At 72.7% G+C, this 112,474-nt stretch carries 100 protein-coding genes and 5 tRNA genes (2 of these 105 running past the window's edge); 77 read left to right on the forward strand and 28 right to left on the reverse strand.

Features of this window, described 5'->3' with window-relative positions; genetic code table 11:
- Positions 1–1,209 carry the 3' portion of a menaquinone biosynthesis decarboxylase gene (locus tag ACGFSC_RS02775; RefSeq protein ID WP_359902835.1) on the forward strand. Its footprint begins 249 nt before the window's first position, so 1,209 of the gene's 1,458 nt are visible here — the last part of the coding sequence; its start codon lies beyond the left edge, outside the window; the stop codon is at positions 1,207–1,209.
- Complete coding sequence (mqnP, locus tag ACGFSC_RS02780) at positions 1,206–2,102, forward strand: menaquinone biosynthesis prenyltransferase MqnP (protein ID WP_359902838.1); 897 nt, start codon at positions 1,206–1,208, stop codon at positions 2,100–2,102. Before ACGFSC_RS02775 ends, mqnP begins: the two co-directional genes overlap by 4 nt.
- A 62-nt stretch (positions 2,103–2,164) precedes the next feature.
- On the opposite strand, the gene ACGFSC_RS02785 is transcribed toward mqnP, so the two are convergent.
- From ACGFSC_RS02785 to ACGFSC_RS02795, 3 genes are all read right to left on the reverse strand, one after another.
- Entirely contained in the window at positions 2,165–2,959 is a 795-nt protein-coding gene (locus tag ACGFSC_RS02785) for a hypothetical protein (RefSeq protein WP_359902841.1), read from the reverse strand.
- Between the two features lie 132 nt (positions 2,960–3,091).
- Positions 3,092–3,847 (reverse strand): alpha/beta hydrolase, encoded by a 756-nt coding sequence (locus tag ACGFSC_RS02790; RefSeq protein ID WP_359902844.1) that lies wholly within the window; start codon positions 3,845–3,847, stop codon positions 3,092–3,094.
- 130 nt (positions 3,848–3,977) lie between these two features.
- Positions 3,978–5,204, reverse strand: a complete 1,227-nt coding sequence (locus tag ACGFSC_RS02795) for an FAD-dependent oxidoreductase (protein ID WP_359902847.1) — start codon at positions 5,202–5,204, stop codon at positions 3,978–3,980.
- 101 nt (positions 5,205–5,305) lie between these two features.
- Between ACGFSC_RS02795 and ACGFSC_RS02800 the strand changes: the two genes are divergently transcribed.
- Positions 5,306–6,112 carry a TetR/AcrR family transcriptional regulator gene (locus ACGFSC_RS02800; RefSeq protein WP_359902849.1) on the forward strand — a complete coding sequence of 269 codons (807 nt, stop codon included), beginning with the start codon at positions 5,306–5,308 and terminating at the stop codon, positions 6,110–6,112.
- A gap of 58 nt (positions 6,113–6,170) precedes the next feature.
- On the opposite strand, the gene ACGFSC_RS02805 is transcribed toward ACGFSC_RS02800, so the two are convergent.
- The 5 genes from ACGFSC_RS02805 to ACGFSC_RS02825 form a co-directional block, all read right to left on the reverse strand.
- Complete coding sequence (locus ACGFSC_RS02805; protein ID WP_359902852.1) at positions 6,171–7,163, reverse strand: ABC transporter permease subunit; 993 nt, start codon at positions 7,161–7,163, stop codon at positions 6,171–6,173.
- Positions 7,160–8,044: an ABC transporter ATP-binding protein gene (locus ACGFSC_RS02810; RefSeq protein WP_359902855.1), complete on the reverse strand. Its 885-nt coding sequence runs from the start codon at positions 8,042–8,044 to the stop codon at positions 7,160–7,162. Before ACGFSC_RS02810 ends, ACGFSC_RS02805 begins: the two co-directional genes overlap by 4 nt.
- Positions 8,041–8,388 (reverse strand): GntR family transcriptional regulator, encoded by a 348-nt coding sequence (locus ACGFSC_RS02815; protein WP_380351318.1) that lies wholly within the window; start codon positions 8,386–8,388, stop codon positions 8,041–8,043. Before ACGFSC_RS02815 ends, ACGFSC_RS02810 begins: the two co-directional genes overlap by 4 nt.
- A gap of 154 nt (positions 8,389–8,542) precedes the next feature.
- Complete coding sequence (locus tag ACGFSC_RS02820) at positions 8,543–9,259, reverse strand: MOSC domain-containing protein (RefSeq protein ID WP_359902861.1); 717 nt, start codon at positions 9,257–9,259, stop codon at positions 8,543–8,545.
- A 67-nt stretch (positions 9,260–9,326) separates the two neighbouring features.
- Positions 9,327–10,070: a cyclase family protein gene (locus ACGFSC_RS02825; protein ID WP_359902864.1), complete on the reverse strand. Its 744-nt coding sequence runs from the start codon at positions 10,068–10,070 to the stop codon at positions 9,327–9,329.
- Positions 10,071–10,161: 91 nt separating this feature from the next.
- Here ACGFSC_RS02825 and ACGFSC_RS02830 point away from each other — a divergent pair, with 91 nt between their 5' ends.
- The 6 genes from ACGFSC_RS02830 (at position 10,162) to ACGFSC_RS02855 (ending at position 16,095) form a co-directional block, all read left to right on the forward strand.
- Entirely contained in the window at positions 10,162–10,836 is a 675-nt protein-coding gene (locus ACGFSC_RS02830; RefSeq protein WP_359902867.1) for a UbiX family flavin prenyltransferase, read from the forward strand.
- 119 nt (positions 10,837–10,955) lie between these two features.
- Positions 10,956–11,414 (forward strand): Lrp/AsnC family transcriptional regulator, encoded by a 459-nt coding sequence (locus ACGFSC_RS02835; RefSeq protein ID WP_030055719.1) that lies wholly within the window; start codon positions 10,956–10,958, stop codon positions 11,412–11,414.
- Positions 11,415–11,417: 3 nt separating this feature from the next.
- On the forward strand, positions 11,418–12,380 hold the full coding sequence (locus ACGFSC_RS02840; protein WP_359902870.1) for a threonine/serine dehydratase: 963 nt from the start codon (positions 11,418–11,420) through the stop codon (positions 12,378–12,380).
- 52 nt (positions 12,381–12,432) lie between these two features.
- Entirely contained in the window at positions 12,433–13,596 is a 1,164-nt protein-coding gene (gene mqnE / locus ACGFSC_RS02845; RefSeq protein WP_359902873.1) for an aminofutalosine synthase MqnE, read from the forward strand.
- A gap of 127 nt (positions 13,597–13,723) precedes the next feature.
- A complete protein-coding gene (locus ACGFSC_RS02850) occupies positions 13,724–15,025 on the forward strand; it encodes a L,D-transpeptidase family protein (RefSeq protein WP_359902875.1) in 1,302 nt (433 codons plus the stop codon).
- Between the two features lie 122 nt (positions 15,026–15,147).
- Positions 15,148–16,095: a beta-ketoacyl-ACP synthase III gene (locus ACGFSC_RS02855; protein WP_359902878.1), complete on the forward strand. Its 948-nt coding sequence runs from the start codon at positions 15,148–15,150 to the stop codon at positions 16,093–16,095.
- Between the two features lie 261 nt (positions 16,096–16,356).
- Here the strand turns inward: ACGFSC_RS02855 and ACGFSC_RS02860 are convergent, their stop codons facing one another.
- Positions 16,357–17,004: a TetR family transcriptional regulator gene (locus ACGFSC_RS02860; RefSeq protein WP_224284690.1), complete on the reverse strand. Its 648-nt coding sequence runs from the start codon at positions 17,002–17,004 to the stop codon at positions 16,357–16,359.
- A 448-nt stretch (positions 17,005–17,452) separates the two neighbouring features.
- Here ACGFSC_RS02860 and ACGFSC_RS02865 point away from each other — a divergent pair, with 448 nt between their 5' ends.
- Complete coding sequence (locus tag ACGFSC_RS02865; RefSeq protein ID WP_359902881.1) at positions 17,453–19,840, forward strand: PQQ-binding-like beta-propeller repeat protein; 2,388 nt, start codon at positions 17,453–17,455, stop codon at positions 19,838–19,840.
- Between the two features lie 58 nt (positions 19,841–19,898).
- Here ACGFSC_RS02865 and galE read toward each other — a convergent pair whose 3' ends face one another.
- Positions 19,899–20,885 carry a UDP-glucose 4-epimerase GalE gene (gene galE / locus ACGFSC_RS02870; protein ID WP_359902884.1) on the reverse strand — a complete coding sequence of 329 codons (987 nt, stop codon included), beginning with the start codon at positions 20,883–20,885 and terminating at the stop codon, positions 19,899–19,901.
- A 196-nt stretch (positions 20,886–21,081) separates the two neighbouring features.
- Here galE and ACGFSC_RS02875 point away from each other — a divergent pair, with 196 nt between their 5' ends.
- A complete protein-coding gene (locus tag ACGFSC_RS02875; protein WP_380351320.1) occupies positions 21,082–22,206 on the forward strand; it encodes a S1C family serine protease in 1,125 nt (374 codons plus the stop codon).
- A 135-nt stretch (positions 22,207–22,341) separates the two neighbouring features.
- Here the strand turns inward: ACGFSC_RS02875 and ACGFSC_RS02880 are convergent, their stop codons facing one another.
- Positions 22,342–23,562, reverse strand: coding sequence for a sensor histidine kinase (locus tag ACGFSC_RS02880; RefSeq protein ID WP_380351312.1), 1,221 nt, complete (start codon positions 23,560–23,562; stop codon positions 22,342–22,344).
- 288 nt (positions 23,563–23,850) lie between these two features.
- Here ACGFSC_RS02880 and ACGFSC_RS02885 point away from each other — a divergent pair, with 288 nt between their 5' ends.
- From ACGFSC_RS02885 to htpX, 11 genes are all read left to right on the forward strand, one after another.
- Positions 23,851–24,267 (forward strand): NADH-quinone oxidoreductase subunit A, encoded by a 417-nt coding sequence (locus ACGFSC_RS02885; RefSeq protein ID WP_359902891.1) that lies wholly within the window; start codon positions 23,851–23,853, stop codon positions 24,265–24,267.
- The gene (locus ACGFSC_RS02890) at positions 24,258–24,968 is read left to right on the forward strand and encodes an NADH-quinone oxidoreductase subunit B family protein (RefSeq protein ID WP_359902893.1); all 711 of its coding nucleotides are present in this window, start codon (positions 24,258–24,260) and stop codon (positions 24,966–24,968) included. The genes ACGFSC_RS02885 and ACGFSC_RS02890 overlap by 10 nt, the downstream gene beginning before the upstream one ends.
- Entirely contained in the window at positions 24,965–26,077 is a 1,113-nt protein-coding gene (locus ACGFSC_RS02895) for an NADH-quinone oxidoreductase subunit C (RefSeq protein ID WP_392862249.1), read from the forward strand. Before ACGFSC_RS02890 ends, ACGFSC_RS02895 begins: the two co-directional genes overlap by 4 nt.
- Positions 26,074–27,033 (forward strand): NADH-quinone oxidoreductase subunit NuoH, encoded by a 960-nt coding sequence (nuoH, locus tag ACGFSC_RS02900; RefSeq protein WP_380356089.1) that lies wholly within the window; start codon positions 26,074–26,076, stop codon positions 27,031–27,033. The genes ACGFSC_RS02895 and nuoH overlap by 4 nt, the downstream gene beginning before the upstream one ends.
- Complete coding sequence (locus ACGFSC_RS02905; protein WP_359897583.1) at positions 27,030–27,599, forward strand: NADH-quinone oxidoreductase subunit I; 570 nt, start codon at positions 27,030–27,032, stop codon at positions 27,597–27,599. The genes nuoH and ACGFSC_RS02905 overlap by 4 nt, the downstream gene beginning before the upstream one ends.
- Positions 27,596–28,294 carry an NADH-quinone oxidoreductase subunit J gene (locus ACGFSC_RS02910; RefSeq protein ID WP_359897582.1) on the forward strand — a complete coding sequence of 233 codons (699 nt, stop codon included), beginning with the start codon at positions 27,596–27,598 and terminating at the stop codon, positions 28,292–28,294. Before ACGFSC_RS02905 ends, ACGFSC_RS02910 begins: the two co-directional genes overlap by 4 nt.
- Positions 28,294–28,704 carry an NADH-quinone oxidoreductase subunit NuoK gene (nuoK, locus tag ACGFSC_RS02915; RefSeq protein ID WP_359897581.1) on the forward strand — a complete coding sequence of 137 codons (411 nt, stop codon included), beginning with the start codon at positions 28,294–28,296 and terminating at the stop codon, positions 28,702–28,704. The genes ACGFSC_RS02910 and nuoK overlap by 1 nt, the downstream gene beginning before the upstream one ends.
- Positions 28,701–30,755, forward strand: coding sequence for an NADH-quinone oxidoreductase subunit L (locus tag ACGFSC_RS02920; RefSeq protein WP_359897580.1), 2,055 nt, complete (start codon positions 28,701–28,703; stop codon positions 30,753–30,755). Before nuoK ends, ACGFSC_RS02920 begins: the two co-directional genes overlap by 4 nt.
- Positions 30,756–30,808: 53 nt before the next feature.
- Positions 30,809–32,389, forward strand: a complete 1,581-nt coding sequence (locus tag ACGFSC_RS02925; RefSeq protein WP_359897579.1) for an NADH-quinone oxidoreductase subunit M — start codon at positions 30,809–30,811, stop codon at positions 32,387–32,389.
- Positions 32,390–32,445: 56 nt separating this feature from the next.
- Positions 32,446–33,990 carry an NADH-quinone oxidoreductase subunit N gene (locus ACGFSC_RS02930; protein ID WP_359897578.1) on the forward strand — a complete coding sequence of 515 codons (1,545 nt, stop codon included), beginning with the start codon at positions 32,446–32,448 and terminating at the stop codon, positions 33,988–33,990.
- Between the two features lie 222 nt (positions 33,991–34,212).
- A complete protein-coding gene (gene htpX / locus ACGFSC_RS02935; RefSeq protein ID WP_359897577.1) occupies positions 34,213–35,076 on the forward strand; it encodes a zinc metalloprotease HtpX in 864 nt (287 codons plus the stop codon).
- A gap of 17 nt (positions 35,077–35,093) precedes the next feature.
- Here htpX and ACGFSC_RS02940 read toward each other — a convergent pair whose 3' ends face one another.
- Positions 35,094–36,548: a PLP-dependent aminotransferase family protein gene (locus ACGFSC_RS02940; protein WP_359897576.1), complete on the reverse strand. Its 1,455-nt coding sequence runs from the start codon at positions 36,546–36,548 to the stop codon at positions 35,094–35,096.
- On the opposite strand from ACGFSC_RS02940, the gene ACGFSC_RS02945 reads away from it, so the two are divergent.
- The 3 genes from ACGFSC_RS02945 (at position 36,547) to ACGFSC_RS02955 (ending at position 38,973) form a co-directional block, all read left to right on the forward strand.
- Positions 36,547–37,455 carry a DMT family transporter gene (locus ACGFSC_RS02945; RefSeq protein ID WP_359897575.1) on the forward strand — a complete coding sequence of 303 codons (909 nt, stop codon included), beginning with the start codon at positions 36,547–36,549 and terminating at the stop codon, positions 37,453–37,455. The two genes, ACGFSC_RS02940 and ACGFSC_RS02945, sit on opposite strands and share 2 nt — an antisense overlap.
- A 132-nt stretch (positions 37,456–37,587) precedes the next feature.
- Positions 37,588–38,013: a BlaI/MecI/CopY family transcriptional regulator gene (locus tag ACGFSC_RS02950; RefSeq protein WP_359897574.1), complete on the forward strand. Its 426-nt coding sequence runs from the start codon at positions 37,588–37,590 to the stop codon at positions 38,011–38,013.
- Positions 38,014–38,016: 3 nt separating this feature from the next.
- On the forward strand, positions 38,017–38,973 hold the full coding sequence (locus tag ACGFSC_RS02955; protein WP_359897573.1) for a M48 family metalloprotease: 957 nt from the start codon (positions 38,017–38,019) through the stop codon (positions 38,971–38,973).
- A gap of 44 nt (positions 38,974–39,017) precedes the next feature.
- Here ACGFSC_RS02955 and ACGFSC_RS02960 read toward each other — a convergent pair whose 3' ends face one another.
- The gene (locus tag ACGFSC_RS02960; protein ID WP_359897572.1) at positions 39,018–39,707 is read right to left on the reverse strand and encodes an NAD(P)H-dependent oxidoreductase; all 690 of its coding nucleotides are present in this window, start codon (positions 39,705–39,707) and stop codon (positions 39,018–39,020) included.
- A 74-nt stretch (positions 39,708–39,781) separates the two neighbouring features.
- Between ACGFSC_RS02960 and ACGFSC_RS02965 the strand changes: the two genes are divergently transcribed.
- Complete coding sequence (locus ACGFSC_RS02965; RefSeq protein ID WP_359897571.1) at positions 39,782–40,747, forward strand: sigma-70 family RNA polymerase sigma factor; 966 nt, start codon at positions 39,782–39,784, stop codon at positions 40,745–40,747.
- Between the two features lie 109 nt (positions 40,748–40,856).
- On the opposite strand, the gene ACGFSC_RS02970 is transcribed toward ACGFSC_RS02965, so the two are convergent.
- Positions 40,857–41,861 (reverse strand): NADP-dependent oxidoreductase, encoded by a 1,005-nt coding sequence (locus tag ACGFSC_RS02970; RefSeq protein WP_359897570.1) that lies wholly within the window; start codon positions 41,859–41,861, stop codon positions 40,857–40,859.
- Between the two features lie 135 nt (positions 41,862–41,996).
- On the opposite strand from ACGFSC_RS02970, the gene ACGFSC_RS02975 reads away from it, so the two are divergent.
- On the forward strand, positions 41,997–42,932 hold the full coding sequence (locus tag ACGFSC_RS02975; protein ID WP_359897569.1) for a LysR family transcriptional regulator: 936 nt from the start codon (positions 41,997–41,999) through the stop codon (positions 42,930–42,932).
- A gap of 34 nt (positions 42,933–42,966) precedes the next feature.
- On the opposite strand, the gene mug is transcribed toward ACGFSC_RS02975, so the two are convergent.
- From mug to ACGFSC_RS02995, 4 genes are all read right to left on the reverse strand, one after another.
- A complete protein-coding gene (gene mug / locus ACGFSC_RS02980) occupies positions 42,967–43,554 on the reverse strand; it encodes a G/U mismatch-specific DNA glycosylase (RefSeq protein WP_359897591.1) in 588 nt (195 codons plus the stop codon).
- A gap of 14 nt (positions 43,555–43,568) precedes the next feature.
- The gene (locus tag ACGFSC_RS02985) at positions 43,569–44,726 is read right to left on the reverse strand and encodes a phosphatase PAP2 family protein (protein WP_359897568.1); all 1,158 of its coding nucleotides are present in this window, start codon (positions 44,724–44,726) and stop codon (positions 43,569–43,571) included.
- Between the two features lie 147 nt (positions 44,727–44,873).
- Positions 44,874–46,037: a Xaa-Pro peptidase family protein gene (locus ACGFSC_RS02990; RefSeq protein WP_359897589.1), complete on the reverse strand. Its 1,164-nt coding sequence runs from the start codon at positions 46,035–46,037 to the stop codon at positions 44,874–44,876.
- A 386-nt stretch (positions 46,038–46,423) separates the two neighbouring features.
- Positions 46,424–47,818 (reverse strand): MFS transporter, encoded by a 1,395-nt coding sequence (locus tag ACGFSC_RS02995; protein ID WP_359897567.1) that lies wholly within the window; start codon positions 47,816–47,818, stop codon positions 46,424–46,426.
- 157 nt (positions 47,819–47,975) lie between these two features.
- On the opposite strand from ACGFSC_RS02995, the gene ACGFSC_RS03000 reads away from it, so the two are divergent.
- Positions 47,976–48,632: a helix-turn-helix domain-containing protein gene (locus ACGFSC_RS03000; protein WP_359897566.1), complete on the forward strand. Its 657-nt coding sequence runs from the start codon at positions 47,976–47,978 to the stop codon at positions 48,630–48,632.
- A gap of 42 nt (positions 48,633–48,674) precedes the next feature.
- Positions 48,675–49,169, forward strand: coding sequence for a hypothetical protein (locus ACGFSC_RS03005; RefSeq protein ID WP_359897565.1), 495 nt, complete (start codon positions 48,675–48,677; stop codon positions 49,167–49,169).
- 98 nt (positions 49,170–49,267) lie between these two features.
- Here the strand turns inward: ACGFSC_RS03005 and ACGFSC_RS03010 are convergent, their stop codons facing one another.
- Complete coding sequence (locus ACGFSC_RS03010; protein WP_359897563.1) at positions 49,268–49,867, reverse strand: DUF2867 domain-containing protein; 600 nt, start codon at positions 49,865–49,867, stop codon at positions 49,268–49,270.
- Positions 49,868–49,992: 125 nt separating this feature from the next.
- Here ACGFSC_RS03010 and ACGFSC_RS03015 point away from each other — a divergent pair, with 125 nt between their 5' ends.
- Entirely contained in the window at positions 49,993–50,553 is a 561-nt protein-coding gene (locus ACGFSC_RS03015; RefSeq protein ID WP_359897562.1) for a TetR/AcrR family transcriptional regulator, read from the forward strand.
- A 151-nt stretch (positions 50,554–50,704) separates the two neighbouring features.
- Here the strand turns inward: ACGFSC_RS03015 and ACGFSC_RS03020 are convergent, their stop codons facing one another.
- The gene (locus tag ACGFSC_RS03020; protein ID WP_359897561.1) at positions 50,705–51,193 is read right to left on the reverse strand and encodes a YajQ family cyclic di-GMP-binding protein; all 489 of its coding nucleotides are present in this window, start codon (positions 51,191–51,193) and stop codon (positions 50,705–50,707) included.
- 217 nt (positions 51,194–51,410) lie between these two features.
- Here ACGFSC_RS03020 and ACGFSC_RS03025 point away from each other — a divergent pair.
- The 8 genes from ACGFSC_RS03025 to ACGFSC_RS03060 all read left to right on the forward strand — a co-directional run bounded on the left by ACGFSC_RS03025 (position 51,411) and on the right by ACGFSC_RS03060 (position 62,060).
- Positions 51,411–51,491: transfer RNA gene (locus ACGFSC_RS03025), tRNA-Tyr, on the forward strand.
- 381 nt (positions 51,492–51,872) lie between these two features.
- On the forward strand, positions 51,873–53,705 hold the full coding sequence (locus ACGFSC_RS03030; protein WP_359897560.1) for an APC family permease: 1,833 nt from the start codon (positions 51,873–51,875) through the stop codon (positions 53,703–53,705).
- A gap of 421 nt (positions 53,706–54,126) precedes the next feature.
- Positions 54,127–54,216: a K(+)-transporting ATPase subunit F gene (kdpF, locus tag ACGFSC_RS03035; protein ID WP_097237446.1), complete on the forward strand. Its 90-nt coding sequence runs from the start codon at positions 54,127–54,129 to the stop codon at positions 54,214–54,216.
- Position 54,217: 1 nt separating this feature from the next.
- A complete protein-coding gene (kdpA, locus tag ACGFSC_RS03040) occupies positions 54,218–55,882 on the forward strand; it encodes a potassium-transporting ATPase subunit KdpA (RefSeq protein WP_359897559.1) in 1,665 nt (554 codons plus the stop codon).
- Positions 55,882–57,996 (forward strand): potassium-transporting ATPase subunit KdpB, encoded by a 2,115-nt coding sequence (kdpB, locus tag ACGFSC_RS03045; protein WP_359897558.1) that lies wholly within the window; start codon positions 55,882–55,884, stop codon positions 57,994–57,996. Before kdpA ends, kdpB begins: the two co-directional genes overlap by 1 nt.
- A gap of 21 nt (positions 57,997–58,017) precedes the next feature.
- Complete coding sequence (gene kdpC, locus ACGFSC_RS03050) at positions 58,018–58,653, forward strand: potassium-transporting ATPase subunit KdpC (RefSeq protein WP_359897557.1); 636 nt, start codon at positions 58,018–58,020, stop codon at positions 58,651–58,653.
- A 121-nt stretch (positions 58,654–58,774) separates the two neighbouring features.
- The gene (locus tag ACGFSC_RS03055; RefSeq protein WP_359897556.1) at positions 58,775–61,393 is read left to right on the forward strand and encodes a sensor histidine kinase KdpD; all 2,619 of its coding nucleotides are present in this window, start codon (positions 58,775–58,777) and stop codon (positions 61,391–61,393) included.
- Positions 61,386–62,060, forward strand: coding sequence for a response regulator (locus tag ACGFSC_RS03060; protein ID WP_359897555.1), 675 nt, complete (start codon positions 61,386–61,388; stop codon positions 62,058–62,060). The genes ACGFSC_RS03055 and ACGFSC_RS03060 overlap by 8 nt, the downstream gene beginning before the upstream one ends.
- Before the next feature lie 261 nt (positions 62,061–62,321).
- Here the strand turns inward: ACGFSC_RS03060 and ACGFSC_RS03065 are convergent, their stop codons facing one another.
- The gene (locus ACGFSC_RS03065; RefSeq protein WP_359897554.1) at positions 62,322–63,590 is read right to left on the reverse strand and encodes a hydrolase; all 1,269 of its coding nucleotides are present in this window, start codon (positions 63,588–63,590) and stop codon (positions 62,322–62,324) included.
- A 278-nt stretch (positions 63,591–63,868) separates the two neighbouring features.
- On the opposite strand from ACGFSC_RS03065, the gene ACGFSC_RS03070 reads away from it, so the two are divergent.
- The 8 genes from ACGFSC_RS03070 to ACGFSC_RS03105 all read left to right on the forward strand — a co-directional run bounded on the left by ACGFSC_RS03070 (position 63,869) and on the right by ACGFSC_RS03105 (position 68,686).
- Positions 63,869–63,941, forward strand: a tRNA-Thr gene (locus ACGFSC_RS03070).
- A 42-nt stretch (positions 63,942–63,983) separates the two neighbouring features.
- Positions 63,984–64,056, forward strand: a tRNA-Met gene (locus ACGFSC_RS03075).
- Positions 64,057–64,139: 83 nt separating this feature from the next.
- The gene (gene rpmG / locus ACGFSC_RS03080; protein WP_006604855.1) at positions 64,140–64,304 is read left to right on the forward strand and encodes a 50S ribosomal protein L33; all 165 of its coding nucleotides are present in this window, start codon (positions 64,140–64,142) and stop codon (positions 64,302–64,304) included.
- Between the two features lie 117 nt (positions 64,305–64,421).
- Positions 64,422–64,880 (forward strand): MaoC family dehydratase N-terminal domain-containing protein, encoded by a 459-nt coding sequence (locus tag ACGFSC_RS03085; RefSeq protein ID WP_359897553.1) that lies wholly within the window; start codon positions 64,422–64,424, stop codon positions 64,878–64,880.
- Between the two features lie 5 nt (positions 64,881–64,885).
- Entirely contained in the window at positions 64,886–65,308 is a 423-nt protein-coding gene (locus tag ACGFSC_RS03090) for a MaoC family dehydratase (RefSeq protein WP_359897552.1), read from the forward strand.
- Positions 65,309–65,416: 108 nt separating this feature from the next.
- Positions 65,417–65,998, forward strand: a complete 582-nt coding sequence (locus tag ACGFSC_RS03095; RefSeq protein ID WP_359897551.1) for a TetR/AcrR family transcriptional regulator — start codon at positions 65,417–65,419, stop codon at positions 65,996–65,998.
- An 88-nt stretch (positions 65,999–66,086) separates the two neighbouring features.
- Complete coding sequence (locus ACGFSC_RS03100; RefSeq protein WP_392862264.1) at positions 66,087–67,535, forward strand: MFS transporter; 1,449 nt, start codon at positions 66,087–66,089, stop codon at positions 67,533–67,535.
- Positions 67,536–67,603: 68 nt separating this feature from the next.
- The gene (locus tag ACGFSC_RS03105; RefSeq protein ID WP_359897588.1) at positions 67,604–68,686 is read left to right on the forward strand and encodes a UDP-N-acetylmuramate dehydrogenase; all 1,083 of its coding nucleotides are present in this window, start codon (positions 67,604–67,606) and stop codon (positions 68,684–68,686) included.
- Positions 68,687–68,698: 12 nt separating this feature from the next.
- On the opposite strand, the gene ACGFSC_RS03110 is transcribed toward ACGFSC_RS03105, so the two are convergent.
- Both ACGFSC_RS03110 and ACGFSC_RS03115 read right to left on the reverse strand, forming a co-directional pair.
- A complete protein-coding gene (locus tag ACGFSC_RS03110) occupies positions 68,699–69,763 on the reverse strand; it encodes an adenosine deaminase (RefSeq protein ID WP_359897549.1) in 1,065 nt (354 codons plus the stop codon).
- Between the two features lie 126 nt (positions 69,764–69,889).
- Positions 69,890–71,137 carry a pyridoxal phosphate-dependent aminotransferase gene (locus tag ACGFSC_RS03115; protein ID WP_359897548.1) on the reverse strand — a complete coding sequence of 416 codons (1,248 nt, stop codon included), beginning with the start codon at positions 71,135–71,137 and terminating at the stop codon, positions 69,890–69,892.
- Positions 71,138–71,421: 284 nt separating this feature from the next.
- Here ACGFSC_RS03115 and ACGFSC_RS03120 point away from each other — a divergent pair.
- The 22 genes from ACGFSC_RS03120 (at position 71,422) to ACGFSC_RS03225 (ending at position 96,494) form a co-directional block, all read left to right on the forward strand.
- Positions 71,422–71,494, forward strand: a tRNA-Trp gene (locus ACGFSC_RS03120).
- Between the two features lie 147 nt (positions 71,495–71,641).
- On the forward strand, positions 71,642–71,965 hold the full coding sequence (gene secE / locus ACGFSC_RS03125; RefSeq protein WP_359897547.1) for a preprotein translocase subunit SecE: 324 nt from the start codon (positions 71,642–71,644) through the stop codon (positions 71,963–71,965).
- 209 nt (positions 71,966–72,174) lie between these two features.
- The gene (gene nusG, locus ACGFSC_RS03130) at positions 72,175–73,056 is read left to right on the forward strand and encodes a transcription termination/antitermination protein NusG (protein WP_359897546.1); all 882 of its coding nucleotides are present in this window, start codon (positions 72,175–72,177) and stop codon (positions 73,054–73,056) included.
- A gap of 165 nt (positions 73,057–73,221) precedes the next feature.
- Positions 73,222–73,656 carry a 50S ribosomal protein L11 gene (gene rplK, locus ACGFSC_RS03135; RefSeq protein WP_359897545.1) on the forward strand — a complete coding sequence of 145 codons (435 nt, stop codon included), beginning with the start codon at positions 73,222–73,224 and terminating at the stop codon, positions 73,654–73,656.
- Positions 73,657–73,759: 103 nt separating this feature from the next.
- On the forward strand, positions 73,760–74,482 hold the full coding sequence (gene rplA / locus ACGFSC_RS03140; RefSeq protein ID WP_196951777.1) for a 50S ribosomal protein L1: 723 nt from the start codon (positions 73,760–73,762) through the stop codon (positions 74,480–74,482).
- Positions 74,483–74,695: 213 nt separating this feature from the next.
- Complete coding sequence (locus ACGFSC_RS03145) at positions 74,696–75,475, forward strand: hypothetical protein (protein ID WP_359897544.1); 780 nt, start codon at positions 74,696–74,698, stop codon at positions 75,473–75,475.
- 123 nt (positions 75,476–75,598) lie between these two features.
- Positions 75,599–76,492, forward strand: a complete 894-nt coding sequence (locus ACGFSC_RS03150) for a hypothetical protein (protein WP_359897543.1) — start codon at positions 75,599–75,601, stop codon at positions 76,490–76,492.
- An 89-nt stretch (positions 76,493–76,581) separates the two neighbouring features.
- Complete coding sequence (locus tag ACGFSC_RS03155; protein WP_359897542.1) at positions 76,582–77,493, forward strand: hypothetical protein; 912 nt, start codon at positions 76,582–76,584, stop codon at positions 77,491–77,493.
- Positions 77,494–77,678: 185 nt separating this feature from the next.
- The gene (locus ACGFSC_RS03160) at positions 77,679–78,557 is read left to right on the forward strand and encodes a hypothetical protein (protein WP_359897541.1); all 879 of its coding nucleotides are present in this window, start codon (positions 77,679–77,681) and stop codon (positions 78,555–78,557) included.
- Positions 78,558–78,928: 371 nt separating this feature from the next.
- The gene (gene rplJ / locus ACGFSC_RS03165) at positions 78,929–79,492 is read left to right on the forward strand and encodes a 50S ribosomal protein L10 (protein ID WP_045693068.1); all 564 of its coding nucleotides are present in this window, start codon (positions 78,929–78,931) and stop codon (positions 79,490–79,492) included.
- 91 nt (positions 79,493–79,583) lie between these two features.
- Positions 79,584–79,967 carry a 50S ribosomal protein L7/L12 gene (gene rplL / locus ACGFSC_RS03170; RefSeq protein WP_359823749.1) on the forward strand — a complete coding sequence of 128 codons (384 nt, stop codon included), beginning with the start codon at positions 79,584–79,586 and terminating at the stop codon, positions 79,965–79,967.
- 710 nt (positions 79,968–80,677) lie between these two features.
- Positions 80,678–84,154, forward strand: coding sequence for a DNA-directed RNA polymerase subunit beta (gene rpoB / locus ACGFSC_RS03175; protein WP_359897540.1), 3,477 nt, complete (start codon positions 80,678–80,680; stop codon positions 84,152–84,154).
- 98 nt (positions 84,155–84,252) lie between these two features.
- Entirely contained in the window at positions 84,253–88,146 is a 3,894-nt protein-coding gene (locus tag ACGFSC_RS03180; protein WP_359897539.1) for a DNA-directed RNA polymerase subunit beta', read from the forward strand.
- A 195-nt stretch (positions 88,147–88,341) separates the two neighbouring features.
- Positions 88,342–88,415, forward strand: a tRNA-Met gene (locus ACGFSC_RS03185).
- A gap of 172 nt (positions 88,416–88,587) precedes the next feature.
- A complete protein-coding gene (locus tag ACGFSC_RS03190) occupies positions 88,588–89,262 on the forward strand; it encodes a DUF4097 family beta strand repeat-containing protein (protein WP_359897538.1) in 675 nt (224 codons plus the stop codon).
- Positions 89,263–89,344: 82 nt separating this feature from the next.
- Positions 89,345–90,532, forward strand: coding sequence for a histidine kinase (locus ACGFSC_RS03195; RefSeq protein ID WP_359897537.1), 1,188 nt, complete (start codon positions 89,345–89,347; stop codon positions 90,530–90,532).
- On the forward strand, positions 90,529–91,209 hold the full coding sequence (locus ACGFSC_RS03200; RefSeq protein WP_359897536.1) for a response regulator transcription factor: 681 nt from the start codon (positions 90,529–90,531) through the stop codon (positions 91,207–91,209). The genes ACGFSC_RS03195 and ACGFSC_RS03200 overlap by 4 nt, the downstream gene beginning before the upstream one ends.
- Before the next feature lie 116 nt (positions 91,210–91,325).
- Positions 91,326–91,961 carry a hypothetical protein gene (locus tag ACGFSC_RS03205; protein ID WP_359897535.1) on the forward strand — a complete coding sequence of 212 codons (636 nt, stop codon included), beginning with the start codon at positions 91,326–91,328 and terminating at the stop codon, positions 91,959–91,961.
- Positions 91,962–92,052: 91 nt separating this feature from the next.
- A complete protein-coding gene (locus ACGFSC_RS03210) occupies positions 92,053–92,793 on the forward strand; it encodes a Sir2 family NAD-dependent protein deacetylase (RefSeq protein ID WP_359897534.1) in 741 nt (246 codons plus the stop codon).
- Between the two features lie 91 nt (positions 92,794–92,884).
- Positions 92,885–94,099 (forward strand): cytochrome P450, encoded by a 1,215-nt coding sequence (locus ACGFSC_RS03215; protein ID WP_359897533.1) that lies wholly within the window; start codon positions 92,885–92,887, stop codon positions 94,097–94,099.
- A 21-nt stretch (positions 94,100–94,120) separates the two neighbouring features.
- Positions 94,121–95,119 carry an ADP-ribosylglycohydrolase family protein gene (locus tag ACGFSC_RS03220; protein ID WP_359897532.1) on the forward strand — a complete coding sequence of 333 codons (999 nt, stop codon included), beginning with the start codon at positions 94,121–94,123 and terminating at the stop codon, positions 95,117–95,119.
- Between the two features lie 55 nt (positions 95,120–95,174).
- Positions 95,175–96,494 (forward strand): serpin family protein, encoded by a 1,320-nt coding sequence (locus ACGFSC_RS03225; protein ID WP_359897531.1) that lies wholly within the window; start codon positions 95,175–95,177, stop codon positions 96,492–96,494.
- Between the two features lie 16 nt (positions 96,495–96,510).
- On the opposite strand, the gene ACGFSC_RS03230 is transcribed toward ACGFSC_RS03225, so the two are convergent.
- The 4 genes from ACGFSC_RS03230 to ACGFSC_RS03245 all read right to left on the reverse strand — a co-directional run bounded on the left by ACGFSC_RS03230 (position 96,511) and on the right by ACGFSC_RS03245 (position 101,516).
- Positions 96,511–97,623 carry an ADP-ribosylglycohydrolase family protein gene (locus ACGFSC_RS03230; protein ID WP_359897530.1) on the reverse strand — a complete coding sequence of 371 codons (1,113 nt, stop codon included), beginning with the start codon at positions 97,621–97,623 and terminating at the stop codon, positions 96,511–96,513.
- Positions 97,624–97,694: 71 nt separating this feature from the next.
- Positions 97,695–98,966 (reverse strand): DUF2786 domain-containing protein, encoded by a 1,272-nt coding sequence (locus tag ACGFSC_RS03235; RefSeq protein WP_359897529.1) that lies wholly within the window; start codon positions 98,964–98,966, stop codon positions 97,695–97,697.
- 97 nt (positions 98,967–99,063) lie between these two features.
- Entirely contained in the window at positions 99,064–100,698 is a 1,635-nt protein-coding gene (locus tag ACGFSC_RS03240) for a transporter (protein WP_359897528.1), read from the reverse strand.
- Positions 100,695–101,516, reverse strand: a complete 822-nt coding sequence (locus ACGFSC_RS03245; protein ID WP_359897527.1) for an ABC transporter ATP-binding protein — start codon at positions 101,514–101,516, stop codon at positions 100,695–100,697. Before ACGFSC_RS03245 ends, ACGFSC_RS03240 begins: the two co-directional genes overlap by 4 nt.
- 266 nt (positions 101,517–101,782) lie before the next feature.
- Here ACGFSC_RS03245 and ACGFSC_RS03250 point away from each other — a divergent pair, with 266 nt between their 5' ends.
- The 9 genes from ACGFSC_RS03250 to ACGFSC_RS03290 all read left to right on the forward strand — a co-directional run bounded on the left by ACGFSC_RS03250 (position 101,783) and on the right by ACGFSC_RS03290 (position 112,209).
- Entirely contained in the window at positions 101,783–102,337 is a 555-nt protein-coding gene (locus tag ACGFSC_RS03250; RefSeq protein ID WP_359897526.1) for a DUF1707 and DUF4190 domain-containing protein, read from the forward strand.
- A 266-nt stretch (positions 102,338–102,603) separates the two neighbouring features.
- The gene (locus ACGFSC_RS03255; RefSeq protein ID WP_359897525.1) at positions 102,604–104,202 is read left to right on the forward strand and encodes a hypothetical protein; all 1,599 of its coding nucleotides are present in this window, start codon (positions 102,604–102,606) and stop codon (positions 104,200–104,202) included.
- A gap of 47 nt (positions 104,203–104,249) precedes the next feature.
- Positions 104,250–105,851 (forward strand): DUF2142 domain-containing protein, encoded by a 1,602-nt coding sequence (locus tag ACGFSC_RS03260; RefSeq protein WP_359897524.1) that lies wholly within the window; start codon positions 104,250–104,252, stop codon positions 105,849–105,851.
- A 376-nt stretch (positions 105,852–106,227) separates the two neighbouring features.
- Positions 106,228–106,599: a 30S ribosomal protein S12 gene (gene rpsL, locus ACGFSC_RS03265; protein ID WP_014144289.1), complete on the forward strand. Its 372-nt coding sequence runs from the start codon at positions 106,228–106,230 to the stop codon at positions 106,597–106,599.
- A 2-nt stretch (positions 106,600–106,601) separates the two neighbouring features.
- Positions 106,602–107,072, forward strand: coding sequence for a 30S ribosomal protein S7 (gene rpsG, locus ACGFSC_RS03270; protein WP_030055803.1), 471 nt, complete (start codon positions 106,602–106,604; stop codon positions 107,070–107,072).
- Between the two features lie 39 nt (positions 107,073–107,111).
- The gene (gene fusA, locus ACGFSC_RS03275) at positions 107,112–109,217 is read left to right on the forward strand and encodes an elongation factor G (protein WP_359897523.1); all 2,106 of its coding nucleotides are present in this window, start codon (positions 107,112–107,114) and stop codon (positions 109,215–109,217) included.
- A 199-nt stretch (positions 109,218–109,416) separates the two neighbouring features.
- Positions 109,417–110,610 (forward strand): elongation factor Tu, encoded by a 1,194-nt coding sequence (tuf, locus tag ACGFSC_RS03280; RefSeq protein WP_359897522.1) that lies wholly within the window; start codon positions 109,417–109,419, stop codon positions 110,608–110,610.
- Between the two features lie 190 nt (positions 110,611–110,800).
- Entirely contained in the window at positions 110,801–111,763 is a 963-nt protein-coding gene (locus ACGFSC_RS03285) for a glycosyltransferase family 2 protein (protein WP_359897521.1), read from the forward strand.
- The gene (locus ACGFSC_RS03290) at positions 111,760–112,209 is read left to right on the forward strand and encodes a GtrA family protein (protein WP_359897520.1); all 450 of its coding nucleotides are present in this window, start codon (positions 111,760–111,762) and stop codon (positions 112,207–112,209) included. The genes ACGFSC_RS03285 and ACGFSC_RS03290 overlap by 4 nt, the downstream gene beginning before the upstream one ends.
- 74 nt (positions 112,210–112,283) lie before the next feature.
- Here the strand turns inward: ACGFSC_RS03290 and rfbC are convergent, their stop codons facing one another.
- Positions 112,284–112,474: the 3' end of a dTDP-4-dehydrorhamnose 3,5-epimerase gene (gene rfbC, locus ACGFSC_RS03295; RefSeq protein WP_359897519.1), read on the reverse strand. 409 nt of this gene lie beyond the right edge of the window; only the last 191 of its 600 coding nucleotides appear in the window; the start codon falls outside the window, past its right edge; its stop codon occupies positions 112,284–112,286.

Here is a 112,474-nt window from a genome sequence, read left to right on the forward strand (position 1 = left end):
GAGAAGATCGCCGGCCTGCTCAAGCCCGAGCTGCCGCAGGGCTTCACCGGCTTCCGGGACGCCTTCGGCAAGCTCGCCTCGATGGCGCACGTCCCGCCCCGGCACGTGAAGTCCGGTGACGCCCCGGTGCAGGAGGTCGTGCTCACCGGCGACGACGTCGACCTGGACGCGCTGCCCGCCCTGTTCACCTGGCCGCTGGACGGCGGGTCCTTCTTCAACCTGGGCCTGACCCACACCAAGGACCCGGACAGCGGCATCCGCAACCTGGGCCTCTACCGGCTCCAGCGGCACGACCGCCGCACCATCGGCATGCACTGGCAGATCCACAAGGACAGCCGCAACCACTACGCGGTGGCGGCCAAGCGGGGCGAGCGCCTCCCGGTCGCGATCGCCTTCGGCTGCCCGCCGGCCGTCACCTACGCGGCCACCGCGCCGCTGCCCGGGGACATCGACGAGTACCTCTTCGCGGGCTTCATCGCCGGGGAGCGGGTCCGGATGGTCGACTGCAAGACGGTGCCGCTCCAGGTCCCGGCCGACGCCGAGGTGGTCGTGGAGGGCTGGCTGGAGCCCGGCGAGATGCTGCCCGAGGGCCCGTTCGGCGACCACACCGGCTTCTACACCCCGCAGGAGCCGTTCCCGGCGCTGAAGATCGACTGCGTGACGATGCGCCGCCGTCCGATCCTCCAGTCCATCGTGGTCGGCCGCCCGCCGACGGAGGACGGCCCGCTGGGCAAGTTCACCGAGCGGTTCTTCCTGCCGCTGCTGAAGATCATCATCCCGGACATCGTCGACTACGACCTGCCCGAGGCCGGCGGCTTCCACAACTGCGTGATCGTCTCGATCGACAAGAAGTACCCCAAGCACGCCCAGAAGACGATGCACGCGATCTGGGGCGCGCACATGATGTCGCTGACCAAGCTGATCATCGTGGTGGACTCCGACTGCGACGTGCACGACTACCAGGAAGTCGCCTGGCGGGCCTTCGGCAACGTCGACTACAGCCGCGACCTCACCGTGGTCGAAGGCCCGGTCGACCACCTGGACCACGCCTCGTACCAGCAGTTCTGGGGCGGCAAGGCCGGCATCGACGCGACCCGCAAGCTGCCCGAGGAGGGCTACACCCGCGACGGCGGCTGGCCGGAGATGGTCTCCTCGGACCCGGCCACGGCCGAGCTGGTGTCGCGCCGCTGGAAGGAGTACGGACTGTGAGCACGGCCGCCGCCGAGACCCCCGGGCGCACCAAGGCGTTCCTGCGCCTGGTGGCGTTCGAGCACTCGGTCTTCGCGCTCCCGTTCGCGTACATCGCCGCACTGACGGCCATGTTCCTCGCCGACGGGCGGGTGCACTGGGGCGAACTGTTCGTCGTCACGGTCTGCATGGTCGGGCTGCGGACCTTCGCCATGGCGGCGAACCGGATCATCGACCGCGAGATCGACGCCCGGAACCCGCGCACCGCCACGCGCGAACTCGTCACCGGCGCGGTGTCGTTGAAGACCGCGTACGTCGGCTCGGCCGTCGCGCTGGTGGTCTTCCTCGGCGCGGCCGCGATGCTCAACCCGCTCTGCCTGGCGCTCGCGCCGATCGCCGTGGTGCCGATGGTGGTCTACCCGTACGGCAAGCGGTTCACGAACTTCCCGCAGGCGATCCTCGGCCTGGCCCAGGCGATGGGGCCGGTCGGCGCCTGGCTGGCGGTGACGGGCAGCTGGTCCTGGGACGCGGTCGTCCTCGGCGTGGCGGTCGGCATCTGGATCGGCGGCTTCGACCTGATCTACGCCTGCCAGGACGTCGAGTCCGACCGCGAGAACGGGGTCCGCTCGGTGCCCGCGCGCTACGGCGTCCCGGCGGCCATCCGCGGCGCGCGGGTGTGCCACCTCCTGACCACCCTCCTGCTGGGCTGGTTCGGGTTCCTGACGGACGCCGGCGTGGCCTTCTGGCTCGGCCTCGTGGTCGTCGCGGGCGCGTTCGTCTACGAGCACACCATCGTGAAGCCGAACGACCTGTCCAAGCTCAACCGGGCGTTCTTCCAGACCAACAGCTTCGTGGGGATCTCGCTGTTCTTCTTCGCCCTGGTGGACCTGGCCGTCCGCGGCCTCGGGATCTGACACCCGGGCAACCGCCGTGACGCATACCGGCGTTACTGAACCGCCGGGCCGGGCGGGCCGGTTCAGCGGAACAGGGCGGCGTGGTCCGTCGCCCAGGCGTGGAAGCTGCGGGCGGGGTGGCCGGTGACGTCCCGGACCGTGGTGGTGGCCGGTTCGGGGGCGGAGAGGCGGGCGTGCACGAGGTCCAGGGCGCCGTCGACGGCGGCGGGGGCCCGGCCGGTGGCGGACAGCCGGCGGCGGGCGGTCTCGCGGGGGACCTCCTGCCAGGTGGCCGGGCGGCCCGCGGCCGCGCCGATGATCTCCACCTGCTCCGCCTGGGTGGGTGACTCCGGGCCGGTGAGGACGTACCGGGCCCCGTCGTGGCCGTCCTCGACCAGGGTCCGGACGGCGACCGCCGCGATGTCCCGCTCGTCCACCGGGTTCAGCCCGGCCGCGCCGCCGTAGCCCCGCACCACGCCCCCGGCCCTGATCTCCTCCGCCCACTGCAGCGCGGCGGCGAAGCCGTGCGCCCGCAGCACCGTGTGCCGTACCCCGCTGCCGGTGAGCAGTGCCTCGACCCCGCCCGCCGGCCGGCCGGGGCCGGCCGGCGACAGGAGCACCACCCGCCCGACCTCCCGGGCCAGCACGCCGACCGCCTCCGTGGCCCCGTCCGCCGTCGGGAACGGCCACCCCAGCAGGACGGCCCCGGCGCCCCGCACCGCCGCCTCCAGCGACACCGGGGCGAGCAGGTCCCGCGGGGGCAGTGTCCGCACCCGTACTCCGGAGGCCGCGAGCTGCAGCCCGACGTGCCGTCCGACCGCCCCGGAGACGCCGATCACCAGGACCCGGGACGTGCCGTCAACTCGCTCATCTGTCATGCATCGAACGTAAGCGAGAAGGATGAGACGCCCAATGCGTGCGGGTCTAGGGTCCATGCGTCAGCGTCTACCCGGCGCGTCCACCCGGCGCGTCCACCCGGGTGCGCGCCGGCCCGGTGCGCCGGGCCGGGCTCAGTTGTGCAGGAAGCCCTCCAGCGACACCGCCAGGGCCACCGGGGCCTCGTACATCGGGTAGTGCCCGCTGCCGCCGAGCTCCTCCAGCTCGGCGTTGGGGTAGTGGGAGAGGAAGGTGCCGCGCATCACCTCGGCGGTGAGGGCGAGGTCGTGCTCGCCGACGATCACCTTGACCGGCACCGGGTTGCCGTCGATCCGGCGCTGGAGGTCGGCCGTCGCCCAGTCGCGGACGTAGCCGCCGAAGGCCTCCGGGGTGGACAGTCGCAGGGACTGGTCGACCATGCGGTCGAGCCAGACCCGGCCGGCCCGCTGTCCGGTGACCAGGTCCAGGATGGCGAAGCGCTTCTCCCGGTCCTCGGCGGCGCCGTAGAACAGCGCCTCGCCCGCTTCGTCCAGGGGGTACGCCCCGGCCGGCACCGGGGCCAGGCCGACCAGCTTGCGCACCCGCAGCGGCGCCTCGGCGAGCACCTGCTGGGCCGCCTTGCCGCCCATCGAGTGGCCCACCAGCGAGAAGCGGTCCCAGCCGAGCTGGTCGGCCAGGGCGAGCGCGTCGGAGGCGATCTCGGCGAGGGTGTACGCGCCGGGGACGTCCTTGCGCCGCCCGTAGCCGCGGTAGTCGAGGAAGGCGTAGCTGAAGGCGTCGCCGTCGAGGTAGTCGAGGAACGGGCCCCAGCCCTCGCTGGTGCCGAACCAGTCGTGCAGGACCAGGACGTGGTGGTCGCCGGTGCCGGTCGAGCGGTGAGGGATCGTCATGCCAACGGTCGTTCCCCGCGAACCGCCCGTCCGAACGGACGGTGCGCGGGGGACGGGCGGCCGCCGCTCGCCGAGAGGCCCTGGTGCCGGGCGGCGCCCCGCACCGTGGGTCTCACCCGGTCGAGTGAACTCAGGCGTCGCGCCGGGCGAAGGCCGAGGCGTGCTCGGGGAGCGGGCCGAAGGCGATCAGGCGGGACAGCAGCAGCGGGAAGCCGGGGACGTACCGGGCGAGCCGCACCAGCCGGGTGGGCGGGCCGGCCTGCCGGCCGGTGAGGACCGGCTCGAACATCACGTGGTGCAGGACCTGCTGCACCCCCTGCATGATCACGGTCGGCCGCCACCGGCGGTGCTGGACCCGGGCCAGGGCCGCCACGGTCGGGCGTCCGCGCCGCAGCGGTCCGGCGAGCAGGGTGGCGGCCGCGACGGCGTCCTGGATCGCGAGGTTGATGCCCACTCCGCCGGCCGGGGACATCGCGTGGGCGGCGTCGCCGATCAGCAGCAGCCCGTCCCGGTGCCAGCGGTTCAGCCGGTTGAGCCTGACGTCGAGCAGGTGGACGTCGTCGAGGCCGGCCAGCCGGTCGACCCGGTCGGCGTACTGGGGCAGCAGTTCGGCGATCCGGGCGCGGAACCGTTCGATGCCCTCGGCGCGCAGCTGCGGGTCGGCGCCCTTGGCGCGGAAGTAGGCGATCTGGAAGTAGTCGGCCCGGGCGAAGCTCAACGCCAGGTCGCCGTGGCCGAAGCCGGGGACGAGGCTGGGCGGCAGGGCCTGCTCGTGGGTGTGCCGGGGCAGCCGGAACCACCAGGTGTCGAAGGGCACCGGGAACTCCTCGGGCACCAGGCCCGCCGCCCGGCGCAGGGTGGAGTGCCGGCCGTCGGCGGCGACGGTGAGGTCGGCGTGGAGCTCGCCCTCCTCGCCGTCCCGGGTGCGGTACCGGACGCCGGTCACCCGGCCGGCGCCGTCCCGGAGCAGGCCGGTCGCCTCGGTGTTCATCCGCAGGGTGAAGGCGGGTTCCCGCCCGGCCTCCTCGACCAGGAAGTTCAGCAGGTCCCACTGCGGGATCATGGCGATGTAGTTGTACGGGGGCCGCAGCCGCTCGTAGGCGCTCAGTGCGACGGGGCCGGCGTCGGGCGTCCGGACGATCAGGTTGCCGAGGCGGCTCTGCGGCAGGGCGGCGAACTTCCGGCCGAGGCCGAGTTCGTCCATCAGCCGCACGGTGGAGGCGTGGACGGTGTCGCCGCGGAAGTCGCGCAGGAAGTCCCAGTGCTTCTCCAGCACGGTCACCTCGACGCCGGCGCGTGCCAGCAGCAGGCCCAGCATCATTCCGGCCGGCCCGCCTCCGGAGATCACGACGCTCATGGCTCTCCCCTTTCAGTGCTCGATCGATCACTGTCCGTGTGGAACCTGCCTTTACAGAGTCTCTGGAACCGTTCCAGATGTCAAGCAGTACGATGCTCCACATGAAGGAGCTGGTGACGGCCGCCCTCGCGGCGGCGAAGGAACGGGGCCAGGACGTCGCCGACGTCCCGCTGACGGCGATCGCCACGACGGCCGGGATCTCCCGCAGCACGCTGCTGCGTCGGCTCGGCGGCTCCCGGGCCGCGCTGGACGAGGCGGTCCGGGAGGCGGGGGTCGACCCGGGCGGACGGCCGCCGGTGCGCGAACGCGCGATCGAGGCGGCGGCGCTGCTGGTGGCCGAGCGGGGCCTGGCCGGGGTCACCCTGGACGCGGTGGCGGACCGGGCGGGCTGCTCGCTGCCCAGCCTGCACACCGTCTTCGAGGGGCGGGACGGCCTGCTCGCCGCGGTCTTCGAGCGGCACTCCGCGCTGCCCGGCCTGGAGGCCCTCGCCGCCGACCCGCCGGAGCGCCTGGAGGACACCGTCCGGGCGCTGCACGCCACCTTCGTCGCGGCCTTCGCGCACGAGCCGCGGATCGTCCCGGCGGTCTTCGCCGACCTGCTCGGCCGGCCGGACGGCCCCGCCGCCCGGGTGGTGGCCGCCAACCTGCCGCGGACGCTCGACAGCCTCGACCGGCTGCTGCGGCCGCACGTGCGGGCCGGCCGGCTGAGACCGCTGCCCACCCCGGTGCTGATCCAGCTGCTGCTCGGCCCGCTGCTCAACCACGTCCTGATGCGGCCGGTGCTGGAGCCCGCCCTGGGGGCCGGGCTGCCCTCGATGGACGAGATCGTCGACATCTTCGTCGACGCCTACCTGCGGGCGGTCGCCGTCCCCGCGGCGGGATCCGGGAGCGACGGCGACGCCCCCTGAGGAGGACCGTGATCGGCAGGCCGCGGCGCCCGGTCCGCGGCCACCCGGCCCACCCCGCTTAGGAGATCCGCCGGATCCGCCGCACCGCGAGGAACACCAGCAGTGCGGTCAGGGCGAGGAACAGCCCCGACTCGATCCCCTGGAAGGTCCAGAACCGGTCGGAGGGCTGGTACTCCAGCGCGTTGGTGTACGGCCCGGCGCCGAAGCCGTGCTCGGCCATGTTCCTGGCGCAGTCGGCGGCCCCCGGGTCCGTGGCCGGCGGGCAGCCGATCTGCCCGTCGTGCAGCACGGTCTCGCCGGCGCCGTTGCGCACCACCTGGTCGAAGACCCAGTCCCCGGCATAGCGGTTGGGGAGCAGTCCGCTCTCCGCCGCGTACGTGGCCGTCTTCGCCGGGAGGAGGTACGGGCGGACCGCCGTCTCGACCAGGACGCGCACCGCGGCGAACGCGGCGAGCGAGATCCCCATCGCGGGCAGCACCTTGCGGGCCGCCGTGCCGGTGTACACGCCGAGCGCCACCGCGAACAGGGTGTACGCGATCGGGGCGACGCCCTGGACGTCGAAGCTCAGGTAGCCCAGCCGGCCCTGGCCGGTGGCCGCGAAGGGGCCGAACCACCAGGCCACGCCCAGCGCGTACGCGACCGCGAGCAGCACCGCGGCGCCGCCCACCAGTCCGAACTTGGCGAGCACCCAGTGCCGCCGGCTGATCCCCTGGGTCCACACCAGGCGGTGGGTGCCGTTCTCCACCTCGCGGGCGACCAGCGGCGCGCCGAAGAACAGTCCGACCAGCACCGGCAGCAGGACGAACAGGACGGCGACGTAGAGGAGTCCGCCGTACTGGTTCTGGAAGCGCTGGTTGAGGCCCTCGCAGCCGCCGGCCCCGGTCAGCAGGCTCTCGTGGCCGAGCTTGGCGAGGCAGGAGCCGAGGCCGCTGCGGTCGAGGGCGCCGCGCATCGCGAGGCCGGTGGGCACCATCACGGCGGCCAGTGCGGCCAGCGCGGCGAGCGTCCAGAACAGTTGCTTGCGGTGCTGGCGCCAGATCAGCCAGGTCATGCCGCCACCTCCGGGGAGAACCGGGTGTCGCCCGCGCCCAGGTAGGCGAGGACGAGGTCCTCCAGGGTCACCGGGTGGACGGTCCAGACGTTCTCGTCCACCGGCCCGTCGGTGCGCACCAGCAGGGTGGACTGGCGCTCGGTGTGGCTGGCCTGGATGACGGCAGCCACTCCCGGTACGGACTCCGTGCCGGTCCGGGGGCCGGTGATCCGGCAGTGCTCGGCGAGCAAGTCGTCCACCGCACCCGTCAGTTGGACCTGTGCGGTGTTCAGGACGACCAGGTGGTCGCAGACCCGTTCCAGGTCGGCGAGCAGGTGCGAGGAGAGCAGCACGGTGGTGCCGCTCTCGGCGACGGCGCCCATCAGTTCCTGCATGAACGCGTGCCGGGCCAGGGGGTCGAGGGCGGCCACCGGCTCGTCCAGCAGCAGCAGCCGGGGCTGCTTGGCGAGCGCCAGGGCCAGTGCCACCTGGGCGCGTTGGCCGCCGGACAGCCGGCCGACCGGCTTGTCGAGGGGGATGCCGAGGCGGGTCAGCCGGTCGCGGGCGGGGGCGGCCTCCCAGCGTTGGTTGAGCTTGCCGCCCATGGTGATCAGCTCGTCCCCGGTGAAGTCCGGGTAGAGCGGGGTGTCCTGGGCGACGAATCCGATCCCGGCCAGCGCCGCGACGCCCTGCCGGGGGTCGCGGCCGAACACCCGGACCTCGCCGGCGTCCGGTTCGAGCAGTCCGACGGCCAGGTGCAGCAGGGTGGACTTGCCCGCCCCGTTCGGGCCGACCAGTGCGGCGATCCGTCCGGTCGGGAGCTGGAGCGAGCAGCCCTCCAGTGCCCATGCCTTGCCGTACCGCTTGCCCAATTCGCGTGCTTCCAGCGCGACTTCCGTCATGTCTTCCCCCTGTTGAGTGTTGCCCGCATCGTGGTGTCGATCAGCGCGGCGATGTCCTCGTGGGCGAGTCCGGCGGTCTCGGCCTTGCGCAGCCAGGCCACCAGGTCCTCGCGCAACTCGGCCTGGTTGGCCAGCGCGGGGCCGGCCAGCGTGCCGACCAGGAAGGTCCCCACGCCGGGCCGGCCCTCGGCGAGCCCCTCCAACTCCAGTTCCCGGTAGGCCTTGAGGACGGTGTTGGGGTTGATCGCCAGGGTGCGCGCCACCTCGCGGACCTTCGGCAGTTGGTCGCCGGGCCGGGCCAGTCCGACCCGCAGGGCCTGCTTCACCTGGAGCACGAGTTGCATGTAGGTGGCGACCCGCGAGCGGCTGTCGAGGACGAACTCGATCACTAGTTGTTCTCCTGTCTTATGACAGTAAGACAGGATGGGCGAGCGAAGGTCAAGTCGTCAATCGGAGAAAGGTGTTGACGGACAGTAGGTTGTACGCGAAAGGCCGCGGTCAGCCCAGGAGCAGCCGGTCGCCGACCCGCAGGCGACCCGGGGCGGCGACCTCGGCGAGCGCGTCCAGCCGCCCGTCGTGGGCGTGCACGACGGCCTTGAGGATCTCGGGCGCGTGCGGAAGTCCGGGCTGCGGGGCACCCGTCATCGCGCAGCGCTCGCTGGAGGCGACGAAGGAGAGCCGGGCACTGCCGGGGGCCTCGCCGGACGCCTGGCGGCCGAGCCAGGCGTCCTCGACGAACGGCGGGGTGCCGGGCGGGGTGCGCAGCACGATGTTGGGGCGGAACCGGCGCTCGTCGATCACGGCGAAGGGGACGGCCTCGCGGACCCAGTCCAGGGTGGCGGTGCTGAGCACGCTGACCGGCAGCCGGTCGAAGTGCGACACGGCGTCCTCGCGGGCGAGTTCGACGTCCTCGCGCTGGAGGTACGCGCGCAGGAAGGCGTTCGGCCGGTCGACCGGGCGGCCGAGCGGATCGAACAGTTCGGGGCCGTCGATCCGGTGGCCGAGTCGGGCGGAGAGGCGGAGCAGGCCGTCCATCCGGCGGAAGCGGCGGGTGTTCTTGCCCGAGCCGAGCTTCCCGGCCGCGTCGCGGACGGCGTAGAGGCGGTCGCCGGCCAGGCCGCGTCCGTCCACCTCGACGGAGTCGAGCCGCTCGCCGCCGGTGGACTTCACGGGGTAGCGCCAGAGTCGCTCGATCACTCCGATGATCTCAGCCATGGCCGGAAAGCGTACTGGCGTTGACGGGGGATGGTCTAGACCAAGTCCCGGGAGTCTACTCGCCGGTTCAGCCCAGCCGGGCCACCGCCCGCACGGGTGCGCCGTCCGCCGCGACCAGCCGCAGCGGGAACAGCGAGACCTCCACCGGCAGGCCGGCCTCCTGGGCAGCCAGCAGCGGCCGCAGGTCGGTCAGGTTCTCGGCGATCACCCCGCCGCCGGACGCCCCCAGCAGCACCCGGTGGGCGGCCAGCGTCGGCTCCTCGGCGGTGCCGTGGTCGTGCTCGTCGGTGAGGTCGGCGAGCAGGGCGGCCACCGTGGGATCGCCCGGGCCCGGGTCGGGGGTCGGGTCGACGCTGAGCGCGTCCACCCCGACCGTCCGCACCCCGGCGGCGACGATCGCCTCGGCGGCGGCGGGGGTCAGGCTGGGGTGGGCGAGGTAGGCGTCGGTGCCCCAGTGCCGGGCCCAGCCGGTGGCCAGCAGCAGGACGGTCCCCTCGGCGGCCCGCTCCAGCGCGGGCGCCAGCAACTCGGGGGTGACGGCCGTCCGGGGCTCCAGCCCGCGCAGGTCGGCGACCACGGCCGGGCCGGTGAACCGCTCCAGCGGCAGCCCGTCCAGGGTCGGCCAGGTGACGTCCACGTGGTACGGCGCGTCCACGTGCGTCCCGGACTGCGAGCCGAGGTGCAGGGCCAGCACGTTCACCCCGGCGGTGGCGGTGGTGAGCGCGGGCTCCAGCAGGACGGCCGGGTCGCCGGGGTAGACGGGCATCGCGGTGGTCACCTGATGGGTGAGGTCGACGAGGGTCGCTGCCATGCGGCCCATCCTTCCAGGGGTCGGGGCTCCTGGACCCCCTCCCGGCCGGCCCGGGCCGAACGCGCAGGTCGAGGCGGGTCAGAATTGCCCCATGGGAACTGCGAAGCGTCAGCCGTGGGTGGTCGGGGTCTCGGGCGCGTCGGGGACGCCGTACGCGGCCTCGGTGATCCGCGCGCTGCTGGCCGCCGGCGAGGCGGTGGACCTGATCGTCAGCCGCGCCGCCCGGCTCACCATCCTGGACGAGACCGGCATCTCCTTCCGGGACGCCCACTGGCGCGCCGACCTGGCCGCCTGGCTCGGGAGCGACCGGGGCCTGGACGACGTCCGCTACTGGCCCGCCGGGGACTTCGCGGCCGGCCCGTCCAGCGGCTCCTACCCGGCCAAGGGCATGCTCGTGGTGCCCGCGACCACCGGCGCGGTGGCCGGGATCGCGCTCGGCCTGAGCAAGGACCTGCTGCAGCGCGTGGCCAGCGTCACCCTCAAGGAGCGCCGCCCGCTCGTCGTCTGCGTGCGCGAGACACCACTCAACGGGGTGACGTTGAAGCACTTGGTGGAGCTCGACGCGCAGGGGGCGGTCGTCCTGCCCGCTTCGCCCGGTTTCTACGCCGGCGGCTCCACCGTGCGCGAGCTCGTGGATTTCGTGGCCGGACGGGTGCTGGACGCCGTCGACGTGCCGCATTCCCTGTACCTGCGCTGGGAGGGGGAGTTGGGCGCGGCCGCCCGCAGGACGGCCGGCGGCGACGGCGCTCCGGCTGAGGGGGAGTAAGGAGACCGGGGGCGGGAGAGTATCTTCTCTGCGATATCCGGGTCGGTCGGCGCAGGGCGCCTTTGAATCCGGATAATGATCTGTGGGTCTGGCGAGGTTCGGAAGGACGCGGACGGTATATGGACACGGTGGACAGACAGCTCATCCAGGCGCTCCGGGAGAACGGCCGCGCGTCCTACGCCGAGTTGGGCCGTCTGGTCGGGCTCTCCGGCCCGAGCGTCACGGACCGGATCAACCGCCTGGAGCAGGCCGGGGTCATCACCGGCTACCGGGCGACGGTCAACCCGGCCTCGCTCGGCTTCGGCGTGACGGCCCTGATCGGCCTTCAGCTCACCGACGCCGCGGACCACGAGGACGTGGCGTTCCGGCTGAAGGACCTCAACGAGGTCGAGGACTGCTGGTTCATCGCCGGTGACGACTCGTACATGCTGAAGGTCCGGGTGGCCGACGTGGCCGGCCTGGAATCGGTGGTCAAGCGGATCTCGGGCACGAAGGGCGTGGCCCGAACCCGCACCACCGTCGTACTCTCCACGAAGTGGGAAAACCGGGTGAGTGAACTTCCTCCTGTAGGAGAGTGACGCATGGCGCTGGTCGGTCTGGAGGAGCTGCGGGCGGCTCGGCAGCGGATCGCGGGGGTCGCCGTGCGCACCCCACTGGTCCCCGCCCCCTGGGCGGCCGAGGGGGAACGGCGGCTCTGGCTGAAGCCCGAGAACCTCCAGCCGACCGGGGCGTTCAAGACCCGCGGCGCCTACAACCGGCTGGCCGCGCTCACCGAGGACGAGCGCGCCCGGGGCGTGGTCGCCCAGTCCAGCGGCAACCACGCGCAGGCGGTGGCGTACGCGGCCCGGACGCTCGGCATCAAGGCCGTGATCGTGATGCCGGACACCTCGCCCGCGGTGAAGGTGGAGGCCACCCGCTCGTTCGGCGCCGAGGTGATCCTGGTCGCGCCGGAGGAGCGGGACACCCTGCCCGCCGAGCTGGCCGGGAAGCACGGCTACGTCTGGGTCCCGCCGTACGACGACCCGTTCATCATCGCGGGCCAGGGCACGGTCGGCCTGGAGATCGCCGAGGACGCCCCGGCCGAGCTGGACACCGTCCTGGTGCCGGTCAGCGGCGGCGGCCTGATCGGCGGGACGGCGGCCGCGCTCAAGCTCACCCGCCCCGGCATCCGGGTGATCGGCGTGGAGCCCGAGCTGGCCGCCGACGCCCGGGCCAGCCTGCGGGCCGGCCGCCGGGTCGAGTGGCCGGTCGCCGACACCTACCGGACCATCGCGGACGGGCTGCGCACCCCGTCGCTCGGCGTGCTGCCGTTCGAGCACGTCACCGCCTACGTGGACGACATCGTCACCGTCACCGAGGACGAGATCCGCGCCACCGTGGCCGTGCTGGCCCGCCGCGGCCGGCTGGTCGCCGAGCCCTCCGGGGCGGTCGCACCGGCCGCCTACTTCCACCGCGCCGCCGAGACCGGGGGCCAGGCGGTGGCGGCCGTGGTCAGCGGCGGCAACATCGACCCGACACTGCTCGCCGAGCTGCTCTCGGCATAGGCGTACGCTCATTCCGGCAAGGAATCGAATGTCGGAGGAGGCGGGTCACCGCATGGACGCAGGGCTCAAGCGCGAGCTGGAGGCGAAGGTCTACGCGGGTGAGCGGCTGACCCGCGAGGACGGGATCGCGCTCTACGAGAGCGACGACCTGGCCTGGCTGGGCGGGCTGGCCCACCACGTGCGGACGCGGAAGAACGGCGACGTCGTCCACTTCAACGTCAACCGCCACCTCAACATGACCAACGTGTGCAACGCGTCCTGCGCGTACTGCTCGTTCCAGCGCAAGCCGGGCGAGAAGGACGCGTACACGATGCGCATCGAGGAGGCCGTCCGCCTCGCCAAGGCGATGGAGGTCGAGTCCCTCACCGAGCTGCACATCGTGAACGGCCTGCACCCGACCCTGCCGTGGCGCTACTACCCGCGCTCGCTGCGGGAGCTGAAGGCGGCGCTGCCGAACGTCTCGCTGAAGGCCTTCACCGCCACCGAGATCCACTGGTTCGAGAAGATCAGCGGCCTGTCCGCCGACGAGATCATGGACGAGCTGATCGACGCCGGCCTGGAGTCGCTGACCGGCGGCGGCGCGGAGATCTTCGACTGGGAGGTCCGCCAGCACATCGTCGACCACGACACCCACTGGGAGGACTGGTCGCGGATCCACCGCCTCGCGCACAGCAAGGGCCTCAAGACGCCGGCCACCATGCTGTACGGCCACATCGAGGAGCCCCGCCACCGGGTGGACCACGTGCTGCGGCTGCGCGAGCTCCAGGACGAGACCGGCGGCTTCCAGGTCTTCATCCCGCTGCGCTACCAGCACGACTTCCACGACTCCAAGGACGGCGTCGTGCGCAACAAGCTGATGGCCCGCACCGAGATGGCCACCGGCGCCGAGGCGCTGAAGACCTTCGCGGTCTCCCGGCTGCTCTTCGACAACGTCCCGCACGTCAAGGTCTTCTGGGTGATGCACGGCGTCGCCACCGCCCAGCTGGCGCTCAGCCACGGCGCGGACGACATGGACGGTTCGGTGGTCGAGTACAAGATCACCCACGACGCGGACAACTTCGGCACCCCGAACAAGCTCGGCCGCGACGACCTGCTCGGGCTGATCCGCGACGCGGGCTTCCGCCCGGTGGAGCGCAACACCCGCTACGAGGTCATCCGCGAGTACGACGGCCCGGACCCGATGCGCCGTGAGTCCCCGCAGGCGATGCGCCTCTGACCCCGTTCCGGTCCGTGAAGTCCTCCGCCGCCCCGGCCGTCCGTCGGCCCGGGCGGCGGTTGTCTTCACGGCCTCCGCACGGGGCCCGGGTTTACCAACGGGTACGGCGTTTGGCAGGATCGACGGCATGTCCGGTTCTGATCGCGCCACCGCGTACCCGCCGCACCAGCCGACGCAGGAGCCGGTCGACCTGATGCCGCAGCAGCAGTACGAGAGCTTCCAGCCGTACCGGCAGCCGGTTCAGCAGGACGCCTACTACGGCGAGTACCAGCCGTACGAGCAGGCCCCTGACGGGTACTACGAGGCGTACCGGCAGCCGTTCCAGCCGTACGGGGCCGAACCCGTCCAGTACCCGGCCGAGCCGGGCTACGAGGCCGAGTCCGTCTACCGGGCCGAGCCCGTTCACGAAGCCGTGCCCGAGGCCCGCTACGAGCCCGTGCCCGAGGCCCGCTACGAGCCCGTGCCCGACGCCCGTTACGAGCCCGTCCACGAAGCCGCGTCCGAGGCCCGCTACGAGGCCGCGCCCGTGGTGCTCGCCGCCGCGCCCGTGGCGGGTGGCCGGACGGCCGCGCGGGGACGGCGGCGCAAGGCCAAGCAGAAACGTCACGGCAAGGCCGTGATGGCCGGCACCGCGCTGCTGGTCGCCGCCACCGCCGGCTGGTACGCCGTCGGCCAGGACGGCGCCAAGCCCGGCATCACCGCCGCCGACGGCCCCGGCCCGGATGGCGTCAGCAAGCCCGACCAGCCCGGGCCGGCCCCCGCGGCCGCCCAGGCCGCCTCCGACCGGCAGGCCGCGGCCCCGGCCGCCGACCGCAGCCAGACCCGTACGGACGGCTCGGTCGCCGCGATACCCGGCCTCGGCGCGAAGTTCACCGCGCAGATACCCGCCGAGACCACCCAGGTCGTGGTCGCCTCCGGCCAGGACAGGAACACCGACAAGAACGCCGTCACCCTCTGGACCCGCACCTCCGAGGGCCGCTGGCTGGCCGGCGAGACCTGGCAGGGCCACAACGGCAAGAACGGCTGGACCACCGACCACAACGAGGGCGACCTGCGCAGCCCGATCGGCGTGTTCAACCTCACCGACGCGGGCGGCCGCAAGGCGGACCCGGGCAGCAAGCTCCCGTACGACAAGGACCCGAGCTTCGTGGTCTCCGGCACGGGCTTCTTCGGGGACCAGCTGGCCGGCTCCTTCGACTACGTGGTCGCGATCAACTACAACCGGGTCGCCGGCAACTCCCCGCTCGACACGCGCCGCCCGATGGGCTCCAAGAAGGGCGGCGGCATCTGGCTCCACGTGGACCACGACGGCCCGACCCACGGCTGCGTGTCGATCCCCGAGGACAAGATGGCCCAGCTGATCCGCACCCTGGACCCGGCGGCCCACCCGGTCATCGTGATGGGCGACACCGCCGCGCTGGCCGCCTGACCTCGGCGTACGCGGAACCCGGGCCCCCCAAGGCCCCTTGTCCACCTCCTACAGATCGAGGGGGCGGATCCTGTCGCCGGTCATACCATGCTGACCAGCGGGTAACCCGGTTCCATGGCAGTATGAGCGGTTCTCGCATTGTGGCACTCGGGCACTACCAGCCCCCCAAGGTCCTCTCCAACGCCGACCTGGCGGGGCTCGTCGACACCGACGACGAGTGGATCCGCACCCGTGTGGGCATCCGCACCCGGCACGTCGCCGAGGAGGAGAGCCTGGTCGACCTCGCCACCGAGGCGGCGCAGAAGGCCCTCGCCAACAGCGGCCGGACCGCCGAGGAGATCGACCTCGTCGTGGTCGCCACCTGCACCGCGATCGAGCGCAGCCCCAACACCGCCGCCGCGGTGGCCGCCCGGCTGGGCGTGCGCTCGCCCGCCGCGTACGACATCAACACGGTCTGCTCCGGCTTCTCGTACGCCCTGGCCACCGCCGACCACGCGATCCGGGCCGGCTCGGCCCGCCGCGCCCTGGTGATCGGCGCCGAGCGGATGTCCGACACGCTCGACTGGACCGACCGCTCCACCTGCGTGATCTTCGGCGACGGCGCCGGCGCCGCGGTGATCGAGGCCCAGGAGGAGGGCGGCGAGCCCGGCATCGGGCCGGTGGTCTGGGGCTCCGAGCCGGAGCGGGGCGACGCCGTGGTGATCACCGGCTGGGACCCGGTGATCAGCCAGCAGGGCCAGGCGGTCTTCCGCTGGGCCACCACCCAGCTCGCCCCGCTGGCCCGCCAGGCCTGCGAGCGGGCCGGGATCGACCCGTCCGAGCTGAAGGGCTTCGTCCCGCACCAGGCCAACCTGCGGATCATCGACACGATCGCCCGCAAGCTGGGGCTCGGCGAGGACGCGGTGGTGGCCCGGGACGTGGTCCACTCGGGCAACACCTCGGCCGCCTCCATCCCGCTGGCCTTCTCCAAGCTGGTCGAGCGCGGCGAGCTCTCGCCCGGCGACCCGGTCCTGCTCTTCGGCTTCGGCGGGGGCCTGGCCTACGCCGGCCAGGTCGTGCGCTGCCCCTGACCCCACGGCGCCGCACGGCCCCCTGAACGGCTCCGCAAGGGCCCCGGAACGGCAGCACGGCGCCGTCCCGGGGCCGCACCCCTCCGAACCCCGGACATGCCGGTGGGCGGGCACCCTTGTCCCGGGTGCCCGCCCACCGGCATGTCTGGCGCGCGTGCGGTACGTCGGCGGACCTCCCCCGAGGACACGGCCGCCGTCCGTCGTTCCCCGGACAGGAGGCCGGGGCTGCGCGCGGAGCGGATGATGGGTCGGAGAACGGTCCTACTTGGGCGCCTTCTTGCCGGTGACGCCCAGGTACACCAGGGGAGCGAGGTTGGGCTTGAGGTCCTTGACCTTGACGCCCCAGGAGGTGAAGGCCTTCTGGTGCTCGGCCGCCGAGGCGAGCAGCGAGACCAGGGCCCCGGCCACGGCGTTCGGATCGAGCGACTTGTCGGCCTGACCCTTCGCCTGGAGTTCCTTGACGGCCTCCGCGAGTGGCTTGGCGACCGCGTTGAGGACCGTCATGCGGATCTTGAAGAACCGCTTGTCCCCTTCGGCGGCACCGAGCGTGACCACTCGGAGAATGGCGTCGTTCTTGCGCCAGAAGGCGAGGAATCCGTCGACCAGTTCTTCCGAAGTGGTCGGTCCGGACTTCCCTGCCCAGGACTTTCCGGCCACCAGCTCTTTGAGCTGGTCGGCGTCCTTGGCCATTTCCTCGGCGATTTCGAGGACAGCGCCCTCGACATCCGGGAAGTACTGGTAGAAGGTCGCGGGGGAGGTACCCGCCATACGGGCGACGTCGATGACCTTGACGTCCCGATAGGGCGACGTGCTGAGCATCTCGCGGAGGCAATCGAGCAGCTTCTGCCGCGTCTCCTGTCCGCGTCGCCCGGCGACGCGACCGTCGACGGTGCGAACTTGTCCTGTCATGCCGTCAGCTTACCGTGGCACGATCTTGGCGCGATTCGGTGATGCGACTATTACTCCGCACGGGGGTTGGTATAGCGGCATGAACCACTTCGGACGGATATTCACCGGGCTTCGAAGCCCCTGTTGAAGCCCCCCCGTGTGCTTTTGACCTCACAGCGTGACGGCGAGTCCGCTGAGGGGTGGTTGGGTGACAGAGCGTGACGACGGCCGAAGGGTGCGGTCCCGTCCGGAAGTGGACGGTCCGGGGCTCCGGGCGCAAGCCGCCCCCGGAGCGGGCGTCAGGATCCGGCCGTTCCGTCCTCGCTGGTCAGAGGGCTGTCCGGGGCGTCGTCCGGGCCCGGACGACGGGTTCCGGGGGGTGGGGGAGGTTGGATATGCGTAGGACGGCATTGGAGAATCGGGTCCGGCACCACGCGGCGGGTGCGGACAACGGGGAGGTGGCAGCGGAGTGGACCAGCTGACGGCGCACGATCCGAGGCGGATCGGGCCCTTCGAGGTGCTGGGGCGGCTCGGCGCGGGTGGGATGGGGCTGGTCTACCTGGCGCGTTCCGCGTCGGGGCGGCGGGTGGCCATCAAGACCGTGCGGGGTGAGCTGGCCGAGGACGAGCTGTTCCGGGTCCGCTTCGCCCGGGAGATCGCGGCGGCCAAGACGGTCGGCGGCTTCTACACGGCGGCCGTGGTGGACGCGGACGCGGACGCCCGGGTGCCCTGGCTGGCCACCGCGTACATCCCGGCCCCCTCCCTGGAGGACCTGGTCGAGGACTGCGGCCCGCTGCCGGTGGAGGCCACCCGCTGGCTGGTCGCCGGCATCGCGGAGGCCCTCCAGTCCATCCACGCGGCCGGGCTGATCCACCGCGACCTCAAGCCCTCCAACGTCCTGGTGGTCGAGGACGGCCCGAAGGTGATCGACTTCGGCATCGCGGCCGGGGTGTCCAGCACCCGGCTCACCATGACCAACGTCGCGGTCGGCACCCCCGCCTACATGTCCCCCGAGCAGGCCCGGGACAGCCGTACCGTCCGGGGCGCCAGCGACGTCTTCTCGCTCGGCTCGCTGATGGTCTTCTGCGCCACCGGGCACCCGCCCTACCGGGGCTCCAACCCCGTCGAGACGGTGTTCCAGCTGCTGCGCGAGGAGCCGGACCTGACCGGCATGCCGCCGGAGCTGATGGACCTGGTCCGCGCCTGCATGCAGCAGGCCCCCGAGCGCAGGCCCACCCCGGCGCAGATCCAGACCGAGCTGGCCCCGCACCTCTTCTCGCGGGACGACGCCTCCGGCGAGGCCGGGGAGTGGCTGCCGGCCAACGCGCTGGAGCTGATCGAGCGCAAGCGGGGCCGCCGGCCGGCCGCCCCGCCGTCGCGCCCGCCGGCCGGACCGGCCCAGCCGCCCCCGCATCCCCAGGGCCCGCCCGCCCACGTCCCGCCCGCGCACGTCCCGCCGCAGCACCTCGGACCGGCCGACCCGCGCACCAACCCGGGCGGGCGGCACGCCCAGCCGCCGGCCGGGCCGGTGCACAGCCTGCCGCAGCCGGGCCCGCACTCGGACGCCGAGATCCCGACCGCGAAGATCGCCTCCCCGAACCGGCACCGGGCGCCGACCGGCGGCTCCGTCGAGGTGCAGCTGTCCGGTGCCTCGGTGCGGATAGGCCCGGGGCCGCGGGCCGAGTACGAGCAGCCCGGCCCGAGCACCGCCCCGGCCACGACCGACTGGGTCCGCCGGGCCCCCACCCCGCCGCCCGCGCCGGTCGCCCGCTGGCGCCCCTGGCGGTTCCGGATGTCCAACGACGTCTGGGGCACCCCGGTGGTCGCGGACGGCACGCTCTTCGTCTCCAGCTTCGAGGTGCACGCGCTGGACATCGCCTCCGGCGAGCGCCGCTACAAGACCCGGGACGTCGCCTGGGCGCTCGCGGTGGACGCCGGCCGGGTGCACGCGGCGGACGGCCCGCACCTGTACACCGTGGACGCCGCGGACGGCACCGAGCGCTGGCGCACCTCGCTGGACGGCTGGGTCTACTCGCTCTCCGCCGCCGACGGCGTGCTCTGCTGCGGCATCAGGGGCGGCGGCGTCCAGCTCCGCTCGGCCGCCAACGGCGCCGAGCTGTGGCGCGCGGACGACGCCCAGCAGGACTACGAGAACCCGCAGTCCGGTCCGGTCCTGGTGGGCGGCGCCGCCTACTACTACGGCGGCGGGCGGCTGCGCTGCGTCGATCCGCGCGGCGCGGGCCTGCGCTGGTCCTTCCCGGTCGGCGAGGACGTGCCCTCGCACCCGGTGGAGCGCGGCGGCGTGCTGTACGTGTCGGCCGGCACCCGGGTGTACGCGCTGGACGCGGCCAGCGGGGCGGAGCGCTGGCGCTTCGAGGCCCCGGTGGTGCTGTTCACCCCGCCCGCCCTGGACGCCGACGCGGTCTACGTGGCCGACTACCTGGGCACGGTCTACGCGCTGGACGCGGCCACCGGCCTGGACCGCTGGCGCGGGGTCACCGGCCGCCGCCAGGGCGCCGACCCGGTGGTGGTCGCGGACGGCATGGTGCTGGTCGGCAACGGCGAGGTGCTGTACGCCTTCGAGGCGGCCGGCGGCCGGGAGCGCTGGCGCTACACCGCCCGCGGGGAGATCGTCGGCTCCCCGGCGGTGGCCGACGGCCTGGTGCACCTGGGCAGCCGGGACCACTCGCTGCACACCCTGGACCTGGCGAGCGGTCAGCTGCGCTGGGAGCTCGGCACCAAGGGCGAGCTCACCGGCTCGCCGGTGGCGGTCGGCGGCCGGGTCTTCGTCGGCTCCAAGGACCGCTGCGTGTACGCGCTGGACGCCTTCTACGGCACGGCGGTGCCCGCCCGCTGAACCGCGGGGCGGACACCGCCGGGTCGGCGCCGCCGGAGCGGCGGCGCCGGGTCGGGCCTCAGGCCTTGCGGGCCCCGGGGTGGCGGCTGCACCAGCCGTCCCACGCGGAGGAGACCATCTCCGTCACGTCGTGACGGGCGGTCCAGCCCAGCTCGCGGTGGATCAGGTCGGCGGAGGCCACCACGCGGGCCGGGTCGCCGGCGCGGCGCGGGGTCACCTCGGCGGCGGTGTCGTAGCCGGTGACCTTGCCGATCACCTCCAGCATCTCCTTGACGCTGACGCCCTCGCCGCGGCCGATGTTCAGCACCAGGGAGGTCGCGCCGGCCGGGTCGGCGGCCATCCGCTTGGCGGCCGCCACGTGCGCCGAGGCGATGTCGGAGACGTGGATGAAGTCGCGGACGCAGGTGCCGTCCGGGGTCCGGTAGTCGTCGCCGAAGATCCGCGGGGCCTCGCCGGCGGTGAGCCGCTCGAAGACCATCGGGATCAGGTTGAACACCCCGGCGTCGGAGAGCTCGGGGGAGGCGGCGCCGGCCACGTTGAAGTAGCGCAGGGCCACGGTGGACATGCCGTGGGCCTTGCCGGCCGCGGCGACCAGCCACTCGCCGGCCAGCTTGGTCTCGCCGTACGGGCTCATCGGGGCGCAGGGCGTGGACTCGGTGACCAGGTCGACGTCCGGCATGCCGTAGACCGCGGCGGAGGAGGAGAAGAGGAAGCGCTTCACCCCGCCCTCGGCGGCGGCCTCCAGAACGGTCTGGAGGCCGATCATGTTCTCGCGGTAGTACAGGAAGGGCTGCTCGACGGACTCGCCGACCTGCTTCTTGGCGGCGAAGTGCAGGATGCCCTCGACGCCGTGTTCGCGGATCGCGGCGTCCAGGGCGGCGCGGTCCAGGGTGGAGCCCTCGATCAGGGGGACGCCGGCCGGCAGCCGGGAGGCGTCGCCGGTGCTGAGGTCGTCCAGGACGGCGACGCGCTCCCCGGCGTCGAGCAGCTGTCGGACGACGTGTCCGCCGATGTATCCGGCACCGCCGGTGATCAACCAAGTCATGTGCCGATCCTAGGCGTTCGGATTCGATCGCCACGTTCGGGCGAGTCGAGGCTGCAAAGCGGACAAAACGGTGAAAAGCTGAGCAGGATTTCCGTGCGTCCACACCTGCGCCCGTTCGGCGCGGTGACGAATCGGAGGCAGCCAGGTGCGCCGTCACAAGGAACACGCCAACCCCCTGCCCGCCGGGCCGCGGCCGATCGGGCCGAGGCCGCCGGGCGGGCGGCTGCCGGGGGCCGTCGCGGTGGCGCTGGCGGCCGTGCTGGCACTGGCCGGGTGCAGCAGCGGCACGTCCTCCTCGTCCACCGTCGCCGCCACCGGTCCGTCCCCGGCCGCCGGCTCCCCGCAGGCCGCCTCGTCGTCCGGCCAGTCGAACGGCGGGATCCAGTTGCAGGACGCCTACCAGGCGGTGATCGCCAACGTGCTGCCCTCCGTGGTGCAGATCACCACCGGCGACAGCCTCGGGTCCGGGATCGTCTACGACGACAAGGGCGACATCGTCACCAACGCCCACGTGGTCGGCACCGCGACCACCTTCACGGTGACCCTCGCCAACAGCACCACGGCGCTGGACGCCGGCCTGGTCGCCAGCTACCCCGACTCCGACCTCGCGGTGATCCGGCTGAACAACCCGCCGAGCGGCCTCAAGCCGGCCAGCTTCGGCGATTCGGGCAAGGTCCAGATCGGCCAGATCACCCTCGCCATGGGCAGCCCGCTGGGCCTCTCCAGCAGCGTCACCCAGGGCATCGTCTCGGCCATCGGGCGGACCGTCTCCGAGCCCCAGGGCCCGGGGTCGCCGGGCGCCACGATCAGCAACATGGTGCAGACCTCGGCGGCGATCAACCCGGGCAACAGCGGCGGTGCGCTGGCCGACCTGGACAGCAAGGTGATCGGCATCAACACCCTCGCCGCGACCGAGCCGCAGACCAACGGCGCGGCCGCCCCCGGCATCGGCTTCGCCATCCCGGCGAGCACCATCACCAACATCGCCGACCAGCTGATCAAGCAGGGCAAGGTGACCAACTCCGGCCGGGCCGCGCTCGGCATCACCGCCCGGACCAGCTTCAACCAGCAGTTCCAGCCCTCCGGCGCGGTCATCGTGGAGGTCACCCCGGGCGGGGCGGCGGCCTCGGCGGGGCTCCAGGCCGGGGACGTCATCACCAAGATCGGCGACACCCAGGTGGACTCGCTGAACGCGCTCACCACCGCGCTCGCCTCGCTCAGCCCGGGCACCAAGGTCACCGTCACCTACACCCGCAACGGAGCCACCAAGACCGCCGACGTCACCCTCGGCGAGCTGGCAGCCGCCCAGACCTCGCCCTGAGCCCCGGTACGGGGACGCCGGGCCGCACGCCGCGCAAGGGTGCAGCGGGCCGGGTGCCGTACCGGACCGGCGCCGGGACCTCGTCTCCGCCTCGACGAGGTCCCGGCGCCCTGCCGTGTCCGGGGGACGGGGCGCTCAGCGGCGGGCGGCGCGGGTGCGCCAGGGCAGCTCGACGGTGACGGTGGTCGGGCCGCCCTCGGGGCTCTCCACCAGGAAGACCCCGTCCACCGCGCGGATCCGCTCGGCCAGCCCGGCCAGTCCGCTGCCCGGGTAGGGGGCCGCGCCGCCCTTGCCGTCGTCCTGGACCAGCACCATCAGCTGGTGCTCCGAGCGCCAGACCTCGACCGAGGCGGAGCGGGCGCCGGCGTGCTTGGAGACGTTGGTCAGCAACTCGCTGACGGTGAAGTAGGCGATGCCCTCGACCGCCGAGTCGGGGCGCTCGGGCTCCCCGTCCGGGCCGGTCAGGTCGACGTTCACCCGGACCCCGCCGGGGACGGTGCAGCGGGCGGCGACCGAGGACAGTGCGGCGTCCAGGCCGCGGTCGGTGAGCACCGCCGGGTGGATGCCGCGGGCCAGGTCGCGCAGCTCCTGGAGGGCCAGCTTCACCTCGCCGTGGGCGTTGTCGACCATCCTGGTGGCGGCCGCCATGTCGTCCTCGGACTCCACCTCGCGCAGCCGCTCCTTGGCCATGCCGAGGTCCATCGCCAGCGCGACCAGCCGGGCCTGGGCCCCGTCGTGCAGGTCGCGCTCGATCCGGCGCAGGTCGGCGGCGGCGGTGTCGACCACGGTGCCGCGGTCGTCCTCCAGTTCGCGCACCCGCTCGGCCAGGGCGCCCGGGAAGAGCAGCGACTCGATCAGGATGCGGTCCACCGCGGCCAGCCCGCGGACCACCCAGGGCAGCACCGGCCAGAGCGCGATCACCGAGATCAGGGTCAGCGCGAAGCTGAGCACGCCCCAGGGCAGCATCAGCACGTTGTAGAGCGCCGAGCGCCAGTTCAGCAGGTCGGTGAGCTGGGCGATGGTGTAGCCCACCATCCCCGGGCGGCGCGGCTCCACCGGCTGCGGCTCGTCGATCCCGGAGTCGTAGGCCGACCGTGCCCGCCGCCGGCCCAGCGCGCCCAGGGAGCGCGAGAGCGCCAGGCCGCCGGCCAGCAGCGGCAGGCCGATCACGGTGATCGACAGCCCCAGGCCGACCGAGAGCGTGGCCACGGCCAGCACGAAGCCGAAGATGCCGAGCGGCAGGTTGAGCAGCAGTCGTCCGACCTGGTGCCACATCCTCCTGCCGTACAGCGGCGGGCGCTCCATCCGAGCGTCCTGCTCCTTGATGGCGTCCACGGCGCGGTGCAGCGGCTTCATCGGATCTACCGTCCCTCTTCGTCGTGCGGCTGGACCAAGCTTCCCGAACGGCGGGCGGGGGATGCCATGGGGGTGATACATCTTCCCGGCCGGGGGTTAACCCCACCCCCGGGCCCGGTCGCCGGCGGTCCGCCACGGTGTCCACCGGCCGTCTTGCGGACCGAGCAGGTTTCGGGCGGAGCGGAGCGGTCCCCTTAGACTCACGCTTTGGCCATCGTTAGGCCCGTGAGAGTAAACGTCGTAGAACTGTCCTTAGGGCGGGTTCTCGGTCGAGGTGGAGGCGAAGGCATGGAGGGGAAGCACGCGGCTGCCGTCGCGGCCGACCCGGCGGTCGGCAGCGGCTACTTCGACGCGTACGCCGCGATGGGTCTGCTGGCCGTCGTCGGGGTGCTCTTCGTCGCCGTGGCGTTCACCGCCAACCGGCTGCTGCGACCCGTGGTGTACTCGCCCGAGAAACTCCTCACGTACGAGTGCGGAGTGGACCCGGTGGGCGAGGACTGGGCGCACACCCAGATCCGCTACTACGTGTACGCCTTCCTGTACGTGATCTTCGCGGTGGACGCGATCTACCTGTTCCCCTGGGCGACCGTCTTCGCCACCGCAGGGTACGGCGCCGGAACCCTGATCGAGATGTTCCTGTTCATCGGCTTCCTCGCGGTCGGGCTGCTCTACGCCTGGAAGAAGGGCGTTCTGGAATGGACGTGACGCACTCCCACTCGCACGGCGGCGCCGAGGGCGGTCCCGTTCCGCTCGGCCTGCCGGACCCCGCGCGCCCCGGCGCCGTCGAGCGCCGCGGCATCGGCCCGCTGGCCCGGCTCGCGCCGGACCCGGTCAAGGTGGTGCTCAACTGGGGCCGCCGCTACAGCCTCTGGTGCTTCAACTTCGGCCTGGCCTGCTGCGCGATCGAGTTCATCGCCGCGTCCATGGCCAAGCACGACTTCATCCGGATGGGTGTCATCCCGTTCGCTCCCGGACCCCGGCAGGCCGATCTGATGATCGTCTCCGGGACGGTGACCGACAAGATGGCGCCCGCCGTCAAGCGCCTCTACGAGCAGATGCCCGAGCCGAAGTACGTCATCTCCTTCGGCGCCTGCTCCAACTCCGGCGGCCCGTACTGGGACTCCTACTCGGTCACCAAGGGCGTGGACCAGATCATCCCGGTGGACGTCTACGTACCCGGCTGCCCGCCGCGGCCGGAGGCGCTGCTCCAGGGCATCCTCAAGCTCCAGGAGAAGATCGCCGCCGAGTCCCTGCCGGACCGCTACGCGGCGCCCGCGTCGGCGCTGCGCCGTCCGCTGGTGACCGGGCCCTCGCAGGGCACCGGGACGGGCTCCGGGGACGTTCCCGAGGCCGGATCCCCGACCGGGGCTCCGGCCGGCTCTTCGACCGAGGGAGGGGTCTCGTGACTTCCGCCGAGCAGTGCGCGGCGTCGGTCGGGGAGTGGGCGACCGGCGCCGAGGCGTACGGGCTGATCACCGTCGACGTCCCGGCCGAGAACTGGATCGAGGCGCTCACCAACGCCCGGGACGTCCTGGGGCTGGGCTTCTTCGACTGGCTGAGCGCCGTCGACGAGCTCGCCGAGGGCTTCTCGGTGGTCGCGCACCTGGCCGCCGTCGAGGCGCCGGGCGTGCGGCACCTCGCGCTGCGCACCCGGGTGCCGCGCGACAGGGCGGCGCTGCCCACCGCCGTCGCCGTCTACGCCGGTGCCGCCTGGCACGAGCGCGAGACCCACGAGATGTTCGGCATCGACTTCCCCGGGCACCCCCACCTCGCCACCCTGCTGCTGCCGGACGGCTTCGAGGGGAACCCGCTGCGCAAGGAGTTCGTGCTCGCGGCGCGGGTCGCCAAGGACTGGCCGGGCGCCAAGGAGCCGGGCGAGTCCGATCACGGCGGCGGGCCGGCCCGGCGCAAGATGCAGCCGGCCGGCGTGCCGGACCCGAACGAGTGGGGGCCGCTCAAGGGCACCCTGCCGCCGGTCGCCGAGCGGCCCGCGCGCGGTGCGCGGGCGGCGGGCGCGGCGGCGCGGACGCCCCGGGCGGGCGCGGCCGGCGGTGCCGCCGCTGCCGGTGCTGCTGCCGCCGCTGAGGGCGGCGCTCCGGTGCGGGCGGACCGGCCGCGGCGGACCCGGTCGGTGTCCGCGGGGTCGGCCAGCCAGGCGGGTGCCGATGCCGCCGCCACTCCCGAAGCTCCCGCCACTCCCGATGCTCCTGCGGCTCCTGCCGCTCCCGCCGCCGAGGGCGCCCCGCCGGTGCGGGCGGACCGCCCGCGGCGGACCCGGTCGGTGTCCGAGGGGTCGGCCAGCCAGACGGCCGGCGAACCGACGGCCGAGCCCGCGGCTCCCGTACGGCCCCGGACCTCCGACGCGCCCCGGTCCTCCGACGCGCCCTGGCACAACCCGGTGCCCGCCCACGACGAGAAGCCCTCGGGCGAGAAGCCGGGCGAACCGGGCGAACCGGGCGAGCAGAAGGACGAGACCTCGGCCGGAGCGGCCGACCAGGACGGAGACGGCGCGTGAACCTGCTCGACACGGTGCTGCGCTGCGTCGCCACCCTCGTCGTCTTCCTGGTCTTCCCGCTGGTCATCGGCCAGACCGAGCACAAGGTCATGGCGCACATGCAGGGCCGGCTCGGTCCGATGTACGCGGGCGGCTTCCACGGCTGGGCGCAGCTCGTCGCGGACGGCGTGAAGTTCGCGCAGAAGGAGGACATCGTCCCGGCCGGGGCGGACCGCCGGATCTTCCAGCTGGCGCCCGCCGTCTCGCTGCTGCCGTACCTCTTCGTGCTGCTGGCGATCCCGGTCGGCCCGAACGGCTTCGTCGGCCAGGCGATCGACGCCGGCCTGTTCTTCGTGCTGGCCGTGATGGGCGTCGGCGTGATCGGCAAGCTGATGGCCGGCTGGGCCTCGGCGAACAAGTTCTCGCTGCTCGGAGGCCTGCGCACGGCCGCGCAGCTGATGTCGTACGAGCTGCCGATGGTGCTGGCGGCGGCCTCGGTGGCGATGGCCGCCGGCACGCTGTCGCTGCCCGGGATCGTGGACGCCTGGGAGTGGTACTGGCTGCCCTGGCAGGTCATCGGCGCGTTCGTCTTCTTCACGGCCGGTCTGGCCGAGCTCCAGCGCCCGCCGTTCGACATGCCGATCGCCGACTCGGAGATCATCTTCGGCGCGTACACCGAGTACACCGGTCTGCGGTTCGCCCTGTTCCTGCTGTCCGAGTACGTGGGCATCCTGGTGGTGTCCGCGCTGACCGCGGTGCTCTTCCTGGGCGGCTGGCACGGACCGCTGCCGGACCAGCTCGGCTGGCTCTGGATGATCCTCAAGACCTTCGCGCTGGCCTTCGTGGTCATCTGGCTGCGGGTCACCTACCCGCGTCTGCGCGAGGACCAGCTGATGCGCTTCGCGTGGACGGTGCTGATCCCGCTCGCGCTGGTCCAGCTGGCCCTCACCGGCATCATCAAGGTGGCGATCTCATGAGCTTCCCCGGTATCGGCCTCGCCAAGGGCCTGGCCGTGACGCTGCGGACGATGACGAGGAAGAGCGTCACCGCGCAGTACCCCGACGTGCAGCCGGTGCTGCCGCCGCGCTCGCGCGGCGTCATCGCGCTGCTGGAGGAGAACTGCACGGTGTGCATGCTCTGCGCGCGCGAGTGCCCGGACTGGTGCATCTACATCGACTCCCACAAGGAGACGCTGCCGGCCGCCGAGCCGAACGCCCGGGCCCGCACCCGCAACGTGCTGGACCGCTTCGCCATCGACTTCTCGCTCTGCATGTACTGCGGGATCTGCATCGAGGTCTGTCCCTTCGACGCGCTGTTCTGGTCGCCGGAGTTCGAGTACGCGGAGACCGACATCCACGAGCTGACCCACGAGCGGGACAAGCTCCGCGAGTGGATGTGGACCGTCCCCGCGCCGCCGGCGCTGGACCCGGCGGCCGAGGAGCCCAAGGAGATCGCCACCGCGCGCAAGGCGGCGGACAAGCTGGCCGCGGCCGCCGCGGCGGCCGCGCAATCGGCCACCGACGAGAAGGGTGACGACGCGTGACCGGTGCCACCACGCTTCTCGCGGCGACCGGCTCCCTGGAGCCGGCCGCCCGTTCGTTCCTGTCCCCGACCGGCCAGGAGATCGTCTTCCTGCTGGTCGGCATCGCCGTGCTCGGCTCGGCCGTGGTCTCGGTGACCACCAGGCAGCTGGTGCACGCCGCGCTCTGGCTGGTGGTCGCGCTCGGCGGGCTGGCGGTGGAGTTCCTGCTGCTCACGGCCGAGTTCATCGCCTGGGTGCAGGTGCTGATCTACCTCGGCTCGGTGGTCGTCCTGGTGCTGTTCGGGCTGATGCTCACCAAGGCGCCGATCGGGCGCTCGCCGGACGCCGACTCCAAGAACCGCTGGGTGGCCCTGGTCGTGGCGCTGGCCGCGGCCGGGACCCTGGTCACGCTGGTCGTCGACGCCTTCCGGACCTCCTGGATCGACCTCGGCCAGGGCGGCGGCTCGGCCGCCGTCACCGGGGCCAGCCTGTTCCGGCACTGGGTGCTGCCCTTCGAGGCGCTGTCCGTGCTGCTGCTGGCGGCGCTGGTCGGCGCGATCGTGCTGTCGCGCGGCTCCAAGCGGCGGGTGCCGGCGCCCCGGGCGGGCCGGCTGCGCGCCGGTCGGCCGGTCGGGTCCAACGGGACGGTCGCCGCGACCGCGCCGAAGCCGGCTCCGGCGACCTCCGAGCAGTCGACCTCTGAGCAGGAGGGCTGATGCACCTCGCCTACCCCGCCGTCCTCGCCGCGCTGCTGTTCAGCGTCGGCGTGTACGGCGTGCTCGCCCGGCGCAACGCCGTCCTGGTGCTGATGTCCGTCGAGCTGATGCTCAACGCCGTCAACCTCAACCTGGTCGCCTTCGACGCCTGGCTGCGCGACTCGCTGCACGCCGGACAGGCGCTCACCCTGTTCACCATCACCGTCGCCGCCGCCGAGATCGGACTGGGGCTCGCCATCGTCCTGCTGCTGTTCCGGGCCCGGGGCACCGCGGACATCGACCGGGCCACCGCGCTCGGCGACCCGGCCGAGGCGTTCGCCGTCGAGGAGACGCCGGTCGACGCCGGGACACCGGTCGACACCGGGGCGCCGGCCGGAGCCGAGGCACTGAAGGGCCGGGCCGCCGCATGAACCTCGCCCTTCCCGTACTCGTCCCGGCGCTGCCCGCGCTCGGCGCCGCCGCGACCCTGGCCGTCGGCCGGAAGGCGCCCGGGCTGGCCCGGCCGCTGGCCGTCGTCCCGGTCGCCGTCTCGGCGGTGCTCGCCCTGGTGGTCGCCCTCCAGCTGGGCGCCGGCCAGACCCTGGACGCCGCCACCCGGCTCACCCCGACCGGCGGCCCGGACATCGCCCTCGCCCTCCACCTGGACGGCTTCAGCTCGCTGATCTCGGTGCTGGTCGGACTGGTCGCCACCTGCGTCCAGGTCTACTCGACCGCGTACCTCAAGGAGGACCCGCGCTACCCGTCCTACGCGGCGCTGGTCTCGCTGTTCACCGCGGCGATGTTCCTGGTGGTCTACTCGGGCGACCTGATCGTGCTGCTGGTCGGCTGGGAGGTCATGGGCCTGTGCTCGTACTTCCTGATCGGCCACCACTGGGAGACGGCGGACGCCCGCTCGGCCTCGCTGAAGGCCTTCCTGGTCACCAAGCTCGGTGACGTGCCGTTCCTGTTCGGGATCTTCCTGCTCGGCGCGGACGCCGGCAGCTTCCGCATCCCGGACGTGCTGGCGGCCGCGTCGGAGGGCCGGCTCGGGCACCCGACGCTGACCGCCCTGCTGCTGCTCGCCGGCGTGGCCGGCAAGAGCGCGCAGTTCCCGCTGCACACCTGGCTCCCGGACGCGATGGCCGGCCCGACCCCGGTCTCCGCGCTGATCCACGCCGCCACCATGGTCGCGGCCGGCATCTACCTGGTCGCCCGGCTGCTGCCGGTCTTCCTGCTGTCGGGCGCGGCGCTGGTCGTGCTCGCGGTGATGGCCGCCGTGACGATGATCGGCTCGGCGCTCTGCGCGCTCGCCCAGGACGACCTCAAACGGGTGCTCGCCTACTCCACCGTCGGCCAGCTCGGCTACATGGCCGGCGCGCTGGCCTCCGGTGACCGCGAGGCCTCGGTCTTCCACCTGGTCAGCCACGGCGCGTTCAAGGCGCTGCTGTTCCTGGCCGCCGGTGTGGTGATCCACGCCGCGCACACCAACTCGATCTCCGCGATGTCCCGCATCCCCGGGCTGCGCAAACGCGTCCCCGACGCCTACTGGACGATGGGCATCGCGCTCGTCGCCCTGATCGGGCTGCCGCCGTTCTCCGGCTTCTTCAGCAAGGAGGCGGTGCTCACCGCCGCCGAGCACGCCGCCAACGGCGAGGCGCTGACCAACGGCCTCGGCCCGGCCTCGGCGGTGCCGCAGGCGGCCGGGTGGATCGTGCTGATCTCCGCCGGACTCACCGCGCTGCTCACCGCCGCGTACGCGGCCCGGCTGTTCCTGGTGGCGTTCCACAGCCCGGCCGGGGCCGCCGCGGCCGCACCGAAGGTGCTGCCCGCCGCCGACCGGGGCACCGTCGTGGCCGACCACGAGGCCGGCGCGCCGTACTCGCCCGAGCTCGACGAGGCCGACCCGGCCACGGCCGAGCCGCCCGCGATGCGCTGGCCGCTGTGGGTGCTGGCCGTGCCGACCATGGGCTTCGGCATCGCCGGCGTGCGCTCGGACTGGCTGCCCGCGCTCCTGGACGGCGGCTCGCTGCGGCCCTCCGCCGTCACCGCCGTCACCGGCACCGGGCTCGCCGTGGTCGGCGCGCTCGCCGCGTACGGCGCCTGGCGCTCGGCGGCCGCCCGGCTGGGCACCGGCCGCCCGGCACCGGCCGGCCGGGTGCCCGGGCAGGGCGGGGCCCCGGCCACCGAGGTGATCGTCGCCGACCCCGGGCGCACCCTGCTCGGCCCGCTGTTCGGCCCGGCCCGGCACGGCTTCGGCGTCGACCGGCTGTACCGGGCGCTGTTCGTCCGCCCGGTGGTCGCCGCCGCCAAGCTGGTCCGATTCCTCGACCGCGAGGTCGTCGAGGGCTACGTGCAGGGCAGCGGCATCGGTGCCAACCTGCTCGGCCGGGCCGTCCGGCTCGCGCAGACCGGGAACGCGCAGACCTACCTCAGCGCCCTGCTGGCCGCCGTCGTCCTGCTGGCCGTCCTGGTGGCGGTGTAGCCGGTGCTGCTGTCCTCCACCTCCGTCCCCTCGACCGCTGCTGGGAGCCCCCGATGAACGCAGTCCTCATCGCCCTCCTGGTGCTGCCGCTGCTCGGCGCCGCACTCACCCTGGCGCCGGTGTTCGGGCCGGACCGGGCCGTGGCCGGCCGGCGGGCACTGCGGCTGAACACCGTCGTCACCGGCGCGGTGTTCCTGCTCACCGTCGCCCTCGCGGCCGGCTTCGACCAGGACGAGCCCGCCCGGATGCAGGCCACCACCGACGTGTCCTGGATCCCGGCCCTGCACGTGCGCCTCCACCTCGGGGTGGACGGCATCTCGCTGCCGCTGATCGTGCTGACCGCGCTGCTCACCTTCCTCTGCGCGCTCTACTCGGAGAAGCGGCTGCCGGGCGGGGACGCCCGGGGCGGAGCCCCTGATGAGCCTCGCCCGTCGGCGCAGGCCTTCGTCGGGCTGTTCCTCCTGCTCGAAGTCGGCATGCTCGCCACCTTCGCGGTGCTGGACCTCCTGCTCTTCTTCCTGGCCTTCGAGATCGTGCTGATCCCGATGTACTTCCTGATCGCCCGCTGGGGGAGCGGCGCGAAGGTGCCGGCCGCCAACCGGTTCATCCTCTACACGCTGCTCGGCTCGGCCGTGATGCTGCTCGGCTTCCTGCTGATCGGCAGCAAGGCCGGCACCTTCGACATGCAGGCCCTGGCCGCCGCGCACGGCAGCGGCCTGAGCCACACCACCCAGGTGGTCGCCGCGCTGGCGATCCTGGTCGGGCTCGCGGTCAAGGCCCCGGCCTGGCCGCTGCACAGCTGGCTCCCGGACGCCCACACCGCCGCCCCGACGGTGGGCTCGGTGCTGCTCGCCGGCGTGCTGCTGAAGATGGGCACCTACGGTCTGGTCCGCGTCCTCCTCCCGGTCGTGCCGGAGGGCGCCACCACGCTGGCCCCCTACCTGGGCGCCTTCGCGGCCGTCGGCATCGTCTACGGCTCCCTGGCCTGCCTGGCGCTTTGCCGCCCCGGCGCCAAGGGCGACCTCAAGCGCCTGATCGCGTACTCCTCCGTCGGCCACATGGGCTTCGTGCTGCTCGGCATCGCCTCCCTCACCCCGGTGGGCGTCAACGGCGCGCTGTTCGCCAACATCGCCCACGGTCTGATCACCGGCCTGCTGTTCTTCGTCGTCGGCGCGCTCAAGGACCGCTACGGCACGGCCGACCTCGACACCCTCGCCGGGGCCACCGGCGCCGCCCTGTACGGCCGGGCCCCGCGACTGGGCGTGCTGCTCGCCTTCGCCGCCGTCGCCAGCCTCGGTCTGCCCGGCCTGGCCGGCTTCTGGGGCGAGCTGCTCGCCATGTTCGGCGCGTTCGATCCGGCCGACGGCCTGTCGCGCCCCGCGTTCGTCACCTACATGGTCCTGGCCGGCCTCGGCACCCTCCTCACCGCCGCGTATCTCCTGATCGTGGTCAAGCGCGTCTGCATGGGGGACCCCGAGCAGCCCGCACCGGTGGCCGAGCTCGCCGACCTGCGCCCGTACGAGGCCGTCAGCTGGACGCCGCTGGCCGCGCTGACGCTGCTCGCCGGCCTCTGGCCCGCGCTGCTGCTCGGCCTCTCCGATCCCGCCGTCAAGCACCTCCTCGGGGGTGGCTGACCGTGCTCGCAGCCCAGACCGCCGCACTCGGACCTCACTCCACGGGGCAGCACACTGTGACCTCCCTCGCCGTAGCCAACCCGGGCAGCCTGATCCAGTCCGTGGACTGGGTGGCGATCGCACCGCCGCTGATCGCCGCCGTGGCCGCGCTCGCCGTGCTGCTCACGGACCTGTTCCTGCCCGAGCGGCACAAGAAGTGGCTCGGCCGCCTCACCGCGGCCGGACTCGCCCTCGCCCTCATCGCACTCCTCCCCCTCATCGGCGGATCACCCCGAGCGACCTTCTGCGTGCAGAACGTAGCAGGGGGGTCCGACAACGGCGGCTGCTCGTACGTCGCCGACCACTTCGCCCTGGTGTTCCAGCTGCTCGCCCTCGGCGGCGCGCTGATCGCGGCGCTGCTGTCGGCGCACACGGTGGAGGACGAGCGGCTGCCGCGCGGCGAGTACTGGTTCCTGCTGCTCTCCAGCGCCACCGGCGCCGCGCTGCTGCCCGCCTCCCGCGACCTCGCCACCATGGTGATCGCCCTGGAGGTCGCCTCGCTGCCCGCCTTCGCCCTGGTCGCGCTGCGCCGGGACGGCCGGGGCGCCGAGGCCGCCTTCAAGTTCTTCGTCTCCTCGGTGACCGCGACCGCCGTGATGCTGCTCGGCGTCGGCTTCGTCTACGCGGCGAGCGGCAGCCTGCACCTCGGCGCCGTCGCCCAGGGCCTGGAGCACGCGCCCGGGCAGCTCAAGCCGCTGGCCGAGGCGGGCGCGGTGCTGACCCTGGTCGGCTTCGCCTTCAAGGTCGCCGCCGTCCCGTTCCACTTCTGGGTGCCCGACACCTACACCGGCGCGCCGCTGCCGGTGGCCGGCTACCTCTCGGTGGTCGGCAAGGCGGCCGGCCTGTCCGGGCTGGCGCTGGCCACCACCGTCGCCTTCCGCCCGTACGCCCACACCTGGGGCCTGGTGCTCGCGGTGCTGGCCGCCGTCACCATGACCGCCGGCAACGTCGGCGCGCTGCGCCAGCGCCCCGACACCCGGTACAGCGCGGTGCGGCTGCTGGCCTGGTCCTCGGTCGGCCAGGCCGGGTACCTGCTGGTGCCGCTCGCCGCGGCCGGCTACGCGCCGACCGGCGTCGACCCGCTCGGTGCCACCGCCGCGTACGCGCTGATCTACGGCGTGGTGAACCTCGGCGCCTTCGGGGTGGTCGCCGCCGTCGGCCGCCGGCCCGGGACCAGCGTGGACGACTTCCGCGGCCTGTTCGCCCGCAACCGCTGGACGGCGCTGGCGCTCGCCTTCTTCCTGCTCTGCCTGGCCGGGCTGCCGCCGGGCGTGATCGGCCTGTTCGGCAAGGTCGTGGTGTTCCGCGCGGCGGTCGACGCCGGGCTGGGCTGGCTCGCCGTGGTGATGGCCGTCAACGTGGTCATCGCCCTGTACTACTACCTGCTGTGGACGGCCCGGCTGTTCGCCCCGGCGGGGGAGGAGCCCCTCGCGGAGGCCGCCGCCGGGCGCCGTCTGCCGGTGGGCCTCACCGCGACGCTGGGGCTCACCGCCTCGGCCGCCGTGGTCCTCTCGGTGGCGCCGCAGCTGGTCCTCCAGGTGGCGGGCGGCTCGCTGTTCTGAGCGGGCGCCGGAGTGCGCCGGGGGTGCGGTCCGGGGGGTGTCACGGCGGTGCCGGTGGTGCGGCCCGGGGCCGTCGCGGCCGCGCCGGTGCTGCGGCGCTGCGGTGTCGCGTCGGTCACCGTGTCGGGTCACAAGGGAACAAGGCCCTCGGCCCCGCCCGTTGACCGGGCACGAGGGACGAGGCAGAAAGGGCTTCCCCACCGCACCACTGGAGGGCCTGACGTGCACAGCCGGCACAACGGACTGAGGACCGCCGTCCTGCTCGGCGGCCTCTCGGCGCTGATCCTGGTGATCGGAAGCCTCTTCGGTCGCACCGGCTTCGTGATCGCCCTGCTGGTCGCCCTCGGGACCAACGCCTACGCGTACTGGAACAGCGACAAGCTCGCGCTGCGGGCCATGCGGGCCCGGCCGGTCAGCGAGTTCGAGGCGCCCCAGCTGTACCGGATCGTCCGCGAGCTCTCCACCGCCGCCCGCCAGCCGATGCCCCGCCTCTACATCTCCCCGACCCCCGCGCCCAACGCCTTCGCCACCGGCCGCAACCCGCGCAACGCGGCGGTCTGCTGCACCGAGGGCATCCTGCGGATCCTGGACGAACGCGAGCTGCGGGGCGTGCTCGGGCACGAGCTGAGCCACGTCTACAACCGGGACATCCTGATCTCCTCGGTGGCCGGGGCGCTCGCCTCGGTGGTGATGTTCCTGGTGAACTTCGCCTGGCTGATCCCGTTCGGGCGCAGCGAGGACGACGACGGCCCGGGGCTGTTCGGGATGCTCGCCATCATGATCCTCGGCCCGCTCGCGGCCGGACTGATCCAGATGGCGGTCAGCCGCTCCCGCGAGTACCAGGCCGACGCCGACGGCGCCCGGATCACCGGCGACCCGCTCGCCCTCGCGAGCGCCCTGCGGAAGCTGGACGCCGGCACCCGCCGGCTGCCGCTCCCGCCCGAGCCGCAGCTCCAGACCGCGAGCCACATGATGATCGCCAGCCCCTTCCGCCCCGGCGAGGCCGGCGCGAGGCTCTTCTCCACCCACCCGCCGATGGCCGAGCGGGTCGCCCGCCTGGAGCGGATGGCGGGCCACGGGCGGTAGCGCACCGCCGTCCGGCGTCAGCCCGTCTCCTCCTCGTACGCGAGCCGCAGGCGGTGGACGCCCTCGGCGACCTGGGCGGGGCTCTCGGCCGCGGCGTAGCTGAGGCGCAGGTGGGGGGCCGGGGGTTCGGCGGGGTGGTAGGGGCGGCCGGGGGAGACCTGGACGCCGGCGCGCAGCGCGGCCGCGGCGAGGGCGGTGTCGTCGACGCCGTCCGGGAAGCGCAGCCACAGGTGGTAGCCCCCGGGGCGGTGGGTGCCGAGGACGCCGGGCAGCTCGCGGTGCAGGGCGGCGACGGCGGCGGTGCGGCGGTCGCGCAGTTCGGCGCCGAGCGTGCGCAGGTGACGGGCCCAGGCGGGGTCGGCGACCAGTTCCAGGGTGGCCTCCTGGAGCGGCCGGGGCACGAAGAAGCTGTCCACCACCTGGGTGGCCCGCAGTCGGGCCAGCGCCGGTCCGCGCGCGGTGAGGGCGCCGACCCGCAGGTTGGGGGAGGCCGCCTTGGTCAGCGAGCGCAGGTGCACCACGACCCCGTCCCGGTCGTCGGCGGCGAGCGGGCGCGGCAGCGCGGGGGCGTCCGCGTGGACCAGCAGCCGGGCGAAGTCGTCCTCGACCACGAAGGCCCCGGCGGCCCGGGCGATCCGCAGCACCTCCTTCCGCCGTTCGGGCGACAGCACCGCCCCGGTGGGGTTCTGGAACAGCGGCTGGCAGACGAGGACCCGTGCCCGGGTGGCCGCGAAGGCGTCCGCCAGCAGGTCGGTGCGCAGGCCGTCGGCGTCGACCGGGACCGGGACGGGCCGCAGCCCGGCCGCCCGGACGACCGCCAGGATGCCCGCGTACGTCGGCGACTCCACCAGCACCGGCGAGCCGGGCGCGGCGAGCGCCCGCATGGCGACGGTCAGCCCGCTCTGCCCGCCGGAGGTGATCAGGACGTCCCCGACGCCGATCGGCCCGCCGTGGCCGCCGATGTCCCGGGCGAACCAGCCGCGCAGTTCGGTGAGGCCGTCGGTGGGCGGGCGGTCCCAGGCGCCCGGGCGCCGGCCGGCCCGGGCGAGCGCGGCGGCGAGCAGCCGCTCGGGCAGCAGCGAGGCGTGCGGGTAGCCGCTGTTGAGGTCGACGACGTCGGGCGGGGGCACCCGGAGGGTGGCGAACACGGGGGCGGCGAGCAGGTCGCGCGGGCCGGAGTCGGCGCTGAGCGCGATCTGCTGCCAGGAGAGGTCGCCGGTGCGGCCGGACGGCGCGGCGGGGACGGCCGGGGCCGCGGCGAAGGCCGCCGCCCGGAACACCCCGGCGCCGGGCCGGGAGACCACCAGCCCCTCGGCCACCAGCACCGCGATGGCCCGGGAGACCGTCACCGGGCTGACCTGGTGACGGTCCACCAGCGCCCGGCTGGAAGGCAGCTTCCGTCCCTCCGGGTAGCGCTCGACCTCCCGCCGCAGGATGTCGGCGAGTTCGGTCACACTGCTACGCTCGTTCATGACGGCACAAGATAGCGCTACCCGGCTTCGGGCGGTAGCACCTCGCCAGGCCCCCGCTTCCGGCACCGCCCTCGCGGCCCTCGCCGTGGCCTCCTTCTCGCTCTCCTTCCCGGCCACCGCGTGGTCCCTGACCGGCTTCGGCCCGTGGTCCGCGACCGGCCTGCGCGGCGCCCTCGCCGGCCTGCTGGCCGTCCTCCACCTGGCGGCCGTCCGCGCCCCGCTGCCGCAGCGGCGGCACTGGCCCGGACTGCTGGTGGTCTCCGGCGGCTGCGTCCTCGGCTTCCCGCTGCTGACCACGCTCGCCCTGCGCACCTCCTCGACCGCCCACTCGGCGGTGGTCATCGGCGTGCTGCCGCTGGCCACGGCGACGGTCGCGGCACTGCGCACCGGCCGCCGGCCGTCCGGGGCGTTCTGGGCGGCGGCGCTCGCCGGGGCCGCCGCCGTCCTCGCCTTCACCCTGGTGCAGAGCCACGGCCGGCCGACCGTCGCCGACCTCTACCTGTTCGCGGCGGTACTGCTCTGCGCCGCCGGGTACGCCGAGGGCGGGCGGCTCTCCCGGGACCTGCCGGGCGCCCAGGTGATCGCCTGGGCGGTGGTGGCCGCCCTGCCCGCGACGCTGCTGACCGCGGCGCTCGGGCTGGGCACCGAGCCGGTGCGGCTCGGGGCGCAGGCCCTGGCCGGGCTGGCCTACACGGCGGCGGTCTCGCAGCTCGGCGGATTCGTGCTCTGGTACCGGGGGATGGCCGCGATCGGGGTGCCGAGGGCCAGCCAGCTCCAGCTCGCGCAGCCGCTGCTGACACTGGTCTGGTCGGTGCTGCTGCTCGGCGAGCGGCTGCCGGCCGCGGCGCCCGTCACCGCGGTGGTGGTGCTGGTCTGCATCGCGGTGACCCAGCGGGCCAGGACCTGACCCGCGGGCGCCGCAGGGCTGCGCCGTGCGTTCCCGAACCCCCGATCCGACCGGTTCGGCGCGGCCCCTCGCTCGTTAGGATGAACCCGTGCCCGTCGGTCCGGGCGAGGCATCCGGAGGGAGTGGGCCGTCATGGCAGACGAGAGGCACGCCCCGGCGGCCGCGGACGCGCCGGCCCGGCGCCGCGGCCAGGGCGAGCTGGAGGCGCAGGTGCTCGCGGTGCTCCAGCAGGCGCCCGGCCCGGCCGCCGCGGGATGGGTCCAGGAACGCCTGGAGGGCGACCTCGCCTACACCACGGTCATGACCATCCTGTCCCGGCTGCACGCCAAGAGCGCCGTGACCAGGACCCGCTCCGGCCGTTCCTACCTGTGGCAGGCCTCCTCGGACGCCGCCGGGCTGGCCGCGCTGCGGATGCGCCGGATGCTCGACGGGGAGGCGGACCGGGACGCCGTCCTGGCCAGCTTCGTCAGCGCGCTGCTGCCGCACGACGAGGAACTGCTCCGGGCGCTGCTGGACGCCGCGTCCGCCGATCCGGCAGTGCCCGACCGTGAGAGCTGACCCGTGGGCCTCTTCGTCTTCCTCCCGCTCGTCCTGCCGCTCACCGCGGTCCCGATCGCGCGCCTGACCGAACAGCACCTGCACCCGCGCGGCGCGGCCCGGCTGATGACCGTGATCAGCGCGGTGATGGCGGTGTGCAGCGCGCTCTGCCTCGGGCTGATCGGCGTGGTGGGCACCGCGCAGATCCCCGGCAACCCGCTGCCGGACAGCTGGTCCGACCCGGAGGTGCGGGCCGCGCTGCCCTACCACGAGACGGTCGGCACGGCCGCGATGTGGCTGCTGGCCCTGGTGGTCCTCGCCTGCGCCCGGACGGTCGTGCGGCACCTGCGGGTGCGGGCCCGGGCCCGCCGGGCGCTGAGCGGGCTGCCCGTCGGGCCGGGACCGGCCGGCGACCTCGCGGTGCTGCCGGACCGGAGCCCGTACGCCTACGCGCTGCCCGGCTCGCCCGGCCGGGTCGTGGTCTCCACCGGGATGCTGGCCGGCCTGGCCGCCGACGAGCGCGAGGCGCTGCTCGCCCACGAGCGGGCGCACCTGCGCCACCGCCACCACCGGTACCTGCTGACCACCCAGCTCGCCGCCTGCGTCAACCCGTTCCTGCGGCCGCTGCAGGACGCGGTGGCGTACAGCGCGGAGCGGTGGGCGGACGAGGACTCGGCGCAGGCCGTGGGGGACCGCCGGATCACCGCGCGGGCGGTGGCCCGGGCGGCCCTGGTCTCGCACGCCGCCCCGGCCCCCGGCTTCGCGGCCTTCGCCGCCCCGGCCGCGGCGGCCGGCCCGGTGCCGCGCCGGGTCGCCGCGCTGCTCGGCCCGGTGCCGACCTCCCGCAACTGGCCGCCGGCGAAGACCCCGGCCGGCCTGGCGGCGATGGTCGCGGCGATCGGTACGGCGGCGTCGGCGCTGTGCGCGCTCAACGCCGCCGTGGCCCTGCTGGTGGTGCTCAAGGCCGTCACCCCGCTGTAGCCGGCGGGGCTCCGGAGCGTCACCCCGCCGCGGCCGGCGGGACCCTAGAGCGTCGCGGCCAGCTCGTCGACGGCGGCCTCGGCCGCCGCCAGGGATTCGGCGGCGAGCGGCTGGAAGGCGTTCAGCGCCGGGATGTCCGCGGCCCGGGTGAGTTCGGCGGTGACCACGTGCAGGTGCCCCGCCGCGACCCCGATCCGGTCGAAGTACGCCCGCAGGTACGGGACCTGGAAGTCGCAGTGGGCACGCGGCGTGCCCGGCCCGTAGCCGCCGCCGCGGACCGCGACGACCACCACGCGGGTGTCGCGCAGCAGCGGCTCGCCGGTCTCCGGATCGTGGTGGACGCCGGGGAAGGCGACCCGGTCCATCCACGACTTGAGGCCGGCCGAGACGGTGTAGTTGTACATCGGGCTGCCGACCAGCAGGACGCCGGCGGCACGCAGCTCCTCGATCAGCGGACGGCTGAGCGCCCACTCCCGCGCCTCGTCCGGCCCCTCGGCGAGGCGGCCGATGTCGTCCAGCGGGAGCACCCCCTTGCGCTCGGTGCGGCGGCCGAGGGCGTCGTAGGCGGCGCGCACCGGGGGCACCGGGTCGGCGGCGAGGTCGCGGTGCCGGTGCTGGACGCGGGCGCCGTGGCGGGCGCGCCAGGCGTCGGCGAAGCGGGCGGTCAGGGCGTGGCTCACCGAACCGGACGGGCTGATGCTCGAATCCAGGTGGAGCAGCGTGGTGGAGGTCATGGCGGTCTCCTGGTCACCTCGGAGGGGGACGGATCGTCATAGCGGTGACGAGCCGCGCCGAGGAAAGGTGACCGATGGACCGGAACGCGATGCCGGGGGCGGCGGACGGGCGGGAGCGGAGCGGGGGAGCGGCCTCGGGGGCGGGACGCCCGGAGGCCGAGCGCGTGAACTCCGAGCGCGTCAACGCCGAGCGCTTCGAGGCCGAGCGCGGCCGGCTGCGGGCGATCGCCCAGCGGATGCTCGGCTCGACCGGCGAGGCCGAGGACGCCGTGCAGGAGGCCTGGCTGCGGCTGGTCCGCACCGACCCGGCGGAGATCGGCAACCTGCCCGGCTGGCTGACCACGGTGGTCTCCCGGATCTGCCTGGACCTGCTGCGGGCCCGTGCCGCGCGCCGCGAGGAGCCGACCGACGAGGCGCTGCCGGACGGCTCGGGCGGCGGCCCGGAGCCGGAGCGGGAGGCGCTGCTGGTCGAGTCGGTGGGCCGGGCGCTGCTCGTGGTGCTGGACCGGCTGGGCCCGGCCGAGCGGGTCGCCTTCGTGCTGCACGACGGCTTCGCGGTGCCCTTCGACCGGATCGGGCCGATCCTCGGACGGACCCCGGTGGCCGCCAAGAAGCTGGCCAGCCGGGCCCGGCAGCGGGTCCGCGGGACGGCCGCGCTGCCCCCGGAGCCGCTGGCCGGGCACCGGCGGGTGGTGGAGGCCTTCCTGGCCGCCGCCCGGGGCGGGGACCTGGCCGACCTGCTGGCCGTGCTGGCTCCCGACGTGGTGCGCCGGGCCGATCCGGCGGCGCTGGGGCCCGGCCGCGACCCGGTGGCCCGGGGCGCGCGGGCCGTCGCCCGGGAGACCACGGTCTTCGGCCGCCGGGCCCGCTACGGCGCGGTGGCCCTGGTGGACGGGGCGCCCGGCATCCTGATCGCCCCGGACGGGCGGCTGCGGCTGGTGCTGCGGGTGGCGGTCGCGGACGGCCGGGTGGCCGGCTACGAGGTGGTGGCCGACCCGGCCCGGCTGGCCGCGCTCGACCTGGCCGTCCTGCCGGAGTGACTCCTTCCCGGGCGGGGCTGCCGGACCGTGTCCCGCCCGGGCGACGGCCGCCCGGCGGGGCACGGCGGGCCGGTCGGCGGCGGGGCGTGGCGGGCCGGTCGGCGCCGGGTCAGTGGGCGATCCGGACCAGCATCTTGCCGGTGTTGGCGCCGCGCAGCATGCCGAGGAAGGCGTCCACCACCCGGTCGAAGCCGTCCACGACGGTCTCGTCCGGGACGACGGCGCCCGAGCGCAGGTGCGGGACCAGGAAGTCGTACAGCTCCGGCCGGGCGTCGAGGTGGTCGCGGACCAGGAAGCCCTCCAGCCGCAGGCTCTTCCCGACCACGTCGAACAGGTTGCGCGGGGCGGCCGGCGGGTTCCCGAGCCGGTTGTACTGGGCGACCGCGCCGCACCAGGCGATCCGGCCGCGCTCGCGCAGGGCGCCGATGGCGGCCTCCAGGTGGTCGCCGCCGACGTTGTCCAGGTAGGCGTGCAGCCCCTCGGGGGCGGCCTCGCGCAGGCGGTCCGCGATCGGGCCGTCGTGGTAGTCGAAGGCGGCGTCGAAGCCGAGCCGCTCGGTGAGGCGGGCGGCCTTGGCGGCGGAGCCGGTGCTGCCGACGATCCGTCCGGCGCCGAGCAGCCGGGCGAGCTGTCCGGCGGCGGTGCCGACGCCGCCGGCGGCCGCCGAGACGAAGAGCGTCTCGCCGGGCTGGAGCCGGGCGATCCTGGTCAGCGCGACCCAGGCGGACAGGCCGGTCCCGCCGAGCACCGACAGGTGGGAGCTGAGCGGGACACCGGCGAGATCGGGCAGCAGGCTCGCCCGCTCGGCGGTGACCACCGCGTGGGCGCGCCAGGCCTGGCGGTGCTGGACCAGTGCCCCGACCGGCAGGGCGTCGGCCCGGGACTCCGCCACCCGGCCGAGGGCGCGGCCCTCCAGCGGGGCGTGCAGCTCCCAGCCGCCCTCCTCCATCTCCTCGCGCATGTACGGGTCGACGGACTGGTAGAGGTTCTCGACCAGGGCCTCGCCCGCCGCGAGGGCCGGGACGGTCTCCTCGACGAAGGCGAAGTTCGCGGCGGTCGGCGCCCCGTCGGGGCGGGAGACCAGGTGGACGGCGCGGGTGGTGGGGCGGGACATCGGGGCTCCGGGCGGGTGGGGACGGGCGGACGTGATCACCGTAGGAAGCGCGGGAGCCGCCGGGCAGGGGCGCCGGTCGATGGAACGGCGGCATCCATGAGCAGGATCGATGGATCGCGGGATAGGTTCGGCCGCATGACCGATCTCGCCCCGCACGAGCTGCGGACCCTGGTCGCCGTCGAGGAGGAGCGGAGCTTCACGGCCGCCGCCGCACGCCTGGGCAGTACCCAGTCCGCCGTCTCGCACGCCGTCCGCGCCTGCGAGCGGAAGCTCGGCGCGGTGCTCTTCGACCGCGGGCGCTACGGCGCGCGCCCCACCGAGGGCGGCGCGCGAGCGGTGGCGTACGCCCGCCGGATCCTGCGGCTGCTGGACTCGATGGGCCCCGAGGTGCGCGGCGCGGGAGCGGACGGGCCGCTGACCGGAACCCTGCGGATCGCCGCCTTCCGCAGTGCCGCCGCCCACCTGCTGCCGCCCGTCCTGGCCCGGCTGGCCGAGCGCCACCCCGGGCTCGGCACCCACGTCCGGATCGTCCGGGAGCTCGGCCGCGGCACCGCCGGGGAGGTCGCCGACGGTCGCGCCGACCTCGGGCTGGCGACGCTCGACGCGGGCGGCCCGCCACCCGCCCCGGGCCTGGTCGCGGTGCGGCTCTACGAGGAGTCGTACGCGCTCGCGCACCCGCACGGCCACCCGGCGCCGCGCGAACTCCCGCTGGTCGACTGGGACGAGAACTGCGGCTCGTACACCCGGGACTGGTGGCAGCGGCAGGACTGGATCCCGCCCGCGACCGTGGACGTGGAGGACGACACGGTGGCCCTCTCGCTGGTCGCCCAGGGCCTCGGCATGGCGATCATGCCCCGGACCGCCCTGCTCGGCGCCCCGGCCGGCCTCGCCGTCACCGACCTCGGGCCGCGGCCGCCCAGCCGCTCGGTCGGGTACGTCACCACGCCAGAGCTGGCCGGGACGGCCGCCGTCCGGGCACTGATCCGCGAGCTGCGCGAACTGCCGCTGCCGGCCGGGCTGTCGGCGGCCCGGCCCCCGGCCGGCCGGTCCGCGACGGCCCAAGCCCCGTAGACCCAAGCCCCGTAGACCCAAGCCCCGTAAGGGCTCAGGCCTCGACGGACCGGTTTCCGACGGCAGGGTCCTCGACGGACCGGTCCTCGACGGCCTCCCGGAGCTTGCGGAACTCCTCGGCCAGCCCGTCCAGGGTGTAGTGGGCGTTGAGGCCGCTGGGGTTCGGCAGCACCCACACCTCGGTGCCGCCGATGCCCTCCGGTTGCCGCCCCGGCACGGCCCGGCGCTGCCCGAAGGCCGTCCGGTAGGCGCCGATGCCGAGCACGGCCAGGACGCGCGGGCGCAGCCGCAGCACCCGTGCCCGCAGCGCGGCGCCGCCCTCGCGCAGCTCCTCGGCGGTCAGCTCGTCCGCCTTGGCGGTGGTGCGCGGGGCGACGTTGGTGATGCCCAGGCCGAGTGCGAGCAACTCCCGCTGCTCGTCCGGGCGGTACTGGCGCCCGGTGAACCCGGAGCGGTGCAGGGCCGGCCAGAAGCGGTTGCCCGGGCGGGCGAAGTGGTGGCCGGTCGCGCCGGACCACAGGCCCGGGTTGATGCCGCAGAACAGCACCCGCAGCCCGGGACCGGAGACGTCCGGGATGGTGGTGTCCTTGGCGGCCAGCAGCTGCTCGGCGGTGGGCTTCATCGGTGCGCTCGGATTCACCCGGCCAAGTCTGCCGTGCCCTTGGCCGCGTCCTTCGCCGTGTCCTTCGCTTCCTTCGCCTCCTTCGCCGCGCGCTCGGCGGTGTCCCTGGCGATCTCCTCGGCCGCGCGCTCGGCGGTGAGCCCGGCCGCGCGCTCGGCCGTGTCCTGCGCCGGGCCCGGGGCCGGGGCCGGCCCCGAAGTCGCGGCGGCCGCCCGGCGGTTGCGCAGCCGGCGCAGGCCGAACACCACCACGGCCGCGTAGGCCCAGCCGACGAAGACGTCGATGATGAAGTGCTCCGCGCCGTAGACCAGGGTGAAGGTCATCGCGAGCGGATAGGCGACCAGCGCGGCCCGCAGCCAGCGCTTGGCGGTGGGCCAGAAGAAGAACAGCAGCATCGCCGGGTAGGCGGAGTGCAGCGAGGGCATCGCGGCGACGTCGTTGGCGAACTGGCTGCCGTTCTCCAGCAGGGAGTCGGCCTGCGGCAGCCCGCTCACCGAGATCACTTCCCAGACCACCCGGGACAGGTGCGGCAGGTTGCCCTCCTGGGAGACCAGCCACGGCGGGTCGGCCGGGTAGAGGAGGTAGGTGGCGAAGCCGGCGAAGGTGAGCGTCAGGTAGGCGGCGAGCAGCTGTCGGAAGCGGTGGTGCGCGCGCCGCCAGAGCACCGCGAGCAGCAGGAAGACCACGAAGAAGTGCGAGAGGTAGACGGTCACCGCGGCGTAGTCGTACCAGTGCGGTGAGCCGGCGGTGTAGAGCGCGTGCTGGAGCCGGACGGTCCAGGTCTCGCCGAAGCCGAGCACCTCGTCGAACCGCAGCTGCGGCAGCCAGTGCGGGGCCCACGGGGTGTGGGCGCCGTAGCCGCGCAGCAGTGAGTACGCCCACACCACGGCCATCACCGGGACCCAGTCGCGCAGGACCAGGAGGAAGCCGCGGGGGCCGTGCCCGCTGTGCACGGCGGCGGTCAGCAGGGCGGCGATGAGCCAGAGGAACAGCACGTCGTTGGCCGCGGGGATGCCCTCGGTGCGCAGGAACCAGAGGAGGCACGTCAGGTAGAGCGGCCAGGCCAGCCACCGGAGTCTCGACCAGCCCGTCACGCGTGGGCGGGGCGGAGGCACCGGGCGTGGCTGCCCGGCCCGCGCGTCGTGCGGGGCCGGGGGGAGGGTCTTGGTCATGCGCACCGAAACTAGCAACCCAAACTTGGAGGACTCTGGGTGAAATATGACTGGATCGTAAGAACGTCCGATCCGGTCGACACCCGGTTCGACAGGTGAATTCGACTGGTGGTTCGACAGGTGGTTCGACGCACGGTCAGGCGCGGGTCAGGACACGATGCCCAGCTCGTGCGGGGTGTTGTTGAAGCGTCGGCCGCCGGCCGGGGTGACGGTCACGATGTCCTCGATCCGCACCCCGAACCGGCCGGGCAGGTAGATCCCCGGCTCGATCGAGAAGCACATGCCCGGCACCAGCGGCCGTTCCTCGCCCTCGACCAGGTACGGAGGTTCGTGCGTGGTGGTGCCGATGCCGTGGCCGGTGCGGTGGATGAAGTACTCGCCGTACCCGCCCTCGGTGATCACCCGACGGGCGATCCGGTCGATCTCCTGGCAGGCTACCCCGGGGCGCACCGCCTCGAAGGCGGTCTGCTGGGCCAGTCGGACCAGCTCGTGCACCTTGCGCACCTCGTCCGGGACGTCCGCGCCGACATGCACCGTCCGGGTGGTGTCGGAACCGTAGCCGTCCTTGAGGCCACCGAAGTCCAGCACCACGGTGTCACCCGTACGGATGACCCGGTCACCGGCCTCGTGGTGCGGGTTGGCGCCGTTCGGCCCCGAGCCGACCACGGTGAAGTCGACCTGGCTGTGCCCGTACTGGATGAGCAGCGCGCCGAGGTCGGCGGCCACGTCGGTCTCCCGGCGGCCGGCGAACTCGACCTCCAGGATGCCCCGGTAGGCGGCGTCCGCCGCGCCGCCCGCGGCGGCCAGGCGGTCCAGCTCCTCGGTGTCCTTGACGGCGCGCAGCATCGGCAGGCAGTCGGTGAGCGAGACGAAGGAGACGCCGGGCAGCGCGGCCTGGAAGCCGAGCAGGTGCAGCGCCCAGGTGTTGTCGGAGACGCCGTACCGTCCGGCCGGGTCGAGCAGCGGGCCGACGGTGGCGAACGGGTCCTCGCCGTCGGACCAGTCGAGCAGCCCGACGGCCGGGGCGCCGACCGCCTTCTCGGCATCCGGGCGCTCCAACTTGGGCACCACCAGAGCGGGTTCGCTTCCGGCGGTGAGGACGAGGGCGGTCAGCCGCTCGGTGATCGCGGTGGGCGAGTAGCCGCACAGGTAGGCCAGGTCGGGACCGGGCGCGACGACCAGGCCGGCCAGACCGGCGGCGGTCGCCTCGGCGGTGGCGCGGGACATCCGGGCGGTGTGGTCCTCGACAGTGAAGGGGCGGGGCACGGCGGTTCCTCCTCGGGGGCCGGACGGGCGCTGCTGGGACTCCATCACGTCAACTCCATCACTTCCTCGTCGAGTTGGCGAAGCTCTCGGGGAGGAACCGGCGCGATCCGGACGGCGATGCGGTGGGCGCTCCGGCACCGGGCGAGGCGGGCGTGGGCGCGGGCCCGGCGGGGGCGTGTCCGTGGAACGCATCCGGTCCTCCTCCTCCGGTCCTCCTCCGGTACGGCGCCGCAGCGACTCAGGACGTGGGCCGCGTCGGCCGCGTGAGCCGCGCGTTGGTCGCGCGGGCGGCGCGGGGTCCGGCGCGGCGGGTCCGCGGCCCGCCCCGGGAAGCCCTCGGGGGCGGGCGTTACCCGGCCAGTTCACCCGGTTGCCGGGCCCGCCGCATGCGGCGGACGGCCGTGCGGGTGAGCGGCGGCCGACCCGGGGCGTCAGTCCTGCCGGTCGGCCGACTCGGCCGAATCGGTGGACTTGCTGGATTCAGCGGATGCGGCGGACTCGGCAGCGGGCCACACGGCGCGCCGCAGCGTGCGACTCGCGGTCGCGGCCAGCAGGGCGGCGGCGAGCAGGGTGCTGATCCCGACCAGCGCGGTGGCGGGGGAGGACCGGTCCAGCAGCAGGCCGGTGACGAAGCTCCCGGCGGGCATGCCGGCGGTGAGCAGCGTCATGGTCGCCGCGATCACCCGGCCGCGCAGCGCGTCCGGCACCTGACGGAAGACCAGCAGGTCGAGCATCACCCGCAGGGTCGGCACGCCCGCGCCGAACACGAACAGCGCGACGAAGACGGTCGGCGCCCCGCCGGGCAGCAGCGGCGCCAGCGGGACCGGTACGGCGCTCCAGGCCACCGCCAGCAGCAGCACGCCGGGGCCCGCCAGCCGGTGCAGCCGGGCGACCAGGGCGGTGCCGGCCAGCGCCCCGACCGCCTCGCCGGCCAGGGCCAGGCCGATCCCGGTGCCACTGGTGCCGTGCTCCCGCAGCAGCACCATGACGGGCAGCAGCAGGGAGGCCCCGGCGAGATTGATCACCAGCAGGACGGCCAGGGCGGTCCGCAGCAGCGGGGAGGCGGCGAGGACGCGGAAGCCCGCCAGGGCGCTGTTCCCGGTGGACCGGTCGGCGTCCCCGGACTCGTGCGGGCTGGGGAAGCGCACCGCGACGGCGGCGGTCACCGCGAGCAGGGAGGCGAGCGCGGCGCCGAGGAAGGGGACCGCGTGGCCGAGCCCGAACAGGAACCCGGCCAGTGGCGGTCCCGCCAGCGAGGCGCCGCTCATCCGGGCCTCGTCCTGGGCCAGGGCCTGGGAGAGCTGCTCCGGCGGGACCACCGAGCGCAGCGCGAGCAGCCGGACCGGGCCGCTGTAGGCGATCGTCGCGCCGATCGCGGCGGCGACCAGCAGCAGGTGGACCAGGTTCGGCGGGCCGAACGCCAGGGCCACCGGGACGCTGGCGAGGGCGAGCAGCCGGGCGCTGTCGGTGGCGATCAGCACCCGCCGGCGGTTCGCCCGGTCGGCCACCACGCCGCCGTGGACGCCCAGCAGCAGGGTGGCGGCCATCTGCACGGCGCCGAAGGCTCCGGCGGAGGTGGAGGAGCCGGTGAGCGCGAGGACCAGCAGGGGGAAGGCGGTGTCGCCGATCACCATGCCGAGGGTCGCGGAGGCCTGGCCGGCCCAGAGGGCCTGGAACCGCAGGTTGCGCCGCAGCGGTACGAGCGGCGGCGGTGCGGGCGACGAAGGTGCGGAGGGGGAAGGCGCGGGCGGCGGGGGCGCGGACGGCGGGGCGTCGGCCGGTCCGGGGTGCTCCATCGCCGCTGTCGTCGTCGGTTGGTCCGTCATGTCCCGCCCCCATCGTTCGCGATTGCCGCAACCATTCACGTATGCATGAATGATGTCGTAGGCGTCATTGGTTTCGCAAGGGTGATTGATGGCTCGGTGGTGAGCGCTCACCGGGGCGTGATTGCGAACGGAGCGGCCGATCTGGAAGGCTGGCCCCGTGGTCGAGCACACACCGGAGGCCGCCGACAGCGGCGAGCAGCAGCCCGTCACCTGGGTCAAGGAACGCCAGGTGTCCGACGTCGCGGTGCTCAAGGCCCTGGCCGACCCGCTGCGCCTGGCCATCCTCGGCGCGCTGCAGTCCTCCGAGGACCGTCCGCTGACGGCCAAGGAGCTCGCCGCCACGCTCGACGAGCCGCAGACCAAGCTCTACCGGCACATCAAGCAGTTGGAGAAGGCCGGGCTGGTCCTGGTGGCCGGCACCCGGCTGGTCTCGGGCATCGTGGAGAGCCGCTACCGGGTCGCCCAGGGGGCGATCCGGCTGGCCCCGGAGATGTTCACCGCCGACTCCCCGGCCCGCTCCGAGGCGTACGAGGCCGTCGTGGCCGCGATGGACCGGGTGCGGTCCGACTTCCGCGCCAGGATCGCCGAGGGCCGGCTGGACTTCGGCCGGCCGCCCGGTGGTTCGGGCCCGCCGTCCGGACTGTTCGCGGACTTCGCGCTGCGGCTCAGCCCGGACCGGCTGGACCGGCTGCGATCCCAACTGGCCGAAATCTTCGACGAACTGAACGAAGAAGGGCCGAGTGCGGCCGAGGATGCGCTGGATGTGACCGTCTTTACCCTGCTCTACGGTCTCCGACCGGGCACGGAATCATAAATTCCGGGTCGTCTGTCGGTGCGGTGGGACACCATGTCCGGCATGTCCTACGAACTCCAGGCGCTGATAGGAACACGGGAGCTGCTGACGGTGGCGGCGGCGGAGGTTCCGGCGGCCCGGGTGGTGCCGTTGGCGCAGGGGCTGGCCCTGATCCCGGTCACCTCCGCCGTCCTCACCGCGCTCCAGGGAGACGGCGTCCTGCGCAGGCCCGGCGGCGGGGCCGGGCCCGGCCGGCCCGCGGACGGCTTCGAACTCCGGCTCGCCGCCTGGTCGAAGGCCGGTCCGATCGCCCGCGTCGAGGCGCGGTACTTCGGTGGCGGCGGCACCCAGCGCGCGGCCGTCTGGGTGGACGGCGCGGTCACCCTCGGCCCGCTCACCATCGGCGAGTTCGAGCCAGCCCCGGCCGAGGGCACCCCGATCTCCCGCGCCCTGCAGCGGATCGGCGCCCGCACCGAGGAGGGCCGGGCGGACGAGTTCGAGTCGGTCGGTCTGGGCCGGCACCGCAGCACCGGCGGCTGGGCGGAGCCGGCCGACTGACCCCGCCGCCGCCGCCGTCCGTGCTCGTGCCCGTGCCCGTGTCCGCGCTTGTGCCTGCGCCCGCGCTCATGCCCGGGGCTGTGCCCGTCCCCGTGCGGTCAGTGCGAGGCGGGCGAGTCGGCCTGCCAGCGCCGGCCGATGGAGCGCAGGAGGGCCGGGTAGACGCCGAGGTACCGGAAGGGCTTGATGGCGGCCATGTAGAGGTGGCCGAGGAGCCCGTTGGGCTTGACCAGGACGGCCATCTGGGCGCGGTACGCGCCGCTGCCGGGAGCGGTCTCGACCCAGCCGAGGTGGAGGATGCCGTGGACGGTGCGGTTGGCCGTCTCGGCGGTCCACTCGTCGTGGAGCAGGTAGACGGAGCGGAACGGCGCGGAGCGGGTGTCGGGGCCGCGCGGGGCGTCCCGGAGATCGGCGGGGAGGCGGTCGCGGAGGGTGGGGACGCGAGTGCCGAGGCCGGCGTCGGGCTTGTCCCAGCCGAGCAGGGCGCCGAGCTTCCAGCGGGCCGCGAAGAGGAGGCGGACGACGGGGGAGGCGGACATCGGGGCGCCGGTGCCGTTGGCGAACTGGTCGACCAGGCGGGCGAGGTCGTCGGGGCCGCCGGGGGTCGGCAGGGCCCACACGTCCTCCAGGCGGAAGTCGGGGGCGATCTCGTGGATCCGCCACGGGCGGGAGGTGTGTGCCGTGCGGGGGAGTCTCATCTGCGTGCCCCTGTCTGTACGGTGCCGTATAGAGCCAGGCTAGACCCGTGTGTACGGTGGCGTATGCACAAGGGCGTGAGCGTGAGGAGCGACACAGTGGAACGAGACGCGGCGAGGAGCCCGGCATGGGCGTGACGCGGACGCCGCGCGCCCGGTGGATCGAGGAGGGGCTGCGGGCGCTCGCGGCCGGCGGCCCGGAGGCGGTGCGCGTCGAGCCGCTCGCCCAGGCGCTCGGCGTCACCAAGGGCGGTTTCTACGGGTACTTCCGCAACCGGGGCGCGCTGCTCGACGAGATGCTCGACACCTGGGAGCGGGAGGTCACCGAGGGTGTGATCGCCCAGGTCGAGGACGAGGGCGGCGACGCCCGGACCCGGCTCGGGCGGCTCTTCGCGATCGCCGCCACCAGCGGCGACGGGCCCGTGACCGGCACCACCGTCGACCTGGCGATCCGCGACTGGGCACGGCGCGACGAAGCGGTCGCCGAACGCCTGCGCCGCGTGGACAACCGCCGGATGGCCTACCTGCGTTCGCTCTACGCGTCGTTCTGCCCCGACCCGGACGACGTCGAGGTCCGCAGCCTGATCAGCTTCTCGCTCCGGATCGGCCACCACCTCGTCGCCGTCGACCACGAGGGCCGCAGCCGCGCCGAGGTGATGGAACTGACCCGCGAATGGCTCCTGCGCTAGAGCCTGTCTCCGGCCGGCCGGGCACGCGGAAAGCGGGCAGGGAAAGCGGCGCACGGAAACGGGGGCGCGGCACCGAAGAAGGTCCGGTGCCGCGCCCCCGTTCTGTCCCGCAGCCGCTCGGGGCCTGCGTCGCCGCAGGCCGGGGCCGGTGCTAGCGGTAGTTCACGTACTGGAGCGCGAAGTCCAGGTCCTTGCCCTTGAGCAGGGCCTGCACGGCCTGGAGGTCGTCGCGGCTCTTCGAGCTGACGCGCAGCTCGTCGCCCTGGACCTGCGCCTTGACGCCCTTCGGGCCCTCGTCACGGATGATCTTCGCGACCTTCTTCGCGTCCTCCGTGGTGATGCCCTCCTTGACGTTGGCGAAGATCTTGTACTCCTTGCCGGACAGCTGCGGCTCGCCGGCGTCCAGAGCCTTCAGCGACAGGCCGCGCTTGATGAACTTGGTCTGCAGGACGTCGAGGATGGCGCGCACGCGCTCCTCGCCGTTCGCCTTCATCTCGATCTTCTCGGCGGTGCGGCTGATCTCGCCGCCGACGCCCTTGAAGTCGAAGCGCGTCGCGATCTCACGGGAGGTCTGGTTGATCGCGTTGTCGACCTCCTGCCACTCGACCTTCGAGACGATGTCGAAACTGGAGTCGGCCATGGGTGTTGGTCTCCTTGATGCTCTGGCTTCACTGGCACGGCCCGCCCTCACGGGCGTCCGGAGTCCCAGCCTATCCAGCGCCACACCGGCCCCGCCCGTACCGCCCGCCCGCGGTTCCTTGATCATTGCGTGATCTATCGAGTGGCGGAGCACCCCCCGGCATCGGGTATGGTTTACCAAGTCGAACGGGGTGAACACCCCGGGAAACGAAGATCCTGGCTGGTTGCCCGAGCGGCCAAAGGGAGCAGACTGTAAATCTGTCGCGCAAGCTACGCAGGTTCGAACCCTGCACCAGCCACAGGATAGAGAAACAGCCCCCGATCTGCGGAAACGCGGATCGGGGGCTGTTTCGTTGTGTTCCGGCGGTTCCGCGGGGGGCGGGGCCGGCCGGGCTACTTATTGCACATTGCTTGCAATTACGGGTGGTAGGCAGCAGAGTGGGGGCCGGGGGTGGGAGTCCTTCGACAGAGCTGATCGTCTTCCCAGCCGGCGACCGCCGGGACAACGGCTCGCCCCACCCCCGCCAACAGCCACCGGACGGGGCCGGCGCGGCGCGGCCGCCGCGTCAAGGGCGCGTCAAGGCCGCTCGTGGCGGCGTCAGGAACGCGTAGGGCCCGCCGGGGCGGCGGGTGCGCGGACCGCAGGATCGGACCAACTACCGACTGCGGAGGTCCGTCCGATGTCCAGCGCCACCACCACCCCGGCCGTCACGGCCGAACCCGAGCCGCCGGACACCGGTACGGGCGACGAGCGGCACCGGCTCAGCGCGCTCGGCGGGCTGGCCGCGCTCTCGCTGGACGCCATGGCCTCGGTCGCGTACGGGCCGGAGTCGGTCGTGCTGGTGCTCGCCGCCGCCGGGGCGTACGGGCTGGGCTTCACGCTGCCGGTCACCGCGGCGATCGCCCTGCTGCTGGCGGTGCTGGTCGCCTCCTACCGGCAGGTGATCGCGGCTTTCCCGGACGGCGGCGGCTCCTACGCGGTGGCCAAGGCGCACCTGGGCCGCCGGACCGCGCTGACCGCGGCCGCCTCGCTGGTCGTCGACTACGTCCTGAACGTCGCGGTCTCGGTCACCGCCGGCGTCGCCGCGCTCACCTCGGCCGTCCCGGGCCTGTACGACGACCGGGTCTGGCTCTGCCTGGGTGTGCTCGCGCTGGTCACCGCGGTGAACCTGCGCGGGATCGCCGAGTCGGCGCGCTGGTTCATGGCGCCGACCGCCGTCTTCGTGCTCTCCAACCTGGCGATCGTCGTGGTCGGGCTGTTCCGGGACGGCCCGGCCAGCACCGCGGCCGCCGCCGGCCACGCCTCGGCGCTCGCCGAGAACGCCACCGCCGTCGGCGCGCTGCTGCTGCTCAAGGCCTTCGCGGCCGGCTGCTCCGCGCTGACCGGCGTGGAGGCGGTGGCCAACGCCGTCCCCTCCTTCCGCACCCCGCGGGTCAGGCGCGCCCAGCACACCGAGGTCGCGCTCGGCGCCCTGCTCGGCGTGATGCTGATCGGGCTGGCCGTGCTGATCGGCCGCTTCCACCTCCAGCCGGTCGAGGGCGTCACGGTGCTCGCCCAGCTCGCCGACGCCTCGCTCGGCCACGGTTTCGGCTTCTACGTCGTCCAGTTCGCCACCGTGGTGCTGCTCGGGCTCGCCGCCAACACCTCCTTCGGCGGACTGCCGGTACTGCTCGACCTGCTCGCCCGGGACAACCACCTCCCGCACGTGTTCGCGCTGCGTGCCGACCGCCAGGTGTACCGGTACGGCGTGCTGTTCCTGGCCGCGGTGTCGGCGGCGCTGCTGGTCGGCTCCGGCGGGGACGTCAACAGCCTGGTGCCGCTGTTCTCCATCGGCGTGTTCGTCGGCTTCACCGTCTGCCAGGTCGGCATGGTCCGGCACTGGCTGCTGCACCGGCCGTCCGGCTGGCGGTGGAAGGCCGCGCTGAACGGGTTCGGCGCGCTGCTCACGGGCGTCGCGGCGCTGGTCGTCACCGGCACCAAGTTCACCGAGGGCGCCTGGGGCATCGTGGTGGCGCTGCCGCTGCTGGTGGTGCTGTTCGAGGCGGTCCACCGCAGCTACGAGCGGATCGGCGAGCGGCTGGAGCTGGGCCGGGTGCCCGGCCCGGTGACCAGGCAGCGCAGCCTGGTCGTCGTCCCGGTGACCGCGATCACCCGGCTGACCCGGGACGGCCTGTCGGCGGCGCTCTCGCTCGGCGACGAGGTGATGGCGGTGACGGTGGTGCACGAGCCGGCCGCCGCGGAGGCGCTGCGCCGGGACTGGGAGCTGTGGCGTCCGGGGGTGCCGCTGGTGGAGATCCCGGACGTCCACCGCCGGCTGGGCCGGCCGATCGCCGACTTCGTCAACGAGCTGGGGGCGGAGCACGCCTACGACCGGCTGACCGTGCTGATCCCCGAGGTGGAGCCGGCCCGCTGGTGGCAGCGGGCGCTGCAGAACCGGCGCGGCGCCGTGATCGACCGTGCCCTGCGGCGGCACACCGACGCGGTGGTCTGCCGGCTGCGCATGCGGATGTGACCAGGAGCGGGGGAGGACGGCCCCGGACGGCAGACCGCCGTCCGGGGCCGTTCCGTTCCCGGCACGGTCCCCGCACGGCGACGCCCGACGAGCACCGCCGCCCACCGCCGCCGCACCCCCGCCCGCCCCCGCCGGATCTCGGCCCGATCACGACGGTCTCGGTCCGGTGAAGCGCCCGTCAAGGCCGCGTCAACGTCGCGCCGTCACCCGTATGGAGGGCGTCAGGGCCCCATAACGCGCCCCTGACGGCTGGTTTGCTGCATCTGCCGGTCGTCCGCCGGCGCCGCGCGAGCCCTTCCGGCCCAGGTCGCGGCATCTCCCGAACCACTCTGGTGGAGCCCATGTCCGATCTCATCTACGTCGGTGTCACGGTCGCCGTGTTCGCCGTCATCGCCCTGATCGCGCGGGGGGTGGAGAAGCTGTGAGCGCCGAGAACATCGCTGGTCTGATCGTGGCCGTCGCCCTCGTCGGCTACCTCGTCGTCGCGCTGATCTACCCGGAGAAGTTCTGACATGAGCTCCACTCTCGCGGGCTGGCTCCAGGTCATCGCCCTCGTCGGCGCGCTGGCCCTGTGCTACCGCCCCCTCGGCGACTACATCGCCAAGCTCCTCACCTCCGCCAAGCACCTCGGAGTCGAGCGCGGCATCTACAAGGTGATCGGCGTCGACGGCGACGCCGATCAGCGCTGGCCGGCCTACCTCCGCTCGGTGCTGGCCTTCTCCGCCGTCTCCGTCCTCTTCCTCTACGGCCTGATCCGCCTCCAGGGCTACCTGCTGCTGAACCTGGGTGTTCCGCAGATGGAGGGCCACCAGGCCTGGAACACCGCGATCTCGTTCGTCGCCAACACCAACTGGCAGTCCTACGGCGGCGAGTCCGCGATGGGCCACCTGGCGCAGATGGCGGGCCTGGCGGTGCAGAACTTCGTCTCCGCGGCCGTCGGCATCGCCGTCGTCGCCGCGCTGATCCGGGGCTTCACCCGCAACAGGACGGACCGGGTCGGCAACTTCTGGGTGGACCTCACCCGGATCAGCCTGCGCCTGCTGCTGCCGATCTCGATCGTCTTCGCCCTGGTGCTGGCCGCCAACGGCGTGATCCAGAACTTCCACGGCTTCCACGAGGTCACCAACCTCGCGGGTGACGTCCAGAAGATCCCGGGCGGCCCGGTGGCCTCCCAGGAGGTCATCAAGCTGCTCGGCACCAACGGCGGCGGCTTCTTCAACGCCAACTCGGCGCACCCGTTCGAGAACCCGACCGGCTTCACCAACCTGGTCGAGATCTTCCTGATCCTGCTGATCCCGTTCGCGCTGCCGCGGACCTTCGGCCGGATGGTGGGGGACAACCGCCAGGGCTACGCGATCGTCGCCGTGATGGGCCTGTTCTGGGTCGCCTCGGTGGCCCTGCTGACCTTCGCCGAGTCGCAGCACCAGGGCAGCGCCCTGCAGGCCGCGGGCGCCGCGATGGAAGGCAAGGAGCAGCGCTTCGGCATCGCCGCCAGCTCGCTGTTCGCCGCCTCGACCACGCTGACCTCGACCGGTGCGGTGAACTCCTTCCACGACTCGTACACGCCGTTCGGCGGCGGGCTGACGGTCTTCAACATGATGCTGGGCGAGATCGCGCCCGGCGGTGTGGGCTCCGGCCTGTACGGGATGCTGGTGCTCGCGGTCGTCGCGGTGTTCGTCGCCGGCCTGATGGTCGGCCGCACCCCCGAGTACCTGGGCAAGAAGCTCGGCGGCCGGGAGATGAAGTTCGCCTCGCTGTACATCCTCACCACGCCGACGATCGTGCTGGTCGGCACGGGCGTGGCGATGGCCCTGCCGGGCGAGCGCGCCGGGATGCTCAACTCGGGCGCCCACGGCTTCTCCGAGGTGCTGTACGCCTTCACCTCGGCCGCCAACAACAACGGTTCGGCCTTCGGCGGCATCACCGTCAACACCGACTGGTACGACACCGCGCTCGGTCTGGCGATGATCTTCGGTCGTCTGCTGCCGATCGTCTTCGTCCTGGCGCTGGCCGGCTCGCTCGCCCAGCAGCAGCCGGTCCCGGCCACCCCGGGCACCCTGCCCACCCACAAGCCGCTGTTCGTGGGCCTGCTGTCGGGCGTGATCCTGATCGTCGTCGGCCTCACCTACTTCCCGGCCCTGGCTCTCGGGCCGATCGCGGAAGGTCTGTCCTCCTGATGTCCACCCCTACGCTCAACCCCGCACCGGCCGACAAGTCGGAGCCCGCCGCGCCGCACAGAGCGGCGAGCGGCCTGCTCGACCCGAAGCTGATCCTCGCGTCCCTGCCGGACGCGGTGAAGAAGCTCGACCCCCGGGTGATGATCAAGAACCCGGTGATGTTCGTCGTCGAGGTCGGCTCGGTGGTCACCACGGTCTCCGCGATAGCCGACCCGTCCGTGTTCGCCTGGGCCATCACCGTCTGGCTCTGGCTCACCACGGTGTTCGCGAACCTGGCCGAGGCCGTGGCCGAGGGCCGCGGCAAGGCCCAGGCCGACACCCTGCGCAAGACCAAGACCGAGAGCGTCGCCCGCCGGCTCACCGACTGGCCCGCCACCCGGGCCGAGGAGGAGGTGCCCGGCACCGCGCTGAGGCTCGGCGACCACGTGGTGGTCGAGGCCGGCCAGATCATCCCCGGCGACGGTGACGTGGTCGAGGGCGTCGCCAGCGTCGACGAGTCGGCGATCACCGGCGAGTCCGCGCCCGTCATCCGCGAGTCCGGCGGCGACCGCAGTGCCGTCACCGGCGGCACCAAGGTGCTGTCCGACCGGATCGTGGTGAAGATCGCCTCGGAGCCCGGCAAGTCGTTCATCGACCGGATGATCGCCCTGGTCGAGGGTGCCGCCCGGCAGAAGACGCCGAACGAGATCGCGCTCAACATCCTGCTGGCCTCGCTGACCATCGTCTTCCTGGTCGCGGTCGTGACCCTCCAGCCGATGGCCACCTACGCGGGCGCCCCGCAGTCGATGATCGTCCTGGTCGCCCTGATCGTGGCGCTCATCCCGACCACCATCGGCGCGCTGCTCTCCGCGATCGGCATCGCCGGCATGGACCGGCTGGTGCAGCGCAACGTGCTGGCGATGTCCGGCCGCGCCGTCGAGGCCGCCGGCGACGTCAACACCCTGCTGCTCGACAAGACCGGCACCATCACCCTGGGCAACCGCCAGGCCGCCGAGTTCCTGGCCGCCCCGGGCGTCTCCACCGACGAACTGGCCAGTGCCGCGCAGCTCTCCTCGCTCGCGGACGAGACCCCGGAGGGCCGCTCGATCGTGGTCCTCGCGAAGACCGAGTACGGTCTGCGGGCCCGCGCCCAGGGCGAGCTGACCCACGCCACCTGGGTGCCGTTCACCGCCCAGACCCGGATGTCGGGCGTGGACCTGGACGAGGCCGGGGGCGTCCACCAGGTCCGCAAGGGCGCGGCCGGCTCGGTCTCCAACTGGGTGACCGAGAACGGCGGTTCGGTCGGCGACGAGGTCGCCGCCCTGGTCGACGGCATCTCCGCGGCCGGTGGCACCCCGCTGGTCGTGGCCACCAAGGTCGGCAGCGGGCCGGCCCGCGTCCTCGGGGTCATCCACCTCAAGGACGTGGTCAAGGAGGGCATGCGGGAGCGCTTCGACGAGCTCCGCCGGATGGGCATCAAGACCATCATGATCACGGGCGACAATCCGCTGACCGCCAAGGCGATCGCGGAGGAGGCCGGCGTGGACGACTTCCTCGCCGAGGCCACGCCCGAGGACAAGATGGCCCTGATCAAGAAGGAGCAGGAGGGCGGCAAGCTGGTCGCGATGACCGGCGACGGCACCAACGACGCCCCCGCGCTCGCCCAGGCCGACGTCGGCGTCGCGATGAACACCGGGACCATGGCGGCCAAGGAGGCCGGCAACATGGTCGACCTGGACTCCAACCCGACCAAGCTGATCGAGATCGTGGAGATCGGCAAGCAGCTGCTGATCACCCGCGGCGCGCTGACCACCTTCTCGATCGCCAACGACGTGGCCAAGTACTTCGCGATCATCCCCGCGATGTTCGCCGGGGTCTACCCGGGCCTGAGCCACCTCAACATCATGGGCCTGCACAGCCCGCAGTCCGCGATCACCTCGGCGATCATCTTCAACGCCCTGGTCATCATCGGCCTGATCCCGCTCGCCCTGCGCGGCGTGCGCTACCGCCCGTCCGACGCCAGCTCGCTGCTGCGCCGCAACATCGGGGTCTACGGCTTCGGCGGCCTGGTGGTGCCGTTCGTCGGCATCAAGCTGATCGACCTGATCGTCCAGTTCATCCCCGGCCTCAGCTGACGCAGGGAAGGAGAGAAAACCATGTCCAAGCCCCTGCCGACCACCCTCCGCACCCACTTCACCGCCCTGCGGGCACTCCTGGTGCTCACCGTGATCCTCGGGATCGCCTACCCCCTGCTGATCACCGGCATCTCCCAGGCCGCCTTCACCGACAAGGCGAACGGCTCGCCCGTGACGTCCGACGGCAAGGAGGCCGGTTCCAGCCTGATCGGCCAGAACTTCAACCTCCCGAAGAAGAACCCGGACGACCCGAAGGAGGAGGCCCGGCCGGACCCGAAGTGGTTCCAGCCCCGCCCCTCCGCGGCCGGGACCGGCTACGACGCCTCCTCCTCCAGCGCCAGCAACCTCGGCCCGAACAGCGAGGACCTGCTGAAGGCCGTCGAGGACCGCCGCGCCGCCGTCGCCGCGTTCGACGGCGTCGACCCGGCGAGCGTCCCGGCCGACGCGCTGACCGCCTCCGGCTCCGGCCTCGACCCGCACATCTCCGTCGCGTACGCCAAGGAGCAGGTCGACCGGGTGGCCGGGAACCGCGGCCTGCCGGTGGAGGCGGTGACCAAGCTGGTCGACAAGTACACCGAGAGCCGCTCGCTCGGCTTCCTCGGCAACGAGGGCGTCAACGTCGTGCTGCTCAACAAGGCGCTCAGCGAGCAGAAGTGACATCACCTCGCACAGACGGGTGACCGGGCCGGCCCGGGCGCGGGAGGAGACCTCCCGGGCCCGGGCCGGCCGACCCGCGTCCGCAGACGTGCACCACTTTTCGATGGAAAGAGCAGTGCCCATGGCCCGCGACCTCACCCCCGGCACCGGCAACCGCGGCGGCCGCCTGAGGGTGTACCTCGGCTCCGCGCCGGGGGTCGGCAAGACCTATCGGATGCTGGACGAGGCCCGGCGCAGACAGCAGCGCGGGGCCGACGTCGCGGTCGGGTACATCGAGTGCCACGGCAGACGCCACACCGAGGCCATGCTGGCCGGCCTGGAGGTCCTGCCACGGGTCCGGCGCGCCTACCGGGACGCCGAGTTCGACGAGATGGACCTCGACGGCGTGCTCGCCCGCCGCCCGTCCGTCGTGCTGGTGGACGAGCTGGCGCACACCAACGTCCCCGGCGGCCGGCACGCCAAGCGGTGGCAGGACGTCGAGGAGATCCTGGCCGCCGGGATCGACGTCATCACCACCGTCAACATCCAGCACCTGGAGTCGCTGAACGACGTCGTCCGGAAGATCACCGGCATCCCGCAGCGCGAGACCGTCCCGGACGAGGTGGTCCGCCGGGCCGACCAGATCGAACTCGTCGACATGGCCCCGCAGGCGCTGCGCCGCCGGATGGCCCACGGCAACGTCTACCGGGCGGAGAAGGTGGACGCCGCGCTCTCGAACTACTTCCGGGTCGGCAACCTCACCGCCCTGCGCGAACTCGCCCTGCTCTGGGTGGCCGGGCGGGTGGACGAGGGCCTGCGCGACTACCGGGCCAGCCACAACATCGACCGGGTCTGGGAGACCCGCGAGCGGGTCGTGGTCGCCCTCACCGGCGGCCCCGAGGGCGAGACCCTGATCCGCCGCGCCGCCCGGATCGCCGACCGCACGGCCGGCGGCGAGCTGCTGGCCGTCCACGTCTCCCGCAGCGACGGCCTGGCCGGCGCCTCCTCCGGCGCGCTCGCCCAGCAGCGGCAGCTGGCGGAGGCCCTCGGCGGCAGCTACCACGTGGTGGTCGGCGACGACGTCCCCACCGCGCTGCTCACCTTCGCCCGCGCCCACCACGCCACCCAGCTGGTGCTCGGCACCAGCCGCCGCGGCCGGATCAACCGCTTCCTCACCGGCCCCGGTACCGGGCAGACCACCGTGGACGCCTCCGAGGACATCGACGTCCACATGGTCACCCACGAGTTCACCGGCCGCGGCCGGCTGCCCTCGCTCGGCCGCCGCCACTCCCGGCGCCGCACCTTCGCCGGCTACCTGGCCGGCCTGGCGGTGCCCTGGCTGCTCACCGCCCTGCTCTCCCAGGCGCACCACAGCATCAACCTGACCACCGAAGCGCTGATCTTCCAGCTCGGCGTGGTCATCGTCGCCCTGCTCGGCGGAGCCGTGTCGGCCCTGCTGGCCTCGGTCGTCGCCTCGGTGCTGCTGAACTACTACTTCATCCCGCCGATCCACAGCCTGACCATCGGCGAGACCAACAACATCGTCGCCCTGGTGGTCTTCGCCGCCATCGCGCTCACCGTCTCCACCGTGGTCGACCACGCCGGCCGGCTCACCAGCCGGGCCGCCCGCGCCACCGCCGAGGCCGAGACCCTCTCCACCCTGGCGGGCAGCGTGCTGCGCGGCGCCGACGCGCTGCCCGCCCTGCTGGAGAAGTCCCGGACGGCCTTCGGCATGCGGGCCGTCGCCCTGCTCTCGCGGGTCGACGGCGAGGCGCTCGCGCACTGCGCGGGGGACCACCGGGGCGACGGCGACGGGCCGCACGAGACCACCGAGGTCCCGGTCGGCCCGGACGCCGTCCTGGTGCTCACCGGCCGCCGGCTGCCCGCCGCCGACCAGCGGGTGCTGACCGCCTTCGCCGCCCACGTCGCCGCCGCGCTGGAGCGCGACCGGCTGGCCGTCGTCGCCGCCGAGGTCGAGCCGATCAAGGCCGCCGACCGGATGCGCACCGCCCTGCTCGCCGCCGTCAGCCACGACCTGCGCACCCCGCTGGCCGCCGCCCGCGCCTCGGTCGGCTCGCTGCGCAGCCCCGACGTCGAGTTCTCGCCCGAGGACCAGTCCGAGCTGCTCGCCACCGCCGACGAGTCGCTGGTCAAGCTCACCCGGCTGGTCGACAACCTGCTCGACATGAGCCGCCTCCAGGCCGGCGCGCTCACCCTGCACCTCACCGAGACCCACCTGGACGAGATCCTGCCCCGGGCGCTGGACAGCCTCCCCGACCCGTACGCACCGGTCCAGCCGCTCGACCTGGAGACCACGCCGCCGGTGCTCGCCGACCCGCCGCTGCTGGAGCGGGTGCTCGCCAACGTGATCACCAACGCGCTGCGGTACAACGCCCCCGGCGCGCCCGTCCTGGTCACCGCCAGCCACCACGCCGACCAGGTCGAGATCCGGGTGATCGACCGCGGCCCCGGCATCGCCCCCGAGGACCGCGACCGGGTCTTCCTGCCCTTCCAGCGCCTCGGCGACACCGACAACACCACCGGCGTCGGCCTCGGCCTCGCCCTCTCCCGGGGCCTCGCCGAGGCGATGGGCGGCAGCCTGGAGGTCGAGGACACCCCGGGTGGAGGCACCACCATGCTGCTCACCCTGCCCGCCGCCACCACCGGGCCCGCCGCCACAGCCCCCGCCACAGCCCCCGCCAGCTCAGACCCCGCCGCCACCGAGCCCGGACACCCCGGGGAGGAATCGCGACATGAGTGAGATCCTGGTCGTCGACGACGAGCCGGCCCTCCTGCGCACCCTGCGGATCAACCTCAGCGCCCGGCAGTACGCCGTCCGCACCGCCGCCAGCGGCGGCGAGGCGCTCGACCGCGCCGCGCACAGCGCCCCGGACGCCGTCCTGCTCGACCTCGGCCTGCCCGACCTCGACGGGATGGACGTGCTGCGCGGCCTGCGCACCCGCAGCGCGATGCCGATCATCGTGCTCTCCGGCCGGACGGACGCCGCCGACAAGGTGGGCGCCCTGGACGCGGGCGCCGACGACTACCTCACCAAGCCGTTCCTGATGGAGGAACTGCTGGCCCGGCTGCGCGCCGTGCTGCGCCGGCCGCCGGGCGGCGTGCCGTCGGGCCGGCCGGTGATCGGCGACCACACCGTGGACCTCGCGGCCACCGCGGTGAACGGCCCGAACGGTCCGGTCCGGCTCACCCCGACCGAGTGGCGCATCCTCGCCCTGCTGCTCGCCAACCCCGGGCGGCTGGTGCCCGGGCGGCAGATCCTGCGCGAGGTGTGGGGCCCGGCCCAGGAGGGGCGCGGCAACTACCTGCGGGTCTACTTCGCCGGGCTGCGCCGCAAGCTGGAGCGCGATCCGGCCCGGCCGCGGCACCTGATCACCGAGCCGGGGATCGGGTACCGGTACGTGCCGTGACGGACCGGCGGGCGAGCGCCGGCGCGCCCTCGTCAACGAGCCGTCAAGAGCGCTCCGGTGGACGACAGGAGGGCGTCAAGACCGTCCGGGGGCGGTGTTCCGCGGGCGTAGTGTCGGTGTCGAGCGAGCGGCCCGGCTCCGTGTGGGGGAGGCCCGGGTCCGCTCCGGCAGCCGTCCCAGGACGGCCAGCAGGTGGGGGAGGGGCGCGCGACATCCGTCGCGCGCCCCCATCTGTCGTCGGGGCCGGGTCCGTCCCCCGGATCAGCCGTCCGCGGCCCCGGACTGCCGGGGCAGCGCCAGCGCCACCGTGTCCGCGAACTCCCGGACCGCGCTGGTCCGGCTGACCACCCGGCCGCTGTGCACCACCAGCCGGCTGTGCCCGCCCGCGAGCGCCCCGGCCAGGCTGTCCCCGCGCACCGCCAGCAGCTCCGCCGGGAACCCGGCGTCCACCCGGACCGGGGCCAGCCCGAGCGCCGCCCGGGCCTGGTTCGCCACCGCGTCGTACGCCGCCGCCGGGTCCAGCTCCCCGCCGGCCGACAGCAGGTACGCCGACTCCAGCGGATCCGCCCGGCCGACCGGGTTGGACGGGTCGCGCAACGCCCCGCTGCCCGCCGCCAGCGGCACCCGGGCGGCGGCCAACTCCCTTACCAGGCCCGGCCGCAGGCCCGTCGTCCGGCCCTCCAGCCCGGTGCAGCCGCCGTTCTGCGGCAGGCAGACGACCCGGATCCCGCTGGTCGCCAGCACCGTCGACCCGCCCCGGGCCAGCGCCCCGCACGGGCCGAGCGTCACCCGCGGCCGCAGCGGCGCCAACGCGCCCGCCATCCGGGCGAGTTGGGCGGCGTCGGCGGCGCCGGTGTGCAGGTCCACCGGACAGTCCGCCTCCCGGGCGGCCTCCAGCAGCAGCTGCACGTACCCGGCCGGGTCCGGATCCAGGTCCGGGCAGCCGCCGGCCGCGGTGGCGCCCAGCTTGAGCGCCTCGCGCAGCTGCGCCCGGCCGTCCGCGCCGGCCCGCCCGGTGAGCAGCCGGGGCATCGCCACCGCCTGGAGCTCGGCCAGCCCGCGCAGCGCCTGCCGGGCGGTGAGCACCGCCTCCAGCCGGCGCAGTCCGTGCACGTCGCCGATCCGGACGTGGGTGCGCTGGGCGGTGGCGCCGTAGCCGAGCGAGGTCAGCGCGGCCTCGGTGACCCGGCGGGTGAGGTCGGCCGGGGTGTCCGGCGGCGGGGCGGCCAGCGCGGCGGAGAACGCGGTGTCGTAGTGGGCGTGCGCCTCGGCGGGGGCCGGGAGCAGCAGGTAGCCGCGCAGGTCGATCCGGGCGCCGGTGGTGACGGTGGGCGCGCCGGGCAGGGCGGGCAGTGGGCCGAGGCTGCCGACGGTGCCGACCGCCTGGATCCGGTCGCCGCTGATCCGGACGTCCACCACCCGCCCGTCGGCCAGCCGGGCGCCGGTGAGGAGCAGGACCGGGCCGTGCCCGAGCGGGTTGGCCGCCGGGCCGGGTCCGGAGTGCGGCCCGTCGGCGGCTGCGCTGTCCATCGCCGGCTCCTTCTCGCGTCGGCCCGTGCGGTCGGCCCCGGGCCGCCGGCCCGTACCGCCGGGCGGTCCTCCCGATCAATGAGCGTCGAGCCTATGGGCCCGGGGGGCGGGGCGCCGGGAGGCGGGCAATAGTCGTATCGGGTCGGGCCGCGGCGCTCGCGGCCCGATCGAACGCCCGGCCTTGGATCGTCCGCCCGTACCCCTCACCCACCTGCGGTCTTCGCCGCGGGATACGGATTTCACCTCCGGGCGCGAAACGTGTAATCTCTTCCTCGTTCGCCCCTATAGCTCAGTCGGTAGAGCGTCTCCATGGTAAGGAGAAGGTCTGCGGTTCGATTCCGCATGGGGGCTCGGTGAAAAGCGGTCAGCCTCGGCTGTGCCGTGGATCACTGTGGCGGTGTAGCTCAGTTGGTAGAGCAAGCGGCTCATAATCGCTGTGTCACCGGTTCAAGTCCGGTCACCGCTACCCCGCGTAGTCGGTCGGGAGATCGCACTCCCGGTCGGCTACTCTTGTTGTGTTCTTATTCGTTGTCCAAGGAAGGCACTCCCGTGGCTGCCACCGACGTCCGCCCGAAGATCACGCTGGCCTGCGTGGAGTGCAAGGAGCGGAACTACATCACCAAGAAGAACCGGCGTAACGACCCGGACCGTCTTGAGATGAAGAAGCACTGCCCCCGCTGCAACTCGCACACCGCGCACCGCGAGACCCGCTGACCCTGAAGCAGGGCGACGGGCCTGTGTGAATTCAGGTCTTCTACTCCGGGCCGCATCCCTCTACAGGGGGTGCGGCCCGGAGTTTTTTCGTATCCACCCGCGTTCCGAGGAGCTGCCATGGCGCTCGACCCCTCCTTCATCGGGCGTAGTTACCCGCCCACCGAGCCGTACGAGGTCGGCCGGGAGAAGATCCGCGAGTTCGCGACCGCGGTCGGCGACGCCAACCCGGCGTACACCGACCCGGAGGCGGCCAAGGCGCTGGGCCACCCCGACGTGATCGCCCCGCCGACCTTCCCGTTCGTGATCACCTACCGCGCGGCCGGCCAGGTGGTCGAGGACCCGGAGCTGGGCCTGGACTTCAGCCGGGTGGTGCACGGCGACCAGAAGTTCGCCTACACCCGCCCGGTGCGGGCCGGTGACCGGCTGTCGGTCGCGGTGACCATCGACAACATCAAGTCGCTGGCGGGCAACGACGTGCTCACCGTGCGCGGCGAGGTGACGGACGCGACCGGCGAGCACGTTGTGACGTCGGTCATGACCCTGGTGGCCCGGGCCGCCGACGAGGCGGGGGAGTGAGCACGATGGCGATCAGCTACGACGAGGTCGAGGTCGGTACCGAGCTGCCGGCGCAGTCCTTTCCGGTGACCCGCGACACACTGGTGCGGTACGCGGGCGCCTCGGGCGATTTCAACCCGATCCACTGGAACGAGAGGTTCGCCCTGGAGGTCGGCCTGCCGGACGTCATCGCGCACGGCATGTTCACCATGGCCGAGGCGATCCGGGTGGTCACCGACTGGGTCGGCGACCCGGCCGCGGTGGTCGAGTACGGCGTGCGCTTCACCCGCCCGGTGCCGGTGCCGAACGACGGGGTCGGCGCGGTGGTCGAGGTCTCGGCCAAGGTCGCCAAGAAGCTGGACGACCGCAGGGTGCAGGTCGACCTGCTGGCCACCGCGGGCGGTCAGAAGGTGCTCGGGATGTCCCGGGCCGTGGTCCGGCTCGGCTGAGCCGCCCCCTCGCGACGCCGGCCGCGGCCGGAGCCCCCGTACTCACGGGATCTCCGGCCGCGCCCGCGGGCCTTGCCTTGATAGTGATTGGCCACTAACTTGGAAGTCATGGCGAAGTCGAGCATCCGGATGAGCGCGGAGGAGCGGCGCGAGAGCGTCGTCCGGGCCGCCCTGATCGAGTTCGCCCGGGGTGGGTACCACGGCACCTCCACCGAGGCGATCGCCCGCCGGGTGGGCGTCTCGCAGCCGTACCTGTTCCGGCTGTTCCCGGGCAAGCAGGCGATCTTCGCCGCGGCTGCCGAGCGCTGCGTCGAGGAGACCTGGCGGGTGTTCGACGAGGCCTCGGCCGGGCTGTCCGGCGAGGAGGCCGCCGACGCGATGTCCGCCGCGTACATGAGCCTGGTCGAGGACCGTGACCAGCTCATGATGCAGATGCAGCTCTACGTCTCGGTCTTCGCGGCCCGGGCGGCCGGCGAGGAGGAGGTCGGCGAGACCGCCCGACGGCTGTGGGAGAACCTGTTCGACCGGGTCAGGATCCGGATCGGCGGCGACATGAAGGGCGCCACGCAGTTCTTCGCGTACGGGATGCTGATCAACACCATGGTGGCGCTGGGCTATCCGCCGGACCACCGGATGTGGAGCGGCTTCGACGGGTGCGAGGAGCCCGAGGAGCCCGAGGAGTCCGAGTAGCCGGGCCGCGCGGCGGTGTCCGTGCGGCCTTTTTTCGGCCCACGAAAGTTATTGAGCAATAACTACCTAGAGGAAACTGGGGGACGTCATGACGGAGAAACCGACCATGGGCAGAACCGCGATCTGGACGCTGGTGATCGTCAGTGCGGCCAGTTTCATGGCCGCACTGGACAACCTGGTGGTCACCACCGCACTGCCGTCGATCCGCGAGGAGCTCGGCGGCGGGCTGTCCGACCTCGAATGGACGGTCAGCGCCTACACCCTGAGCTTCGCCGTGCTGCTGATGTTCGGTGCCGCGCTCGGCGACCGCTTCGGCCGCCGACGGATCTTCCTGGTCGGCCTGACGGTCTTCACCGCAGGCTCCGCCGCGGCGGCGATGTCCCCGGGCATCGGCGACCTGATCGCCGCCCGGGCCGTCCAGGGCGTCGGGGCCGCGGTGATGATGCCGCTCACCCTGACCCTGCTCACCACCGCCGTGCCCGCGGCCAGGCGGGGGGTGGCCTTCGGCATCTGGTCGGGCGTCAGCGGCCTCGCCGTCGCCGCCGGGCCGCTGATCGGCGGCTCGCTGACCGAGCACTTCTCCTGGCAGTGGATCTTCTGGGTGAACGTCCCGGTCGGCCTCGTCCTGCTGCCGCTGGCCTACCTGCGGCTCGGCGAGAGCCGGGGCGCGGGCCGGGCCCTGGACGTGCCCGGGACCCTGCTGGTCAGCCTGGGGATGTTCGGGGTCGTCCTCGGCCTGATCCGAGGCAACCCGGACGGCTGGACCAGCCCGCTGGTCCTCGGCGCCCTGGTCGCCGGCGTCCTGCTGCTGACCGCCTTCGTCTGGTACGAGCAGCGGGTGGCCGCCCATCCGATGCTGCCGATGCGGCTGTTCCGCAGCCGGGCCTTCTCCGCCGTCAACGCGGCCAGCCTGCTGATGTACCTGGGGATGTTCGGCTCGATCTTCCTGATCAGCCAGTACCTCCAGGGCGTCGGCGGCTTCAGCCCGCAGGAGTCGGGCATCCGGATGCTGCCGTGGACGGCGATGCCGCTGCTGGTCTCCCCGGTCGCGGGCATCGTCTCCGACCGGATCGGCGGCCGCCCGATCGTGGTCGCCGGGCTGGCCCTGCAGGCCGTGGGCCTGGTGCTGTTCGGCCTGGTCGCGGACGGGAGCACCGGCCTCGACTACCCCGCCCAGATCCCGGCCATCGTGATCTGCGGGATCGGCATGTCGCTGTACTTCGGCCCGACCGCCCAGCTGGTGATGGCCAGCGTCCGGCCGCAGGAGCAGGGGATCGCCTCCGGCGCCAACAACGCGCTGCGCGAGGTCGGCGGGGCGCTCGGGGTCGCCGTGCTCGCCGCGGTGTTCTCGGCGCGGGGCGGCTACCAGTCGACGCAGGCCTTCACGGACGGGCTGGTGCCCGCGCTGTACGTCGGCGGGGCCGCCGTCGGGCTCGGCGCGCTCGCCGCGGTGTTCATCCCCCGGCGGCGCGCGGCCGCGGCGGCGGGTGCGCGGGAGGAGCGGGCCGGGGAGCCGGCCGTGCCCGCGGGGGTCTGAGGCGCCGGCCCCGGGCGAGCGGCGTACGGGCGAGCGGCGTACGGGCGGCGGGAGCACGGGTGGCGGGAGTGCCGGGGGGCACCCCCGCCACCCGTACGCTGGTGGGCGTGCTGGTAGAAAACGACGCCCCCCTCGCCCCGCTGACCACGCTCCGGCTCGGCGGCCCGGCCCGCCGCCTGGTGACCGCCCACACCGATGACGAGGTGATCGCCGCCGTCCGCGAGGCCGACGCGGCCGGCGAGCCGCTGCTGGTCCTCGGCGGCGGCTCCAACCTGGTGATCGGCGACGCCGGCTTCCCCGGCACCGTGCTGCGGATCGCCACCGAGGGCTTCGCCCTGGACGGCACCGCGCTGGAGGTCGCGGCCGGCGAGACCTGGTCCGAGGTGGTCCGCCGGACCGTCGTGGACCACGAGCTGGCGGGCATCGAGTTCCTGGCCGGCATCCCCGGTTCGGCGGGTGCCACCCCGGTGCAGAACGTGGGCGCCTACGGCCAGGAGGTCGCGCAGTCGGTCACCGAGGTGGTCGCGTACGACCGCGCCGCCGACGAGGTGGTCGTGCTCTCGAACGCCGAGTGCGCGTTCTCCTACCGGCACAGCCGCTTCAAGGCCGAGCCGGAGCGCTACGTGGTGCTGCGGGTGAGGTTCCGCCTGGAGGACAACGGCGGCCTCTCCACCCCCGTCCGCTACGCCGAGACCGCCCGGCACCTGGGCGTCGAGCAGGGCGAGCGGGTGGCGGTCGGCACCGCCTGGAACGCGGTGCTGCTGCTGCGCGCCGGCAAGGGCATGGTGCTGGACCCGGCGGACCACGACACCTGGTCGGCCGGCTCCTTCTTCACCAACCCGGTGCTCACGGCCGCGCAGTACGACTCCTTCCGCACCCGCCCGGGCGCCGAGGACGCCCCCGCCTACCCGGCCCCGGAGGGCCGCACCAAGACCTCGGCGGCCTGGCTGATCGACCGGTCCGGCTTCGGGAAGGGCTACGGCAGCGGCCCGGCGACGCTCTCCACCAAGCACACCCTGGCGCTCACCAACCGCGGCTCGGCCACCGCCGAGGACCTGCTGGCGCTGGCCCGGGAGATCCGGGACGGGGTCCGCGAGGCCTTCGGGGTGGAACTGGTCAACGAGCCGGTGATGGTGGGCGTCGAGCTCTGAGGCGGCGCCTCGTCAGGCGGGTACGGCGGCCGGCTCCGCGGGGGCGCGGCCGCCCACCAGCCAGGCGTCGATGTCCGCCAGCAGCTCCTTGCGGACGGCCTCCGGCGCGACCGAACCGCGCACCGACTGCCGCGCCAGCTCGGCGAGTTCGGCGTCGGAGAAGCCCAGCACGTCCCGGACCAGCTCGTACTGGGCGGCCAGCCGGCTGCCGAACAGCAGCGGGTCGTCCGCGCCCAGCGCGAGCGGCACCCCGGCGTCGAAGAGCCGGCGCAGCGGGACCTCCTCGGGGTGCTCGTAGACGCCGAGCGAGACGTTGGAGGACGGGCAGACCTCGCAGGTGACCTGCCGGTCCGCCAGCCGCTCCATCAGCCTCGGGTCCTCGGCGGCGCGCACGCCGTGGCCGATCCGGCCGGCGCCCAGGTCGTCCAGGCAGTCCCGGACGGACTCCGGGCCGGAGAGCTCGCCGCCGTGCGGGGCCGCCAGCAGCCCGCCGTTGCGGGCGATCGCGAAGGCCCGGTCGAAGTCCCGGGCCAGGCCCCGGCGCTCGTCGTTGGAGAGGCCGAAGCCGACCACCCCGTGGTCGGCGTAGCGGACGGCCAGCCGGGCCAGCGTCCGGGCGTCCATCGGGGACTTCATCCGGTTGGCCGCGACCAGGACCCGGATGCCCACGCCGGTCGCCGCGGCGGCGTGCTCCACGGCGTCCAGGATCAGCTCCAGCGCGGGGATCAGCCCGCCCAGCCGGGGCGCGTACGAGGTCGGGTCGACCTGGATCTCCAGCCAGCGGGAGCCGTCCCGCCGCTCGTCCTCGGCGGTCTCCAGGACCAGCCGGCGGATGTCCTCCTCGTCCCGCAGCACCGAGCGGGCGGTGTCGTACAGCCGCTGGAAGCGGAACCAGCCCCGCTCGTCGGTGGCCCGCAGTCGGGGCGGCTCGCCGGAGCTGAGCGCCTCCGGCAGCCGGACGCCGTGCTTGTCGGCCAGCTCCAGGAGGGTGGCGGGCCGCATCGAGCCGGTGAAGTGCAGGTGCAGGTGGGCCTTCGGGAGGCCCCTGACGTCTCGCGGGTTCAACAGGCGTTCCATTCACCGATACTGCCGTATGCGGCCCCCGAACGGGAACCGCCTCCTTTCCATCCCCCGAAGGGGTGAAAGGAGGCGGCGTGCCGGGTGAATCCCGTATGTCGGATTGACGTCAGTGCTCGAACCGCGTCAGTCGCGGGCCTCGCCGAGCAGCTTCTGCACCCGGCTGACGCCCTCGACCAGGTCGGCGTCGCCGAGCGCGTAGGAGAGCCGCAGGTAGCCGGGGGTGCCGAAGGCCTCGCCCGGGACGACCGCGACCTCGGCCTCGTCCAGGATCAGGGTGGCCAGCTCGCCGGAGGTCTGCGGGCGCTTGCCGCGGATCTCCTTGCCCAGCAGGCCCTTCACCGACGGGTAGGCGTAGAAGGCGCCCTCGGGCTCGGGGCAGAACACGCCGTCGATCTCGTTGAGCATCCGCACGATGGTCTTGCGGCGGCGGTCGAAGGCCTCGCGCATCTCGGAGACCGCGTCCAGGTCGCCGGCCACGGCGGCCAGGGCGGCGCGCTGGGCGACGTTGGAGACGTTCGAGGTGGCGTGCGACTGGAGGTTGGTCGCGGCCTTGATGACGTCCTTCGGGCCGATCACCCAGCCCACCCGCCAGCCGGTCATCGCGTAGGTCTTGGCGACACCGTTGACCACGACGCACTTGTCGGCCAGCTCGGGCAGCAGGGCCGGCAGCGAGGTGAAGGTGGCGTCGCCGTACACCAGGTGCTCGTAGATCTCGTCGGTGAGCACCCACAGGCCGTGCTCCAGCGCCCAGCGGCCGATCGCCTCGGCCTCGGCCTCGGTGTACACCGCGCCGGTCGGGTTGGACGGCGAGACGAACAGCACGACCTTGGTGTTCTCGGTGCGCGCGGCCTCCAGCTGCTCGACCGAGACCTTGTAGCCGGTGGTCTCATCGGAGACGACCTCCACCGGGACACCGCCGGCCAGCTGCACCGACTCCGGGTAGGTGGTCCAGTACGGGGCCGGGATGATGACCTCGTCGCCCGGGTCCAGGATCGCCGCGAAGGCCTCGTAGATCGCCTGCTTGCCACCGTTGGTGACCAGCACCTGGGAGGCGTCCACCTGGTAGCCGGAGTCGCGCAGCGTCTTGGCGGCGATCGCGGTCTTCAGCTCGGGCAGGCCACCCGCCGGGGTGTACCGGTGGTTCTTCGGGTCGCGGCAGGCCTCGACGGCCGCCTCGACGATGTAGTCCGGGGTGGGGAAGTCGGGCTCACCGGCGCCGAAGCCGATGACCGGGCGGCCGGCAGCCTTGAGGGCCTTGGCCTTGGCGTCCACGGCGAGGGTCGCGGACTCGGCGATCGCACCGATCCGGGCGGAGACCCGGCGGTCGGCGGGGCGGATGGACTGGTCGGGCTGAGGGGTGGAAGCACTCATGCCTGCATCGTCGCAGAACCCGGACCTACCGGGCATCGGGGTATCGGCATCCGTACGTTCCCGTCCGAATCGCGGCCCCGGCGATCCGTCGGCGGGCACCCCGCCGGACCGGACATCCGCCGGGTGACCGGCCGGTCCGGAAGAAGAGGTTCGACCAAACACCCCTCGACCACGTACACTCGCTGCTCGACGGCCCGCCGAGAAAAACCGGAGCTTTCACCGCCTGTACAGACAGCGGGGGGAGATGCGGTAGGTTGGTCGCCACCGGAGCCGCGAGGCACCGTAGGGCAATAGCTCAATTGGTAGAGCACCGGTCTCCAAAACCGGCGGTTGGGGGTTCGAGTCCCTCTTGCCCTGCTGCTAGATCCGTTTTCAGCCCGTTCGCTCCACAGGAGTGAGCGGGCTTGATGCGGAGATGGCACCGATCAGCACCGCTAGCCGACTGGCCGTGCCCCACCGGGAGCGCGGCGAAGCTCGGCAGGACCCGGATTCAGGTGAGGACGAGTGACGGAGACCACGGGCTCCACCGCAACGCCTGAGAGCGGCAACCCCGAGGGTGCCGATGGCGTCGCCGAGAACACGGCCGAGGGCGAGAACAAGTCCGGCAAGCAGAAGAAGTCCGGCAAGCGGGCCAAGAAGGGCCTGTTCGCCAGGATGGGTCTGTTCTACCGCCAGATCATCGCCGAGCTGCGCAAGGTCGTCTGGCCCACCCGCGGCGAGCTCACCAGCTACACCGCCGTCGTGGTCACCTTCGTCGTGGTCGTGATGGCCTTCGTGGCCGGCCTGGACTACGGCTTCTCCAAGCTGAGCCTCCTGGTCTTCGGCTGACCGGCCGCCTCACCTTTCGAACAGCTTCCCGACCCGGGCCGAATCCTCGGCCCGGGTCGAGCTGTCGGTGCCGGACGTACGCGCGGTTACCGTGGACTCGGTACTGTTGAAGTCTCCGAGACCTCGCCTGGCGCCCGCGCGAGCGGCCGTACGCCGGACCGGTCGAGGAGCGCGCCACCTTCACCATCTCCAGGAAAGAAGCCGCCACCGTGTCTGAGTCCCCCCTGTACGACGCCGACGAGACCGTCCGCGAGGCGGATGCGGATGTCGCCGCCGCGCCGGACGCGACCGAGCTGGCTGACGACGTCGAGTCCGCCGAGCAGATCGTGGACGCCGCGGACAGCGACGAGGACGAGGTCGAGGCGTACGACGAGGCCGAGGCCGGCGAGCCCGCCGAGGAGGCCGCGCTGCGCGTGGAGGGCGAGGCCGAACTCGACGCCGAACTCGCCGCCGAGGAGACCGTCGAGGAGGAGCCGGCCGACGAGGTCGACCCGGTCGCCAAGTTCCGCGAGGACCTGCGCTTCATGCCGGGCGAGTGGTACGTGATCCACACCTACGCCGGCTACGAGAACCGGGTGAAGCAGAACCTGGAGCAGCGCGCCGTCTCGCTGAACGTCGAGGAGTACATCTTCCAGGCCGAGGTGCCGCAGGAGGAGGTCGTCCAGATCAAGAACGGCGACCGCAAGACCATCCGCCAGAACAAGCTCCCCGGCTACGTCCTGGTGCGCATGGACCTCACCCCGGAGTCCTGGGGCGTCGTGCGCAACACCCCGGGTGTCACCGGCTTCGTCGGCAACGCCTACGACCCGTACCCGCTGACCCTGGACGAGGTCGTCAAGATGCTCGCCCCCGACGTCGAGCGCCAGGCCGCCAAGGAGGCGGGCAAGCCGTCGCCGATCAAGCCGAGCGAGATCCAGGTGCTGGACTTCGAGGTCGGCGACTCGGTCACCGTCACCGACGGTCCGTTCGCGACCCTCCAGGCGACCATCAACGAGATCAACCCGGACTCGAAGAAGGTCAAGGGCCTGGTCGAGATCTTCGGCCGGGAGACCCCGGTCGAGCTCTCCTTCGACCAGATCCAGAAGAACTAGTCCCACGGTCTTCGGATTCGGGGCGGGGCCGAGGGCCCTGCCCCGAATCCGTTTTGGTCCAGCGGCGCCGACGCGTTAGCCTGGTCCGATGTGTGTGCTGGCGGCCGGGTGTCGCCCCGGTTCCGCACGCACCAGCAATCACCTCTCGGAAGGACCCGGAGAGACATGCCTCCCAAGAAGAAGAAGATCACGGGGCTTATCAAGCTCCAGATCAACGCCGGTGCGGCCAACCCGGCGCCGCCGGTCGGCCCCGCGCTGGGTCAGCACGGCGTCAACATCATGGAGTTCTGCAAGGCCTACAACGCTGCGACCGAGTCGCAGCGCGGCATGATCGTGCCGGTGGAGATCACGGTCTACGAGGACCGTTCCTTCACCTTCATCACGAAGACGCCGCCGGCCGCGCGCCTCATCCTGAAGGCCGCCGGTGTGGACAAGGGCTCCAGCGAGCCGCACAAGACCAAGGTCGCCAAGCTCACCAGCGCCCAGGTCCGTGAGATCGCCACCACCAAGATGCCCGACCTGAACGCCAACGACCTGGACGCCGCGGAGAAGATCATCGCCGGCACCGCCCGGTCGATGGGCATCACCGTCGAGGGCTGAGAATCTCCCTTCCCGCCAGGGGAAAGTTGATTCAGCCGGTTCTTGTGGTAGGGCCCGCGCAGGCCCGTGACACCACACCTCCATTCACCATTCAGGAGCAGCTATGAAGCGCAGCAAGGCCCTGAAGGCCGCGGACGCCCAGGTCGACCGCGAGCGCCTTTACGCCCCCCTCGAGGCCGTCCGCCTCGCCAAGGCGACCAGCACCACCAAGTTCGACGGCACCGTCGAGGTCGCCATGCGTCTGGGTGTCGACCCGCGCAAGGCCGACCAGATGGTCCGCAGCACCGTGATCCTCCCGCACGGCACCGGTAAGACCGCTCGGGTCCTGGTCTTCGCGACCGGCGAGCGTGCCGAGGCCGCGCGTGCTGCGGGTGCCGACATCGTCGGCTCCGACGAGCTCATCGACGAGGTCGCCAAGGGCCGCCTCGACTTCGACGCCGTCGTCGCCACCCCGGACCTCATGGGCAAGGTCGGCCGCCTCGGCCGCGTGCTCGGTCCCCGTGGCCTGATGCCGAACCCGAAGACCGGCACCGTGACTCCGGACGTCGCCAAGGCGGTCAACGAGATCAAGGGCGGCAAGATCGAGTTCCGCGTCGACAAGCACTCGAACCTGCACTTCATCATCGGTAAGGCCTCCTTCACCGACGAGCAGCTGGTCGAGAACTACGCCGCCGCGCTGGACGAGGTGCTCCGCGCCAAGCCGTCCGCCGCCAAGGGCCGCTACATCAAGAAGACCGCGATCTCGACCACCATGGGCCCCGGCATCCAGGTGGACCCGAACCGCACCCGCAACCTCCTCGTCGAGGAGGACCCGGCCGCGGTCTGAGCCTCAGCGCTCTAGAGCAGTCCGTACGGCGGGCCCGCACCCCCTTCACCGGGGGTGCGGGCCCGCCGTCGTTCCCGGGTGCGGGGCCGGCGCGGACCGCAGGGCCGGGCGGGCAGCCGGACCGGGACAAGGGCGGATGGGAACGGCGGGCCGAACCGTCGTACGCTCTGCCGGTCAGACCACGTGGAGCACCTGTGACCGCCGGAGTGTGCCGTGCCGCCCGCCCCTCGCCCCACCGTTCTCGCAGCGGCCCTGCTGCTCGCCACCACCACCGGGTGCAGCCTGCTGGCCGCTCCGACCACCGGCACCCCCGGGGGCCCCGCGCCGGTGCCGCCCAAGCAGGTGGTGCTCACCGCCGCGCAGGCGCTGGACGACGCCGGCAGCGCCCGGATCGACGTGGTGCGGGAGGGCCCGGGCGGCCGGCGCACCGCGAGCGGCTCCCTGGTCTGGGGCGCCTCGGACGAGGCCCGACTGACCGTCACCGACGAACGCGGCAGCGGCCGGCTGACCGTGAAGGACGGCGCCCTCGACCTCGTCTACCAGGACGGCGCGGCGAGGCACGCGGAGCGGAGCACCGCCGAGTCGGTCGACCCCGGGGCGGGCCCCGACCCGGAGGGCTTCGCGGGCGGCTGGACGACGGCTCTGATCTCCAGCCCGGGCGGCCGGGCGTACGAGGTCGCCCAGGGCGTCAAGCTCACCTCGCTCGGCGGCGAGCAGCTGGCCGGGGTGACCGTGGCGCACTACCAGGGCTCCGCGCCGGTGGCCGAACTGTTCGGCAAGGACGACGAGTTGAGCCCGCGACGGCGCGCCGCCACACTGGACTGGTACCGGCAGCACGGGGTGACGGCGATCGGCTACGACATCTGGGTCGGGCCCGGCATGCAGCTGCTGCGGCTGCGCGAGACGGTCCGGGGGGACGCGGGAACCACGGTGACGACGACCGATGTCTCGGCTCCCGGGGCGGCGGACGCGACGCCCGCCGCGGGCGGGTGACGGGGAGGCGGATATCCGGTGCGTGGGGACATCGACGATCCGTTAGAGTCCGCATGAAAAGAACATGAGAAGAGCTGACGATCGGTTCTTCCATGGGGATCTGGATCTCACGGGGGTACCTTCATGCGCGCTCTGCGCCTCGCCTCGGCCGTCGCGACGACGGCCGTCCTGCTCGGTGCCGCGACCGCCTGCGGCAGTGACGCCAAGAGCGGCGACGCCAAGGGCGGCACCAAGACCGGTGAGGCCAAGCCCGGTGACACCAAGAGCGCCGACGCCAAGAGCGCCGACGCCAAGGGCGCCGACCCGCTCGCGGCGGCCCTGGCCGCGGACCCGAAGGCCGCGCTGGCCGCGTCCGCCGTGGTGATGCAGAAGGCCGGCAACGGCAAGGTCACCATGATCCCGGCCGATCCCACCGACCCCGCCGGCACCGGCGACGCGGACTGGAAGGACCCGGCCAAGGCGGCCGTGGACCTGGCCAGCGACATCGAGGGCAAGAAGCTCCGGATCCGGGTGCTCGGAACGGACGCCTACCTCGGCGGCGGCGACGACGTCGCGCCGGCCCTCGGCGGCAAGCACTGGGTCAAGATGCCCGCCGACGCGACGGGCGACAGCTTCCGGGCGGTCGGCCAGATGACGAACCCGGTCGTCCTGCTCACCGTCGCGGCCCAGAGCGGCAAGCTCTCCAAGATCGGCCAGGAGGCCGTGGACGGCGTCCAGACCACCCACCTGCGGGCGGAGCAGGACACCGCCGCGCTGGTGGCCGGGATGACGGCGCTCTCGGCGGGCCAGCGCACGGCCGTCCAGAAGACGCTGGAGGAGGACGGCAAGACCCTCACCATCGACTTCTGGCTGAACGCCAACCAGGAGCTCGTCCAGTACAAGGAGTACGGCGACACCAACGGCGAGAAGCAGGCCGTCACGATCAAGTACTCCAACCTCGGCAAGGCCGCCGCGATCGCGGCGCCGGCCGCCGCCGACCTCGGCAACGAGGCCGACGTGCTCAAGCTGCTCGGCTGATCCGGCCGGACCGGACACCGGGCCCACCCGCAACAACCGGCTACCACCCCGGGCGCACCACGCGCCCGGGGGTCCTCAAGGGGGGAATCATGGCTGGAACCCGCAAGACCGCCGTCGCCGTCGTCCTCGCCGCCCTGGCGCTGACCGCGACCGCGTGCAACAACAACGACAAGAGCGCCGCCCCGGCCGCGCCGACCACGGCCGCCACCTCGGCCACCCCGTCGGCCGCCGCCCCGACCACCGCCGCGAAGCCGGAGAAGGTCAGCCCGGCGGTCTTCCTGGAGCAGGTCACCCAGAAGACCGGCGCGGCCAAGTCGGCGAAGGTCGACGAGGTGATCCAGGTCGGCGAGGTCGTCATGAAGGGCCAGGGGGCGGTGTCCTGGGCCGACGGCCTGGAGGCCGACCTCACGATGGACCTGTCGGGCTCCCCGATGGCCAAGCTCCTGGAGCCGCTGACCGGCGGGCCGAAGGTGCACTACCTGTACGCCAAGGACGCCATGTACATGGGCCTGGGCGGGCAGCTGGTGGAGAGCGGCAGCCCGAAGTGGGTGCGCTACAGCAAGGCCGACATGGCCAAGGCGTCCGGCGGCACGACCGACCAGCTGCAGAGCGCGGACCCGGTGCAGGGCGTCCGGACGCTGATCGCCAGCGGCAAGGTCACCGAGGTCGGCCAGGAGACGGTGAACGGCAAGGCCACCACCCACTACTCCGGTGTGCTCAGCGCGGCCGACGTGGTCAAGGCCACCGGCCAGGGCATGACCCAGGCGCAGGTCGACAAGATCAAGCAGAACCTGGACACGGCCGGCATCACCACCGACCAGATCGACGTCTGGGTCGACGCCGACAAGCTCGTGGTCAAGCGGAGCGAGGTGGCCGAGACCAAGGCCGGCGCGCTGAACGTCACCGTCAGCTACTCGGACTACGGCACCCCGGTGATCGCCTCCACCCCGGCGGACTTCATCGACCTCGCCGACCTCCAGAAGGCCGCGGCCGGCAGCTGATCCGCGCGGCCGGGGAGGCGGGGCACCGGAAGCCGGTCCCCGCCTCCCCGGCCCCGGGCCCGGCTGGGCCGACCCGGTGGATCCGCCCGGCGGAGGGGGCCGCCACCGGGCGGACCGGGGACGGGTGGCAAGGTGGCCGGGACGGGGCCGCCGCGGGACGGGGCCGGGCGAGAGGGGAACGGGCGATGGCGGCACGGCAGCGGTTGGCGGCAGTGGCCGCCGTCGCCCTGCTGGCGAGCGGGCTGAGCGGGTGCGGCGGGGACGGCGGCGCGCCCGCCGCGACGCCCGGCAGCCCGAGCCCGGTCGGCGCCCCGCTCTCCACCGCCTCCCCGAGCGCGCAGGCCAAGCCCACCGACCGCTCGCCGCACGGGGTGCTGCTCTCCGCCCAGCTGGCCATGCAGACCGCCCGCCGGGCCAAGGTCAGCTACCGGCTCGGTTCGGACGCCGGATCCGGCCCGCTGTTCTGGCAGCCCAAGACCGCGCTCCAGATCAAGCGCTCCACCCCGGCCGAGGCCGAGCAGCTGATCGTCGTGGACACCGTCGCCTACCAGGGCGGGGACGCCGCCACCGCGGCCCGGCAGGGCGGCCGGCACTGGGAGCGCTTCACCGTCCCGCCGGACGCGGACGGCCACAAGGAGATCCCGTACGCCGGGCTGATCGACCTGCTGAACCCGGTCGAGGCGCTGACCGCGGCCAACGCCGAGGGGACGGACCCGGTCTTCGTCGGCGAGGAGAAGTTCGAGGACTCCACCGTCGAGCACTACCGGGTCACCACCACCGCCGAGAAGTACGCCGCCGCCCAGACCCAGCTGACCCAGTCCCGCCGGGACGGCCTGCGGGCCGCGCTCGCGCCCGGCGGCTCGATCTCCCTCACCCTGGACCTCTGGCTCAACGACAAGGACCAGCTGGTCCGGCTCCAGCGCACCGGCAGCGGGGACAGCGGGCGGGCGGACGACTCGGTGCTCTACACCGACCTCGCCGGCGCGCTGCTCTCGGCGCAGGCGCCGGCCGAGGCGGACACCGCGGACACCGGCGTCCGGACGGTCTCCCCGCTGGCCCGTTGAGCGGGCGCCCGGGATGCTCCGGGACGGCCCGGGCCTGCTCCGTCCGGGGGCGATTTGCACCTCGCGGAGGGCTCCGGCTACGCTGGCCGAAGCCAAAGACCGCTGGTTGTCGCCGCGCCCGTCAGGGAGCAGGTGACCGAAGGATCTGCGCTTCGTCGCAGGCAGCCCGCGCAGGTGCGTCTGGAGCTTCGATTTCCGGGTCCCGCGTTCGCGTGGAGGTCCGTCGAGGTCGTTCCGAGCCCCGTGCCCCTGCGCACCGGGGCTCATTGCATTTCTGCAAGGGCTTTCCTTCCGTCCGGTCGGTCCACGGCGACCTAGGTCGACTTTCGCGGTCGGCCCGAATTCGACATCACGGAAGGAGGCGTAAGCCTATGGCCAGGCCCGACAAGGCTGCCGCCGTCGCCGAGATCACGGACAAGTTCCGTGGCTCCTCCGCGGCGCTGCTGACCGAGTACCGCGGTCTCTCGGTGAAGCAGGTCAAGACCCTGCGTCGCTCGCTCGGCGACAACGCCGAGTACGCCGTGGTGAAGAACACGCTGACCAAGATCGCGGCCAATGAGGTCGGGATCACGGAGCTCGACGACCTGTTCAACGGTCCGACGGCTGTCGCCTTCGTCACCGGTGACCCGGTGGAGTCGGCGAAGGCTCTGCGTGACTTCGCCAAGGAGAACCCCGCTCTCATCATCAAGGGCGGTGTCCTTGACGGTAAGGCGCTGTCCGCCGATGAGATCAAGAAGCTCGCGGACCTCGAGTCCCGCGAGGTGCTGCTCGCCAAGCTGGCGGGTGCCCTGAAGGCCAAGCAGTCCCAGGCTGCCGCGCTCTTCCAGGCCCTGCCGTCGAAGCTCGTCCGCACTGTGGACGCGCTGCGCGACAAGGTCGAGCAGGGCGGTGCCGGTACGCCGGCTCCCGCCGCCGAGGACGCCGCCGCCGAGTAATTCGGCAGGCTCACGCCTCGCTGCGGGCCCGTACGCCCGCCCCACCCGTACATCCGGCACCAACCTGCCGATTTAGTGGAAGGACGCCATCATGGCGAAGCTGTCCCAGGACGAGCTGCTCGCGCAGTTCGAGGAGCTCACCCTCATCGAGCTGGCCGCCTTCGTGAAGGCCTTCGAGGAGAAGTTCGACGTCACCGCCGCCGCGCCGGTCGCCGTTGCCGCCGCCGGCGTTGCCGGCCCGGCCGCCGAGGCCGCTGAGGAGCAGGACGAGTTCGACGTCATCCTCGAGGCCGCTGGCGACAAGAAGATCCAGGTCATCAAGGAGGTGCGCACCCTGACCTCCCTCGGCCTGAAGGAGGCCAAGGACCTCGTTGACACCGCTGGTGCCAAGGTCCTGGAGAAGGTTGCCAAGGACGTTGCCGAGAAGGCCAAGGCTGCCCTCGAGGGCGCCGGCGCCAAGGTCACCGTCAAGTGATCTCGCGCCCCCTCTGAGGGGGCGTAGGGCCGGGCCGATCACCCTTGCGGGTGGTCGGCCCGGCTTTTTCGCGTTTCCGGGCCGGGCCCGGGCCCCGCCGGGGCCGCCCCCGGCCCCGTTCCCCCGACCGGCCGGTACGGCCCGCCGGCGTGGCCGACGGCCCACTCGGCACCGTCGGTGCCGGGGGGTATGGTGATCAACGTCGTCGAGGGCGGCGCCACCACGGCTTCTGTAACGCCGGGGGGCTCCGGATCGATAGACAGGTCGAGGCCCGCGCCGCCGGCGGGCCCTTGACGAACCTGGCGCGGCGCGCGATTCTCAAGGCGCGAGTCCGCCGGGTTGGTTCGCCACTGGATGCATAACCAGTGGCTCCGGCGGGAAATGACTCCACGTGAGTTAGAGCAGTACCCGGTGGGCGCCCGCGCCCGCCGGCTACCGGGAGGAGTCTCCGATTCGGTCTCCGAATCAGAGCTGGACAGCAGTGTCGCCATTGGCTACACTGTCCCTTTGCGCTGCCTGTTAGCTTCTCCGTGACTCGTCGCCCGGAGTTTGCGTTGCCCTGATGGGGTCTGGCACCGCCTCCGCAAAGCGGCTCTGACCTGGGGTTTCGACCCCGGCGGAGGCCAGTGGCGAGGGAGGCGGCACCAAGCCCAAGCAGGCCCGGCTGGTACGCGCGTAGTGAGCTCCGAGCCCTCGGAAGGACCCCCCTCTTGGCCGCGCCGCGCAACGCCTCGAACAATTCCGCCGCATCCACCGCCCCGCTCCGCGTCTCGTTCGCGAAGATCAAGGAGCCCCTCGAGGTCCCGAACCTCCTGGCCCTGCAGACCGAGAGCTTTGACTGGCTGCTCGGCAACGCGGCCTGGAAGTCCCGGGTCGAGGCGGCCCTGGAGAGTGGTCAGGACGTCCCCACGAAGTCCGGTCTGGAGGAGATCTTCGAGGAGATCTCCCCGATCGAGGACTTCAGCGGGTCGATGTCGCTGACCTTCCGCGACCACCGTTTCGAGCCGCCGAAGAACTCCATTGACGAGTGCAAGGACCGCGACTTCACGTTCGCGGCCCCGCTCTTCGTCACGGCCGAGTTCACCAACAACGAGACCGGTGAGATCAAGTCTCAGACGGTCTTCATGGGCGACTTCCCGCTCATGACCCACAAGGGCACGTTCGTGATCAACGGCACCGAGCGTGTCGTCGTGTCGCAGCTCGTCCGCTCCCCGGGTGTGTACTTCGACTCCACCCTGGACAAGGTGTCCGACAAGGACATCTACTCCTGCAAGGTCATCCCCTCGCGTGGTGCCTGGCTGGAGATGGAGATCGACAAGCGCGACATGGTCGGCGTCCGCATCGACCGCAAGCGCAAGCAGTCCGTCACCGTGCTGCTCAAGGCGCTCGGCTGGACCAACGAGATGATTCTCGAGGAGTTCGGCGAGTACGAGTCGATGCGCGCCACCCTGGAGAAGGACCACACCCAGGGCCAGGACGACGCGCTGCTGGACATCTACCGCAAGCTGCGTCCGGGCGAGCCGCCCACGCGCGAGGCCGCGCAGACGCTTCTGGAGAACCTGTACTTCAACCCGAAGCGCTACGACCTCGCGAAGGTCGGCCGTTACAAGGTCAACCGCAAGCTGGGCAACGCCGAGTCGCTGGACTCCGGCGTGCTCACCGAGCCCGACATCATCGGTGCGATCAAGTACCTGGTGAAGCTGCACGCGGGCGAGACCGAGTGGCGTGACGACGAAGGCCGCGACATCGTGGTCGAGGTCGACGACATCGACCACTTCGGCAACCGTCGCCTGCGCAACGTCGGCGAGCTCATCCAGAACCAGGTCCGTACGGGTCTCGCCCGTATGGAGCGCGTCGTGCGCGAGCGCATGACCACCCAGGACGTCGAGGCGATCACGCCGCAGACCCTGATCAACATCCGGCCGGTCGTCGCCTCCATCAAGGAGTTCTTCGGCACCAGCCAGCTGTCGCAGTTCATGGACCAGACGAACCCGCTGTCGGGCCTGACCCACAAGCGTCGTCTGTCCGCGCTGGGCCCCGGTGGTCTGTCCCGTGAGCGGGCCGGCTTCGAGGTCCGTGACGTGCACCCCTCGCACTACGGCCGCATGTGTCCGATCGAGACCCCCGAAGGCCCGAACATCGGTCTGATCGGCTCGCTCGCCTCGTACGGCCGGGTCAACGCGTTCGGCTTCATCGAGACCCCGTACCGCAAGGTCATCGAGGGTGTCGTCACGGAGCAGGTCGACTACCTGACCGCCGACGAGGAGGACCGCTACGTCATCGCCCAGGCGAACGCGCCGCTGACCGCGGACCTGCACTTCGCCGAGCCGCGTGTCCTGGTCCGCCGCCGTGGCGGCGAGATCGACTACATCCCGGGCACCGAGATCGACTACATGGACGTCTCGCCGCGCCAGATGGTGTCGGTCGCGACCGCCATGATCCCGTTCCTCGAGCACGACGACGCCAACCGCGCGCTCATGGGCTCGAACATGATGCGCCAGGCGGTGCCGCTGCTGAAGAGCGAGGCTCCGCTGGTCGGTACCGGCATGGAGTACCGCTGCGCCGTCGACGCCGCGGACGTCATCACCGCCGAGAAGGCCGGTGTCGTCCAGGAGGTCTCGGCCGACTACGTCACCGTGGCCAACGACGACGGCACGTACACCACGTACCGCGCCGCCAAGTTCACCCGCTCGAACCAGGGCACCGCCTTCAACCAGAAGGTGCTCGTGGACGAGGGCGCCCGGGTCGAGGTCAACCAGGTGCTGGCCGACGGCCCGTGCACCGACGAGGGCGAGATGGCCCTCGGCAAGAACCTGCTCGTGGCGTTCATGTCGTGGGAGGGCCACAACTACGAGGACGCGATCATCCTGTCGCAGCGCCTCGTGCAGGACGACGTCCTCTCCTCGATCCACATCGAGGAGCACGAGGTCGACGCCCGTGACACCAAGCTCGGCCCCGAGGAGATCACCCGGGACATCCCGAACGTCTCCGAGGAGGTCCTCGCGGACCTCGACGAGCGCGGCATCATCCGCATCGGCGCCGACGTCGTCACCGGCGACATCCTGGTCGGCAAGGTCACGCCCAAGGGCGAGACCGAGCTGACCCCGGAGGAGCGCCTGCTCCGCGCGATCTTCGGCGAGAAGGCCCGTGAGGTCCGCGACACCTCGCTGAAGGTTCCGCACGGTGAGTCCGGCAAGGTCATCGGCGTCCGCGTCTTCGACCGCGAAGAGGGCGACGAGCTGCCCCCGGGCGTCAACCAGCTGGTCCGCGTCTACGTGGCCCAGAAGCGCAAGATCACCAACGGTGACAAGCTCGCCGGCCGTCACGGCAACAAGGGCGTCATCTCGAAGATCCTGCCGGTCGAGGACATGCCGTTCCTGGAGGACGGCACCCCGGTCGACATCATCCTCAACCCGCTGGGTGTCCCGTCCCGAATGAACCCGGGACAGGTCCTGGAGATCCACCTCGGGTGGCTCGCCAAGCAGGGCTGGGACGTCTCCGGGCTGGCCGACGAGTGGGCCCAGCGCCTGCAGGCGATCGGCGCCGACACCGTCGAGGGCGGCACCAACCTCGCCACCCCGGTCTTCGACGGCGCCCGCGAGGACGAGATCACCGGCCTGCTGGACAACACCACCCTCACCCGTGACGGTGAGCGCCTGGTGAACTCCACCGGCAAGGCCCGACTGTTCGACGGCCGCTCCGGCGAGCCGTTCCCGATGCCGGTCTCGGTCGGCTACATGTACATCCTCAAGCTGCACCACCTGGTCGACGACAAGCTGCACGCCCGTTCGACCGGTCCGTACTCGATGATCACCCAGCAGCCGCTCGGTGGTAAGGCGCAGTTCGGTGGTCAGCGCTTCGGTGAGATGGAGGTGTGGGCCCTCGAGGCGTACGGCGCGGCCTACGCGCTCCAGGAGCTCCTCACCATCAAGTCCGACGACGTCCTCGGCCGAGTCAAGGTCTACGAGGCCATCGTCAAGGGCGAGAACATCCCCGAGCCCGGCATTCCCGAGTCCTTCAAGGTTCTCATCAAGGAAATGCAGTCGCTCTGCCTCAACGTGGAGGTGCTGTCCTCGGACGGCCAGTCCATCGAGATGCGGGACTCCGACGAGGACGTGTTCCGCGCCGCCGAGGAGCTCGGCATCGACCTGTCCCGGCGCGAGCCGAGCAGCGTCGAAGAGGTCTGACGGAGGCCGGGCCGGCCGCAGCAGCGGCCGGCCCGCCCCCAGGCCCCCCTCAGACCACATGAACGACTCTCGACTTACGAAAGAGGGCTTGACGACCAGTGCTTGACGTCAACTTCTTCGACGAGCTCCGCATCGGCCTGGCCACCGCCGACGACATCCGCCAGTGGTCGCACGGCGAGGTCAAGAAGCCGGAGACCATCAACTACCGCACCCTGAAGCCGGAAAAGGACGGGCTCTTCTGCGAGAAGATCTTCGGCCCCACCCGGGACTGGGAGTGCTACTGCGGTAAGTACAAGCGCGTCCGCTTCAAGGGCATCATCTGCGAGCGCTGCGGCGTCGAGGTGACCCGCGCCAAGGTGCGCCGCGAGCGGATGGGCCACATCGAGCTGGCCGCCCCGGTCACCCACATCTGGTACTTCAAGGGCGTGCCGTCCCGCCTGGGCTACCTGCTCGACCTGGCGCCGAAGGACCTCGAGAAGGTCATCTACTTCGCCGCCTACATGATCACCTGGGTCGACGACGAGCGCCGCCAGCGCGACCTCCCGTCCCTGGAGGCGCACGTCTCGGTCGAGCGCCAGCAGATCGAGAACCGCCGCGACTCGGACCTCGAGGCCCGCGCCAAGAAGGCCGAGACCGACCTGGCCGAGCTGGAGGCCGAGGGCGCCAAGGCCGACGTGCGCCGCAAGGTGCGCGAGGGCGCCGAGCGCGAGATGAAGCAGCTGCGCGACCGCGCGCAGCGCGAGCTCGACCGCCTCGACGAGGTGTGGGCCCGCTTCAAGAACCTCAAGGTCCAGGACCTCGAGGGCGACGAGCTGCTCTACCGCGAGCTGCGCGACCGCTTCGGCACCTACTTCTCCGGCTCGATGGGCGCGGCGGCCCTCAAGGACCGCCTGGAGACCTTCGACCTGGCGGAGGAGTCCGAGCGCCTGCGCGAGATCATCCGCACCGGCAAGGGCCAGAAGAAGACCCGTGCGCTCAAGCGCCTCAAGGTCGTCTCCGCCTTCCTGCAGACCACCAACAAGCCCAACGGCATGGTGCTGGACTGCGTCCCGGTCATCCCGCCGGACCTGCGTCCGATGGTGCAGCTGGACGGTGGCCGCTTCGCGACCTCCGACCTGAACGACCTGTACCGCCGCGTGATCAACCGCAACAACCGCCTGAAGCGCCTTCTCGACCTCGGTGCCCCCGAGATCATCGTGAACAACGAGAAGCGCATGCTCCAGGAGGCCGTCGACGCGCTGTTCGACAACGGCCGTCGTGGTCGCCCGGTCACGGGCCCCGGCAACCGCCCGCTGAAGTCCCTCAGCGACATGCTGAAGGGCAAGCAGGGTCGTTTCCGTCAGAACCTGCTCGGCAAGCGAGTCGACTACTCGGCCCGTTCGGTCATCGTCGTCGGCCCGCAGCTCAAGCTGCACCAGTGCGGTCTGCCGAAGGCCATGGCGCTGGAGCTCTTCAAGCCGTTCGTGATGAAGCGCCTGGTCGACCTGAACCACGCGCAGAACATCAAGTCGGCCAAGCGCATGGTCGAGCGTGCCCGCCCGGTCGTGTGGGACGTGCTCGAAGAGGTCATCGCCGAGCACCCGGTCCTGCTGAACCGTGCGCCCACCCTGCACCGCCTCGGCATCCAGGCCTTCGAGCCGCAGCTGGTCGAGGGCAAGGCCATCCAGATCCACCCGCTCGTCTGCACCGCGTTCAACGCGGACTTCGACGGTGACCAGATGGCCGTCCACCTGCCGCTCTCCGCGGAGGCGCAGGCCGAGGCCCGCATCCTGATGCTGTCCTCGAACAACATCCTGAAGCCGGCCGACGGTCGCCCCGTCACCATGCCGACCCAGGACATGGTGCTCGGTCTGTTCTTCCTGACCTCGGACCGCGAGAACGTGAAGGGCGCCGGCCGCACCTTCTCGTCGACCGCCGAGGCGATCATGGCCTTCGACGCCCGCGACCTGGACGTCCAGGCCCCGATCGAGCTGCGCCTGCCGGCCGGCACCGTCCCGCCGCGCGGCTGGACCGCCCCGGTGGACGAGGACGGCCAGTCGAGCTGGTTCGACGGCGAGCCCTTCCGCCTGACCACCACCCTGGGCCGCGCGCTCTTCAACGAGCTGCTGCCCGAGGACTACCCGTTCGTCGACTACGAGGTGGGCAAGAAGCAGCTCTCCGCGATCGTCAACGACCTGGCGGAGCGCTACCCCAAGGTCGTCGTCGCGGCGACCCTGGACAACCTGAAGGCGTCCGGCTTCCACTGGTCGACCCGCTCGGGTGTCACCGTCTCGATCTCCGACGTCGTCGTCCCGCCGAACAAGCCCCAGATCCTCGAGGGCTACGAGGCGAAGGCGGAGAAGGTCCAGCGTCAGTACGAGCGCGGCCTGATCACCAACGACGAGCGCAAGCAGGAGCTCATCGGCATCTGGACCCAGGCGACCAACGAGGTCGCCGAGGCCATGAACGAGAACTTCCCGAAGACGAACCCCATCTTCATGATGGTCGACTCGGGTGCTCGTGGAAACATGATGCAGATGCGCCAGATCGCCGGTATGCGTGGTCTGGTGTCGAACGCCAAGAACGAGACCATCCCGCGACCCATCAAGGCGTCGTTCCGTGAGGGTCTGTCCGTGCTGGAGTACTTCATCTCCACCCACGGTGCCCGTAAGGGTCTGGCCGACACCGCCCTCCGTACCGCCGACTCCGGTTACCTCACCCGTCGTCTGGTCGACGTCTCCCAGGACGTCATCATTCGCGAGGAGGACTGCGGCACCGAGCGCGGCCTGAAGCTGGCGATCGGCTCCGTGGGTGCGGACGGCGTGCTGCGCAAGGCCGACGACGTCGAGACCAGCGTCTACGCCCGCATGCTCGCCGAGGACATCACGGTGGACGGCAAGCTCCTTGCCACCGCCAACACCGACCTCGGCGACGTCCTGATCGACGAGCTGATCCGCCACGGCATCGGCGAGGTCAAGACCCGCTCGATCCTGACCTGTGAGTCGGCCGTCGGCACCTGTGCCATGTGCTACGGGCGCTCGCTGGCCACCGGCAAGCTGGTCGACATCGGTGAGGCGGTCGGCATCATCGCCGCCCAGTCCATCGGTGAGCCCGGTACCCAGCTGACCATGCGTACCTTCCACACCGGTGGTGTGGCCGGTGACGACATCACCCAGGGTCTGCCGCGTGTCGTCGAGCTCTTCGAGGCTCGTACCCCGAAGGGTGTGGCTCCGATCTCGGAGGCGCAGGGCCGGGTCCGCATCGAGGACACCGAGAAGACCCGCAAGCTGGTCGTCACGCCGGACGACGGCACCGACGAGATCGCCTACCCGGTCTCGAAGCGTGTGAAGCTGCTCGTCAGCGAGGGCGAGGCGGTCGAGGTCGGCCAGAAGCTGACCATGGGTGCCACCAACCCGCACGACGTCCTGCGCATCATGGGCCAGCGTGCCGTCCAGGTCCACCTGGTCGCCGAGGTCCAGAAGGTCTACAACTCGCAGGGTGTGTCGATCCACGACAAGCACATCGAGATCATCATCCGGCAGATGCTCCGCCGCGTGACGATCATCGAGTCGGGCGACGCCGAGCTGCTGCCCGGCGAGCTGGTCGAGCGCGGCCGCTTCGAGCAGGAGAACCGCCGCGTCGTCGCCGAGGGCGGTCACCCCGCCTCCGGCCGTCCGCAGCTGATGGGTATCACCAAGGCCTCGCTGGCCACCGAGTCCTGGCTGTCGGCCGCCTCCTTCCAGGAGACGACCCGGGTCCTCACCGACGCGGCGATCCACGCCAAGTCGGACCCGCTGCTGGGCCTCAAGGAGAACGTCATCCTCGGTAAGCTCATCCCGGCCGGTACGGGCCTGCCCCGTTACCGCAACATCCGGGTCGAGCCGACCGAGGAGGCCAAGGCCGCGATGTACTCGGCCGTCGGCTACGACGACTACGACCTGTCGCCCTTCGGCGCCGGCTCCGGCCAGGCGGTTCCGCTGGACGACTACGACTACGGCCCGTACACCGGCTGAGTCGCGCAGCACCGATCGCAGGGCGGTCACCCCACGGGGTGGCCGCCCTGCGGCGTTCCCGGGGGCTCCAGGGGCCGCCGGGGGCTGCCGGGGGCTGCCGGGGGCGTGGGGGGCCCGGCCGGCGGGGCCGCTCGGGGCGCGGACGGAAGCCGATTAGGTCATTCGGCCGAAGTCGCGTAGAGTCATGTTTACCGACGCGGGGTGGAGCAGCTCGGTAGCTCGCTGGGCTCATAACCCAGAGGTCGCAGGTTCAAATCCTGTCCCCGCTACAAATAGAAGGGCCCGGAGGCATCAAGCCTCCGGGCCCTTCGGCATTCCCGGGGCCGGCCGGCTCCGTCGCACGGGGGAGGGGCGGGAACCGCTCCGGCGGGGGAGGCGGTCGGGGCGGCCGCCGAGGGAGGGTTCCCGGTGTCGGTCGACGGGCTTTCGAAGGAGCCGGGGATGAAGCGGGTGCTGGGCGCGGTGGCGATCACGGCGGGGGTGCTGGTCGGGATGTCGGCCTGCCTGCCGTTCGGGGACGACGCGGAGCACCGGACGGTGAGCTACGGGGTGGCGGGGCCGGTCCGGGAGCTCGTCGTGGAGGGGGCCGACGGCGGGGTGGTGGTGCACGGGGGCGGTGACGCCGTGCACGTGGTCGAGAAGCAGGACTACCGGGGGGACGCGCCGAAGAGCACCCACGAGGTGACGGACGGCGTGCTGAGGCTGACGTACGACTGCGGCTCCTGCGGGATCGGGTACACCGTGCAGGTGCCCGCCGGGACCAGGGTGCGGGTGAAGGAGGGCAACGGCGGCGTCAAGCTGTCCGGGCTGGCCGGCGAGGTGGACGCCGAGGTGACCAACGGCGGGGTCGAGGCCGACGGGCTGCGGGCCCCGCGGGTGCGGCTGACCACGGTGAACGGCGGGGTGCGGGCCGACTTCGCCGCGGCGCCGTCGAAGGTCGAGGCGAGCACCACCAACGGCGGGGTGCGGCTGCGGGTGCCGGCCGGGGAGGCGTACGCGGTGGACGCCCGGGCCTCGGCCGGCGCGGTGGACCTGGGCATCCCCTCGCAGCCGGGCGCGGCGCGCAGCATCAGCGCCCGGGCGGAGACCGGCGGAGTGACGGTCAGCGGTGGCTGACCTGGGCGTTCCGCAGGCGCTGCCGGTAGGGCATGATCTCCTGCGCGGGGGCGGCGTCCCCGGCTACGGGGGAGGGACCGGGGTGGAGCGTGCGGTGCGCCTGCGCGGCCGGGTGGACGGGTTCGGCCCGTACCTGCCGGACTCGCTGCTGGCGGTGGCGGCGGCCGGGGTCGCGCTCTGGGCGGTGTCCCAGGACACCACGGTGCGCCCGTGGTGGATCCACCTGCTCGCGGTGGCGACCGCGCTGCCGCTGCCCTGGCGGCGCCTGAGGCCGCTGACGGTGCTGGCGCTGGCGACGGCGCCGTCGCTGGTGATCTCGGTGGTGGCGCACTCGGCCAACCCCCAGGTGCCGCTCTCCGGGGTGGTCGCCCTCTACACGGTGGCGGAACGGTCCTCGGAGCGGGTGCGGTGGAGCGTGCTGGCGGTGGTGGTGGCCGGCAACGTGCTGGGCACCCACTCGCCGAACGGCGCGCTGTTCAGCCTGGTCACCTCCGTCGGCACCTTCGTGTTCGGCTCGCTGGTGCGCGCCCAGCGGCAGCTGGCCCGGGTGCAGGCGGAGCGGGCCCGGGACGCCGGCGAACGGGCGGCGAGCGACGCGGCCCGGGCGGTGGCGGAGGAGCGGGCCCGGATCGCCCGGGAGATGCACGACATCCTGGCCCACGCCGTCTCGCTGATGGTGATCCAGGCCGAGGCCGGGCCGGTGGTGGTGCGCAGCGATCCGGACCGGGCCGTCCGCGCGTTCGACACCATCGCCGACGCGGGCCGGGACGCGATGGTCCAGCTGCGGCGCGTGCTGGGGGTGCTGAAGGATCCGGAGGCGGGCCGGCAGCTGGCGCCGCAGCCCCGGCTGGCCGAACTCGCCGCGGTGGCCGACCGGGTGCGCGCGGCGGGGCCGCGGGTGGATCTCGAACTTCCCGGGCAGGAGGGTCCGCTGCCGGCCGACGTGGAGACGGCGGCGTACCGGATCGTGCAGGAGGCGCTGACCAACACGGTCAAGCACGCTGGGGCGGACCGGGTCGCGGTCCGGGTGCGGCGGGCCGGGGAGGTGCTGGAGGTGGTGGTCTCGGACAACGGACGCGGGGTGCCGGCCGCGGCCGGCCGTGCGGTGGTCGGCTGGTCCGGCGGCCGCGGGCTGGTCGGCATCCGGGAGCGGGCGGCGGCCTGCGGCGGGCTGGCCGAGGCCGGGCCGGGGCCGGAGGGCAGGGGTTTCCTGGTGAGGGCCCGGCTGCCGCTGGGCACCGGCGGGGTGGTGGAGAGGGTGGACGAATGACGCCGATCCGGGTGGTCGTCGCGGACGACCAGGAGCTGGTGCGGGCCGGGTTCGGGATGATCCTGGACGCGCAGCCGGACATCGAGGTGGTGGCCGAGGCGTGCAACGGTGCCGAGGCGATCGAGGCGGTGCGCGCGCACGGCCCGGACGTGCTGCTGCTGGACGTCCGGATGCCGGTGATGGACGGGCTGGAGGCGGCCCGCCGGGTGTGCGCCGAGTTCCCGTCGACCAAGGTGATCATGCTGACCACCTTCGACATCGACGACTACGTCTTCGACGCGCTGTACGCGGGTGCCAGCGGCTTCCTGCTCAAGGACGTCCGGCGGGACGACCTGGCGCACGGGGTGCGGATGGTCGCCTCGGGGGAGGCGCTGCTCGCGCCGTCGGTGACCAGGCGGCTGATCGGCGAGTTCGCGGCCCGTCGGCCGGGGGCGCCGGAGCGGGCGGTGCGACCGCCGTCGCGGCTGCTGGAGCAGCTGACCCTGCGCGAGCGGGAGACGCTGCGGCTGATCGCGCGCGGGCTGTCCAACGCCGAGATCGCGGCCGAGCTGGTGGTCAGCGAGCACACGGTGAAGACGCACGTCAGCAATGTGCTGAGCAAGCTCGGGCTGCGGGACCGGGTGCACGCGGTGGTGTTCGCGTACGAGGCGGGGGCGGTGGTGGCGGGGGAGTCCTGACGGGCTCCCCCGTGCGGGGGAGGCGGCCGGTTCGCCGGTGCGGGGGATCCGGGACGAGGGCCCCGGCCGGGAGGCTCTGCGGTGTCGGAACGGACCACACCGCTGGAGACCATCGGATGAACACCGCCCTGGATGCCCGGAACACCCGCCCCACCCGCCTCAGCGGCCTCACGCCGTACGCCGTCGTCGGCGCCCCCGCCCTGATGGCCCTCTACGGCGGCATCCGCCTGGTGCCGGGCTCCCGGGCGCCCGGCCCCGGCTGGACGGCGGGGCACACCGCGATGCTCGCCGGGCTGCTGCTGTTCGCTCCCGTCCTCCTCGCCCTGCACCGGCGGCTCGCCCCGCGCGGCACGGCCGGGCGGACCGCGGCCGGGGCGGCGCTGGGGACGGCCTTCGCGGGGCTGCTCTGCTCGCTGGCGCAGATCGGCATCGACCTGGTGGTGGGGCTGGCGGCGGCGGACAAGGCCGAGCAGTCGCGGCTGTTCGACCGGGTCCAGGACGTCCCGGGCGTGCTGCCGGTCGTCTACCAGGTCGGCCCGCTGCTCTTCTACGTCGGCCTGCTGGCGCTGCTGACCGCCGCCGCGGCGGGCCGCTCCCGGGTGCTGCGCTGGTGGAGCCCGGTGCTGGCGCTGCTCGGCACCCTGGCCTCGGGCGTCGACCTGGCCCTCGTCCCGCTCGCCGCCGCCTGCTACCTGCTCGCGCTCGCCCCGCTGGCCCGCCCGGCCGCCGCGCCGCGCGCCGCCCTGGCCTGAAACGCGCGTCCTGGCCCGAAGCGGGCCCCGGCCCGGCGCCCCCGGGTTTTTCGGTGGCCGGTCGTGGGCCGCGGGCCGTACGGTCCGGGGTATGAACGCGAAGCGCCCCCTGATCGCCGTGCTCACCGGCGCGGGCATCTCGACGGACTCCGGCATCCCCGACTACCGCGGCCCGCAGGGGCTGTGGCAGAAGGACCCGTCGGCGCAGGAGCTGGTCACCATCGGGCCGTACCTGGAGGACCCGGAGGTCCGGCGGCGGGCCTGGCGGATGCGGCTGGAGACGGGCGCGCTGGGCGCCGAGCCGAACGCCGGGCACCGGGCGCTGGTCGACCTGGAGCGCTCCGGGCTGCCGCTGCGGGTGCTCACCCAGAACATCGACGGGCTGCACCAGAGGTCCGGGCTGACCGCCCGCAAGGTGCTCGAACTGCACGGCAACGTGCGGGAGACGCAGTGCCTGCGCTGCCGGGTGGTCGGTTCGATGGCGGACGCGCTGGAGCGGGTCGGGGCGGGCGAGCCGGACCCGGCGTGCCGGGAGTGCGGGGGGATCCTCAAGCCGCGCATCGTGATGTTCGGCGAGAACCTGGACCCGGAGGTGCTCGGGCAGGCCGACTCGGTCGCCCGGGCCTGCGACGTCTTCATCGCGGTCGGCACCAGCCTCCAGGTGTTCCCGGTGGCGGGGCTGCCGTACAACGCGGTGCGGACCGGGGCGAAGCTGATCATCGTGAACGGCGAGCCGACGCCCTACGACGAGGCCGCGGCCGAGGTGATCCGGGAGCCGATCTCGCAGGCGCTGCCGAAGCTGGTGCGCCGACTTGTCCTGGAGCGGGCCTGAGCGGGCGCCGGAAGGGTCATGTTCCCGGATGTACCGCGTGCGTACGATGATCTTTCCGGCTTCCCCCCTCCTGGCCTGGAGTGATCGACCGATGACGACGACGGCGAAGTTCGACCCCTGGTCGGCGGCCTTCGTGGCCCACCCGTACGACGCGTACGCCGAACTGCGCGAGCACGCGCCGGTGACGTACTTCGAGCCCACGAACCAGTGGCTCGTCTCGCGCCACGAGGACGTCAGCGCCCTGCTGCGCGACCGGCGGCTCGGCCGCACCTACACCCACCGCTTCAGCCACCAGGAGTTCGGCCGCCCCGAGCCCGACCCGGCGCACGAGCCCTTCCACACCCTCAACGACCACGGGCTGCTCGACCTGGAGGCGCCCGACCACACCCGGCTGCGCCGGCTGGTCTCCAAGGCCTTCACCCCGCGCATGGTCGAGGGCCTGCGCCCCACCGTGCGGCGGCTGGCCGGCGAACTGGTCGACGGGCTGCTCGCGGCCGGCGGCGGCGACCTGATCTCCGCCGTCGCCGAGCCGCTGCCGGTCGCCGTGATCGCCGAGATGCTCGGCGTGCCGGAGGGCGACCGCCACCTGCTGCGGCCCTGGTCCGCCGACATCACCGGGATGTTCGAGCTCAACCCCACCGAGGAGACCGCCCGCCGGGCCGTCACCGCGAGCATCGAGTTCTCCGACTACCTGCGCACCCTGATCCGCGAACGCCGGGGCAACCCCGGGACGGACCTGATCAGCGCGCTCATCCAGGCCCAGGAGGGCTCCGACGCGCTCAGCGAGCAGGAGATGATCTCCACCTGCGTGCTGCTGCTCAACGCCGGCCACGAGGCGACCGTCAACACCACCGGCAACGGCTGGTGGGCGCTGTTCCGCAACCCCGGGGAGCTCGCCCGGCTGCGCGGCTCGGTGGACGCACTGCTGCCCACCGCGATCGAGGAGCTGATGCGCTGGGACACCCCGCTGCAGATGTTCGAGCGCTGGGTGCTGGAGGACATCGAGGTCCGCGGCGTCACCATCCCGCGCGGCGCCGAGATCGCCCTGCTCTTCGGCTCCGCCAACCGCGACCCCGAGCGCTTCGCCGACCCGGACCGCCTCGACCTCGGCCGCACCGACAACCCGCACATCACCTTCGGCGCCGGAATCCACTTCTGTCTGGGTGCCCCGCTCGCCAGACTGGAGCTCACCGAGTCCTACGGCACGCTGCTGCGCCGGGCCCCGGGCCTGCGGCTGGTCCGCGAGCCCGAGTGGAACCCGGGCTACGTGATCCGCGGGCTCAAGGAGCTGTTGGTCGAGGTGTGACGGGAAGAGGGGGGAGCTGCCGTGGGCAAGGCGACGGGGGCACTGCTGGGGCTGGCGATCGGCGACGCGATGGGCCGGCCGACCGAGTTCCAGGACATCGAGCGGATCGCCGCCGACCATCCGGACTGGCGGCGGCTCCCGCTGCCGAAGAAGGCGCTGGTCACCGACGACACCCAGATGACGCTCGCCCTCGCCCGCGGCCTGCGCACCGCCCTGGCGCGCGGGACCCTGACGCCCCTGCGGCTGGAACGGCCGGTCCGCGAGGAGTTCGTCGACTGGTGGCGCTCCCCGCAGAACAACCGCGCCCCCGGCATGACCTGCCTGCGGGCCTGCCAGCGGCTCAGCCACGACGAGTACCGCTGGCAGCAGGCCAGCGACGTCGGCTCCAAGGGCTGCGGCGCCAACATGCGGGTCGCCCCGGTCGGGCTGATCCGCGACCTGGACGCCCGGCAGCTCTCCGGCGCCGCCCAGCTGCAGTCCGCGCTCACCCACGGCCACCCGACCGCGCTCGCCGCCAGTGACCTCACCGCGTACGCCGTGCGCAAGCTCGCCGAGGGCGTCCCGCCCGCCGCACTGCCCGGGGTGCTGCGGGCGTACGCGCTGGCGAGCCGCGAGCAGTACGACGCGTTCTGGCTCGGCGACCTCTCCGACCACTGGTACGGCTCCTCGCCGCAGGCCGTCATCGCCCGCGGCTGGGACGAGTGCCTCCAGGTGCTCGACCGGCTGGACGCGGCGCTCGCCGCCCCCGACGTCGAGGCCGACCCGTGCCTGGCCACCGGCGAGGGCTGGGTCGCCGAGGAGGCCTTCGGCACCGGCCTGCTCTGCTTCCTGCTGCTGCCCGACGACCCGGTGGCGGCCGTCCGCCGGGCCGCCTGCTCCAGCGGCGACTCCGACTCGCTGGCCTGCCTGACCGGCGCCTTCGCCGGCGCCCACCACGGCGAGGCGGCCTGGCCGGCCGACTGGGTGGAGCGGATCGAGCACCGGGACGAACTGCTGGAGTTCGGAGCGCTCTGGGACTGATCCGGGGCACGCCGGCCGGGCGGAACCGGTGGGCGGGGCGGCGCGTCGAAGGGCCATGACGAACCGCAGCACCGCAACCCGTCGCACCCTCCGCCGCCCGGCGGCGCTGCTCCTCGCGGCCGCGCTCGCCACGCCGCTGCTCGCCGGTTGCGGCAGCACCGGGGCCGCCGCGCCCGTGGAGCTCCGGGCGTCCGCGCCCGTGAGCCGGCCGGCCGTCGACCCGGCCCAGGTGGCCGCCACCGCGAGCGCCACCGACGCCTTCGGCCTGGACCTGCTGCACGCCCTGACCAGCGAGCCGGACGCCGCCGGGAGCAACCTCGTGGTCTCCCCGTCCGGCCTGGCCACCCTGCTCGCCATGCTGCTGCCCGGAGCCCGCGGCGCCACCGCCGGGGAACTGGCCGAGGCCCTGCACACCGGGCTCGACCCGCGGCAGTACGCGCTCGCCACCGGCGCGCTGAACCGGCCGGTCCCGGCCACCGACAAGCTGACCCTGCGCCGCAGCGACGACGTCTGGACCCAGCAGGGCCTGGCCGTCGAGCCGGACTACCTCGCCACCCTCGCCGCCGCCTTCGACGCCGGGGTCCACCAGGCCGACTTCGCCAAGGACCCGGACGGGGCCCGCAGGACCGTCAACGCGGCCGTGGAGAAGGCCACCGACGGCCGGATCAAGGAGCTGTTCGGCTCGAACGGGATCACGTCGAGCACCCGGCTGGTGCTCACCGACGCGCTGTACCTCAAGGCGAAGTGGGCCTCCGCCTTCAAGCCCTCGCTCACCGCCGACCGCCCGTTCCACAAGCTCGACGGCTCCGCCCCGGCCGTCCCCACGATGGGGCAGAGCGGGGAGTTCAAGTACGCCGACGGCTCCGGCGGGATCGTCGGCGAGCCCTGGCAGGCCGTCGAACTGCCCTACGCGGAGGGCGGGCTGGTGATGGACCTGATCGTCCCCGCGCAGGGCGGCTTCGCCGCGTTCGCCAAGGGCCTGGACCAGCCCCAGCTCGACCGCGTCCTCGGGGCCCTCGCCGAGCGGCCGGTCGACCTCCGGCTGCCGCGCTTCCACTTCGGCACCTCGAAGGAGCTCACCCCCGCGCTGCGCTCGCTCGGCGTGCGGGCGGCCTTCGACGCGGCCGACTTCGGCGGCATCGCCAAGGACCCGCTGGCCGTCGGCACGGTGGTGCAGAAGGCCACGATCGAGGTCGGCGAGGACGGCACGGTCGCGGCGGCCGGCAGCGGTGTCGGGATGGAGGTGATGGCGGTGCCGAACGCCGAACGGCCGGTCCAGGTGTACGTCGACCGGCCGTTCCTGTTCCTGATCCGGGACGCCCGGGGCGGCGCGCCGCTGTTCCTCGGCCAGGTCACCGACCCGCGGGCGGGCTAGTCACCGGGCCGGGTGGTCACCAGGCGGGGTAGCGCCCGCCGAGCCCGGGGTGCAGTGGGTCGCGGCTGCCGAACAGCACCAGCAGGTCGTCGGCGACCTGCCGCAGCTCGGCCCGGCCCTCGACCGCCCCGGCCCACTCGGGGGGCAGCGCGGCGGCGCCGTACGCGGCCCCGACCAGGTTGCCGCAGACCGCGCCGGTCGAGTCGCTGTCCCCCGAGTGGTTCACCGACAGCAGCAGCGCGGTGCGCACCGGGTCGGGGTCCAGGGTGGCCGCCAGCAGCGAGTACACCGCGATGGCCAGGCACTCCTCGGCGGTCCAGCCGAGCCCGACCCGCTCCACCGTCTCCGCGGCCGGCTCGGCCTCCTGGGCCAGCCGCACCGCCCGGGCCAGCGCCTGGACGGTCTCCTTGGAACTCGGCAGCTCGCGGATCTGCTCCACCGTCTCGCCGACCGCCGCCCACGGCTCGGTGCCGTCCGCGAGCCGCTCGACCAGGGCCGCGAAGGCGCCGGCCGCGAGGTAGCCGGTCGGGTGTCCGTGGGTGAGCTGGGCGCACTGCACCGCCAGCCCGAAGGACTGCTCGACACCGAGCCGGGCCAGCCCGAACGGCGCCGAGCGCATCACCGTGCCGCAGCCCTTGGAACCCGGGTTGATCGGCCCCAGCAGCCCGATCGCGGACGGCGCCTCGAACGCCGGATGCTCGGTCACCCCGCTCAGGCAGGCGTTGCCGGGCGCCCGCCGCGCGTACAGGAAGGGCCGGCTCAGCAGCCAGCCGTCGTACGGGCGGGGCTGCGGCTCGGTGTCCGGCGCGCCCTGGTACTGGGTCCGCAGCCAGCGCCGGTAGGCGCCGTGGACGGCCTCCGGCACCGAGCCGCCGCCGCCCGTCCAGCCGCGGACGAAGCCGCGGATCAGGCCCTCGGCGGTGAACAGCGTCATCTGGGTGTCGTCGGTGACCTCGACCGGCCCGGGCCCGGCCGGCAGCGTGGTCACGCCCTGCGGCCCGAACCGGTCCCGGATCTGGTGGAGTTGCTGGAACTCCACCGGCCAGCCCAGCGCATCGCCGATCGCTCCGCCGAGCAGCGCTCCGCGCACCCGGTCCCGGTACCCCGACTCCGCCGCCGGATCCGTCACGTCGCGTCCCCCTTCGTTCGTGGCGGACTACGTTCTATCAGGTCCCCGGGGAATGATCGGCGGGACGGGCCCTACCGGCGGATCGCACCGGCGCGTCCGTGCAGGGCGGCCCGGTCGGCGGCGGCGCGTCCGGCCGCCCAGCCCACGCCGTCGCTGACCCGCACCCGCTGCGAGACCAGCTTCGGGAACAGCCGGTCGACCTGCTCGTCCACCGCCTCGGAGCGGGCGGCGAGCGCGGGCAGCAGCCGCTCGTCCGGCAGCAGCTGCTCCTCGGTGCCGTCCTCGCGCAGGTGCCGGCCGGCCGCGGCGGCGCTGGTGGCGCGCTCGGTCGCGGCGGTCAGCCGCTCGCGGATCCGCGCCGCGTACGCGACCAGGAAGGACTGCCGGAACGCCTTGCTGCGCGAGTCCTTGCGGGAGCCGGCCTTGTTGAGCGCGTGGGTGGCCTGCACCAGCAGCGAGGTGTAGAGCAGCTCGACGCCGTCCAGGTCGCCGTCGAAGCCGACCACGGTGCAGAAGCCGAACTCCTTCGCCCACACCACCCGGCACCGGTTGGCCGCCGCGACCGCGTCCAGCAGCATCGTCTTGGGACCCTCGTACGGGTTGTCCACCCCGATCCGCAGCGCCGCCGGGGTGTCGCGGTCGGCGCCGGCCGCGGCCAGCAGCGCGTCGTCGATGCTGTGCTGGGCCATCAGCTGCTGGGCCTTGGCGGTCAGCGCCTCGGCCTCCTCCGGGTACTCGGTGGATTCGGCCTTGGCCAGCAGCGCCCGGATCCGCGCCAGCATCCGCGGCTCGCCGGTCACCGGCGCCGAGTGCCGCCCCCGGACGGCCTGCCCGGGGGCGGGCCCCACCGGGGCGATCGGCGGCAGCCGGCCCCAGGTGCGCAGCAGCTCCAGGACGGCGGTGGCGAGCGCGAAGCGGTCCAGCCGGTGCCGGTGGGCGAAGGCGCCGAGGTACTCCTCGTCGCCGGACCACCACACCTCGGCCTCCAGCTCGCGCAGCTGCTCCCGCCAGCGCCGGTCCAGGCCGGCCGCGGGGTGGCGGCGGTCCTCGGCGGCGATCAGGTCCACCGCGAGGGCCAGGTGGACGGGCTGCAGCTCCCGCCGCACCACGCGGGCCAGGTCGGCCGGCCGCCATCCGGCGGACCAGCAGCGGCCGACGGCGGCGTCCGCGTGGCCGAGCACCGCCCGGCTCACCTCGGGCCACTGCCCGGCCGAGGCGGCCAGCAGCGAGGCCCCGGTGTCCAGGGCGAGGTCCAGTGCGTCCTCCGGTGCCGTCAGCACCGACCGCACCGCCTGCTCCAGCAGCGGCCCGGCGGTCCCGGCCTGCTGCGCTCGCTCGCCCACGGTGTGTCCCTGCTCTCCTCGACGGTCCGGCCTCCTGCCCATGATGCCGGAGCCGCGGCGGAGACCGTCCGGCGCTCGGGCCGGCGGGGCCCGCGGCTCAGCGCTCGATGGCCTTGGCCAGGATCTCCGGCGTGCGCTCCAGCAGCCGGCCCGCGGCCATCCGCACGCCCAGCGTCGCGACCAGGGCGCCGTACAGCGGGCCGACCAGCAGCACCGGCCAGCTCGGCCCGTCCGAGACCAGCGCCCAGGCGAGGTAGCCGCCGACCGGCAGTGCCAGCACCGTGACGCCGAGCATCGAGCCGAACTGGTTGAGCAGGATCAGCCCGCCCTGTCCGGGGGCGGCGTTGCGCATCGGGTTGCTGTCGGCCGGCATGGTGTAGGGCGCCAGCACGCTGAACATCGAGCCCAGCGCGATCCCGCAGCCGAGGAGGGTCAGCGCCAGGCCGAGCGCGGACGGCAGCTCGCCCCACCGGCCGGTGACGGCCGCCAGCACCAGCCCCAGCACCACCGTCACCGGGACGGCGTACGACAGCACCGCGTACGCCCGGCCGCGCAGCTCGGACCGGGCGTCGGCCGGGGTGCGCAGGGTGGCGGCGACCATCCAGAACGCCGAGCCGTCCATGCCGAACAGGTTGAGCATCTGCAGTCCGAGGAACACCCCGGTCATCGCCAGCAGGTAGACGCTCGCCCAGCCCTGGACCATCGACAGCACGCAGATCACCAGCGTCATCCCGATGCTGGTGAACAGCGCGGCCTTGGCCCGCGGCTCGCGCCAGGCGTACCGCAGGTGGCGCTGCATCACCGCGCCGGTGCGGCCCTGGGGCAGGAAGCGCCAGCCGCGCGAGTTCTGCACCCCCCGGGCCACCTCCAGGGTGGAGGAGTCGGCGGTGACCATCAGCTCCTGCAGGCTCCGCCGCCACCAGCGCAGCAGCAGTGCCAGCAGCGCGGCGGCCGCGGCGAGCTGGAGCAGCGCGAGCCCGTACCGGCCCTCGCCGGCGGTGCGCGGCGCGTCCGCCGCGCTGATCGGCGGGATCCAGCGCAGCACCGAGGCGATCGGCTTCAGCGGGGTGAGGTCGATCGGTCCGCCCCGACGGCCGAGGATGCTCTGCGAGCCGACGTTGGCGACCTGCACCAGCAGCGCGAAGGCCAGCCCGCCGAAGATCGCGAAGTCCTTGCCGCGCCGGCTGGAGAGCATCCGGGCGTTGCCCGCGGCGACCGCCCGGGAGAGCGTGACCAGGCAGAGCACCGCGAGCGGTACGGCGGGCACCGCGACCGCGGCCGAGGCGCCGCCGGTCGCGCCGGCCAGCACCGCGCCGGCCACCAGCACCAGGCTGATCAGCGGCCCCGGTCCGATCAGCGCGGCCAGCAGCGAGCCGCGCAGCAGCGGGCCGGGTCGCAGCGGCAGCATGGTCAGCCGGGTCGGGTCGGCGCTCTCGTCGCTGGAGAAGAGGAACAGCGGCAGGGCGGCCCAGCCCAGGGCCAGCACGCCGAGCAGCATCACCCCGGCGTCCCCGGAGCCCGCGTAGCGCCCGTTCAGCGCGCTCATGGCGACGGCGACGCCGGCCGCGAGGGCCAGGCCCGCGACGCCGCCGATCACGTAGACGGTGGTCCGGCCGGGGCTGCGCCGCAGCCCGTTGCGCAGCAGCCGCAGCTTGAGCGCGACCAGGGCGCGCACCACCGTCCGCCCGTCGGGCACCGAGGCCGTGCGCGTGGCCTCGCTCCGCTCGGTCACAGGGCACCCCCGGGCTGCCCGCCGCCGAGCCAGCCGAGCGCCTGCCCGTCGTCTTCGCGCACGCCGATCAGGTCCAGGAAGGCCTCGTGCAGGCTGCGCCCGCCCCGTACGGTGTCCAGCGGTCCCTGGGCGATCACCTGGCCGGCGTTGACCACGGCGACCCAGTCGCAGAGCTGTTCGACCAGCTCCATCACGTGACTGGAGAAGACCACCGTGGAGCCGGCCGCCGCGTACCGCTTGAGCACGCCGCGGATGGTCTGGGCGGAGACCGGGTCGACGCCCTCGAAGGGCTCGTCCAGGAACAGCACGTCCGGGTTGTGCAGCAGCGCCGCGGCCAGGCCGATCTTCTTGCGCATGCCGGTGGAGTAGTCGGCGACCAGCTTGTCGGAGTCGCGGCCGAGGTCCAGGACGGCCAGCAGCTCCTCGGCCCGCCGGTCCACCTCGGCGCCGGGCAGGCCGCGCAGCCGCCCGGTGTACTGGAGCAGCTCGCGCCCGCTGAGCCGCTCGAACATCCGCAGGCCCTCGGGCAGGATGCCGATCCGCGCCTTGACCGTGACCGGGTCCGCCCACACGTCGGTGCCGTGCACCAGGACGGTGCCCTGGTCGGGCCGGAGCAGCCCGGTGACCATCGACAGCGTGGTGGTCTTGCCGGCGCCGTTCGGCCCGACCAGGCCGATGAACGCCCCGGCCGGCAGCTCCAGGCTCAGCCCGGCCACCGCGGCCTGGGTGCCGAAGTGCTTCCAGAGCCCCTGGATGCTGACGGCGGACGGGGTTCCCGGCCCGGGGAGGTCGGAGGACGGCGGCGCTGACGCCTGCATGGCGGCCTTCTCTGCTCGTGGTGGTGGAGTGGTGGGCATCGTGCTGGTGGAAGCTCTCGGGGCTCAGCCTGTCACTGCTCGAACAGGCTGTCGCCCGAGTTGAGCATCCCCTGAGCACATCCGCCGAACGGGTGAGGCTCGCCGACCAATATCCTCTTCTCGGCGGCTACTGGGCCGATTTGGCAACTACTCAGTTCGGCCGTTCGTCCTGCACTATGAGGAAGCAGTGACGTGCGCGGGGGTGCCGCGCTACCGGGAGGTGGCGGATGTCCGTACAACCATGGGGCGAGCCCGGTTCCGGCTATCCGCCCGGCAAGCGGTCGGCGGGGGGCTGGCAGCCGGTGCCCGCGCCCGCGGTGTCGTCGCAGGCGGCGATGCGGGCGGGCCACGCGGACCGGGACCGGACGCTCGACGTGCTCAAGGCCGCGTTCGCCGAGGGGCGGCTCTCCGTCCAGGAGTACGAGCAGCGCCACGAGGCCGTGGCCGCGGCGCAGACCTACGGTCAGCTGGCCGTGCTGGTGGCCGACCTGCCCTCCGGGCCGATGACGGCGCCGCCGGCCGCCGCCGCCACGCCGGTTCCGGCCACCTTCATGGCCGTCCCGCCGCCGCCGCAGGCCCGCCCCACCAACGTGCTCGCGGTGGTCTCCCTGGTGGCCAGTCTGGTCGGCCTCTCCGCGCCCGCCGTGATCACCGGCCACATCGCCCGCTCGGAGATCCGCCGCCGCAACATGGACGGCGACTGGGCGGCCGTCCTCGGCCTGGTCATCGGCTACCTGGGGTGCGCGTTCTGGACCCTGATGATCCTCCTCGGCTTCGCCTGAGGCCCACCCGGTCGGGTGATCCCACGGCGGTCGGCCGTTCTTCCCGATGGGGCCTTCCTCAGACGGAGGACCTATGATGCCCGGGGCTGCCGCCGCGCACCCGGAAGCAGTACGTTCTCCGTCACCGGCCGACGCCGAAGGGCCGGGCGGGCCGAGCGAGCGACCACGAGCTGAGGACCGTGCCAGTGACAGTCAGTGCCCAAGAGGCCTCCAGGATCCCGCCGAGCGGAGGGCGTTCGCTGGTCGGTGGATCCGCGGGCCGCTCCGTGGCCCGGCTCCGGACGTCGGCTCCGGCACTGCTCGCGGGCGAGGCCGTGGTCTCCTTCCTGGCCGCCCTGGTGCTCCCGCTGATGGCGCGCGGCTTCCAGATGGACCCGCTGAACCGGATCGCCCAGGTGAGCGGTCTCGCCGCGGTGCAGCTGCGGTTCGCGGTCATCGGCTTCCTCCTGCTCGGCGCGGTCGTGCTAGCGATGCGCTTCCGCTCGGGTCGGCACTTCGGCCTGGCGTCCCGTTTCTCCTCGGCCGCCATCGCCGGTCTCGCCAGCGGCTTCGTGGCGGCCGGCGCGGTCATCGCGCTGCTCGGCACGCCCTGGCCGATGTTCGGCATGAACGGCGACAGCCAGCGCATCGTCGAGTGGGCCCACGCGGTGGTGAACGGTCAGCCCTCGGGCTCGCCGGTCTACCCGCCGGCGCCGCTCTACACCCTGGGCTTCTACGCGGAGCTGTTCCGCGGCGGCAACACCGCGTACGCCTTCAAGGACCTGCAGATCTTCGGCGCCGCCGCGTTCGGCCCGCTGGTCTACCTCTCGTGGCGCATGCTGCTCAGCCCGGTCCGCGCACTGGCCTTCGGCGTGCTGCCGGCCTTCGCCCTGATCGACGCCTACAAGCCGTACAGCCAGACCGTGCTGGTGGTCCTGGTGCCCGTGCTGGTCGCCGTGGTGGTGCACCTGCGCCGGAGCGGGACGGACGGCTGGCGGCTGCTGCTGCTGAAGGCGGGCGGCTTCGGGGCGTTGCTGGGCCTGATGTTCCTCACGTACTCCGGCTGGTTCCTGTGGAGCGCCCTCGGCGTGCTGGTCGCGGCGCTGATGTACTTCCCCTGGCACGAAGACCGGCGCAAGGGCCTGGCGTACCTCGGTACCACCGGGGTCGCCTTCCTGCTGGTCTGCGGCAGCTACCTGGTGACCATGCTGACGGAGGCCCCGGACACCAAGGACTCCAACTTCCGCTTCGACAACTTCACCGACCCGGCGTACTTCCTGATGTGGCGTACGGACATGCCGGGCAAGGTGGGGGACTGGCCGATCCCCGGCGAGTTCGGCGGCATGGACCTGTTCGCGGTGGTGATGTTCGTCGCACTGGGCGCGGCCCTCTGGCTTGGCATCCGCAAGCCGGTGATCGTCACCATCAGCTGCATGTTCGCGAGCGCCTGGGTGATGCGGATGTTCATCGCCTCGCACATGTACGAGACGCAGACGGTCCAGCTCTACACCCGGACCAACAACCAGCTGCTCTACTGCGGCCTGCTGCTCTGCGCCCTGCTCGCCCACCTGGTCTCGCTCCGGCTGGCCGAGCGCCGCCGGGCCGCCGAGGCCGCGGAGGCCGCCGGGACGGCCGGAACCGCCGGAACGGCCCTGCCGGGTCCGCAGGCGGCCGTGATCGGTACGCTGTTCGCTCTTCTCTTCCTGTTCGGTACGGTCTCCTCGTCGATGGCGGACCGCTACATGCCGGCGAAGGAGGACACCTACCGCATCCTGCCGTGGGTGTCGCACACCATGCAGAACCTCGACGGCACCTGCCCGAAGTTCGCGCCGGGTGGGCAGTGCTCCAAGACCGGTGACCAGTCATGGCTCAGCATGATCAAGTAACCAGTTCCCGCCCATGAGCCCGAACTGACCCCGAAGGCCCAATCCTGATGATGATCACCGCCGTCAAGAGCCTCGCCGACCGGCTCGTCTCCTCACCGAGGCGTCTGTGGGTCGTGGCGTTCGCGATCCTGTTCGCACTGAGTGGGGCCTGGGCGTTCGCTTCGCCGACCGGCGCCTCGCCGGACGAGCACGCACACCTGATCCGGGCGGCGGCCGTCGCCCGGGGCCAGGTCGAGGGACGGGAGGTCATGGTCCCGCACCTGGTGGGCGGCATCGAGGGCCAGTTCGCCGAGACCGGGGTCGAGCTCCCGCGCATCTACCAGGACCTCAAGGACGTCAACAGCTGCTACGTCTTCAAGCCCGAGCAGCCGGCCTCCTGCGCGCCCCGGCTCGTGGACCGCCCGGGGGAGACCCTGGTGACCACCGCGGCGGGCCGCTACCACCCGGCGTACTACTTCGCGGTGGGCTGGCCCAGCCTCCTGGTCCACGGGGCCAAGGCCTTCTACCTGATGCGCCTGATGTCGGCGCTGATCTGCTCCGCCCTGGTGGCGAGCGCGGTGGTCTCGGCGGCGGAGTGGCGGCGGCGCTCCTTCACCCTGCTCGGCGTGATCACCGCGGCCACGCCGATGGCGCTGTTCCTGTTCGGCGTGGTCAACCCGAGCGGTCCGGAGATCGCGGCGGGCATCCTGGTCTGGAGCGCCGGGCTGCCGATGCTGATGAGCCCGGACCCGCTCCTGCTGAACCGCCGGCTGGCGCGGCTGGGAATCGGCGCGCTGGTGCTGATCAGCATCCGCCCGCTGGGCCTGATCTGGTTCGCCGGGGCCCTGTTCTTCGCGCTGCTGCTGGGCCAGAAGGGGGCGGTGCGCGAAGTGCTCCGCCGCAAGGTGACCTGGCTCTGGGGCGGCCTGGCGGCGGCGGGGGCCGTCGCGGCCCTGGCCTGGTCGTCGAGCCACCCGGACAACTCGATCATCAACACCCCGAGCGACCTCACCCCGCTCGCCGCGGCCCGGAAGACCTTCGACTTCGGCCTGCTCTACATGAAGCAGATGATCGGCTACTTCGGCTGGCTGGACGCCGAGGCGCCGGCCGCGACGCTGCTGGTCTGGTGCGGTGTGGCGCTCGCCCTGGCGATGTTCGCGCTCTGCTACGCCCGGTTCCGCGACGCCCTGGCGATCGTCGGCGTGATGGCCGGCATCGTGGTGATACCGATAGCGGCACAGGCCATGCAGGCGCGCCAGCTGGGCATGATCTGGCAGGGCCGCTACCTGCTGCCGTTCGCCGTCGGACTGCCGATCCTGTGCGCCGCGATCTGCCACGAGCGGCTGCCCTGGGGCGGCTTCGCCTGGCGCCGGCTGCTGGTGATCGCCGGCTTCTCGCTGTCCCTGGTCAACGCCGCGGCCTTCCTCTGGGCGCTGCGCCGCAACACCGTCGGCAGCACCGGCCCGCTGCTGATCAACCCGGCCCACTGGTCCCCGCCCGGCACCTGGATGCTCTGGCTGGCCGTGTACACGCTGGCCGCGCTCGCGCTGGGGCTGTTCACGGCGGTGTCGGACAACCGGGAGCGCCCGCTGCCGCAGTCGGCAGGGGCGGCCGGCGGCAGCGCCAGCCAGGACCCGCCCCGGCTCGCCGGGGCCCACGCGGAGGCGTAGGGTCGCGGTGCGGGGGCTGCCCGGTTGTGGTAGGGAGCCCCGCCCCGGCCCGGTTCCCGGCCCGCTTTCGGTGCAAGCCCCGCGACCTGCGGCGTTGCATTTGTTTTGACCGAGCCCGATGCGCTAGGTACGCTCTGACCTTGTGCCTGGGGTGTCCCCGGGTCCTTGTGCGTGCATGCACACCGGTCGCCGCGCCGAGCCGGAGCGCTTCCCAGCGCGCCGCGCGTAGAGCGCCGTCGCTGTACAGCAGCCATGGGATTCCGTGTCGTAACAAGCCCAACACACCCGACCGCGTGGGTCGACCACGGGGCCGTGTGCGAGGGAGACATCGCAGGTTAGTTCCACCAAGCCTTGGCACACAGAAAACGGAGAAACGGTGCCTACGATCCAGCAGCTGGTCCGAAAGGGCCGGCAGGACAAGGTCGAGAAGAACAAGACTCCCGCGCTGAAGGGTTCCCCGCAGCGCCGTGGGGTCTGCACGCGTGTGTACACGACCACCCCGAAGAAGCCGAACTCGGCTCTCCGCAAGGTCGCCCGTGTGCGCCTCACCAGCGGGATCGAGGTCACCGCTTACATCCCGGGCGAGGGCCACAACCTGCAGGAGCACTCCATCGTGCTGGTGCGCGGTGGTCGTGTGAAGGACCTTCCTGGTGTCCGCTACAAGATCATCCGCGGTTCGCTCGACACCCAGGGTGTCAAGAACCGCAAGCAGGCCCGCAGCCGCTACGGCGCCAAGAAGGAGAAGTAAGAATGCCTCGTAAGGGCCCCGCCCCGAAGCGCCCGGTCATCATCGACCCGGTTTACGGCTCCCCGGTCGTCACCCAGCTGGTCAACAAGATCCTGCTGCACGGCAAGCGCTCCACCGCTGAGCGGATCGTCTACGGCGCCCTCGAGGGCGTCCGTGAGAAGACCGGCTCGGACCCGGTCGTCACGCTGAAGCGCGCGCTGGAGAACGTCAAGCCGGCCCTCGAGGTCAAGTCCCGCCGTGTCGGTGGCGCGACCTACCAGGTTCCGGTCGAGGTCCGTCCGGGCCGCGCCAGCACCCTGGCGCTGCGCTGGATGGTCGGTTACTCCCGCGCCCGTCGCGAGAAGACCATGACCGAGCGCCTGATGAACGAGATCCTCGACGCCAGCAACGGCCTGGGCGCTTCCGTGAAGCGTCGTGAGGACACCCACAAGATGGCCGAGTCCAACAAGGCCTTCGCGCACTACCGCTGGTAGTCCCTACCCCGTCACTAGACAGAGAGAGAACGAGCCACCATGGCTGCAACCTCCCTTGACCTCGCCAGGGTCCGCAACATCGGGATCATGGCGCACATCGACGCGGGCAAGACCACCACCACCGAGCGGATCCTGTTCTACACCGGTGTCTCGTACAAGATCGGTGAGGTCCACGATGGCGCTGCCACCATGGACTGGATGGAGCAGGAGCAGGAGCGCGGCATCACGATCACGTCGGCCGCGACGACCTGTCACTGGACGGTCGACGACGTCGACAACACCATCAACATCATCGACACCCCGGGCCACGTCGACTTCACCGTCGAGGTGGAGCGTTCGCTGCGCGTCCTCGACGGTGCCGTGACGGTGTTCGACGGTGTCGCCGGTGTCGAGCCCCAGTCCGAGACCGTGTGGCGGCAGGCTGACCGCTACGGCGTCCCGCGCATCTGCTTCATCAACAAGCTGGACCGCACGGGCGCGAACTTCTTCTTCTGCGTCAAGACCATCGTGGACCGCCTCGGCGCCACCCCGCTGGTCATGCAGCTGCCGATCGGTGCCGAGTCGGACTTCCAGGGCGTTGTCGACCTGGTCCGCATGAAGGCGCTGGTCTGGTCCGCCGAGGCCGCCAAGGGCGAGATGTACGACGTCGTCGACATCCCGGCCGACCTGCAGGAGCAGGCCGAGGAGTACCGCGAGGCGCTCATCGACACGGTCTCGAACGTCAGCGACGAGATCATGGAGCTCGCCCTGGAGGGCGAGGAGATCCCGGTCGAGCTGCTGCAGGACGCGATCCGCAAGGGCACCCTGAACTCGGACTTCACCCCGATCTTCTGCGGTACCGCCTTCAAGAACAAGGGCGTTCAGCCCCTGCTCGACGCGGTCGTCAAGTACCTGCCGTCGCCGCTGGACATCGAGTCCATCGAGGGCACCAAGCCCGGCGACGACACGGTCAAGATCTCCCGCAAGGCCTCGGACGACGAGCCGCTCGCCGCGCTCGCGTTCAAGATCATGTCGGACCCGCACCTCGGCAAGCTCACCTTCGTCCGGGTCTACTCGGGCCGCCTGGAGTCCGGCACCTCGGTGCTGAACGCCGTCAAGGGCAAGAAGGAGCGCATCGGCAAGATCTACCGCATGCACGCGAACAAGCGTGAGGAGATCGACTCGGTGGGCGCCGGCGACATCATCGCCGTCATGGGCCTGAAGCAGACCACCACCGGTGAGACGCTGTCCGACGAGAAGAACCCGGTCATCCTGGAGTCCATGGACTTCCCGGCCCCGGTCATCCGCGTCGCGATCGAGCCCAAGTCCAAGGGTGACCAGGAGAAGCTGGGTGTTGCCATCCAGCGTCTCGCCGAGGAGGACCCGTCCTTCCAGGTCAACACGGACGAGGAGACCGGCCAGACCATCATCGCGGGTATGGGCGAGCTGCACCTCGAGGTGCTGGTCGACCGTATGCGCCGTGAGTTCAAGGTCGAGGCCAACGTCGGCAAGCCGCAGGTCGCGTACCGCGAGACCATCCGCCAGGCGGTCGAGCGCATCGACTACACCCACAAGAAGCAGACCGGTGGTTCCGGTCAGTTCGCCAAGGTGCAGATCGCGATCGAGCCGCTCGAGCAGGCCGAGGGCTACGAGTTCGTCAACAAGGTCACCGGTGGCCGCGTTCCGCGCGAGTACATCCCGTCGGTCGACGCCGGTTGCCAGGAGGCCATGGAGTTCGGCATCCTCGCCGGCTACCCGCTGCAGGGTGTCCGCGTGAGCCTGCTCGACGGTCAGGCGCACGACGTCGACTCCTCCGAGCTCGCGTTCAAGATCGCCGGTTCGATGGCGTTCAAGGAAGGCGCGCGGAAGGCCAAGCCGGTCCTCCTCGAGCCGATGATGGCCGTCGAGGTCACCACGCCCGAGGACTACATGGGCGACGTGATCGGCGACATCAACTCTCGCCGTGGCCAGATCCGGTCCATGGACGAGCGTCACGGTGCCCGCGTCGTCACGGCGCTGGTGCCCCTCTCCGAGATGTTCGGCTACGTCGGTGACCTGCGCAGCAAGACCTCTGGTCGCGCGAGCTACTCGATGCAGTTCGACTCGTACGCCGAGGTTCCGAAGAACGTGGCGGACGACATCATCGCCAAGGCCAAGGGCGAGTGACGTCCCGATAATCGGGACGATAGCGAAGCCTTAGGCTATTCGGAGGCAACCCGGGAGGATCCGGTCGGATCCTCCCGGGGTCTCCGGCCCCCCCACCAGCGGGACGGCACGGGATGTCCTCCGGACAACCCGCACCAAAACCGATCAAAGACCAACTGGCGTCAGCACGGCGTACAGGAACTGTCCTCAGGAGGACTCAGTGGCGAAGGCGAAGTTCGAGCGGACGAAGCCCCACGTCAACATCGGCACCATCGGTCACATCGACCACGGTAAGACCACGCTGACCGCGGCCATCACCAAGGTGCTGCACGACGCGTACCCGGAGATCAACCCCTTCACGCCGTTCGACCAGATCGACAAGGCGCCGGAGGAGCGGCAGCGCGGTATCACCATCTCCATCGCGCACGTCGAGTACCAGACCGAGGCGCGCCACTACGCCCACGTCGACTGCCCGGGTCACGCCGACTACATCAAGAACATGATCACCGGTGCTGCCCAGATGGACGGCGCCATCCTCGTGGTCGCCGCCACCGACGGCCCGATGCCGCAGACCAAGGAGCACGTCCTCCTGGCCCGCCAGGTCGGCGTTCCGTACATCGTCGTCGCCCTGAACAAGGCCGACATGGTGGACGACGAGGAGATCCTGGAGCTCGTCGAGCTCGAGGTCCGCGAGCTGCTCTCCGAGTACGAGTTCCCGGGCGACGACCTGCCGGTCGTCCGCGTCTCCGCGCTGAAGGCGCTGGAGGGCGACAAGGAGTGGGGCGAGAAGCTCCTCGGCCTGATGCACGCGGTCGACGAGGCCATCCCGACCCCGGCCCGCGCCGTGGACCAGCCGTTCCTGATGCCGATCGAGGACGTCTTCACGATCACCGGTCGTGGCACCGTCGTCACCGGTCGTATCGAGCGTGGCATCCTCAAGGTCAACGAGACTGTCGACATCATCGGCATCAAGGAGACCAAGACCACCACCACGGTCACCGGCATCGAGATGTTCCGCAAGCTGCTCGACGAGGGCCAGGCCGGTGAGAACGTCGGTCTGCTGCTCCGTGGCATCAAGCGCGAGGACGTCGAGCGCGGCCAGGTCATCATCAAGCCGGGTTCGGTTACGCCGCACACCGACTTCGAGGCCCAGTCCTACATCCTGTCGAAGGACGAGGGTGGCCGCCACACCCCGTTCTTCAACAACTACCGCCCGCAGTTCTACTTCCGTACCACGGACGTGACCGGCGTCGTGACCCTCCCCGAGGGCACCGAGATGGTCATGCCGGGCGACAACACCGCCATGACCGTCGCGCTGATCCAGCCGATCGCCATGGAGGAGGGCCTGAAGTTCGCCATCCGTGAGGGTGGCCGCACCGTCGGCGCCGGCCAGGTCACCAAGATCATCAAGTAATCTGATGGTCTGACCTGCCTGCCTCGTACAGGCTCAGTCCGAAGGGCCCCGCGCACCGCACGGTGCGCGGGGCCCTTCGGCGTCTCATCAGCGGTTCACCGGAGCGCGCCTCCTTTCAGCGGCCGCTCATCGCAGACTGTTATGGTCGGGCGACATCCAGCCCGGCCGTCGTGGAAAGTGGGACCAACGCATGTCAACGGCACCGCTGTTGTCGGTCGTGATGCCTATCTACAACGAGCAGGAGGCGCTCCCGCTGACCGTCGAACGGCTGCGGCCGATCCTCGACGGGCTCGACGTGAGCTACGAGGTGGTCGGCGTCGACGACGGCAGCACCGATGTCACCCCGGTGCTGATGCAGAAGATCCGCCAGGACTGGCCGGAGTTCCGCATCGTCCGCTTCGCCCGCAACTCCGGGCACCAGGCCGCCCTCACCGCCGGCCTCCACCGCGCCTTCGGCGACTACGTGGTCTCCATCGACGCCGACCTCCAGGACCCGCCGGAGAAGATCCCCGAGATGCTGGCGCTCGCCCGCGAGCAGAACCTGGACATCGTCTACGGCGTGCGCGGCGACCGCGGCACCGACACCTTCTTCAAGCGGCACACCGCCGGCGGGTACTACCGGCTGATGCGCCGACTGGTCGGCAAGCGGATGCCCAACCAGGCCGGCGACTTCCGGCTGCTCAGCCGGGCGGCCGTGGACGCGCTCAAGGCGATGCCCGAGCACCAGCCGGTCTACCGGCTGCTGGTGCCCTGGCTGGGCTTCCCCAGCGGCGAGGTGGTCTACGTGCGCGAGGAGCGGATCGCGGGGAGCAGCCACTACCCGCTGTCCAAGATGGTCCGGCTCGCGTTCGACAGCGTCACCAACTTCTCCGCCGCCCCGCTGCGACTGGCCACCTGGCTCGGGCTGTTCAGCTTCCTGGTCTGCATCCTGCTGGCGCTCTACACCACGGTCGCGTACGCCGTCGGCTCCACCGTGCCCGGCTGGTCCTCGCTGTTCATAGGGATGCTCTTCATCGGCGCCGTGCAGCTGGTCTGCGTCGGCCTGCTGGGCGAGTACGTCGGCCGGATCTACTCGGCGGTCCAGGCGCGGCCCGCGTACTTCGTCGGCTACGACTCGGCGGAGGAGCCGGACCGGTACGGTGCGGGCGCGTGAACGAGAGCCTCCCCACGGCCCGGGACGAGCGCGAGGAGCCCGCCGAGGCACCCCGGCCGGTCCGCCGGCTGCTGCCGTCCTTCCTGGTGATCGGGGTGCTGAGCACCGTCTTCTGCCTGGCGCTGTTCGTGCTGCTGCGGCTGGTGACCTCGCCGCAGGTGGCCAACCTGATCGCGCTGGCGGTCAGCGCGGTGGCCAACACCGCGGCCAACCGCCGCTTCACCTTCGGCATCACCGGCTCGGACGGCGCGGTGCGCCACCAACTGCAGGGCGCGGTCGCGTTCCTGATCGGGCTGGGCCTGTCCAGCGGCGCCCTGGCGCTGCTGGACGTGGCGGTGCCGCACGCCTCCCGGACGGTCGAGGTGGCCGGGCTGGTGGTGGCCAACGGCCTCGCCACGGTGGTCCGGTTCGTGCTGGCCAAGGTGTGGGTCTTCCGGACGCCCTGAGCCGGCGCGGGGGAGACGACGACGGAGGGGGCGCGTGCCGTGGCACGCGCCCCCTCCGTGTGGGCCGGGCTGCGCTACTGCTGCTTCAGCGAGTCCGTGTAGGCCTTGCAGGCCTGGTAGTCCGGCAGCAGGCCGTCGGCGAGCGCCTCCGCGAGGGAGGGCGCCACCGCGTCGCGGGCCGAGAGCTGCGGGGCGTCGGTCGGCCACTCGATGCCGAGATCCGGGTCCAGCGGGTGCACGCCGTGCTCGCCGGTCGGGTTGTACG

Origin of the sequence: Kitasatospora sp. NPDC048715, from assembly GCF_043198905.1 — a bacterium.
Lineage (GTDB): Bacteria > Actinomycetota > Actinomycetes > Streptomycetales > Streptomycetaceae > Kitasatospora > Kitasatospora lactacystinica.

What these genes read in the sequence shown, in the direction of transcription:
- ACGFSC_RS03260 (WP_359897524.1), top strand. Translation starts at nt 104,250, where the DNA reads ATGATGATCACCGCCGTCAAGAGCCTCGCCGACCGGCTCGTCTCCTCA.
- rpsG (WP_030055803.1), top strand. Translation starts at nt 106,602, where the DNA reads ATGCCTCGTAAGGGCCCCGCCCCGAAGCGCCCGGTCATCATCGACCCG.
- ACGFSC_RS02995 (WP_359897567.1), bottom strand. Translation starts at nt 47,818, where the DNA reads ATGACGGACCAACCGACGACGACAGCGGCGATGGAGCACCCCGGACCG.
- ACGFSC_RS03250 (WP_359897526.1), top strand. Translation starts at nt 101,783, where the DNA reads ATGTCCGTACAACCATGGGGCGAGCCCGGTTCCGGCTATCCGCCCGGC.
- nuoK (WP_359897581.1), top strand. Translation starts at nt 28,294, where the DNA reads ATGCACCTCGCCTACCCCGCCGTCCTCGCCGCGCTGCTGTTCAGCGTC.
- ACGFSC_RS02890 (WP_359902893.1), top strand. Translation starts at nt 24,258, where the DNA reads ATGGACGTGACGCACTCCCACTCGCACGGCGGCGCCGAGGGCGGTCCC.
- mug (WP_359897591.1), bottom strand. Translation starts at nt 43,554, where the DNA reads ATGAAGCCCACCGCCGAGCAGCTGCTGGCCGCCAAGGACACCACCATC.
- ACGFSC_RS03205 (WP_359897535.1), top strand. Translation starts at nt 91,326, where the DNA reads ATGAACACCGCCCTGGATGCCCGGAACACCCGCCCCACCCGCCTCAGC.
- ACGFSC_RS03155 (WP_359897542.1), top strand. Translation starts at nt 76,582, where the DNA reads ATGGCTGGAACCCGCAAGACCGCCGTCGCCGTCGTCCTCGCCGCCCTG.
- ACGFSC_RS03200 (WP_359897536.1), top strand. Translation starts at nt 90,529, where the DNA reads ATGACGCCGATCCGGGTGGTCGTCGCGGACGACCAGGAGCTGGTGCGG.
- ACGFSC_RS02825 (WP_359902864.1), bottom strand. Translation starts at nt 10,070, where the DNA reads ATGGCAGCGACCCTCGTCGACCTCACCCATCAGGTGACCACCGCGATG.
- ACGFSC_RS03060 (WP_359897555.1), top strand. Translation starts at nt 61,386, where the DNA reads ATGAGTGAGATCCTGGTCGTCGACGACGAGCCGGCCCTCCTGCGCACC.
- kdpB (WP_359897558.1), top strand. Translation starts at nt 55,882, where the DNA reads ATGTCCACCCCTACGCTCAACCCCGCACCGGCCGACAAGTCGGAGCCC.
- ACGFSC_RS02795 (WP_359902847.1), bottom strand. Translation starts at nt 5,204, where the DNA reads ATGAGCGTCGTGATCTCCGGAGGCGGGCCGGCCGGAATGATGCTGGGC.
- mqnE (WP_359902873.1), top strand. Translation starts at nt 12,433, where the DNA reads ATGGACGCAGGGCTCAAGCGCGAGCTGGAGGCGAAGGTCTACGCGGGT.
- ACGFSC_RS03005 (WP_359897565.1), top strand. Translation starts at nt 48,675, where the DNA reads ATGTCCTACGAACTCCAGGCGCTGATAGGAACACGGGAGCTGCTGACG.
- rplK (WP_359897545.1), top strand. Translation starts at nt 73,222, where the DNA reads ATGCCTCCCAAGAAGAAGAAGATCACGGGGCTTATCAAGCTCCAGATC.
- ACGFSC_RS03245 (WP_359897527.1), bottom strand. Translation starts at nt 101,516, where the DNA reads ATGCAGGCGTCAGCGCCGCCGTCCTCCGACCTCCCCGGGCCGGGAACC.
- ACGFSC_RS02880 (WP_380351312.1), bottom strand. Translation starts at nt 23,562, where the DNA reads ATGAAGCCGCTGCACCGCGCCGTGGACGCCATCAAGGAGCAGGACGCT.
- ACGFSC_RS02885 (WP_359902891.1), top strand. Translation starts at nt 23,851, where the DNA reads ATGGAGGGGAAGCACGCGGCTGCCGTCGCGGCCGACCCGGCGGTCGGC.
- ACGFSC_RS02970 (WP_359897570.1), bottom strand. Translation starts at nt 41,861, where the DNA reads ATGTCCCGCCCCACCACCCGCGCCGTCCACCTGGTCTCCCGCCCCGAC.
- rplA (WP_196951777.1), top strand. Translation starts at nt 73,760, where the DNA reads ATGAAGCGCAGCAAGGCCCTGAAGGCCGCGGACGCCCAGGTCGACCGC.
- rplL (WP_359823749.1), top strand. Translation starts at nt 79,584, where the DNA reads ATGGCGAAGCTGTCCCAGGACGAGCTGCTCGCGCAGTTCGAGGAGCTC.
- ACGFSC_RS02860 (WP_224284690.1), bottom strand. Translation starts at nt 17,004, where the DNA reads ATGACAGGACAAGTTCGCACCGTCGACGGTCGCGTCGCCGGGCGACGC.
- ACGFSC_RS03095 (WP_359897551.1), top strand. Translation starts at nt 65,417, where the DNA reads ATGGCGAAGTCGAGCATCCGGATGAGCGCGGAGGAGCGGCGCGAGAGC.
- ACGFSC_RS02815 (WP_380351318.1), bottom strand. Translation starts at nt 8,388, where the DNA reads ATGCAACTCGTGCTCCAGGTGAAGCAGGCCCTGCGGGTCGGACTGGCC.
- ACGFSC_RS02945 (WP_359897575.1), top strand. Translation starts at nt 36,547, where the DNA reads ATGACGGCACAAGATAGCGCTACCCGGCTTCGGGCGGTAGCACCTCGC.
- ACGFSC_RS03015 (WP_359897562.1), top strand. Translation starts at nt 49,993, where the DNA reads ATGGGCGTGACGCGGACGCCGCGCGCCCGGTGGATCGAGGAGGGGCTG.
- ACGFSC_RS02790 (WP_359902844.1), bottom strand. Translation starts at nt 3,847, where the DNA reads ATGACGATCCCTCACCGCTCGACCGGCACCGGCGACCACCACGTCCTG.
- ACGFSC_RS02985 (WP_359897568.1), bottom strand. Translation starts at nt 44,726, where the DNA reads ATGACCAAGACCCTCCCCCCGGCCCCGCACGACGCGCGGGCCGGGCAG.
- ACGFSC_RS02835 (WP_030055719.1), top strand. Translation starts at nt 10,956, where the DNA reads ATGGACACGGTGGACAGACAGCTCATCCAGGCGCTCCGGGAGAACGGC.
- ACGFSC_RS03030 (WP_359897560.1), top strand. Translation starts at nt 51,873, where the DNA reads ATGTCCAGCGCCACCACCACCCCGGCCGTCACGGCCGAACCCGAGCCG.
- ACGFSC_RS02975 (WP_359897569.1), top strand. Translation starts at nt 41,997, where the DNA reads ATGACCGATCTCGCCCCGCACGAGCTGCGGACCCTGGTCGCCGTCGAG.
- ACGFSC_RS02940 (WP_359897576.1), bottom strand. Translation starts at nt 36,548, where the DNA reads ATGAACGAGCGTAGCAGTGTGACCGAACTCGCCGACATCCTGCGGCGG.
- ACGFSC_RS02855 (WP_359902878.1), top strand. Translation starts at nt 15,148, where the DNA reads ATGAGCGGTTCTCGCATTGTGGCACTCGGGCACTACCAGCCCCCCAAG.
- ACGFSC_RS02810 (WP_359902855.1), bottom strand. Translation starts at nt 8,044, where the DNA reads ATGACGGAAGTCGCGCTGGAAGCACGCGAATTGGGCAAGCGGTACGGC.
- ACGFSC_RS03285 (WP_359897521.1), top strand. Translation starts at nt 110,801, where the DNA reads ATGTCAACGGCACCGCTGTTGTCGGTCGTGATGCCTATCTACAACGAG.
- ACGFSC_RS02830 (WP_359902867.1), top strand. Translation starts at nt 10,162, where the DNA reads ATGGGAACTGCGAAGCGTCAGCCGTGGGTGGTCGGGGTCTCGGGCGCG.
- kdpA (WP_359897559.1), top strand. Translation starts at nt 54,218, where the DNA reads ATGAGCTCCACTCTCGCGGGCTGGCTCCAGGTCATCGCCCTCGTCGGC.
- ACGFSC_RS03090 (WP_359897552.1), top strand. Translation starts at nt 64,886, where the DNA reads ATGGCGATCAGCTACGACGAGGTCGAGGTCGGTACCGAGCTGCCGGCG.
- ACGFSC_RS03020 (WP_359897561.1), bottom strand. Translation starts at nt 51,193, where the DNA reads ATGGCCGACTCCAGTTTCGACATCGTCTCGAAGGTCGAGTGGCAGGAG.
- ACGFSC_RS02920 (WP_359897580.1), top strand. Translation starts at nt 28,701, where the DNA reads ATGAACCTCGCCCTTCCCGTACTCGTCCCGGCGCTGCCCGCGCTCGGC.
- ACGFSC_RS02785 (WP_359902841.1), bottom strand. Translation starts at nt 2,959, where the DNA reads ATGACAGATGAGCGAGTTGACGGCACGTCCCGGGTCCTGGTGATCGGC.
- fusA (WP_359897523.1), top strand. Translation starts at nt 107,112, where the DNA reads ATGGCTGCAACCTCCCTTGACCTCGCCAGGGTCCGCAACATCGGGATC.
- ACGFSC_RS02990 (WP_359897589.1), bottom strand. Translation starts at nt 46,037, where the DNA reads ATGGAGTCCCAGCAGCGCCCGTCCGGCCCCCGAGGAGGAACCGCCGTG.
- ACGFSC_RS03010 (WP_359897563.1), bottom strand. Translation starts at nt 49,867, where the DNA reads ATGAGACTCCCCCGCACGGCACACACCTCCCGCCCGTGGCGGATCCAC.
- ACGFSC_RS02820 (WP_359902861.1), bottom strand. Translation starts at nt 9,259, where the DNA reads ATGGCTGAGATCATCGGAGTGATCGAGCGACTCTGGCGCTACCCCGTG.
- ACGFSC_RS02960 (WP_359897572.1), bottom strand. Translation starts at nt 39,707, where the DNA reads ATGACCTCCACCACGCTGCTCCACCTGGATTCGAGCATCAGCCCGTCC.
- ACGFSC_RS02950 (WP_359897574.1), top strand. Translation starts at nt 37,588, where the DNA reads ATGGCAGACGAGAGGCACGCCCCGGCGGCCGCGGACGCGCCGGCCCGG.
- ACGFSC_RS03160 (WP_359897541.1), top strand. Translation starts at nt 77,679, where the DNA reads ATGGCGGCACGGCAGCGGTTGGCGGCAGTGGCCGCCGTCGCCCTGCTG.
- ACGFSC_RS03100 (WP_392862264.1), top strand. Translation starts at nt 66,087, where the DNA reads ATGACGGAGAAACCGACCATGGGCAGAACCGCGATCTGGACGCTGGTG.
- ACGFSC_RS03055 (WP_359897556.1), top strand. Translation starts at nt 58,775, where the DNA reads ATGGCCCGCGACCTCACCCCCGGCACCGGCAACCGCGGCGGCCGCCTG.
- ACGFSC_RS02905 (WP_359897583.1), top strand. Translation starts at nt 27,030, where the DNA reads ATGAGCTTCCCCGGTATCGGCCTCGCCAAGGGCCTGGCCGTGACGCTG.
- ACGFSC_RS03210 (WP_359897534.1), top strand. Translation starts at nt 92,053, where the DNA reads ATGAACGCGAAGCGCCCCCTGATCGCCGTGCTCACCGGCGCGGGCATC.
- kdpC (WP_359897557.1), top strand. Translation starts at nt 58,018, where the DNA reads ATGTCCAAGCCCCTGCCGACCACCCTCCGCACCCACTTCACCGCCCTG.
- ACGFSC_RS03215 (WP_359897533.1), top strand. Translation starts at nt 92,885, where the DNA reads ATGACGACGACGGCGAAGTTCGACCCCTGGTCGGCGGCCTTCGTGGCC.
- ACGFSC_RS03065 (WP_359897554.1), bottom strand. Translation starts at nt 63,590, where the DNA reads ATGGACAGCGCAGCCGCCGACGGGCCGCACTCCGGACCCGGCCCGGCG.
- ACGFSC_RS03115 (WP_359897548.1), bottom strand. Translation starts at nt 71,137, where the DNA reads ATGAGTGCTTCCACCCCTCAGCCCGACCAGTCCATCCGCCCCGCCGAC.
- ACGFSC_RS03190 (WP_359897538.1), top strand. Translation starts at nt 88,588, where the DNA reads ATGAAGCGGGTGCTGGGCGCGGTGGCGATCACGGCGGGGGTGCTGGTC.
- ACGFSC_RS02965 (WP_359897571.1), top strand. Translation starts at nt 39,782, where the DNA reads ATGGACCGGAACGCGATGCCGGGGGCGGCGGACGGGCGGGAGCGGAGC.
- galE (WP_359902884.1), bottom strand. Translation starts at nt 20,885, where the DNA reads ATGACTTGGTTGATCACCGGCGGTGCCGGATACATCGGCGGACACGTC.
- rplJ (WP_045693068.1), top strand. Translation starts at nt 78,929, where the DNA reads ATGGCCAGGCCCGACAAGGCTGCCGCCGTCGCCGAGATCACGGACAAG.
- ACGFSC_RS02800 (WP_359902849.1), top strand. Translation starts at nt 5,306, where the DNA reads ATGAAGGAGCTGGTGACGGCCGCCCTCGCGGCGGCGAAGGAACGGGGC.
- ACGFSC_RS03225 (WP_359897531.1), top strand. Translation starts at nt 95,175, where the DNA reads ATGACGAACCGCAGCACCGCAACCCGTCGCACCCTCCGCCGCCCGGCG.
- ACGFSC_RS03085 (WP_359897553.1), top strand. Translation starts at nt 64,422, where the DNA reads ATGGCGCTCGACCCCTCCTTCATCGGGCGTAGTTACCCGCCCACCGAG.
- ACGFSC_RS03150 (WP_359897543.1), top strand. Translation starts at nt 75,599, where the DNA reads ATGCGCGCTCTGCGCCTCGCCTCGGCCGTCGCGACGACGGCCGTCCTG.
- ACGFSC_RS02850 (WP_359902875.1), top strand. Translation starts at nt 13,724, where the DNA reads ATGTCCGGTTCTGATCGCGCCACCGCGTACCCGCCGCACCAGCCGACG.
- ACGFSC_RS03110 (WP_359897549.1), bottom strand. Translation starts at nt 69,763, where the DNA reads ATGGAACGCCTGTTGAACCCGCGAGACGTCAGGGGCCTCCCGAAGGCC.
- ACGFSC_RS02805 (WP_359902852.1), bottom strand. Translation starts at nt 7,163, where the DNA reads ATGACCTGGCTGATCTGGCGCCAGCACCGCAAGCAACTGTTCTGGACG.
- ACGFSC_RS02925 (WP_359897579.1), top strand. Translation starts at nt 30,809, where the DNA reads ATGAACGCAGTCCTCATCGCCCTCCTGGTGCTGCCGCTGCTCGGCGCC.
- ACGFSC_RS02840 (WP_359902870.1), top strand. Translation starts at nt 11,418, where the DNA reads ATGGCGCTGGTCGGTCTGGAGGAGCTGCGGGCGGCTCGGCAGCGGATC.